At 58.9% G+C, this 115,343-nt stretch carries 88 protein-coding genes, 2 tRNA genes, 5 pseudogenes and 1 riboswitch (1 of these 96 cut by a window edge); of the genes and pseudogenes, 41 read left to right on the top strand and 54 right to left on the bottom strand.

Annotation, left to right across the window (positions count from 1 at the left end; translation table 11 throughout):
• From ACE2AA_RS11105 to ACE2AA_RS11070, 8 genes and pseudogenes are all read right to left on the bottom strand, one after another.
• Positions 1–1,292: the 5' portion of a relaxase/mobilization nuclease domain-containing protein gene (locus tag ACE2AA_RS11105; RefSeq protein ID WP_395369799.1), read on the bottom strand. It extends 505 nt beyond the left edge of the window; 1,292 of the gene's 1,797 nt are visible here — the first part of the coding sequence; it begins with the start codon at positions 1,290–1,292; its stop codon lies off the left edge, out of view.
• A 244-nt stretch (positions 1,293–1,536) separates the two neighbouring features.
• Positions 1,537–2,214, bottom strand: a complete 678-nt coding sequence (locus ACE2AA_RS11100) for a lytic transglycosylase domain-containing protein (RefSeq protein ID WP_395369798.1) — start codon at positions 2,212–2,214, stop codon at positions 1,537–1,539.
• Positions 2,201–2,539: pseudogene (locus tag ACE2AA_RS11095) on the bottom strand (DUF736 domain-containing protein). Before ACE2AA_RS11095 ends, ACE2AA_RS11100 begins: the two are co-directional and overlap by 14 nt.
• Positions 2,536–3,075 (bottom strand): S26 family signal peptidase, encoded by a 540-nt coding sequence (locus ACE2AA_RS11090; protein ID WP_395369797.1) that lies wholly within the window; start codon positions 3,073–3,075, stop codon positions 2,536–2,538. Before ACE2AA_RS11090 ends, ACE2AA_RS11095 begins: the two are co-directional and overlap by 4 nt.
• Positions 3,072–3,566: a DUF2840 domain-containing protein gene (locus ACE2AA_RS11085; protein ID WP_395369796.1), complete on the bottom strand. Its 495-nt coding sequence runs from the start codon at positions 3,564–3,566 to the stop codon at positions 3,072–3,074. The genes ACE2AA_RS11090 and ACE2AA_RS11085 overlap by 4 nt, the downstream gene beginning before the upstream one ends.
• Complete coding sequence (locus ACE2AA_RS11080) at positions 3,563–3,889, bottom strand: helix-turn-helix domain-containing protein (protein ID WP_395369794.1); 327 nt, start codon at positions 3,887–3,889, stop codon at positions 3,563–3,565. Before ACE2AA_RS11080 ends, ACE2AA_RS11085 begins: the two co-directional genes overlap by 4 nt.
• Positions 3,890–4,037: 148 nt before the next feature.
• Positions 4,038–4,753 (bottom strand): annotated as a pseudogene (locus ACE2AA_RS11075) (IS5 family transposase).
• Between the two features lie 162 nt (positions 4,754–4,915).
• Positions 4,916–5,272 (bottom strand): helix-turn-helix domain-containing protein, encoded by a 357-nt coding sequence (locus ACE2AA_RS11070; protein WP_035362646.1) that lies wholly within the window; start codon positions 5,270–5,272, stop codon positions 4,916–4,918.
• 138 nt (positions 5,273–5,410) lie between these two features.
• On the opposite strand from ACE2AA_RS11070, the gene mads1 reads away from it, so the two are divergent.
• The 8 genes from mads1 to ACE2AA_RS11030 all read left to right on the top strand — a co-directional run bounded on the left by mads1 (position 5,411) and on the right by ACE2AA_RS11030 (position 24,154).
• Positions 5,411–5,614, top strand: a complete 204-nt coding sequence (gene mads1 / locus ACE2AA_RS18115; RefSeq protein WP_408887410.1) for a methylation-associated defense system helix-turn-helix domain-containing protein MAD1 — start codon at positions 5,411–5,413, stop codon at positions 5,612–5,614.
• A 31-nt stretch (positions 5,615–5,645) separates the two neighbouring features.
• Positions 5,646–7,649 (top strand): methylation-associated defense system DNA methyltransferase MAD2, encoded by a 2,004-nt coding sequence (mads2, locus tag ACE2AA_RS11060; RefSeq protein ID WP_395369792.1) that lies wholly within the window; start codon positions 5,646–5,648, stop codon positions 7,647–7,649.
• Positions 7,646–9,661 (top strand): methylation-associated defense system DNA methyltransferase MAD2, encoded by a 2,016-nt coding sequence (gene mads2, locus ACE2AA_RS11055; RefSeq protein ID WP_395369791.1) that lies wholly within the window; start codon positions 7,646–7,648, stop codon positions 9,659–9,661. The genes mads2 (ACE2AA_RS11060) and mads2 (ACE2AA_RS11055) overlap by 4 nt, the downstream gene beginning before the upstream one ends.
• Complete coding sequence (gene mads5 / locus ACE2AA_RS11050) at positions 9,658–11,073, top strand: methylation-associated defense system restriction endonuclease subunit S MAD5 (protein WP_395369789.1); 1,416 nt, start codon at positions 9,658–9,660, stop codon at positions 11,071–11,073. Before mads2 (ACE2AA_RS11055) ends, mads5 begins: the two co-directional genes overlap by 4 nt.
• Positions 11,073–15,209, top strand: coding sequence for a methylation-associated defense system protein kinase MAD6 (gene mads6 / locus ACE2AA_RS11045; protein ID WP_395369787.1), 4,137 nt, complete (start codon positions 11,073–11,075; stop codon positions 15,207–15,209). The genes mads5 and mads6 overlap by 1 nt, the downstream gene beginning before the upstream one ends.
• A 5-nt stretch (positions 15,210–15,214) precedes the next feature.
• On the top strand, positions 15,215–16,858 hold the full coding sequence (gene mads7 / locus ACE2AA_RS11040; protein ID WP_395369785.1) for a methylation-associated defense system protein MAD7: 1,644 nt from the start codon (positions 15,215–15,217) through the stop codon (positions 16,856–16,858).
• Positions 16,855–22,320: a methylation-associated defense system ATP-binding protein MAD8 gene (mads8, locus tag ACE2AA_RS11035; protein ID WP_395369783.1), complete on the top strand. Its 5,466-nt coding sequence runs from the start codon at positions 16,855–16,857 to the stop codon at positions 22,318–22,320. Before mads7 ends, mads8 begins: the two co-directional genes overlap by 4 nt.
• A 463-nt stretch (positions 22,321–22,783) precedes the next feature.
• A complete protein-coding gene (locus ACE2AA_RS11030; protein ID WP_395369781.1) occupies positions 22,784–24,154 on the top strand; it encodes a hypothetical protein in 1,371 nt (456 codons plus the stop codon).
• Between the two features lie 122 nt (positions 24,155–24,276).
• Here the strand turns inward: ACE2AA_RS11030 and ACE2AA_RS11025 are convergent.
• A pseudogene (locus ACE2AA_RS11025) lies at positions 24,277–25,270 on the bottom strand (IS481 family transposase).
• A gap of 417 nt (positions 25,271–25,687) precedes the next feature.
• Here ACE2AA_RS11025 and ACE2AA_RS11020 point away from each other — a divergent pair.
• Positions 25,688–26,812 (top strand): DUF1176 domain-containing protein, encoded by a 1,125-nt coding sequence (locus ACE2AA_RS11020; protein WP_395369782.1) that lies wholly within the window; start codon positions 25,688–25,690, stop codon positions 26,810–26,812.
• A 367-nt stretch (positions 26,813–27,179) separates the two neighbouring features.
• Entirely contained in the window at positions 27,180–28,550 is a 1,371-nt protein-coding gene (locus tag ACE2AA_RS11015) for a hypothetical protein (RefSeq protein WP_395369781.1), read from the top strand.
• 122 nt (positions 28,551–28,672) lie between these two features.
• Here the strand turns inward: ACE2AA_RS11015 and ACE2AA_RS11010 are convergent.
• The 9 genes and pseudogenes from ACE2AA_RS11010 to ACE2AA_RS10970 all read right to left on the bottom strand — a co-directional run bounded on the left by ACE2AA_RS11010 (position 28,673) and on the right by ACE2AA_RS10970 (position 41,155).
• Positions 28,673–29,666 (bottom strand): annotated as a pseudogene (locus ACE2AA_RS11010) (IS481 family transposase).
• Between the two features lie 155 nt (positions 29,667–29,821).
• A complete protein-coding gene (locus ACE2AA_RS11005) occupies positions 29,822–31,240 on the bottom strand; it encodes an LLM class flavin-dependent oxidoreductase (protein ID WP_395369779.1) in 1,419 nt (472 codons plus the stop codon).
• 31 nt (positions 31,241–31,271) lie between these two features.
• Complete coding sequence (locus ACE2AA_RS11000) at positions 31,272–33,545, bottom strand: TonB-dependent receptor family protein (RefSeq protein ID WP_395369777.1); 2,274 nt, start codon at positions 33,543–33,545, stop codon at positions 31,272–31,274.
• Positions 33,546–33,786: 241 nt separating this feature from the next.
• Positions 33,787–34,332, bottom strand: coding sequence for a flavin reductase (locus ACE2AA_RS10995; RefSeq protein ID WP_141259496.1), 546 nt, complete (start codon positions 34,330–34,332; stop codon positions 33,787–33,789).
• 6 nt (positions 34,333–34,338) lie between these two features.
• Positions 34,339–35,829: an MFS transporter gene (locus ACE2AA_RS10990; RefSeq protein WP_395372198.1), complete on the bottom strand. Its 1,491-nt coding sequence runs from the start codon at positions 35,827–35,829 to the stop codon at positions 34,339–34,341.
• Positions 35,830–35,834: 5 nt separating this feature from the next.
• Positions 35,835–37,274 (bottom strand): FAD/NAD(P)-binding protein, encoded by a 1,440-nt coding sequence (locus ACE2AA_RS10985; RefSeq protein WP_395369775.1) that lies wholly within the window; start codon positions 37,272–37,274, stop codon positions 35,835–35,837.
• A 16-nt stretch (positions 37,275–37,290) separates the two neighbouring features.
• Entirely contained in the window at positions 37,291–38,454 is a 1,164-nt protein-coding gene (gene ssuD / locus ACE2AA_RS10980; protein WP_395369773.1) for an FMNH2-dependent alkanesulfonate monooxygenase, read from the bottom strand.
• Between the two features lie 2 nt (positions 38,455–38,456).
• Complete coding sequence (locus tag ACE2AA_RS10975) at positions 38,457–39,887, bottom strand: LLM class flavin-dependent oxidoreductase (protein WP_395369771.1); 1,431 nt, start codon at positions 39,885–39,887, stop codon at positions 38,457–38,459.
• The gene (locus ACE2AA_RS10970; protein WP_395369770.1) at positions 39,884–41,155 is read right to left on the bottom strand and encodes an acyl-CoA dehydrogenase family protein; all 1,272 of its coding nucleotides are present in this window, start codon (positions 41,153–41,155) and stop codon (positions 39,884–39,886) included. The genes ACE2AA_RS10975 and ACE2AA_RS10970 overlap by 4 nt, the downstream gene beginning before the upstream one ends.
• Positions 41,156–41,686: 531 nt before the next feature.
• Here ACE2AA_RS10970 and ACE2AA_RS10965 point away from each other — a divergent pair.
• The 4 genes from ACE2AA_RS10965 to ACE2AA_RS10950 all read left to right on the top strand — a co-directional run bounded on the left by ACE2AA_RS10965 (position 41,687) and on the right by ACE2AA_RS10950 (position 47,803).
• Entirely contained in the window at positions 41,687–42,646 is a 960-nt protein-coding gene (locus tag ACE2AA_RS10965; RefSeq protein ID WP_395369768.1) for an aliphatic sulfonate ABC transporter substrate-binding protein, read from the top strand.
• A 4-nt stretch (positions 42,647–42,650) separates the two neighbouring features.
• A complete protein-coding gene (locus ACE2AA_RS10960; RefSeq protein WP_141259502.1) occupies positions 42,651–43,802 on the top strand; it encodes an acyl-CoA dehydrogenase family protein in 1,152 nt (383 codons plus the stop codon).
• Between the two features lie 40 nt (positions 43,803–43,842).
• Positions 43,843–45,093, top strand: coding sequence for an SfnB family sulfur acquisition oxidoreductase (locus ACE2AA_RS10955; RefSeq protein WP_395369766.1), 1,251 nt, complete (start codon positions 43,843–43,845; stop codon positions 45,091–45,093).
• Between the two features lie 475 nt (positions 45,094–45,568).
• On the top strand, positions 45,569–47,803 hold the full coding sequence (locus ACE2AA_RS10950; protein WP_227002292.1) for a TonB-dependent receptor: 2,235 nt from the start codon (positions 45,569–45,571) through the stop codon (positions 47,801–47,803).
• A gap of 280 nt (positions 47,804–48,083) precedes the next feature.
• On the opposite strand, the gene ACE2AA_RS10945 is transcribed toward ACE2AA_RS10950, so the two are convergent.
• Positions 48,084–48,245 carry a hypothetical protein gene (locus ACE2AA_RS10945; protein ID WP_162851943.1) on the bottom strand — a complete coding sequence of 54 codons (162 nt, stop codon included), beginning with the start codon at positions 48,243–48,245 and terminating at the stop codon, positions 48,084–48,086.
• Between the two features lie 185 nt (positions 48,246–48,430).
• Between ACE2AA_RS10945 and ACE2AA_RS10940 the strand changes: the two genes are divergently transcribed.
• The 7 genes from ACE2AA_RS10940 (at position 48,431) to ACE2AA_RS10910 (ending at position 55,184) form a co-directional block, all read left to right on the top strand.
• Positions 48,431–49,182, top strand: a protein-coding gene (locus ACE2AA_RS10940) for an IS5 family transposase (protein ID WP_395372112.1) whose coding sequence is annotated in 2 segments (ribosomal slippage) — positions 48,431–48,761 and positions 48,761–49,182 — 753 coding nt in all. Because the reading frame shifts where the segments join, the coding sequence is not laid out codon by codon here.
• Between the two features lie 549 nt (positions 49,183–49,731).
• Positions 49,732–50,532 carry a hypothetical protein gene (locus ACE2AA_RS10935; RefSeq protein ID WP_395369763.1) on the top strand — a complete coding sequence of 267 codons (801 nt, stop codon included), beginning with the start codon at positions 49,732–49,734 and terminating at the stop codon, positions 50,530–50,532.
• A 49-nt stretch (positions 50,533–50,581) separates the two neighbouring features.
• Entirely contained in the window at positions 50,582–51,247 is a 666-nt protein-coding gene (locus tag ACE2AA_RS10930; RefSeq protein WP_395369761.1) for a hypothetical protein, read from the top strand.
• 254 nt (positions 51,248–51,501) lie between these two features.
• The gene (locus ACE2AA_RS10925; protein ID WP_227001042.1) at positions 51,502–52,743 is read left to right on the top strand and encodes an MFS transporter; all 1,242 of its coding nucleotides are present in this window, start codon (positions 51,502–51,504) and stop codon (positions 52,741–52,743) included.
• A 103-nt stretch (positions 52,744–52,846) separates the two neighbouring features.
• Positions 52,847–53,053: a hypothetical protein gene (locus ACE2AA_RS10920; RefSeq protein ID WP_395369759.1), complete on the top strand. Its 207-nt coding sequence runs from the start codon at positions 52,847–52,849 to the stop codon at positions 53,051–53,053.
• 396 nt (positions 53,054–53,449) lie between these two features.
• Positions 53,450–54,211: a sulfotransferase family 2 domain-containing protein gene (locus ACE2AA_RS10915; RefSeq protein ID WP_227002351.1), complete on the top strand. Its 762-nt coding sequence runs from the start codon at positions 53,450–53,452 to the stop codon at positions 54,209–54,211.
• 337 nt (positions 54,212–54,548) lie between these two features.
• Positions 54,549–55,184, top strand: coding sequence for a hypothetical protein (locus ACE2AA_RS10910; protein ID WP_141261409.1), 636 nt, complete (start codon positions 54,549–54,551; stop codon positions 55,182–55,184).
• 61 nt (positions 55,185–55,245) lie between these two features.
• Here the strand turns inward: ACE2AA_RS10910 and ACE2AA_RS10905 are convergent, their stop codons facing one another.
• The 8 genes from ACE2AA_RS10905 to ACE2AA_RS10870 all read right to left on the bottom strand — a co-directional run bounded on the left by ACE2AA_RS10905 (position 55,246) and on the right by ACE2AA_RS10870 (position 65,429).
• Positions 55,246–55,497: a hypothetical protein gene (locus ACE2AA_RS10905; protein WP_141301491.1), complete on the bottom strand. Its 252-nt coding sequence runs from the start codon at positions 55,495–55,497 to the stop codon at positions 55,246–55,248.
• Between the two features lie 118 nt (positions 55,498–55,615).
• The gene (gene cls / locus ACE2AA_RS10900) at positions 55,616–57,061 is read right to left on the bottom strand and encodes a cardiolipin synthase (RefSeq protein WP_141301489.1); all 1,446 of its coding nucleotides are present in this window, start codon (positions 57,059–57,061) and stop codon (positions 55,616–55,618) included.
• Between the two features lie 829 nt (positions 57,062–57,890).
• On the bottom strand, positions 57,891–59,183 hold the full coding sequence (locus ACE2AA_RS10895) for a glycoside hydrolase family 68 protein (protein ID WP_141301487.1): 1,293 nt from the start codon (positions 59,181–59,183) through the stop codon (positions 57,891–57,893).
• Between the two features lie 324 nt (positions 59,184–59,507).
• Positions 59,508–61,229, bottom strand: coding sequence for a SulP family inorganic anion transporter (locus tag ACE2AA_RS10890; RefSeq protein WP_395369755.1), 1,722 nt, complete (start codon positions 61,227–61,229; stop codon positions 59,508–59,510).
• Between the two features lie 280 nt (positions 61,230–61,509).
• Entirely contained in the window at positions 61,510–62,052 is a 543-nt protein-coding gene (locus ACE2AA_RS10885) for a hypothetical protein (protein ID WP_395372195.1), read from the bottom strand.
• A 481-nt stretch (positions 62,053–62,533) separates the two neighbouring features.
• Positions 62,534–63,532 carry an aldo/keto reductase gene (locus ACE2AA_RS10880; RefSeq protein ID WP_395369753.1) on the bottom strand — a complete coding sequence of 333 codons (999 nt, stop codon included), beginning with the start codon at positions 63,530–63,532 and terminating at the stop codon, positions 62,534–62,536.
• Between the two features lie 644 nt (positions 63,533–64,176).
• Positions 64,177–64,253 (bottom strand) — tRNA-Arg (locus ACE2AA_RS10875).
• Between the two features lie 57 nt (positions 64,254–64,310).
• Complete coding sequence (locus tag ACE2AA_RS10870) at positions 64,311–65,429, bottom strand: alpha/beta fold hydrolase (RefSeq protein ID WP_395369751.1); 1,119 nt, start codon at positions 65,427–65,429, stop codon at positions 64,311–64,313.
• 38 nt (positions 65,430–65,467) lie between these two features.
• On the opposite strand from ACE2AA_RS10870, the gene ACE2AA_RS10865 reads away from it, so the two are divergent.
• Genes ACE2AA_RS10865 through ACE2AA_RS10850 form a run of 4 tightly spaced genes read left to right on the top strand, consistent with a single transcriptional unit; the run spans position 65,468 to position 70,804 of the window.
• The gene (locus ACE2AA_RS10865; protein WP_141261383.1) at positions 65,468–65,683 is read left to right on the top strand and encodes a zinc-finger domain-containing protein; all 216 of its coding nucleotides are present in this window, start codon (positions 65,468–65,470) and stop codon (positions 65,681–65,683) included.
• A gap of 14 nt (positions 65,684–65,697) precedes the next feature.
• Positions 65,698–68,472, top strand: a complete 2,775-nt coding sequence (gene polA / locus ACE2AA_RS10860; protein ID WP_395369749.1) for a DNA polymerase I — start codon at positions 65,698–65,700, stop codon at positions 68,470–68,472.
• Entirely contained in the window at positions 68,472–69,101 is a 630-nt protein-coding gene (locus ACE2AA_RS10855; RefSeq protein ID WP_141261381.1) for an SCO family protein, read from the top strand. The genes polA and ACE2AA_RS10855 overlap by 1 nt, the downstream gene beginning before the upstream one ends.
• A 17-nt stretch (positions 69,102–69,118) precedes the next feature.
• Positions 69,119–70,804: an ABC transporter substrate-binding protein gene (locus ACE2AA_RS10850; protein ID WP_395369747.1), complete on the top strand. Its 1,686-nt coding sequence runs from the start codon at positions 69,119–69,121 to the stop codon at positions 70,802–70,804.
• Positions 70,805–71,004: 200 nt separating this feature from the next.
• Here the strand turns inward: ACE2AA_RS10850 and ACE2AA_RS10845 are convergent, their stop codons facing one another.
• Positions 71,005–71,454, bottom strand: coding sequence for a DUF2501 domain-containing protein (locus tag ACE2AA_RS10845; RefSeq protein ID WP_141261370.1), 450 nt, complete (start codon positions 71,452–71,454; stop codon positions 71,005–71,007).
• A gap of 383 nt (positions 71,455–71,837) precedes the next feature.
• Between ACE2AA_RS10845 and ACE2AA_RS10840 the strand changes: the two genes are divergently transcribed.
• Entirely contained in the window at positions 71,838–73,622 is a 1,785-nt protein-coding gene (locus ACE2AA_RS10840) for an ABC transporter ATP-binding protein/permease (protein WP_193558369.1), read from the top strand.
• Here the strand turns inward: ACE2AA_RS10840 and ACE2AA_RS10835 are convergent.
• The 3 genes from ACE2AA_RS10835 to ACE2AA_RS10825 form a co-directional block, all read right to left on the bottom strand.
• Positions 73,591–74,490, bottom strand: a complete 900-nt coding sequence (locus ACE2AA_RS10835; RefSeq protein WP_141261369.1) for a metal ABC transporter solute-binding protein, Zn/Mn family — start codon at positions 74,488–74,490, stop codon at positions 73,591–73,593. The genes ACE2AA_RS10840 and ACE2AA_RS10835 overlap by 32 nt on opposite strands.
• A gap of 95 nt (positions 74,491–74,585) precedes the next feature.
• Positions 74,586–75,452, bottom strand: coding sequence for a metal ABC transporter permease (locus ACE2AA_RS10830; RefSeq protein WP_141261368.1), 867 nt, complete (start codon positions 75,450–75,452; stop codon positions 74,586–74,588).
• Positions 75,449–76,267 (bottom strand): metal ABC transporter ATP-binding protein, encoded by an 819-nt coding sequence (locus ACE2AA_RS10825; protein WP_395369744.1) that lies wholly within the window; start codon positions 76,265–76,267, stop codon positions 75,449–75,451. The genes ACE2AA_RS10830 and ACE2AA_RS10825 overlap by 4 nt, the downstream gene beginning before the upstream one ends.
• A 227-nt stretch (positions 76,268–76,494) precedes the next feature.
• Here ACE2AA_RS10825 and ACE2AA_RS10820 point away from each other — a divergent pair, with 227 nt between their 5' ends.
• The 4 genes from ACE2AA_RS10820 (at position 76,495) to fumC (ending at position 81,540) form a co-directional block, all read left to right on the top strand.
• Positions 76,495–77,124 (top strand): LysE family translocator, encoded by a 630-nt coding sequence (locus ACE2AA_RS10820; RefSeq protein ID WP_395372194.1) that lies wholly within the window; start codon positions 76,495–76,497, stop codon positions 77,122–77,124.
• A 66-nt stretch (positions 77,125–77,190) separates the two neighbouring features.
• Positions 77,191–77,343 (top strand): hypothetical protein, encoded by a 153-nt coding sequence (locus ACE2AA_RS10815; protein ID WP_395369742.1) that lies wholly within the window; start codon positions 77,191–77,193, stop codon positions 77,341–77,343.
• 341 nt (positions 77,344–77,684) lie between these two features.
• Positions 77,685–79,991: a TonB-dependent receptor gene (locus ACE2AA_RS10810; protein WP_141261377.1), complete on the top strand. Its 2,307-nt coding sequence runs from the start codon at positions 77,685–77,687 to the stop codon at positions 79,989–79,991.
• A gap of 94 nt (positions 79,992–80,085) precedes the next feature.
• Positions 80,086–81,540: a class II fumarate hydratase gene (gene fumC, locus ACE2AA_RS10805; protein ID WP_141261365.1), complete on the top strand. Its 1,455-nt coding sequence runs from the start codon at positions 80,086–80,088 to the stop codon at positions 81,538–81,540.
• A gap of 33 nt (positions 81,541–81,573) precedes the next feature.
• Here fumC and ACE2AA_RS10800 read toward each other — a convergent pair whose 3' ends face one another.
• The 4 genes from ACE2AA_RS10800 to ACE2AA_RS10785 all read right to left on the bottom strand — a co-directional run bounded on the left by ACE2AA_RS10800 (position 81,574) and on the right by ACE2AA_RS10785 (position 84,514).
• Positions 81,574–82,785 (bottom strand): SMP-30/gluconolactonase/LRE family protein, encoded by a 1,212-nt coding sequence (locus ACE2AA_RS10800; RefSeq protein WP_141261364.1) that lies wholly within the window; start codon positions 82,783–82,785, stop codon positions 81,574–81,576.
• Positions 82,786–82,943: 158 nt separating this feature from the next.
• Positions 82,944–83,258: an antibiotic biosynthesis monooxygenase gene (locus ACE2AA_RS10795; RefSeq protein ID WP_141261363.1), complete on the bottom strand. Its 315-nt coding sequence runs from the start codon at positions 83,256–83,258 to the stop codon at positions 82,944–82,946.
• 35 nt (positions 83,259–83,293) lie between these two features.
• The gene (locus ACE2AA_RS10790; RefSeq protein WP_395369741.1) at positions 83,294–84,055 is read right to left on the bottom strand and encodes an SDR family NAD(P)-dependent oxidoreductase; all 762 of its coding nucleotides are present in this window, start codon (positions 84,053–84,055) and stop codon (positions 83,294–83,296) included.
• 102 nt (positions 84,056–84,157) lie between these two features.
• Complete coding sequence (locus ACE2AA_RS10785) at positions 84,158–84,514, bottom strand: YidB family protein (RefSeq protein WP_141261361.1); 357 nt, start codon at positions 84,512–84,514, stop codon at positions 84,158–84,160.
• Between the two features lie 243 nt (positions 84,515–84,757).
• On the opposite strand from ACE2AA_RS10785, the gene ACE2AA_RS10780 reads away from it, so the two are divergent.
• From ACE2AA_RS10780 to ACE2AA_RS10770, 3 genes are all read left to right on the top strand, one after another.
• Positions 84,758–85,078 carry a hypothetical protein gene (locus ACE2AA_RS10780; protein ID WP_395369739.1) on the top strand — a complete coding sequence of 107 codons (321 nt, stop codon included), beginning with the start codon at positions 84,758–84,760 and terminating at the stop codon, positions 85,076–85,078.
• A gap of 103 nt (positions 85,079–85,181) precedes the next feature.
• On the top strand, positions 85,182–86,582 hold the full coding sequence (locus tag ACE2AA_RS10775) for a cryptochrome/photolyase family protein (protein WP_395369737.1): 1,401 nt from the start codon (positions 85,182–85,184) through the stop codon (positions 86,580–86,582).
• 267 nt (positions 86,583–86,849) lie between these two features.
• Positions 86,850–87,485 carry a hypothetical protein gene (locus tag ACE2AA_RS10770; RefSeq protein ID WP_395369736.1) on the top strand — a complete coding sequence of 212 codons (636 nt, stop codon included), beginning with the start codon at positions 86,850–86,852 and terminating at the stop codon, positions 87,483–87,485.
• A gap of 278 nt (positions 87,486–87,763) precedes the next feature.
• Here ACE2AA_RS10770 and ACE2AA_RS10765 read toward each other — a convergent pair whose 3' ends face one another.
• The 3 genes from ACE2AA_RS10765 to ACE2AA_RS10755 all read right to left on the bottom strand — a co-directional run bounded on the left by ACE2AA_RS10765 (position 87,764) and on the right by ACE2AA_RS10755 (position 88,902).
• The gene (locus tag ACE2AA_RS10765; RefSeq protein WP_141261357.1) at positions 87,764–87,955 is read right to left on the bottom strand and encodes a hypothetical protein; all 192 of its coding nucleotides are present in this window, start codon (positions 87,953–87,955) and stop codon (positions 87,764–87,766) included.
• Between the two features lie 105 nt (positions 87,956–88,060).
• Positions 88,061–88,705 (bottom strand): glutaredoxin 2, encoded by a 645-nt coding sequence (grxB, locus tag ACE2AA_RS10760; protein ID WP_141261356.1) that lies wholly within the window; start codon positions 88,703–88,705, stop codon positions 88,061–88,063.
• 8 nt (positions 88,706–88,713) lie between these two features.
• Positions 88,714–88,902 carry a YqaE/Pmp3 family membrane protein gene (locus tag ACE2AA_RS10755; RefSeq protein ID WP_141261355.1) on the bottom strand — a complete coding sequence of 63 codons (189 nt, stop codon included), beginning with the start codon at positions 88,900–88,902 and terminating at the stop codon, positions 88,714–88,716.
• 283 nt (positions 88,903–89,185) lie between these two features.
• On the opposite strand from ACE2AA_RS10755, the gene petA reads away from it, so the two are divergent.
• Positions 89,186–89,821 carry a ubiquinol-cytochrome c reductase iron-sulfur subunit gene (petA, locus tag ACE2AA_RS10750; RefSeq protein WP_141261354.1) on the top strand — a complete coding sequence of 212 codons (636 nt, stop codon included), beginning with the start codon at positions 89,186–89,188 and terminating at the stop codon, positions 89,819–89,821.
• A gap of 9 nt (positions 89,822–89,830) precedes the next feature.
• Here petA and ACE2AA_RS10745 read toward each other — a convergent pair whose 3' ends face one another.
• Positions 89,831–90,952 carry an L-dopachrome tautomerase-related protein gene (locus ACE2AA_RS10745; RefSeq protein ID WP_395369733.1) on the bottom strand — a complete coding sequence of 374 codons (1,122 nt, stop codon included), beginning with the start codon at positions 90,950–90,952 and terminating at the stop codon, positions 89,831–89,833.
• Positions 90,953–91,044: 92 nt separating this feature from the next.
• Positions 91,045–91,581, bottom strand: coding sequence for a DUF1269 domain-containing protein (locus tag ACE2AA_RS10740; protein WP_141261352.1), 537 nt, complete (start codon positions 91,579–91,581; stop codon positions 91,045–91,047).
• A 272-nt stretch (positions 91,582–91,853) separates the two neighbouring features.
• Here ACE2AA_RS10740 and ACE2AA_RS10735 point away from each other — a divergent pair, with 272 nt between their 5' ends.
• Positions 91,854–92,192: a hypothetical protein gene (locus ACE2AA_RS10735; RefSeq protein WP_141261351.1), complete on the top strand. Its 339-nt coding sequence runs from the start codon at positions 91,854–91,856 to the stop codon at positions 92,190–92,192.
• Between the two features lie 106 nt (positions 92,193–92,298).
• On the opposite strand, the gene ACE2AA_RS10730 is transcribed toward ACE2AA_RS10735, so the two are convergent.
• Positions 92,299–92,508 (bottom strand): hypothetical protein, encoded by a 210-nt coding sequence (locus ACE2AA_RS10730; RefSeq protein WP_010510628.1) that lies wholly within the window; start codon positions 92,506–92,508, stop codon positions 92,299–92,301.
• Positions 92,509–92,665: 157 nt separating this feature from the next.
• Between ACE2AA_RS10730 and ACE2AA_RS10725 the strand changes: the two genes are divergently transcribed.
• Positions 92,666–93,508 (top strand): phosphatase PAP2 family protein, encoded by an 843-nt coding sequence (locus ACE2AA_RS10725; RefSeq protein ID WP_193557683.1) that lies wholly within the window; start codon positions 92,666–92,668, stop codon positions 93,506–93,508.
• Positions 93,509–93,568: 60 nt separating this feature from the next.
• Here ACE2AA_RS10725 and ACE2AA_RS10720 read toward each other — a convergent pair.
• From ACE2AA_RS10720 to ACE2AA_RS10705, 4 genes and pseudogenes are all read right to left on the bottom strand, one after another.
• Positions 93,569–94,203 (bottom strand): annotated as a pseudogene (locus ACE2AA_RS10720) (IS1595 family transposase).
• A 54-nt stretch (positions 94,204–94,257) separates the two neighbouring features.
• Positions 94,258–96,282 (bottom strand): AAA family ATPase, encoded by a 2,025-nt coding sequence (locus ACE2AA_RS10715; protein ID WP_395372193.1) that lies wholly within the window; start codon positions 96,280–96,282, stop codon positions 94,258–94,260.
• A 159-nt stretch (positions 96,283–96,441) separates the two neighbouring features.
• The gene (locus tag ACE2AA_RS10710) at positions 96,442–97,437 is read right to left on the bottom strand and encodes a hypothetical protein (RefSeq protein ID WP_141261350.1); all 996 of its coding nucleotides are present in this window, start codon (positions 97,435–97,437) and stop codon (positions 96,442–96,444) included.
• A gap of 289 nt (positions 97,438–97,726) precedes the next feature.
• Positions 97,727–98,653 carry a formyl transferase gene (locus tag ACE2AA_RS10705; RefSeq protein WP_141301462.1) on the bottom strand — a complete coding sequence of 309 codons (927 nt, stop codon included), beginning with the start codon at positions 98,651–98,653 and terminating at the stop codon, positions 97,727–97,729.
• Positions 98,654–98,758: 105 nt separating this feature from the next.
• Between ACE2AA_RS10705 and panB the strand changes: the two genes are divergently transcribed.
• Positions 98,759–99,589 carry a 3-methyl-2-oxobutanoate hydroxymethyltransferase gene (gene panB / locus ACE2AA_RS10700; RefSeq protein WP_141261373.1) on the top strand — a complete coding sequence of 277 codons (831 nt, stop codon included), beginning with the start codon at positions 98,759–98,761 and terminating at the stop codon, positions 99,587–99,589.
• Positions 99,553–100,953 carry an MFS transporter gene (locus ACE2AA_RS10695; RefSeq protein WP_395369729.1) on the top strand — a complete coding sequence of 467 codons (1,401 nt, stop codon included), beginning with the start codon at positions 99,553–99,555 and terminating at the stop codon, positions 100,951–100,953. The genes panB and ACE2AA_RS10695 overlap by 37 nt, the downstream gene beginning before the upstream one ends.
• On the opposite strand, the gene ACE2AA_RS10690 is transcribed toward ACE2AA_RS10695, so the two are convergent.
• Positions 100,902–103,241: a TonB-dependent receptor gene (locus ACE2AA_RS10690; RefSeq protein WP_395369728.1), complete on the bottom strand. Its 2,340-nt coding sequence runs from the start codon at positions 103,239–103,241 to the stop codon at positions 100,902–100,904. The two genes, ACE2AA_RS10695 and ACE2AA_RS10690, sit on opposite strands and share 52 nt — an antisense overlap.
• Before the next feature lie 171 nt (positions 103,242–103,412).
• Here ACE2AA_RS10690 and phoU point away from each other — a divergent pair, with 171 nt between their 5' ends.
• Together phoU and ACE2AA_RS10680 are read left to right on the top strand one after the other, a co-directional pair.
• Positions 103,413–104,117, top strand: a complete 705-nt coding sequence (gene phoU, locus ACE2AA_RS10685) for a phosphate signaling complex protein PhoU (RefSeq protein ID WP_141261372.1) — start codon at positions 103,413–103,415, stop codon at positions 104,115–104,117.
• 5 nt (positions 104,118–104,122) lie between these two features.
• A complete protein-coding gene (locus ACE2AA_RS10680; protein WP_141261347.1) occupies positions 104,123–104,851 on the top strand; it encodes a response regulator in 729 nt (242 codons plus the stop codon).
• A gap of 113 nt (positions 104,852–104,964) precedes the next feature.
• Here ACE2AA_RS10680 and ACE2AA_RS10675 read toward each other — a convergent pair whose 3' ends face one another.
• The 8 genes from ACE2AA_RS10675 to ACE2AA_RS10640 all read right to left on the bottom strand — a co-directional run bounded on the left by ACE2AA_RS10675 (position 104,965) and on the right by ACE2AA_RS10640 (position 114,324).
• Complete coding sequence (locus ACE2AA_RS10675; protein ID WP_395369726.1) at positions 104,965–105,468, bottom strand: peptide deformylase; 504 nt, start codon at positions 105,466–105,468, stop codon at positions 104,965–104,967.
• 23 nt (positions 105,469–105,491) lie between these two features.
• Positions 105,492–106,124: a hypothetical protein gene (locus tag ACE2AA_RS10670; protein WP_227002455.1), complete on the bottom strand. Its 633-nt coding sequence runs from the start codon at positions 106,122–106,124 to the stop codon at positions 105,492–105,494.
• Positions 106,125–106,387: 263 nt separating this feature from the next.
• Complete coding sequence (locus ACE2AA_RS10665; RefSeq protein ID WP_395369725.1) at positions 106,388–108,022, bottom strand: carbohydrate porin; 1,635 nt, start codon at positions 108,020–108,022, stop codon at positions 106,388–106,390.
• A gap of 143 nt (positions 108,023–108,165) precedes the next feature.
• Positions 108,166–108,392: riboswitch (cobalamin riboswitch) on the bottom strand.
• A gap of 20 nt (positions 108,393–108,412) precedes the next feature.
• Positions 108,413–109,360, bottom strand: coding sequence for a ribokinase (locus ACE2AA_RS10660; protein ID WP_395369724.1), 948 nt, complete (start codon positions 109,358–109,360; stop codon positions 108,413–108,415).
• A gap of 197 nt (positions 109,361–109,557) precedes the next feature.
• Complete coding sequence (locus ACE2AA_RS10655; RefSeq protein ID WP_395369722.1) at positions 109,558–110,409, bottom strand: 23S rRNA (adenine(2030)-N(6))-methyltransferase RlmJ; 852 nt, start codon at positions 110,407–110,409, stop codon at positions 109,558–109,560.
• 190 nt (positions 110,410–110,599) lie between these two features.
• Complete coding sequence (locus ACE2AA_RS10650; RefSeq protein ID WP_227002454.1) at positions 110,600–113,131, bottom strand: EAL domain-containing protein; 2,532 nt, start codon at positions 113,129–113,131, stop codon at positions 110,600–110,602.
• A 222-nt stretch (positions 113,132–113,353) separates the two neighbouring features.
• Complete coding sequence (locus tag ACE2AA_RS10645) at positions 113,354–113,803, bottom strand: cupin domain-containing protein (protein WP_141261340.1); 450 nt, start codon at positions 113,801–113,803, stop codon at positions 113,354–113,356.
• Positions 113,804–114,238: 435 nt separating this feature from the next.
• Positions 114,239–114,324 (bottom strand) — tRNA-Tyr (locus tag ACE2AA_RS10640).
• A 117-nt stretch (positions 114,325–114,441) separates the two neighbouring features.
• On the opposite strand from ACE2AA_RS10640, the gene rlmB reads away from it, so the two are divergent.
• Positions 114,442–115,266 (top strand): 23S rRNA (guanosine(2251)-2'-O)-methyltransferase RlmB, encoded by an 825-nt coding sequence (gene rlmB / locus ACE2AA_RS10635; RefSeq protein WP_141261339.1) that lies wholly within the window; start codon positions 114,442–114,444, stop codon positions 115,264–115,266.
• Positions 115,267–115,343: the final 77 nt, after the last annotated feature.

Genomic DNA, 115,343 nt, shown 5'->3' with positions numbered 1-115,343 from the left:
CGCGCGGACAGCACCAGATAGTCCTTGCCGCTGTTCTTGCCGGTGACGGTCCGCACCTCAACGATGCCGCCATCGGGCGGGGCGTCGCGGAAGGCTTCGACGCCGGGGAAGCGGACATGATGCACATGCCCGTCCGTGGCGTCGATTACGGCATAGGCTTCGCCTGTCAGTTCATTGTGCAACCCGCGCTCCAGCAACCGCCCCGTCAAGGCGATGGGCTGATCACGCCCGGAGATCACGTAATCGCCGGGGGACATCGCCCGATCCCGGCTTCGTTCCGTCATGGCGCGGTGCATGGTTTTGATAATGTCCCCTCGCGCGCCCATCTCGCGCAGCGTGTCTTCCATGCCGGGCGTGAGCGACCAGCGTCCCGGTCCTGCTGATGGGGCCAGTCCCATGCGTTCCAGTGTCTGCGCCCTGCCGGTGAGAAGGGCGCGATGCGTCGCATTTTGCCCGAGGTAATGAGTGGCCCCGGCGTCAGCCCGCAGGTCCACGATGCCCAGATCATCGGCATGATGCTGCAATTCGGCATCAAGGCGTGTCCAGCGTTCCGCCGTGACATCCTGGCGCAGCGCAGCCTCAATCTCGTGTTCGGCGCGTGGGCCAAGCTCCAGCGACACCAGATCCTCCGCCCGCGAGCGCAGCCCGTGGCTGATATAGTCGCGGGCGATCACCAGATCAGCCCCGGCCTGGTCCACACCGCGCACGATCAGATGGACATGCGGATTGTCGGTGTTCCAGTGCGACACGGCGGCCCAGTCCAGCCGCGTGCCGAGATCGGCTTCCATCTGTTGCACGAGGTCGCGGGTAAAACCGTCGAGGTCCGTCATCTCCGGCGCGTCCTCGGGCGAGATGATGAAGCGGAAATGATGCCGGTCGTCCCGGCAACGGGCAGCAAAACCCTGTGCATCCATCTCCTGACCATCCGGCCCGAACAGATGCGCTTTCTCGCCGTCGCGGGTGACACCATCCCGGCGCAGATAGGCGAGGTGATCGGCCAGCGATCCGGGACGCGCGCCGCGCCCGGTCTGTCGTACCACGCGGGCCTTCACCGTGACGCGGCGATGGGCGTCGAACAGGCGGCTTCTGCCAAACCGGGAATGGCCCCGCCCGAAGGTCGAGGGGCCGGAGCGCGGACCGCTGCCTTCTCCCTTTCCGGGGCTGCCGCTACTGCCTCCGCCCGCGCGGCGGGAAGCATGGAGCACCTGCGCCAGAAAGCTCCGGGACCGGGCACTGCTTCCCTTGCTTCGAATGCGGCCCGGACGGACCCGGAAATCCTCGTCACGGGCCATCAGAACCTTCCTGTGCAGGAAAACCCCGCAGGAGAGCAGGACATAATCCAAAACCCTGCACACGACCGACCCAACCTGCACACAGGAAGGCAAGGCGCGCCTGCGCTTTGTCGCCCGACGTGGCAGGCCGTTTTATCTTGCCCTCTTAATTCTTCATGTTTCCCGATCTGCCCAACACCCGGCACATTCCCGAAATGCTTCCGATGGGACGACAGTTTTCCCCTCTCATGCCGTAAATCCCCTGTCACGGCGGGCTCCTTTGCGAAACGGAGACGAACAGGCCATGAGGCGGGGCCACAAATCGCATCACGTGATCAGAAACGGGCATCACCTCGGGCGCGTTCTGGATGACGGTTTGGGATGCAAACGGACCGACAAAAAGCCGATTTCCAGATGGCATTTCGGCGTGCGATTGATTGACAAAACTCGCATCAGAAATCGCGCTGCCAATCGACTCTCCAAGCAGCAGGCGGATGACTCTGGAAACGTATTTTTTCGTCTCGTCGGGCAGCGTTTTCCCTGCTGTCAGAAACTGCTCATACCGCCCCGGCCCGGCATTATAGGCGGCCAGAAAACCCGCATCGCCGTAGCGGTCATGCAACCGGCGAAGATACGCCGCACCTGCGACGATATTGTCGTGCGGATCGTATGGATCGGCTCCAAGATTCAACGCCGCGCGCAGTTCCCGCCATGTGTCGGGCATGATCTGCATGAGGCCCATAGCGCCCCTGGGTGATACCGCAGAAGCATCACCCTGACTCTCGGCGCGCATCACCGCCGTGATCCAAGCGGGCGGGATGCTCGCCCGCGTGGCCGCCTCGTTGACATAGGCATCGAACGGCGCGGCGCTGGCAGTCTGCACGGGCATTGCCATCCCACCGCAGACCACCAGCAGACCGAGCGCTTTTTTAACGTGATGCATAACGCGGATCGGGACGGTTCCAGATCAGCCGGAAACTGTCGGAACCGTCGCGGTCGGGCATCAGCCGGGCACCCAACGGAGAGACGAACAGCGGGTCGTCGATCAGCACGGCAAGCCACAGACCGAAGCGCTCGTTCTGTCGCACCTAGGCGCAGCCAACCTGCGCGGCATCATCCTCCAGACCACGCAGGACGCGATAATCGGGAGCGTTTTCGGATGTGCGGTTTTCGTTCGGAACGATGGAGAGATCGTCGGCCATCAGGAAGGTGGTGATCTGCCCGAAAAATCCGTTGGTCGTATGCGTGAACGTGCCAAGATGGATCATGGCTGATCTCCTGTGGTGTGGGGAGCATGAGAAGCGGGAAGCCAGAGCGGGACCGCGCGACCGATCACCGACGCAGAAGGAAGCGGGCCGAAATACCGTCCGTCGAGGCTGCCCGGTTCTGCCGGGTTCATGACGAAAATCTTGCCTGGCGAGAGACGATGACAGCCCTGCCAGACAGGCAGCGGGCGTCTGCGATGGTCACTGGTTAGCGCGTCACCCACACGTTCGCCGTCGATTGTGATGCTGCCTTTTGCGCGGCATACCTCCTGTCCCGGCAATGCTGCCACGGGTTTCAGGAGCGGCACGCCAAACGGCAGATAGCCACGCTTTGCCAGCAGCAGCGCCAGCGGGTCGGGCAACCGGATCGCGGCCATATCCCCGACATGGAGCGCGCTGCCGGACTGCACCCGATACAGCCCGACCGGCACGCTGGCCGTCTCGTTCCAGAGCAGCCGGGGCGTGATATGCACGGCGGTGGACACGCCAACCGTCAGCACGACAAAGTATGTGCCGAAGAACCAGGCGCGCCGGGTCATGATAGAAGCCTCTTTCGCGCCAGCCATGCTTTGTGCATGGCGAGTGTATAGGGGCGGGAGGCGACATTTGCGGCGATGCGACCGTTCAGGATGCGCCAGTGATCGGGGCAAATTTCTGCGGGATGAATCCCCAGTGCCTCGATGGCGTCGATTTCTTCCAGCACGCGCCGGACCTTCGGCCAGCCCGAGACGTCCAGCAGCAGTTCACCGCCGGGGCTGACAAAAGGCACGGTCTGGAACGGCTCGTGCATGTCCACCGCGCGCACGGTGTCGATGCAGGAAACAACGGTGCCATAATCGTTTGCAGCCCAGCGGATGAAGCCGAATACGCTGCCCGGTGTGAATGCAAGCAGACGACGGCGCTTGTCCAGCACCTTGTCGGATACTGGCTGACCAAAGCGCAGCCAGTGTTCGACGCGTTTCTGGATGAAGGTCAGTTCGACCGTGGTCAGGCCGAACAGGGCGGCGTCGGAGGTGTCCATGTCGGTCATGACCTGTTCCTCCATGACGCCCGGTTACGGAGTGCGGCGACAAAGTTTTCATCGGAGGTGCTGTTGCAGCGGTGACGTTGCAGCCAGTCCTCGACATCCTGTCGGGAGTAGAGGACACGGGTGCCGATCTTCAGGAACGGTGGCCCGTCGCCAATGCAGCGGTATTTTTCCAGGGTGCGGATGGATACACCGATCAGATCGGCGGCTTCGCCACTGCGCAGATAGGGCCGCTGGATACGGGCCGGTGCGGTCAGGGTGCGCGGGGGCGTCTGTGTTGCCGGGGCCGGGGGCTGTTCCGGCTTTGATCCGGGTCTCGTGGTCATGGAAACCTCCCTTGTCGATGCGGTCCGCTTTGGGGGTGAAGCGGTGCCGGTAAGGGGAGGCTGACGGGAAAAATGCTGTCCGGGAGTGGAGGATATGATGTGCGCGAATTCCTCCACCCCCAAGCGGGGGCTAGCCTACGGCGTGTCGTCAGTTAAGCAGGATGATGATTGAGGCGAACTGCACGGCTGCGAGGAAGGTCGATTTCAGTTTATCGTAGCGGGTTGCGATAGCGCGAAACTGCTTGAGTTTATTGAAGAACCTCTCAACAAGGTTCCGTTCGCGGTAGAGAGAAAAATCGGTTTTCCGTCGTGTCGTTCTGTTGCGTTTTGGCGGGATGACCGGGGTAATCCCGCGCTGTATCAGCCGATCGATCAACCTGTCCGTGTCATACGCCCTGTCAGCAAGGAAAGCATCCGGGTCGATGTTTTCCAGAAGTGGTTCCGCCTGGGTGATATCGGCATCCTGTCCCGGTGTGATGCCGAGTTCCACCGGATTGCCCAGAGCGTCGCAGATGGCATGGATCTTTGTAGTCAGCCCGCCTCGTGATCGTCCGATGGCCTGATCCGTGCCCCTTTTCTGAGAGCTCCGGCACTATGCTGATGCGCCCGGACAATTGTGCTGTCGATCATCATGTATTCGTTGTCATGATCAGCGGCCAGATAACGAAATACCCGTTCGATGACGCCGCTTTCACACCAGCGGCGCAGACGCCGGTGCACGTTTTTCCAGTCCCCGAAACGGGCAGGAAGGTCGCGCCATGGAATACCCGCGTGATAGCGATACAGCACCGCCTCCAAGAACAGACGGTTGTCCGCCGCAGTGCCGCCGACATAGCCTTCTCAACCGGGAAGAAAATCCTTTATCCGCTCCTACTGGTCATCGCGTAAACCATAGCGCCGCATCTGTCTGTCTCCCCCAAAAAACGGGAAAACAGTCAGCACACGCAGACACAAAGTACAACCCTCACGTGCCACACTCAGGGCTTAACAGACGACACGCCGTAGCGAACACGCGAGAATTGACCCCTAATGGGAACCGCGCTTTTCGACCAAGGCACTCGCCGACTTCAAAAGCTGCCGGATTTCTGAAGCCGACGCATGATGCTCCCTTAGCAATCTCAATAACTTCATGATCTCCGGGTGCCCATGGAGAAATTCGGTCATCTCTGGGTCTGTGGAAGATGACAAGCGAAAGAGCACATCGGGATCGGCGGCCAAGACACTTGCCAATGCCTTGATCACCTCTGCACTTGGTGGCCTCTCCTTGCCACGTTCTATGCGGCTCAAATAGGCCGGCGAAATTCCGACTTTCACCGCCGTTTCCCGAAGTCCCAGGTCCTGGGCAATGCGCAGCTCTCGGAGTGTCTCGCCGAAGTTCCTCATGATCAAGAAATCTATCACATTGTTTAGTGTTATGCAACGCACAAAACATCTGGTGTAAAATGCCAAAGTTTGGTAAAAACGGGCATAATCTGTTCAATCATTCTTGCTGCGCGTTCGTGAGCAAAGGGGGGCGCTGCTGTGTCGAGCGAAGAGATCCTGAAGCTGCGCCAAGTCGCTACCCTCTTAAAGGTGGGGGAAAAGACGGTCTACTCCATGGTCCAAGCAGGAGAGCTTCCTGGCTTCAAGGTTCGAGGGCAGTGGAGGTTTTCTCGCGCAGATCTTGATGAGTGGATCGAACAGCAGAAACGTACGACTCACGAACAATGTGATGAGGATAAATGATGATGTTCGCCTGCATTACGGGGAGTCCAAAATGAAAGCGAGAAAAAGCATGCAGGCCGAGAACACCATTCCGGCGGGATATACGCTCGATTACGTTTCTGGCAGGCAGGTCAAGGAAACGAAGAAAGAACTGGTTCGGCAGCGGGTGGTTCGCGCTTTGATCCACGAATACGGGTTCTCACCGGAAGACATGGAGCTGGATTTCTCGATTGGCGGGCGAAAGAGGGTGGACGTGGCGATCTTCCATCATGGCAAGGAACACTCCATCGAGAATCTCGGCCGCGCGGTGCTGTGCCGCCAAGAGCCGAACACCGGCAAGAATGCAGTGCGCATCCGCGACTTCGAGCAGGCTGCTAAAGACCTTGATGAGATCGAGACCATCATGCGCGAGGTCGATGCGGTTCAGTACGGTCTGTGGACCAATGGCCTGGAGTTCTTCTTTGTCGAGAAGGAGCAAAAGCGCTTCGAGACCAAGTGCAATCCCATCGGCGACTGGCCGCTGGCCGAAGAGTCGGTCGGCACCAAGGAGGTCATCTCCGATGCCCACACCCGCGTCGCCGACAACGAGATGCTCAAGATTACTTTCCGCCGTTGCCACAACTTCATCCATGGCAACGAGGGTATGCCCAAGGACGCGGCCTTCTGGCAGTTCCTCTATCTGATCTTCTGCAAGATGTACGATGAAAACCTACGTGCCAAGCAGCGCCAAGCCTGGCAACGCCGCTTCTGGGCTGGCCCGAAGGAGCAGTTCGACGCACATGGCCGCAAGGCGATCCGCGCGCGTATCGAGGAACTCTTCATCGAGGTCAAAAAGCAATACAAGAACATTTTCCGGCGCAACGAGGAGATCACTCTCTCCGACCGGGCGCTGGCCTTTATCGTTTCTGAATTGGCCAAGTACGATTTCACACGGACGGATGTCGATGCCAAGGGCGTGGCCTACCAGGAATTGGTGGGTGTCAACCTGCGCGGCGACCGTGGCCAGTATTTCACCCCCCGGGGCGTCGTGAAGCTGGTGATTGAAATGCTCGACCCCAAAGAGACCGAGACTCTGCTGGATCCGGCCTGTGGCACGGGCGGCTTCTTGGTCGCGACCCTGGGGCACATGCTGAAGAAGTTCCGCGAAGAGCAAAACATCCAGGCCGGAAACGAGAACACCACCGAGTTCCTGAACATCCACGAACGGCTGAAAGAGTATGCCGCCGCCAATGTCTTCGGCACCGACTTCGACCCGTTCCTGATCCGCGCCGCTCAGATGAACATGGTGCTGGCGGGCGATGGCCGTGGACATATCTACAACATCAACTCATTGGAGTTTCCGCTGGGGCATCTAGCCGACCTGCCCAGCGTCAAGAAGGAGATCCCGCTGGCGTCGGTGGATATCATCGCCACCAACCCTCCCTTCGGCTCCGATATCCCGATTACGGACAAGCACATTCTGGAGCAGTACGAGCTGGCTCATGGCTGGGAGCCGGACGGCGAAGGTGGATTCCGCAACACCGGCGTTCTCAAGGGCAGCGTTGCCCCCGAAATTCTCTTTATCGAGCGCTGCATCAAGTGGCTCAAGCCGGGAACCGGCCGCATGGGCATCGTTCTTCCCGACGGAGTTCTCGGCAATCCGGCCGCGGAATACATCCGCTGGTGGATCATGCGCGAAACGCAGGTGCTTGCTTCCGTCGACCTGCCGGTAGAAGCCTTCATTGCCGAAGCCAACGTCAACATCCTCACCAGCTTGCTGTTCCTGCGCCGCAAGGACGACCAGGAGAAGCATCGCGAGGCCCTGGGTCGTGCCGAGGAATACCCAGTCTTCATGGCCGTTGCCGACAAGGTTGGCTTCGACCGCCGTGGTAACAAACTCTACAAGCGCACCCCGGACGGCGAAGAGATTGTCGAGCCCAAGCAGCATATCGAGCACATCCGTATCGGCGGGCGCTTCGTGGAACGGCCCCTGACCCGCAGTGAAAAGATCGAGGACAACGATCTGCCGGTCATTGCTGAGAAGTACCGCGAATTTCTCAAGGGGCAGAACGGGTGAGCGATCAAGACGACATCATCGAGACCCCGCAGGATGCTGCCGAAGAGAGTGGCCCGGATAACTTTTTCATCGACATCCTGACCGGCAACAAGGAAAGCGCCTCGGCCAAGAAGCTGCTGGTGCAGAAAGTTCTGCGCCAGCTCATCGAAAGCTACGGGTTTGATCGGAACGACCTGGAGGTGAACTACAACCCCCAGATCTCCGGCCAGGGGCGCAAGCGCATCGACATCGCGATCTTCCGCCCCGATGCCGAGCACAATAACGACAACCTGCAGCGGATCATCGTCTGCAAGAATCAGAAAAAGCGAGACAAGCTCCGCTCCATTGCCGAGGCCGACGCCGACCTGCGCGAGCTCAAGGAACTGCTGGAACTGATCCCGGGCGCGACGCTGGGCATGTGGACCAACGGTCAAGAAGAGTTCCTGTTCCAGGTCGAGCGCACCCGTTTTGAAGTCCGGCCCAAACCGCTGGGTGTCTGGCCGGTTCCGGGCGAACGCACCACCGATCTCGATCGCACCGGCGGTGTCATTCAGGTCAGCGCCGAAGCGGAAGATCTGGAAGACGCCCTGATGCGCTGCCGTCAATATCTGAACCGGAACCTTGGTCTCGATCACAAGGATTCCTTCAAGCAGTTGGCCGTGCTGATGCTGGCCAAGATCCATGACGAGACCCTGCCCACCGGTGAGCGCAAGTTCTGGATCAGGGGTGACGAGCCTTTCACCGAGGCGGGCCAACAGGCCATTGCCCAGCGCATCACCGAATCCATTGCCGCCGCCAAGGCCTGGCAACCGAACCTGCTGACCCGTGGCTGGGATCTGACGCTGGAACCCCACGAGACCGCCCGCGTGGTCATGGAGCTGGCCCGTTACTCTCTGAGCGAAACCCAGCCCCGTTACCGTACCGAGGCCTTCCGTGCGGTTGCCCGCAGCGTGATGGACGGCCGCGAGGGCCGCTACCCTACGCCGCTCAACGTGGCCGAAATGGCGGTGGAGATGCTCGACCCGCAACCCGGCGAACGCATCATGGACTGCTCCAGCGGCACCGGCACCTTCCTGGCCATGACTGCTGCGCACATCTTCAAGAAAAAACTGGCGGCCGTGGGCACGACGCCTGAAGAGGCAACCAACGAACAGATCCGCCAGGCGCAAAACGAAACCGCCGCCTGGGCGGCCAGCAATGCCCTCGGCTGCGACATTGATCCCTTCCTGGCCGTGGCCAGTCGCATGAACCTGCTGTTCACCACCGGCAATCCCGGTCGTGTGTTCCGCATCGATGCTCGCACCTTCCCGGACGGCGATCTGGATGGCATTGAAGCCGCTCGCCCGGCTATGCCGCTGGGCAGCATAGATATGGTTCTGCTCAACCCCTGGTTCTCGACTCAAGACACGGTCAGCGACGCCTCCATCCTGGAGCGTTACGACCTGGGTAACAACTGGGAGCGCGACGAGGAAGGTGAATTCCGCAACACCGGCAATCTAAACATCGGCGGTGTGCCGCCCGAGGTGCTGTTTATCGAACGCGCCCTGCAATGGGTGAAGCCCGGCACCGGCCGCGTGGGCATCCTGCTGCCCGACGGCTTGCTGGGCAATCCCGGCGATGAGTACGTGCGCTGGTGGATCCTGCGCCACTGCGAGGTCTTGGCCTCGGTTGACCTGCCGGTGGAGCCGTTCAAGGTCACGGTGAAGGAATATGGCCTGACGCCCTCCTTGCCGAGTCTTTTGGTTTTACGCCGCCGCAGCCAGGAGGAGCTGATCAATACCGAACACCCGGAATACAAGGTCTTTATGGCCGTTGTAGATCGGGCCGGAGAAGATACTCGTGGGAAACTGTTTCAGCGTGCCCCTGATGGTGAAGTGCTGATCTTTGAAGAGAACGTCATTGAGCGAGTGCGCAATGGGGGCCAAGTCGAGGTTCGGCGTTGCATAAAAAGAGCGCCGCGTATTCATGACGAACTGCCGCTGGTGGCAGAGAAATACAAGGAATTCCGTGCGACCGGCGAGGTGACGTTATGAGCAGAAAGTTCCAAGTGAAAGCTGTTCCGAGCACCTGGCTGGAAAGCAATGGGCGGCGGCTCGACTGCGGTCCTTATATGTCTGGTGCAGTAGAGATTCGCGAACTCCTAAAGAAACACAAAACTGATGTACTTCCCGACTTGACTGCAGGCCACGATGGGGGGATTTACAACGGCCCTCAATTCGAAAGGAATTATGTTGATGATGCGCAATACGGTGTTCCATTTTTAACAACCACTTTCATGATGCAGGCTGATTTGAGCCGGTTACCTCTTCTGAGCAAGAAGGATGCGCACTCCAGAAAACTCAACTACTTGCGGGTTCATGAGGGGATGACGTTAATTACTTGTTCCGGAACGGTGGGAAGGACCATCTATGCACGCTCAGACATGAATGGTGTTTGGTCCAACCAAGATATCCTGAAGATCGTTGCTGATCCTAATCGAGTGCTCTCAGGATACCTGAATGCATATCTTTGCACGAGATTCGGAGTGCCCTTTGTTGTTTCCGGGAAATACGGCTCGGTAATTACTCATCTTGAGCCAAAGCATTTTGCTGACCTCTTGGTTCCCCGCCTCGGAAAAATTGTCGAACAGGAGGCCCATCGCCTTGTTGAGCAGTCTGCTGCACTGCTCGCCAAATACCAGGCCAATTTAACTGAGGCAACGGATCTCTACTTCGATTCTGTTGGTCTGAAAGATATCACGGCGAGCGATTGGCATTCTCGGGGATCAGACCTTGGTTTTACAGCCAAGGCGGGTGTCCAATCTCTCCGAGCATTAAACTTTAACCCCCGGTTTAATTGGCTTTGTGAACGAATCAAACAGGGGCGGTGGAAGCCTTTGTCAGAATTATGTATCGACGGCACACTAAAGAGTGGACCTCGTTTCAAAAGAATCGATGCAGCTCCTGAGTATGCATATCAGTTGATAGGCCAAAAGCAGATATTCTGGTTGAGGCCTGAAGGACGCTGGATTGCAAAGAAATCTGTCGGAACTGAGGTGCTTGTACCGGACGGAACAGTCCTTGTTGCTGCCCAAGGAACTCTGGGTGAAAGTGAATTGTTTTGCCGCGCTGAATTTATTACAGGGGCCACCCTGGAGCGAGCGTATTCCCAGCACTTTCTGAGAGTTATTGGAGATCAAAACATTATCGAACGCGGAGCGCTATTTTCATTTATGCGTTCAGAAACGGCATTCCGTATGCTTCGCTCCGCATCAACAGGAAGCAAGCTCCAAGATTTTCACTATGCAGTTTTGCCGTCTTTACCGATCCCATACCCAGAACAGGCGGTGCGCAAGAAGTGCCATGACTTGGTCATGGAGGCTTATGAGGCCCGCGATGAGGCCATAAGGTTCGAAGATGAAGCCCGTTCCCTCGTCGAGCGCACCATTGAGGAGGGAGGTCGCTAATGGCGAAGGTCATACCCATCGGGCAACCCGCGAACGAATCTGAACGCCAGGCCATCGGTTTCCTTCGGGATCATTTGCCTGATGGCTGGCTGATCTTCCATAACTTCGAGATGCGCCAAGGGCAGGAGGTGTTCGAAATCGACATCGCTATCCTCGCGCCTCATGCGGTGTATCTGGTGGATGTCAAAGGGACGCGGGGCAACATCGATGTGTATGGCTCCAAGTGGTATCCGCAGGGGCGGCAACCGTTTCACTCGCCCCTCGCGAAGCTTCGTCACCACGCGAAGGTGATGGCCAGCTTCATCCGCGATAGCAATCCCGGACAGATCGAGCTGCGCAAGGCTCATGTCCATGCCGCCGTATTGCTCACTGCCGATGACGCCACCGTGTTCGATCAGGCGGGCATCGACAGCCCGGACGTGACCGACTTCAAGCACTGCCTTAAATACTTCCGCGACGCGAGCCGCATTCCTGACAACCGGCTGAGTAACATCACCCGCTTCCACTCCCAGATCGCCAAGGCGATTACCGGCAACGCCAAGCCCAAGAGCGCGGCGCTGGTGTTCCGCGACTGGCAAGTGGAAGAGAAGCTGGGCGGCACCGACCGCTATACCGAGTACCGCGCCAAGCACAACCTGTTGGGCAAGAGCGGCGGCATGGCCCGCCTACGGGTCTACCAGGCCGACCCGTACCAGGACGAGGCTGCCCGCAAGGAAGAGTTCAAGAAGATCAGCAACGCCTATCGCGCCGTGGCGCACATGCCGACCCACGCCAATGTGCTGGCGGTGAAGGATCTGTTCGTCTCCGACGATGAAGACAAGGTGGTGCTGGTCACTGAGGATCTGCCTGGCCAGGCCCTGCGCCTGCACATCAACAAGGTCTCGATGGCGCTGACCTTCGATCAGAAGCTCCAAGTGATGCGTGACGTGCTGTCGGCCCTGGACCATGCGCACCGGCATGAGGTGATCCACCGCAACCTGACCCCGGACGGCATTCTGCTGACCAAGGGCGGCCAGGCCCGGGTAACCGATTTCGATTTCGCCAGGGTGGGCAAGAACCGTACCTCTACCATCGCCGATCAGGTGGTGGATGATCTGGATGCTACCTACCAGGCTCCAGAGTGCTTCAAGGACCCGACCCAGGCCAGCATTGCCTCCGACCTCTATGCCGCCGGGCTGATCTTTTTTGAACTGCTGACCGGCGAGCTGCCCTTTGAAAGCGTCGACCAGATGATGGAGGCCGACGGCAAGTTCCCCATCAAGCCCTCGGAGCACAAGCCGGACCTGCCCAAGGGGATCGACGAGTGGTTGCAGAAGTTCTGCGAGTTTGACCCGGAGGAACGGCACACGAGCGCAGCCATCGCTCGCAAGGCCCTCGATGATCTGATTCTGCCCGAGGCCAAGAACGACTCAGGCCCGGATGTGAGCGGCCCGGCCGTGGTTGTGCCACAGCTCCCAGATAGCCTGATGAACTTGCCGCAGGATTCCATCCTGGCGGATCGCTTCCGCATTCAGAAGAAGTTGGGCAGCGGCGGCTTCGGCGTCGCCTACAAGGTGTTCGATTCCCTGGGCGATGTGGTCCGCGTCATCAAACTGGTGACCAAGGACCGCCGCAGCGTGTACGAACGGCTGCGCCGCGAGTACAAGACCCTGACCAATCTCCCCGAACATCCGCATGTGGTGAAGGTGATCTGGGCGGATCGTATGGCCGATGCTAAGCAGACGCCTTACATTGTCTTTGAGTATGTGGAAGGTTTGGATGTTTCCGATCTGATCGATGCCGAGGCGTTGTCGCTGGATGATGCCGTGCGCATCGTGCGAGAGGCCGCCGCGGGGCTGGCCCATCTCCACAAGCACGGCGTTTACCATCAGGACGTCAAGCCCTCCAATCTGCTTTGGACGGACAAAGGCGTCCGCATCATCGATTTCAACGTCGCGGTCTCCGAGAGCGATGAGGTTCAAGGTGGTGGCGGCACGCGCCGTTACCTGCCGCCGGATTACGACTACTCCTCCGAGCCGGATGCTTCGGATCGAATGGATCGTGACCTCTATGCCTTGGGCATCTCCTTCTATGAGTGCCTGACCGGCAAGTATCCATTCGACGATCCCACGCCGCCGATCAAGACTCAGCCCAGGGACCCCAAGCAGTGCAAAGGCTGCGCCGACCTCAGCTCGTCGCTGGTCAATGTGCTGGCAAAGATGATCGCGCCGGAGCGCAAGGATCGTTTTGCGTCGGCGGAGGAGTTCTTGATTGCCCTGGCCGAGGTCAAGCGCCTGCGCTCGGTGCTGACGACCGGCGAGATTGGTACCGGACCCAAGGTGGTGGCCAAGCTGGGTTTCGAGCCGACCAAGCCCAACACCAACCCCTTTGTAACCCACCTGCTGACGCTCTATAGCCAGAGCCAGGTGTCTAACGCAGGCACCCGTGGCCTCGACGAAGTTGGCAAGGCCACCTACGTGTCGACTTATCTGGACGAAAAGCTCAAGCCCGCGCTGCTCAAGGGCGAGTTCCGTTTGGTCATCATCAGCGGTAACGCCGGCGACGGCAAGACAGCCTTCATCCAGCAGTTCGAGACCTTTGCTGAGAGCAAGGGCGCACAGATACAGCGCGGCGCGAACGGGGCTGTGTTCCAGCTCAAGGGGCATACCTACCAAAGCAACTACGACGGCAGCCAGGATGAAGGCGACGAGCGCAACGATGCCGTGCTTCAGAAGTTCTTCGCTCCCTTCGCGGGCAAGGATGCCTCCGGCTGGCCCGAGAATCAGACCCGCCTAATCGCCATCAACGAGGGACGGCTCGTCGACTTCTTCCTTGAGCATGAAGAAGAGTTCCCGTTGCTTGCCAAGCAGATCCAGCAGGGTTTGGCCGGAGCTGCTCCGGAAGGCGGTATCTCGGTTATCAACCTCAACCTGCGCTCGGTGGTCGCCGAACCCGAGGACGGTCAGCCTTCGATTCTGGAGCGACTGATCGCCCGCATGACGCAGCAGGAGTACTGGCAGGCATGCGACAAGTGCGATCTCAAGGGCAAATGCTACGCCTATCACAACGCCCGGACCTTCCAAGACCCGGTTGCCGGTCCCAAGGTGATCGAGCGCCTGAAGATGCTCTACACCATTACGCACCTGCGCGGCCGACTGCACATCACCATGCGCGATCTTCGTTCGGCGCTGGCCTTCATGCTGGTAGGCACCCAGGATTGCGACGGCATTCACCACCTCTATCAGAACGGCGGAGAAGAAACCCAGAATCGCATCCTTGACGGTTTTTATTTCAACTCGTGGCTTGGCGGTGCGGAAGGATCCAATGACCGGCTGATTGCCTTGCTGCGCGAAATTGACGTTGCCGAAGTCAGCAATCCCGACCTGGACCGCGAGCTTGGCTTCCTCAATCCCAAGACCAAGGCCATGAGCCGCTTCTCGTTCGCGGAGCGGGCTGGGTATGACGATGAACTTGTGGCAATGCTGTTCCGCAATCTGCCTCGCGATTACTCGTCGAAGAACCGTGCTCGACTGATCGCCAAACACCGCAATTATCTATCGCATATGCGCCGTCGCCATTTCTTTGAGCGACGCGACATCGGGTGGAAGGAGATGCTGCCATATGGAAGCATCGATCCCTTCCTGGATGCCATTGAGCAGCCGGGAGCGAAAAGCGCAGATGAGGTTACCGCCATTCTTCGAGCCATCAACCGGGGCGAAGGTCTGAGCGATCCGGCGCGTTTGGGCAACCAGTTGGCGCTGCGTGTTCGCCAGGTGGATAAGGGCACCATCCGTAGTTACCGTCTCTTTGACGGCGACCATTTCACGCTCCGCACCGAGCAGGAAAATGCGGCTCATCCTTTCCTTGAATGCCTGTCTCAGGCGCTGGTGCTGTTTTACGACTCCGGCGACGGGCACAAGGCCAGCCTGCGCATCAATCTTGACATCTATGAAATGCTGATGCGGCTCAACAACGGCTACCGTCCCAGTATCGAGGAGCAGGAAGGTTTCCTGTTAAGTCTGGCGGTATTCAAAAATCTGTTATCTGCTGCACTCTATCAAGAAGTTCTGCTGACGGAAAATGGGCTCCGGTTCTACCAGATAAACAGAAAAGAGGATGGCGTATTGGCATTGGGCGTTTCTGATAACGGGGGCTGAATATCATGTCAATCAAGGGTAGAGACAAGGAATTCAGAACACCTAAGGTCAGTTATTTGCATTGGCAGCACACGGAAATGGATCGTGTGCTGACCATGCTATTTCCTCGCCTCAAATTCAATGGCCATGGCAGCCGCAAGCCGCCACGCGCAAATATTTTGCAGCCAGAAGAATTTGCAGATGAAATGATGCTGTCCGAAGAGGTTAAGCAGTATTTTGAGGGCTTTGACGAACATCCCTCCATTGTCCACAAGTGGGTAGAGACCGAACTTCTTGATGTGGTAAATCGGGGCAAGTCGAATCAAGCTGTCGCCTCTCCGCGCCCGCTTCATGGAGAGACCTACAAATTTCGAAATGCGAAGCACTGCCGTGACTATGGGGCAGCCGAGCAGATTTATTGGATGCTCTACTATGCCCGCAAAGGCAAGGGCCAGGCCGCCCGAGACACGCTAAAACGCTTCTTTTTCCCTGGGATTGACCATGTAACCGGTAGGCATGAATCCGGCACGGTCGTCGATGTAGAAACCCAAGCGCTACTTCGCTTCGATTCTCAAGTTACTCAGGACACACAGGACTCCAAGGAGCCCGAGCGCTTTCCACCACTTCTGATCGATCAGGCCGACACCATGGCCGACGACATTCTGCGGCTATTGGCCTATGAGCCCTATATTCCTCGCTCGGTGCTGGTGGATTACCTCAAAACCCTGATGGCATTCCATCTGGCGCTCTACCACCTCAAGCTGTTGCAGATACTGCCCAAGCTGGTGAAGCAGCGCTCGGACAATGCGCTGGCGAGTTCACCTGATCCCGTGGCGCTGGTCGTGGATATGGGGGACGTCAATAATCCGCATATGGTCGAGCTGGCTCGCAAGTCCACTGACCGGCTCTATCGCCAGATTCCTGCCTTTGTGCAGGCCAATTTCGTCGTCAAGAAGCTCGATGAGATGGCGGAATACCTGAGCAAGAAGACGGGCAAGCTGACCACTCCAGGGGGCGGCGTGTTTACCGTCGGCGATCTGGTTTCTCTACTGAAGCCCGAGTACGACGCCGACCGGCAAGCCTACTTCAAGTTCCGCCTGGCCAGTCTGATCGAGGAGTCGACCTCTGGAAACGAGGACATCGATCCGGAGATCCGGGAAGTCACCGCCATGGGCCTTGGCGAGTTCGAATCCTTCATAGAAATCCTGATGGCATATCGCGGCAAGTATCACCGCCAGTACATCACTGAGTGCCTGGACTCACTGCTGCTGAAAAACAAGGAGAACGGCCTGTTGGCACAATCCCGAACCAAGGGAAGTCCTCGGCGGTTTGTGCTGGGAAGCAAGCTTCTTGAGGTGCTCCTTCAGGTGGCTGTGCTCACTCAGGATGACGGGCGTTTCGTGACCCGCGAGATTCGCATCGAAGAGTTGCTGGCCTTTTTGAGAAGCCGCTACGGCCTTCACATCGACCGGCTGCCGGGAGGAGCACAGGCCAACAGCAGCATCCTCGACAGACGCGCCCTGCGCCTCAACCTCGCAGCCTTCAAGCGTCGCCTGCGTGAAATCGGGTTCTACGAGGACCTGTCGGATGCCTACGTGACCCAGAAGGTATCGCCCCGCTATGCGATTGAGAGAAATGACGGAGCAGATAAAAACGGGAGGCACGCATGAGTAATGCGTTCACCAAGCTTTCCCAGGATAAGTTGAATGCGGCGGTCGCTTGTTTGCTGTGCCCCCGTATCGAAGCGATCCTGGGTGACCGTGGCCCAGGCCACTGCATGCGGGTCACCGATCTCGATGACGAGGTAATGGAGTCGGTCTGCAAGGAACTACGTCGGACCCGGCCCGACGGAAATATCTTTATCCTCGGCAGCCATGATCATGAGAGCCAGCCCTTCCGAGTCACTTCCACCAAACTGGTGGAGTTGCGCAACCCGGACGCGAACGGTGAGCTGCGTCAGCCTTTGCTGGTCTTCATACCGACTTCGCTTCGCACCAGCGCCGAGGACTCTTTCGGTGTGGCGACCTTCGAGGAGCTGACCTTCGCCGGTATCTACGAGGACCTTATCGACTCGCTGCTTGATCGGCTCCCGAGAACGCTGGTTGGCCATGCTCGCGATCTTTTGGGCATCCTCACCGACGAGGAGTGGCTGTTTGCCGACCATGTTTCCCGCGTGCGGTACCTGCTCACTGCGCTCGAAAACGGGATTGATGGAGAAACCCTCGGGGCCAGCCTGTATGAATTGACGTTGATTCCAGACTTCAAGCTCTTTGCCGATCCCGGCATGGTCAATGGCAAGGTTCGCCGTAACCTCGGCAGCGTCCGCAGTCTGATGGCCTCGCACAAGTCGGTTCGTGGTCGTATCGCCGATCTGGGACTCAGCGACAAGGCATTGGAGTCGCGACTATTCACCTATTTTGCAAAATACGAAGTCCAGGAGCCCGAATCCTGGACGCCGCCCATCGCGACCGACAAGAGCTGGTGGAGCATTTCTTTCGATAAATGGACGTTCCAGGAAGAGCTTTCGCTGGACAAGGTCCTGCTGACAGTGCTGGAGACCGACTTGCCGGTCGTTCAGGAGGATGAGACCGACGACCAACTCTCCGGCCTCATCGGACAACAGGTTCTGGTGCCGAACGACCGCCGCAAAATGAACGTGGTGTTCGAGGTTAGCCCTCACCCCGGCAAGGTCAGCGGGCTTGATCATTTTACGGTTCAGATCATTTCGCAGAATGACGGCCCGGTAGGAAAATCTAAGAAAGTCAAGGCCTGGACGCCGAACCGCCTGCAATGCACGACCAACTTGGCCAAGCTCAATAAGATCGAATTCGAGGAAGGATGGCATTTCATCCGTGTAATGCCTTGGACGGCCGATGGCGATCCGATTCCGCTGGAAGCGGATTCCGCTTCCGAGGGCGCAAGACGTTCCTACGAGAGCGAACCTTTCTACGTCCTGCCCGGTGGCAACATCGAGGAAGAACCACCGCAACGCGCCATACCCATTGAGCAGAGCCTGGAGCATGCGCGTTTCCGGCTGCAACTGACTGCCCTGGGCGATGAACGCGATCCCGATGATATCGCCATCAGTGGTGTCGCCTGGGCCGAGGGCGGTCGTTCCAAGAAGACCTCTCGCCAGGAAACCCTACACGCAAAATTCGGTCGTGAGGGCGCGGTTCAGATCCCGCTTTCGCGTATGCTCAAAACCATCGAGCAGCGCGTCTTGGCGGAGCCCAAGCGCCCGTCAGGCTGGCGAATGCAGATCAATCTGGATACCGCCGAGCCGCCTTCCGAGGTTGGACTCACGCTGCCATCTTCCGCCGCGATGGCTTCCTTCCTGGCTGCCCGCGAAGAGTTTTTTGCAGCAGTGCGCAAAGGCACCGCCGAGCTGATCATGCAGGGGCTTTCGTTCCGCGACTCGGAAAGGGAATGCCTCGCGTATGCTGAAAGCTACCTTGACTTGGTCAGAAACCTCATCCGTCAGGCCGAGACGACTTCTGGTGCCGAGCGTCAGCAACACTTGCAAGCGCTCAGAAATGTGCTGGCCGTCGATTCCATTCATGTCATCTTGACCGACTTCGGTGGAAGGCACCGGGAGGCTGTTTTAGTCTCCCCAACCCATCCGCTCCGTGCCTTGTGGCTGAGCAGTTGGGTCGCCCTGGGTAAGGATTGGATTGAGAAGATCAAGTCAGGCGGAAAGGATCACATTCCTCACGTCCGTTCCGCGCTGTTGGATGGCCTTGTGCCCTCTGCCTATCCGGTCGGTATTCCCGTCGAGGATGGCCGCATCTTCACTCCGGTGGACAACCTGAATGCTTTCTGGGCGCTCTACGCCCCGACGATCGAGGAAAATTCCCGTGGTCTGATGGCGGAAATCTGTTCAGCGCTCGGCTTGGCCGAGCCCTCTGCGGCGGGATCAGATATTTCCGGACAAGTCATTGCGGACAAGATCGAGCGCTATCTCTCTCAGCATCCCTATGTTCGAGAGTTATCACTGAACATCTTCAACCCTGGGGCCGGATCGGTGATTGCGGAGGCTCTGCTATCGCTCCAGCAGAAGCGCGAGCATGCCGATTTGCGCTATGACGTGCGGCTCTTTACCACCGATCCCGACTCACCTGTTTTGGGCGAGGCTCTTGAGTCGATGGTCCGTCCTGGAGCCACGGTAAACGAGGCCGCCGACGCATTTGCGACCTCAACGGGCAGCCATCTGTTCTCCAAGCTGAACTTGGCCAAGCACCCACTGAATGAATTCCATGCAAATTCCAAGGAGTTCCCGGCGCACATCAGTGTTCTTCTGGATGTGTTTCCCGCCGAGGAGCTTTCCATTGCAGAGAAGCCGATGGGCGTGACCCCGCTGCATGGGCTGATACAGGACTTCGACACTGAATTCGTTGATGACGATTCGGGGACCTTCTGGAGCAAGCGGCCGATTGTCGGGCGCTCCTTCGGCGCGGACAACCATGCGGCGTGCTTCGATTTGCTGTCGTCCCTGAGCCGACACCTCTGCTTTGCTACCTCAGCGGTTGCTGCTTCTGGTGCCAGCTTTAAAGCTGTGCCTGTGGTGACCCTTGGCCTCGATGTGGCCCAACGAGAACTGATCTACGAGGTTCACCAGATCAGCGATTGGGTGTTCACCATCGACCGAAATATGGGGATTGAGTTCTTCGACCACGGCGGCCGGAAGAACAGACCGGACTATCTGATTGACTATGTGCCGGGAGCCAGCTCCCAGGCGACACACAACCTGATCATCTCGTCGCGCTCGAACGATGAACTGGAGGCGATGCTGAAGCCGGTGCTGCTTGAGCATGGCTTGTCCGCCGACGGCGAGCAGTCGGTTCAGATCCTGGCAAATCTGCGGTCGCTGTCCGGTCAACTAGCGCTCAAGCTGATTTCTGCTCGCACACAACAGGCGGAGGCACTTGGTCTGGCTTTGGCTCGGCTCTACCTCGAATATCAGGGCGCATTGAGCAATCAGGTCATTGTGCCGTTGGATGCGCACACGGACCTTTACCGCTCAAGCGGTGAGTCAGACGATATCAATGATGCAATCAGTCTGCAACGCACCGACTTGGGATTGTTCGACTTGGATTTGAACACCAGAACGATCACTTGCAACCTGGTCGAGGTGAAATGCTATTCGCAAGTGGGCGACTTTGCGGCCTTCAACCAACTGAAGGAACGGATTTCCGCCCAGATCAATCAGAGCGAGCGCATCCTCCAGCGCCACTTTGACCCGGCCTTGAAGAAGCCCGACCGGCCGGATAGGTTGCTCAAGAGCCGGGAGTTGGCTCAGATCCTTCGTTTCTATCTAGAGCGCTCACTGCGTTACGGGATCTTTGATGCGACTGCTGCGCAGGAAGCACGAGGGCTACTTGAATCCATCGAGCAGGGCTACTCGCTTCAGTTCAGACGCTGCGCCCTGATCTTCGACTTCGACAAGACCGGAACCGAGGCCCCCGACAACGAGGTTGGCATTGAATTCCACCGCATCGGTAAGGATCTCATTCGCGCCTTACTGGAGAACTGCCGCAAGCCTGTTTCCGTCGAGATTGAGGAGGAACCGACCGCGCTCCTCCTGAGCGAGCAGTTTATACCGAACGTGCCGAAGCTCGAGACAGCCGCTTTCATCGCGCCCAAGAGAGCTCGGTCAACGTCCTGGACAGTGGATGAGCTCTGGGACAAAGAGCCGGAGGCTCCAATCACCCAGCCAACATCTCCTGTCGCAGAGGAAACACCCGCACCTGCTCAGGAGGAAAAGGAAGAACAGGCGGAACTCGTCGAGCATGCACCTCGACCTACCACTATTGCGCCTAAAGAAGAAAAAGACGACGAACAGCCTGCCGCCGTTGCTGTTAAACCGGAAGCATTTGTTGAACCCGAACTTGAAGCACCGGAGCATCCGACACCCGAGCCCGCGCCTCAAGCCGAGGTCAGTTATGACATCATGCTGGGCGTTAATGGCGACTCACCCCAGTACGGTTTGCTCGGAGAGGTTTCCGGCAGAAAGATTGCCCTGGACCTTAACCACACCCACACGATCAGTCTCTTTGGGGTTCAAGGCGGCGGCAAGAGCTACACCCTTGGAACAGTCATTGAGATGGCCTCCATGCCGCTTCAGCACATCAATGTACTGCCAAGCCCGCTCGCCACAGTCATTTTCCATTACAGCCCGACGCAGGATTATGCGCCGGAGTTTACTTCGATGATCAATGCCAACTCGGTGGATGAAGAGATCCGCATCCTTCGTGAGCGTTATAAGGCCAACCCGGAGGCCCTAAACGATGTCGTGATTCTTACCCCAGCCAACAAGGTGGATGATCGCCGGGCCGAGTACCCGGATATCGAGGTTAAGCCGATTTCTTTTTCTGCCTCCGAACTCAAGGCGGCGCACTGGAAATTCCTGATGGGAGCGATTGGCAGCCAGAGCATGTATATGCGGCAAATCAATCTCATCATGAGGGGGTTGCGGGATAACCTGACCGTGGATGCCCTGCGAGCAGGCATCGATAACTCTGGTCTGTCCGATCACCTGAAAGATCTGGCTCAGACGCGTCTACTGTTCGCCAGCGAATATATCGATGATAATCAGCGCCTCCAGGATCTGATTCGCCCAGGCCGGTTGATCATTGTGGATCTGCGAGATGAATACATCGAAAAGGACGAGGCCCTCGGCCTTTTCGTGGTAATGCTGCAGATTTTCTCGGAAGCAACCTATCAGGGAAGCGCCTTCAATAAGCTGGTGGTTTTCGATGAAGCCCACAAGTACACTGAGAACGATGACCTGGTTTCCGGCCTGGTAGAGGTTGTCCGTGAGATGCGACACAAGGGAACCAGCATCATGGTCGCCTCTCAAGACCCGCCATCGGTCCCGGTCTCGCTGATCGAGCTGTCTTCACAGATCATCATGCACAAATTCAACTCGCCCGCCTGGCTGAAACACATCCAGAAGGCGAATGCCGCTCTCGGCGAGCTGACCTCGGACAAGATGAGCCATCTCGGTACCGGCGAAGCCTATGTGTGGTCGAGTAAGGCCTCGGACGACTCATTCACGCGGGGCGCAGTGAAGATCAAGTGCCGTCCTCGCATCACGCAGCATGGTGGCGGCACTAAAACGGCCATCGGACGCTAGTAATTTCACTGTATGTACGCTCAGGCCTGCTTCCACATCTCCGCGATGGTGGACCTGTCCTGTAGCGCGTCGAGTTCCTCGACCCAGCGCGCTGGAACTCGCGACTATTCTCGGCTACAGGTGCGCAAATGGTGACGACCCTTTGGCGGCAGATTGTGGGTTAGACCGCCACTTTGAGCGAATGTCGGTATCGGTGGTTGCGGGTCCCCGCAACCATGAATAAGCGTCTAAAAAGACAAGAGAAAAGCCACCCAAAAGGGTGGCTTTTTTTGTGCCCAAATCACACCACAGGAAACACATAGGAAACAGACGGAAAGGTAATCCGGCGCATTTTTGTCGAATGTCACAAATGCGTGAAAGTGGGGAGGGGCATCCCGTCGCCTGTTTCAGGGTATGATCCTGCCTTGTCGAGTCAGGACAGTCTCCTCTCTGCTGTCCATAACTGGAGTAGCAGGAAAGCCTCATGGCCGCAGACGAACTCACGGGACTGATCAGATATCTCGGTCAGGATGACTGGCAGGACTGTTTCGCGGAAGTGCTCGGCGATCACATCGGTCCGGCGCTGGAAGCGGGCGACATCACGTTCGAGGAACTGGCGGAGATGATCGGTCCCGACGTCGCCATGACGCTGTGGGGCTGTGCCTTCGAGGATTTTCTCGGGCAGGACCGGGACGATGGTCGGAACATCGTTGACGTCTATCTGAAACGCCGGGGCTGGAAGGAAGGGCCGCGCAACAGCGCCTATATGCGTGCGCTCAGGGCTTCTGTCATGAGCCTGTATGAAGTCTCGGACATCAGACCCGGCCAGAGCCTGATGGCGCGTGACCTGCTGCGGGGTGGCGAGCCTGTTCTCGTGCATGAAGGCACCGCCACCCGGACACTCAGACAGTGGGACCGGATTGCAGCGCGCCTTGTACCGTCCGATGGAAAGACCATTCTGGCAGGCGGACTGCTCGCCTGTTCACGGGGCGCCTGTGAGGATCTGGCCGCAAACCTTTACAGGGCGCTGCGGAAAAGACGCGGCAAGGCGGAATTCCCAAAAGTCGATACGGAGACCCTGCGGGAACTTGCGCCGATGTTCACGCTGACCTGGCTGTTCTGGACGCTGGAAGACATGGCCCGGCAGATGGAGGGGCCAGCGCTGTTCAATGGGGACGGAGAGGATCTGGTCTTCCACGAAATGTGTTTCCCGCTGGCGAAGGGCGTGACGCAGAAGAAGGTGGCGGATGTGCTTGGGGGCGTGGTGGCCCTGCGTCCGGAGAACCGGTCGTTCTGGAACTGGCTGAAGGAGCCGGAGAGTGATCCTGTGCCGTTGTCCGGACGGGATGAAAACGGACGGTTCCTGCGCACCGAGATGGACGATGGTGCAATCGTGCTCGGCACAGTGGAACTCAGGGGGCGGCAGTTGCGGTTGCAGGTGAATTCGGAAAACCGTGCCGAACGTGGGCGTGCCATGCTGCAGGCCGTTCTGGGCACGCTCGTGGGCGCGCCCCTGACGCAGATCATGACACCGGTGCAGGCGATGGAGGAGCGGGAGCACGATGGACGGACCGCATCGCCAGACCTGCAGATCCCGCCTGAAGAGGAAGCGCGGATCATCGGGCAGATGCTGGAGCGCCATTACCGGCAGGTGCTTGATGAGCCGGTGCCGGCCCTGGGGAATGTGACGCCGCGTGAGGCTGCCCGGACAGCTTCAGGACGTAAAAAGGTGGCGGCCTGGCTGAAGGATATCGAAAACACCACAGCCCGCGCCTGGAAAAATGACGGCGCAGGAGTTGCCTACGATTTCGGGTGGATGTGGCACGAACTCGGAATCACCATGCTCCGGAAATAGGCCGCTTTCGCCTTCATGTCGGACATCCGGATCTTCAATGATCTAACGGCATAGCAGACATGAGCAATTCGACTCACCACGAGAGGGCGAAGCCGGTTCATGGTAGGCTTTCAGTTGACGTTCTAGGTGTTTAGTCCCGGGATTTGATGGTGCGGATTTTGCATGAACCGTGATGGTTCTTTTTCCCACTGCTGGCAAATGAATTCATATGGAGTGAGGCCGCGCAGCGTCTTGAGTCTGCGGGCGAAATTGTAGGCAGCAACGAAGTCTGCGAGGTGCTGGCGCAACTGGTCGTGCGTTTCGTAATGGAAGCGCTTGACCGTTGCCTCCTTGATTGTGCGGTTCATCCTCTCGACCTGGCCATTTGCCCAGGGATGTCGCGGCTTTGTCAGTCGATGCTCGATATCGAGATCAGCACAGGCCAGTTCAAAAGGATGGCAACGGAACTGGACGCCATGCGGCCCGCATGACCTTGATTTCTTCCGGTGTCCATCCGTTTCTGGCCGGACCGGTAAAATGCGTGCCGTTATCGGTCAGCACGGTATGGATGCGATAGGGGACTGCAGTGGCCAAAGCACGCAGGAAGTTACTGGCGACGCGACGTGTTGCTTTCTCGTGCAATTGAACAAAAGCAAATTTCGAGGTCCGGTCGATCGCCACCAGGAGATAAAGGCGTCCCATTTCAGTGCGGACTTCAGCAATGTCGATATGGAAATAGCCGATCGGATAGGTCCTGAACTTCGACCGTTTCGGCCTGTCACCTTCGGTATCGGGCAGGCGACTGATTCCATGGCGCAGAAAACAACGATGCAAAGAAGAGCGCGTCAGATGCGGGATTGTCGCCTGGAGCGCGTAAAGGCAGTCGTCCAGGGGCAATAATGTATGGCGGCGGAACGCCACGATGACCGCTTCTTCCTTGATCGACAGGACGGTTGAGGACACAACCTTCGGGCCGGTGCGTCGATCCGCGGTATCGGCCCGCCCCTTCCATTTGGCGACCGTCTTCGGGTTGATCCCGTAGCGTTTCGCCAGAGCCCTCAGGCTCTCTTGACTGTGTTGTATCGCTGGACGGACTGCCGCTGTCGTTGTGGCGCTTCCGTGGTGAACCTGGCCCATAGCGCTTCCTTCCACTCGCGTGAAAATAATGCACCATCAAACCCCGGGACCAAACATTACAACGGTCCTACGTACTACGGGTATAATTATGACAGACGCATCAAGGCTAATTACGAAAAAATTATCATGAGCACGTTTATTTAAAACCCACCTACCAAAAATAACATAGACGCGGCTTTTCTAAGAACGGCATGGTCTCAGAGAACACAGCAGGAATTGAAGCAGCGGAAACCGTGAAATATCTGGCGTAAAAGACATGGCCGCTGCGGCGTGCGACGGCGATATTTTCTTATCGTTTCGACGTTCACCGAACTATCTCGCCAAACGATAGTTTCGAGGGGCTGAATGCACAAAGTTGCTGTTCGGGCCAACTCTCCTGTATGGCTAGCTTAATCAGACATGTAGAAAGAAGATAGGATGAAAAATGGATGCATGCCCTTAATCTTTCTATTCCTGATTGTGACCGGGGCAGCCCAGGCGGCAACGCCATCTTATGACGTTTATGGATCGTGGTTGGTTGCATGCGACAATATTTTGACCTGCGAAGCCAAGGGATTTGTACAGGGTGATGACGATGTCACTTCGACCATACCGGACAACAGGCCAATCAACGGATCGGTTGACCTACGCTTTATTCGTGATGCCGGACCGGATGGTGTGATTGAAGCGCGGCTGATCGCTGGGTTTCCCTTTGGACTAGCTGATCTGCGTGTGGACGGTAGGCCGTTGTTGCTGGACCGTTCGGCATGGGCACTCAACACACGGGACGGAATCACGATCCTGTCTGGCAAACGGCCTGAAGTCGTTGCGGCGTTTGTGGCGCAGTTGCGCGACGGGACAATGCTGCAGGTACGTGATGGGATTGTGCCGTTGAACGGGTTAAGTGCTGCAGTGTTGCACATGGATGACCGACAGGGAAGATTGGGCGGTGTAACGGCACTGATCCGCACGGAGACAAAATCAGCCAGCACCGTTCCCCCCGCGCCATTACTGCCGCCCGCTCCATCCGCTCATCGCTCCATCGTTCTTGCCCGCAGAGAGCGGGCCCACTTGATGGCATGGACAGAAAGAACGCAGGCTAAGCTTATAAAAAAGCAGAGTTGTGATAGCCCGGATAAAGGAACTGATAGCCTTCCGGAAACAGGGGTTTACGGGTTGGACAAGAACAATGCGCTTATCTTGTTCGGGTGTTCGATGGCGGCATATCAGGGGGCGTCCTTGGTTTTTGTCGTCCCGCGCACCGGCAATGGCCAGCCTGAGCCCGCCAGCCTGCCAAGTCCCGTCCTGATCAAGGGGGACACAGGCGATGAAGGAAGTATTGTGACAAGCCCTGATTTTGACGTGGCGACTGGAACTCTTACGGACTTTTACAAAGGCACGGGTCTGGCTTATTGCGGTGCTTCTCATGAATGGCGGTGGGATGGCCACCATTTCGTTCTGACGAGGATGACCTTTCAGCTTGGCTGTGGCGGCAGCTTGTCGGGTGACTGGCCTGTTCTGTATCGATCGAAGGTCCAGCAAAGGGAACAGAGGACGGAGTAGGCAGGTTCTGTTTGGACGATTCCGCTCGCCTGATATTGTTGCCATGTCATGCAGCAAGCCGAGGTATTCTGCAGCCAACCAATCGCAAGTATCGTTGGTTTCCTTTCCCCCGAAACTAAGAATAAGCCATTGATAGAAAAAGATAAACTTTCCCATCAGAGGCAGGTTTTTTTTGTTGTCTGAAATGCCCCGCAGGAAACACATAGGAAACAGATGGAAAGGCAATCCGGCGCATTTTTGTCGAATGTCACAAATGCGTGAAGGTGGGAAGGGGCATCCCGTCGCCTGTTTCAGGGTATGATCCTGCCTTGTCGAGTCAGGACAGTCTCCCCTCTGCTGTCCATAACTGGAGTAGCAGGAAAGCCTCATGGCCGCAGACGAACTCACGGGACTGATCAGATATCTCGGTCAGGATGACTGGCAGGACTGTTTCGCGGAAGTGCTCGGCGATCACATCGGTCCGGCGCTGGAAGCGGGCGACATCACGTTCGAGGAACTGGCGGAGATGATCGGTCCCGACGTCGCCATGACGCTGTGGGGCTGTGCCTTCGAGGATTTTCTCGGGCAGGACCGGGACGATGGTCGGAACATCGTTGACGTCTATCTGAAACGCCGGGGCTGGAAGGAAGGGCCGCGCAACAGCGCCTATATGCGTGCGCTCAGGGCTTCTGTCATGAGCCTGTATGAAGTCTCGGACATCAGACCCGGCCAGAGCCTGATGGCGCGTGACCTGCTGCGGGGTGGCGAGCCTGTTCTCGTGCATGAAGGCACCGCCACCCGGACACTCAGACAGTGGGACCGGATTGCAGCGCGCCTTGTACCGTCCGATGGAAAGACCATTCTGGCAGGCGGACTGCTCGCCTGTTCACGGGGCGCCTGTGAGGATCTGGCCGCAAACCTTTACAGGGCGCTGCGGAAAAGACGCGGCAAGGCGGAATTCCCAAAAGTCGATACGGAGACCCTGCGGGAACTTGCGCCGATGTTCACGCTGACCTGGCTGTTCTGGACGCTGGAAGACATGGCCCGGCAGATGGAGGGGCCAGCGCTGTTCAATGGGGACGGAGAGGATCTGGTCTTCCACGAAATGTGTTTCCCGCTGGCGAAGGGCGTGACGCAGAAGAAGGTGGCGGATGTGCTTGGGGGCGTGGTGGCCCTGCGTCCGGAGAACCGGTCGTTCTGGAACTGGCTGAAGGAGCCGGAGAGTGATCCTGTGCCGTTGTCCGGACGGGATGAAAACGGACGGTTCCTGCGCACCGAGATGGACGATGGTGCAATCGTGCTCGGCACAGTGGAACTCAGGGGGCGGCAGTTGCGGTTGCAGGTGAATTCGGAAAACCGTGCCGAACGTGGGCGTGCCATGCTGCAGGCCGTTCTGGGCACGCTCGTGGGCGCGCCCCTGACGCAGATCATGACACCGGTGCAGGCGATGGAGGAGCGGGAGCACGATGGACGGACCGCATCGCCAGACCTGCAGATCCCGCCTGAAGAGGAAGCGCGGATCATCGGGCAGATGCTGGAGCGCCATTACCGGCAGGTGCTTGATGAGCCGGTGCCGGCCCTGGGGAATGTGACGCCGCGTGAGGCTGCCCGGACAGCTTCAGGACGTAAAAAGGTGGCGGCCTGGCTGAAGGATATCGAAAACACCACAGCCCGCGCCTGGAAAAATGACGGCGCAGGAGTTGCCTACGATTTCGGGTGGATGTGGCACGAACTCGGAATCACCATGCTCCGGAAATAGGCCGCTTTCGCCTTCATGTCGGACATCCGGATCTTCAATGATCTAACGGCATAGCAGACATGAGCAATTCGACTCACCACGAGAGGGCGAAGCCGGTTCATGGTAGGCTTTCAGTTGACGTTCTAGGTGTTTAGTCCCGGGATTTGATGGTGCGGATTTTGCATGAACCGTGATGGTTCTTTTTCCCACTGCTGGCAAATGAATTCATATGGAGTGAGGCCGCGCAGCGTCTTGAGTCTGCGGGCGAAATTGTAGGCAGCAACGAAGTCTGCGAGGTGCTGGCGCAACTGGTCGTGCGTTTCGTAATGGAAGCGCTTGACCGTTGCCTCCTTGATTGTGCGGTTCATCCTCTCGACCTGGCCATTTGCCCAGGGATGTCGCGGCTTTGTCAGTCGATGCTCGATATCGAGATCAGCACAGGCCAGTTCAAAAGGATGGCAACGGAACTGGACGCCATGCGGCCCGCATGACCTTGATTTCTTCCGGTGTCCATCCGTTTCTGGCCGGACCGGTAAAATGCGTGCCGTTATCGGTCAGCACGGTATGGATGCGATAGGGGACTGCAGTGGCCAAAGCACGCAGGAAGTTACTGGCGACGCGACGTGTTGCTTTCTCGTGCAATTGAACAAAAGCAAATTTCGAGGTCCGGTCGATCGCCACCAGGAGATAAAGGCGTCCCATTTCAGTGCGGACTTCAGCAATGTCGATATGGAAATAGCCGATCGGATAGGTCCTGAACTTCGACCGTTTCGGCCTGTCACCTTCGGTATCGGGTAGGCGACTGATTCCATGGCGCAGAAAACAACGATGCAAAGAAGAGCGCGTCAGATGCGGGATTGTCGCCTGGAGCGCGTAAAGGCAGTCGTCCAGGGGCAATAATGTATGGCGGCGGAACGCCACGATGACCGCTTCTTCCTTGATCGACAGGACGGTTGAGGACACAACCTTCGGGCCGGTGCGTCGATCCGCGGTATCGGCCCGCCCCTTCCATTTGGCGACCGTCTTCGGGTTGATCCCGTAGCGTTTCGCCAGAGCCCTCAGGCTCTCTTGACTGTGTTGTATCGCTGGACGGACTGCCGCTGTCGTCGTGGCGCTTCCGTGGTGAACCTGGCCCATAGTGCTTCCTTCCACTCGCGTGAAAATAATGCACCATCAAACCCCGGGACCACACATCTAACAGGCCCTAAACTGCCCATGTGAGCCGTCGCAAGTAATGCTTACTTATGCCAGTCTCAAAGCTTTTTGGGTGCCGCCTTTTTTCAGAAATTTCTTTATAATTTATGGAATGTCCCAGAGACAGTCTGTACCTGCCCGATCTTTTCGAACACTTTATGAAAACGGCTTTCATGTGCGATATGCGTGTTGCCCAGCCTGTCGCCACGACCAAACAGTTTCTGCCGCAATGTTCCTGGCTGGTATGCAGTTTTGTACCGTCCACGTTTCTGCAGTTCGGGGATGATGAGATCCACGATATTCTCAAACGTTTCAGGGGTCACGGCATAGGCGAGGTTGAAGCCATCAATTCCGGTTTCTTCCATCCATGCTTCCATCTGGTCGGCAATTTCAGTGGGGCTGCCAACAATTGTGACCCCCATTCCCCCGATTGCAGCATGGCGGGCCAGTTCACCCACCGTCCAGACCTTGTCCGGGTTGAGGATGGTCAGAGAATCAATAGCAGAATTGATAGCGTCATTACGCACATGCCGCACCGGTTCATCGTACTGATATTGCGCAAAATCAACACCAGTCCACCCCGACAGCAGTGTCAGCGCCCCCTCCAGACTTATATACTGTTTATAATCTTCATACTTTGCCCATGCTTCTTCGTGTGTTGGCGCCGTCACGATCGTCAGTAGGGAGAAAATCAGCGGTTCATCACTACGGCGTCCCTGAATCTGGGCCTGCCCACGTATGCTGGCAACCGTTTTACGGACGATTTCCTTTGATGGCCCGGCAATAAAAACACATTCGGCATGCGTGCCTGCAAATTGCTGCCCCCGGCGGGATGCGCCGGCCTGAAACAGCACCGGCGTGCGCTGGGGTGAGGGTTCGGACAGGTGAATGGCATCTACCGTGAAGTATTTCCCGTCATGATGGATACGATGAACCTTCAATGGATCGGTAAACACTCCGCTGGCACGGTCGCGTCGTACGGCGTCGTCCTCCCAGCTGCCTTCCCACAGATCATAGACGACCTGCATGAATTCATCCGCTATTTCATAGCGCGCATCATGGGATGACTGCTGCGCCTTCCCTGTGCTTTTTGCCGCACTGTTCAGATAGCCCGTGACGATATTCCACCCGATGCGCCCCTGTGTCAGATGGTCCAGCGTGGATATGCGCCGCGCGAAGGGAAACGGGTGTTCGTAAGACAGGGTTGCCGTCAGGCCAAAGCCCAGATTGCGCGTGACCGACGCCATGGCTGTTACCAGCATGGCGGGATCATTGACCGGCACCTGTGCCGCATTGCGTAACGCCGCATCGGGGGATGCGCCATACACATCGTAAATCCCCAGCACATCTGCCAGGAACAGGGCGTCAAACAGGCCGCGTTCCAGCGTGCGGGCCAGATCCGTCCAGTATTGCAGGGTATGATACTGGTCCGACCGGTCACGCGGGTGCCGCCACAGGCCGCTGGCCTGATGGGACACGCAGTTCATGTCAAACGCGTTGAGGCGAATTTCTTTCATTTGGGCATATCCGTTCACAACTGCACTGTATTCAGTCAAACCCGATCGACGCGCCGACAAATACGCCAAAGCCATCACCCGGCTGCATGACCGACAGCTGTTTTCCCGCCGCCTGGTATCCCGGCACGACAATGGCTGCGTAATGCGTGTTGGCAAGGTTGTTGAAGCTTATGAAAACTTCACGATGTTTGTGCGGCCAGGAATAACCGATATTGGCATTATAGATGTGGTACGAAGGCGCGAAATACGTCATGTCATAGGATGCGCCCACCTTGGACGATACCTGTGCATTGAAGCTGGCGTAAAACCCGTTGCGCATGTCCAGATGGACTTCCCCCTGATAGAAATGTTCGGGGATCCCGGGCAGGTGATTATTGCCAAAAACGGCATCATGCTTGTAACGGAAATCCTGATACGTATAGGCTTGCCGCAGCGACAGTGTATTGCCCGCCCATTTCAGCAGTTCCGTTTCCAGTGAAACCTCGACACCCTGATGCATGGTGGGTGAGGCATTGCCGTAAATCGACGTACCTGCTGCAAGGGATGCCGGTGTCGTCACCGTCAGCAGTTCATTATGCACCGAGGAATGATAGTAACTCAGGCTCCATTTATTATGGAAATAATGGCCCGTGGTCCCGATTTCGAACGTGGTCGCGGTCTGGTTGCGCAGACGGCCGGATGTGGAGTTTTCGCCCGCCGCTGCCTGTAACGGATAACTGGCGGCATTATAGTAATTACCGGCATAGTTGTAGTTCCAGTCATTGGGCGGCTGCAGACTGCGGCTGACATTGCCGTATATTTCCACATGACTGTCCGGTTTATAACGAAAGCCACCACGCGGAATGAAATTGACCGAAGTGGTGTGCAGATCACTGCGGTTGGGATAGGTCACATCCGATGTACGCTTGATGAAAGCCACCGCTCCTGCCGCCGTCAGCCACAGGTTGTGCGCGACCTCGGTATTGTTGCGCAGATGAAAATAATTCTCCGTGCCGCCATATTTTACATTACGCAGCAGCGTACCGTCCGGCACGCCACCAAATACACTGCTGACACGAATGCGGTTGCGCTGCCAGGCTTCGATATCGGTATAGCTCAGGATACCGAACTGCGTGTCGCTTTTGTGGCCTGCCAGCACATCATGCCGGTCGTAATTCAGCACGCCCGCAATCGTCTTGTAGCCCCAGATCTGTGATGATGCGGTATTCTGGATATCAATCGGTGCATCCTGGTAATTGCCGCCCACTTCTATTTTTGATTTGTCATCAATCCTGATGGTGGTCATGGACCCGTAATACTTTGTGCCCGGCTGGATACGGTGCGCACCCCATGCATAATACGGCGACTGTGCCTGTTTGGGATTGGACAGGATCTGATCACGCGTCAGGTAGCCCGGATAGCCGTTAACCGTCTGCCGGTACCGGAAAAAGGCCCGTGTTGATACACGGTCATTGAAACGGTAGCCAAAATTGGTGTTCAGCCCGAAACTGGTCGCCTTGGTATTGTCCTGATATCCGCCACGATAGGAATTGGTCGCACTGATATAGTAATCGAATTTGCCAAATACCCCGCCGGAGCTGAGCTGTTCCTTGACGTAGCCAAAACTGCCCGCCTCCACACGGGCCTGATAACGCTGTGCATCATAGCCGGTCATGGACACGTAATTTAACGCGCCGCCCAACTGCATGCCGCCGTAATCGAACGCATTCGCCCCGCGCAGTACTTCAGTATAGCGCAGGCCCAGCGGTTCAAACAGTTCATAGGGCGTGCCTGCCGGTGTCGTGACCGGCAGGCCGTCAAACATCATAAGCAGGCCGGAGCGGAAGTAATTGGTGCCGGTGGCAATGCCCGACCCACGGATCGACAGGCGTATGCCATCACCGCCGCCCGAGGACTGCGCAAACACGCCCGGTTGGAATGACAGGGCATCCGCATTGGTGAAGTTGCGGCCCTTCAGCACTTTCTGCGCATCGATCACGCTGGTTGCACCGGGAATGGATGCCAGGCGTGTCTCCGCACGGGATGCGGGCGACAGACGATGGCGCGAGACGGAAATGACTTCCGGTCGTACGGGCGAAGGTACGGCATGATCTGAAGACGCCGGGGTCGCCTCTGGCCGTGCGGGCCTGACATGCTGTGTTTCGGGGGGATGTCGTACGGGGGGGGAAGGCGATATGTCCGCCGCGAACGCGCCGGGCGCAAGACCCAGCAGGTAGGAACCGATCACGACTGTCGTCCGGTGCGATAGCAGGCGGGATCGGGAAAAATATCTGTCAGATGGGGGGCGTACGGATATCCGCGTCATTGGGAATGATTCCATGTCTGCATGCCAGCGCATGATTATTTGTTGAATGTTTTTTCTTCATTTCATAAATTCTTATCGTGTACACATTTTACTGTTTCCTTCATGAAAACATCCCATATGCTGTTTTGGAATATTTTCCATGAAACGTTCCATAAATCAGAAGGAAGTTTTTGGTGAAGCTTTTTGCAAAAAAGCTTCAGGAAGTACTGCCTTTTTGAAGAAAGATATTATCCAGAAACTTCTATTCTTCTTTGGGAATGGCGCGGCTGTACTGCCTGTTGAACCAGACAAGGCCAGAGCGGATATCATCATTGCCCATGGTGACATCAACCACATGGGCAATGACGACCGTATGTGTCCCGACATCACGGATTTCACGGATACGGCAGTCAAAGCTGACCAGCGCATCATCCAGAACCGGCGCACCGGTCAGGCCCGTGTGCCATCTGCCCGCTGCAAAACGCTCCGCCATGGAACGCGACCGGCTGCTGAAAATATTCGACAGGCCGTGCTGTCCTTCATGCAGGACATTGATGGCCAGAACACCATGTTCCAGAATATACGGGTGGGCGCTTGTGGTGCGGTTTATGCATGCCAGCAGCGTCGGCGGCGTATCCGACACACTGCATACCGCCGATGCCGTGAAACCATGCGGGCCGTGTGGTCCATCCGTTGTCACGATCGTAACCGCACTGGACAGTGCCGCCATGCCGTTACGGAAGGTATCGACACTGACCGTTGCTTCATCGGGTGGGGTGTAGCCAAACGGGGCGATGACATTGGTCATGGTCAGTCAGTTCCTGGTATCAGTTGAAAACAGAAGTTCGGGCGCATGCAGCACCGCATCCCGCCGCACGGGCGGGGCCTGTTGGCGCAGTGCGGGGTCCATGTCGGGGTCGTAGCCAAACACATCCCAGCGCGAGAAAAAGGCAATCACCACACCCGCCAGTGGCGCCAGCAGCACCACCCAGAACAGCGCGGGGCCAAGGTGGGTATTCATCCATGGGAAGAACAGCAGTATAAGCGTGCCGCCAATGCCCGACACCAGCCGTGCGACACCTATGCCCAGTCCGCGTAGTTCAGTGGGGTAGCTCAGGGTGGGATAGACCATAAGCTGGCATCCCGGCCCGAACCCCTGGGCGAACAGGAAGGCGGCAAAACCGGCAAGGGCCGCGATGACGCCCGCTGTACCATGCGGCACGCCAACCAGCGCCAACGTTCCGACCCCTGCCACCTGCATGATGTACCCGGCAAGGATGATGGGACGGGAGCGCACGCTGCGGGCCAGGCGCACGCCCAGCAGGCCGCCGGGAAAGGCTACGGCAAGGTTGAGGATAATGGAAATCACCACCACCTGTACCGGGTTTGCATGCATGATGGAGACCAGCAGCGTGGGCAGGCCGAAGATGATGATATTGTAGGACATGCTGCTGATCAGCGTCATCGCCGCGACCATCAGGCCGCGCTGCAGCAATGGCCGTCGTACCAGCCGCCATGGATCGGCCTGCATGACCACCGGCGGCTGTTCCGGCGCGGGACGGACAACCGGGTCAATCCCATAGGACCGGCGCAGGATGTCAGCCGCGCGCTGCAGGTCACCCCGGCGCGCGATCCATACGGGGGATTCGCTCATGTACCGCCCGCGTACCAGAATGATGGCCAGCGCCGGGACCGCGCCAAACGCCAGCGATGCCCGCCACAGCCAGTCGGGGTGTCCCGTAGGCAGCACATATGACAGGGCAAAAACGATCACGAAGCACGCGGATGACGCGGCGTACCATGTCGGGCACCACGCTGCGGCATGGGCCGCCTTGCTGCCGCGTCCCTCCAGCCGTGAGAATTCCGACAGAAACGCCATCGCCACCGGCAGGTCCATGCCGACCCCGAACCCCATGGCGAAACGTGCCGCAATCAGGATGCCGGCCGTGGGCGCGAACCCTGCCACAAGGGCTGCAATGACGAAACAGACCATGTCGGCCATGAAAACGGCGTACCGCCCGATGCGGTCCGTCAGCCACCCGCCCGCAATACTGCCCACGATGGTCCCGGCATTCAGTGCGGCCGCAACCAGCCCGGTCTGGAACGCGGACAGGCCAAAATGCGCCTGCACATCCGAAATGCCCCATGACAGGGTGGTCAGGTCATAGGCGTCCAGGAACACACCTCCCAGTGCCAGTGCAACAACCATGCGCGCATGGCTGCCCGCCCGGGGACCGGCATTCACAAGGGCGGATATGTCATCCGCGTCGCGTACGACGGGACGGTCGTGGCTGGTCAGTGCCATCGCGGTCATGTCGTTGCCCGTTCTTTTTCAGGGTGGAGGACAAAGGGAAGTGAAGCCGCCAGCGCGCCGATGATGACAGCCAGCTTTTCGGCATGACGCGTGACTTCGGGCAGACCCATCAGTTCCCCGAAACGTCCACGTGCCAGTGGTCCCGCTACGAACAGGGTGTCTTCATGCCTGCTGCCAGTACAGGCACGGCCCAGTGCATCCACATGCAGGCCAAGCCCGGTCGCATCCATTTCCACCAGACCGGCGGCGGCCAGTTCGCGTATGTACGGCATGGTGTGGATGATGGCGCCATGGGCCGGTCCCGTCGTGGTGATGATGGCGTCATATGTCCCATCCCATACGGTGGCGGCACCATGGCGGATGGTCGTGACAAAGCGTCCCCGCACCACCCGCACGGCGGTCAGCCGCCCGGCCATGATATCCAGCGTGCCGGCACGTTCGCGGGCATGCAGCACGTCTTCCGCCTGTGGCGCGATACGGAAACGGTGCGTATCCCAGAACGGGCGCAGGTGCCGGATCAGCCGCCTGCGTTCGGGCACGGGCAGGGCGGCCCATATATCGGGTGCCTGTTCACGGATCCGATCAAACACGGCCTGCCATGGCAGGTCTGGATGGGCCGCCAGTGCATGGCGTATGCGGTGCAGCAGGTGCCCCACCGTGCGCGATGGTGGTGATGCGAATTGTCCCACCGGGTCGACTGCCTGTACCGCATGGCCGTGTGAACGCTGCCCGCGCCTGGAAATGGCGGTGATCTTTCCATCATGCCCGCGTGCCGTCAGCGCGATGACGACATCCGCCATGCTCAGCCCCGTGCCCACGATCAGGACACTGTCCGGCGTGGCAATATCCTCCAGCGCACCGGCCTGCCATGGATTGGTGACCAGAACGGGATGGTGGCCGGAATGCAGATGCAGGTCGCGCAACAGTTCCGGTGGCCGTGGCGCGGGATGGCTGGTGGCGATGACCACGATATCCGCCGGTATGATATCACCCGTGGAACTGGTAATGATCCAGTTACCATCAGGCGATTTGTGTACGCCCGTCACCTTGCGGCGCAGGTGTGTCACCGCGCCCGAATGCAGCACCGGGGCCAGTCGGTCAGCTACGTACCGGCCGAATACGGCGCGGGCGGGAAAAATACTGCCATCTTGCCTGAAAGCCGCCGGATCATCGGCCAGAGCATCCGTCTGCCGGATCCAGTGGGCGAAATCATCGGGCTGGCTGGTATCGATGCTCATGCGCGATGCAGGCACGTTCACCCGGTGCTGCGGGTCGGTTGTACCATAGGCCAGCCCCGCGCCAAGGAAGGGACGCGGTTCGAACACGGTAATGCGTTTGGGCGTACTGGTATCGCGTGCAAGGTGCCACGCCAGCGCCGCACCGCTGAACCCGCCGCCGATGATGGCGATATGGGGAATATGGGGGGAAACGGGCATGGCACGGCTCCTGTAATCAGGCGGCGCGGGTCGGGCGGTGGTCGCCTGCGATGGTTTCGCCAAACGGCCCCATGTTGTTCAGGTCCGACGCCCCGCGCACGGGATGCGCGGTGGGCAGGTTTGGCAGCACGAGTTCACCGAACTGGTACGCTTCCTCCAGATGCGGATAGCCGGAGAAAATGAACGTATCGATGCCCAGCCTGCGATATTCATCAATCCGCTCCGCCACCGTATCGGGATCACCCACCAGCGCGGTTCCCGCCCCGCCGCGTACCAGGCCGACACCCGCCCACAGGTTGGGACTGATTTCCAGCCTGTCACGGCGGCCACCGTGCAGGGCGCTCATGCGCGACTGCCCCACGGAATCCATGCGGGCAAAGACTTTCTGGGCCTTTTCAATGGTAGCGTCGTCCAGATGGCTGATCAGGCGGTCGGCCTCATGCCACGCCTCTTCCGCCGTTTCGCGCACGATAACATGCAGCCGGATGCCAAATGACACCTCGCGCCCCTGCGCATGGGCCAGCTTGCGCACATGGCTGATCTTTTCAGCCACCAGGGCCGGGGGTTCGCCCCATGTCAGGTATTTGTCGATCGACTTGGCGGCGACATGGGCTGCCGCTTCCGATGATCCCCCAAAATACAATGGCGGCCCGTCATTCTGGTACGGCGCGAACAGCAGGCGACCATCTTTTATGGTAAAGTGCCTGCCTTCAAAATTGACATCCTTACCGCGCAGCAGCGCACGGTAGATATCAAGGAATTCGTCCGTGATCTCGTAGCGGGTGGCATGGTCGGCAAACAGGCCATCGCCCGCGTTTTCAGCCGGGTCGCCGCCGGTCACGATATTGATCAGCAGCCGCCCGTTGGAAAAACGGTCCAGTGTCGCGGTCATGCGCGCGGCCAGCGTGGGCGACAGCAGGCCCGGGCGGACCGCGATCAGATAGCGCAGCCGTTCGGTCACGGGGGCAAGGGCGGAGGCCACGACCCAGCTATCCTCGCAACTGCGCCCCGTCGGGATCAGGACACCGTAATAACCCAGCGTATCGGCAGCCTTTGCCACCTGCTGCAGGTAGGGCAGGTCAACCGGCCTGCCGCCCTTCTGCGTGCCGAGATAGCGGCTGTCGCCATGGGTGGGCAGGAACCACAGCACATTGATCTTGTCAGGAACCGCGTAGGACATGGTTACGAAGCCTTGGAAAATGTTTCATGGGGAAAAAGGGGTTCGGCCGGTGCGCGGAGGGCTGCAGGATCGCGGTAACGGCTGCCGAAATGGCGGTTGGGCAGATGGGGCTGCCCCGGTGTGAACAGGCGTTCGCGCAGGGTCTCACGCGGGGTGTAGGCCGTACGGTACCGTCCGCGCCGCTGCAGTGCGGGCACGATCAGGTCAATGAAATCGCGGGCGGTCTCGAATGTGTGGTACTGGCGCAGGTTGATGCCATCGATCCCGTCAATATCCAGCCAGCGTTCGATTTCATCCGCGATCTTGTCAGGCGTCCCCACGACAAAGAAACGTCCTTCATCAAACGATGCGATCTGGCGCAGCGCGCTGCCCACCGTCTGTTCGGGGCGGAAACGTCGGCCCATATTGCCAAACGGCACGCCTTCGCGTTTCAGGATGTCGCCAATACGGGCATCGGCGGGATAACGGCGGAGGTCGATTTCCGCCTGCGCATGGATCAGCGCGCCTTCGACACTGTAATACTGACGGTATTTCTCCAGCTTCTTTTCAGCAAGCTGCTGCGTCGTATCAGTGATGATGCCAGCCATAACAATAAATCGGATGTCATCGCCATTGCGGCCATGGGCGCGCGCACGTTCGCGCGTGCGGGCAATGTTGTCACGCACGGCTTCCGTCGTCTGGCCGCCAATGAACACGACTTCCGCATGGCGGGCGGCGAATTCCAGCCCCGCAGGCGAGCCGGTTGCCTGAAACAGCACAGGCGTGCGCTGCCGACCGGGTGAGACAAGATGCGGTCCCGCCACGCGAAAGTGCCGCCCGTCATGGTTGATGGGCCTGACGGCATCGGGGTTGGCATAAATGCCCGACGCCACGTCATTGACGACGGCGTCATCATCCCAACTGCCTTCCCACAGTTTGTACAGGACATCGAGGTATTCATCCGCAATGGCGTAGCGCTGGTCATGGGGGATTTCGTCCTCCATGCCGAAATTGCGCGCCGCACTGCGCAGGTAGGATGTCACGATGTTCCATCCCACGCGGCCTTCGGTCAGCAGGTCAAGTGTGGCCATGCGCCGGGCAAAGGCGAAGGGCGGTTCGTAGGTCGTGGAAAACGTGACGCCAAAGCCGATGTTTTTCGTCACGGCCGCCATGGCGGGTACCAGCATCAGGGGATCAAGGTTCGGGATCTGCAGCCCTTCGCGCAGGGCGGCGGCCGTGCCATCGCCAAAACGGTCATAGGTGCCGATGACATCGGCCAGGAAGATCGCGTCAAACAGGCCCTCTTCGGCCAGTTTTGCGACTTCCAGCCAGTACGCCATTTCACCGAACCGGTGCCGGTTGTTACCCGGCGCACGCCACATGCCATGCACGATATGGCTGACGCAGGCCATTTCGAACAGGTTGACGTGCAACTGTTTGGGCTGCGTTGTCATGCTGCGTGTTCCTGCTGCGCGCCTGTGGAGACGGACGGGGTGGTGGTACCGGCCCGATCGCGCCAGCGCGAACCGAACGCCGTACCGTTGAGTACAAGATCGCCCAGTTCCCGCTGCCGCTGGACCAGCGGGTTATGGGACGCCAGTGTGCGGGCATTGCGCCAGTGACGGTCCAGTCGGCGCGATGTGCTTGTGGCGGAGGCCCCCCCCACTTCAAACAGCAGTGTTGCTGCTTCCAGCACCTGTCCGGCTACGATCTGCTGTGCCTGATAGGCACGCACCTGCGCCGTATCGAAGGCCGGGCCGCTATCGTGTCCCGTCGCCCATTGGGGAAAGGCTGCTTCCAGCGTCCATGCTACCTTTTCCACCAGTGTATCGGCGGAAAATGACAGGGCGGACAGCCGTCCCACCACGCCCTGCACCAGCGGATCATGGCGCTGGGCCACCTGCCCCGGAACGCCAAAGGTCCGCGTGCGCGGGCGCACGAAGGCCACGGCATCACGCACGATCGCCCGTCCGATTCCCGCCAGCGTGGCAAGATGGAAAAGCTGGTAATAAGTGGTGAAGTATTCGTTGGTGGGGAATTCAGTCAGCGGCGTGCGGTTGAGGATGCACTCATCAGGTACGGCTACATTTTTGAAATGCGTCGTACCACTGCCAGTCAGGCGCTGGCCAAAACCGTCCCAGTCATCAATACGGGTCACGCCGGGGGCATCGGCAGGTACGACAAGCTGGATACGATTGGTGCCATCGGTAGCCACTGCTACAATCCACGACGCATAAAGCGTGCCGGTGGAATAGTATTTCGTGCCATCCAGCAGCCATTGTCCCTGTGGATCGGGTGTCAGGGTTGTGGTTGTGCCGGTACTGTCCGTCAGTTCCGCCATGGCGGCCCCAAACAGGGCGCCCTTTGCGACCTGTTCCAGCCAGTATGCGGCGCGTGGACCGTCACCTTCATGCAGGCGTCCCTCAACAAAGGCGAAATGGGCGCGGAAGATCTGCGGCAGGTTTGAATCCGCTTCGGCCAGTTCCGCCAGCAGAGCAAAGGTTTCCGGCAGGCTGGCTCCGCTGCCGCCATAACGCACCGGCACGCGCAGCGCACCAAAACCGGCATCCAGCAGCCATCGCACCGCGTCATGGGCCAGGATGCGGTTTTCTTCGCGATCAATGGCGCCATCGGCAATGCGCGCGAAAACCGGGCGCAGCCTTTGCGCAAGCGCATCAATCCGTGGGGAGAGACCGTGGGGAAGATGGACCGGATCTGTCATGGCAACCTCGATTGCGTGCACATTTTAACTATTTTGTGTGCGTATTTATCTTTTGCACACACTAACAACGGTTATGTGCGAGTCAATAAAATAACAACGAATTCGTATGATTTTATATTCGGATATGGGACAGATTTTTGTGGAAATTTTCCGACAAATTACCAAAAACTGCCAGATAAATTTTGTTATATCGTTGTTTTAAAATGATATATTTTTAAATAATATAACTATTTATATCGTAATATATGAGCATGGAACGTTTTCGTTAAATTGTACAATTCAAATTGTTATATAGATTTCCTGTCTCATATTCCGTGAATCGGGACAGGGTCCGGGTCTGATGCCGGTACCGAAATCCATGCCCGGCGGAAATTATCCCGTTGACAACAGAATTAACATTTATAATGTCATAAATTAATATTAACCATGTTTTATGGTTAAATATGCCTTGGGCCGCCGGGCCGATCCATGGACTGGCATGGACCCGCCGGACGGAACCGCCTCCACACCCCTGTTACAGGTAAGCCTGCAATGAAACGGTATTCACGTCGCACGTTCCTGACCGGCCTTGGTGTGACGCTGTCGTCACAGATATGGGCGACGCGTGGCGCGTATGCGGCACAGGACGCCACGATCCGCATAGGTTACCAGCAATACGGCACGCTGGTGGTACTTAAACATAGCGGATTGCTTGAACGCGCCCTTGCCCCCGGTGGGATGCGGGTGCAGTGGTCGGAATTCATTGCAGGCCCCCAACTGCTGCAGGCCCTGGCGGCGGATGCCATCGACATTGGTGAAACCGGCAATGCCCCCCCGGTCATGGCACAGGCCGCATGGCCCGATGGACTGACCTATATCGGCTGTTCTGCGCCTGCCCCACATGGCGAAGGCATGCTGGTGCCCGCCAATAGCCCCATACAGACCCCCGCGGACCTGAAGGGACGCAGGATTGCCCTGAACCGTGGGTCCAACGTGCACTACCTGCTGCTGGCGCTGTTACAGCGCACGGGCGTGGCATGGACTGATATCCACCCTGTCTACCTGCCCCCAGCCGCCAGTCGGGCCGCATTCGAAACCGGGCGCGTGGATGCGTGGGCGATATGGGATCCATACCTGAGTGCGGCACTGGTAGATACGCAAAGCCGCCTGCTGGTGGATGCGCAGGGCATTACGACCAACCGGCAGTTCCTGATTGCCAGCAGGCCGTTTGCGGACCGTAATCCCGGCAATTTCCTCACCCTGCTGGCGCAGGCGCGACAGGACTGTGTGCAATGGGCGGCGGACCATGTCGATACACTGACTACTTCCATTGCTGCCAGTACCGGCCTGTCCCGTCCCGTCATTACCCGCGCACTGGCGCAACTGGCGCTGCAACCCGCACCGCTGGATCAGGCCGTTGTGACCGAACAGCAGGATATTGCCGCGACATTATTCCACGCGCACCTGATCCAGACCGTCCCGGATGTCCGGGCCATTGTAAGAGGGGCGTGAAGCCGTGTCCGCAGACCTTCATACCGCACAGGACGCCATCCATGCGGCCGCACACCTGCAGGCGCGCTTTGCCACCCGCGCGGCGCACCATGACCGCACCGGGATTTTCGCACAGGATAATATTGATGACCTGCGCCGGGCGGGACTGCTGTCCCTGCGCATTTCCACGCCTGAACGACCCACACCGTTTACCCTTGGCGTCGTGCAGGACATCGTGGGCCAGATTGCGCAGGGCGATGCCTCCACCGCGCTGGTCATGGTCAATCATTACATGGTGCGGGCCGCGACCGCACACCATGAATTCGGCTCCGGTGATTTCGTGCGCTGGATGGAAGAGGACCAGTATGACCGGCTGACCAATATCCTGCTGGCGGAACCTGATCTTGGTTCCGCATCGCGTGGCGGCCTGCCCGGTACGGTTGCGACCCGTACGCCGACAGGGTGGGTGCTGAATGGACGCAAGGCCTATGTCACCGGCATTCCTGCCCTGTCGTGGCTGCTGGTGCGCGCCCGCACGGATGAAGATCCGGTGCGGGTGGGTACGTTCATGGTCCCGGCCACAGCAGATGGTATCCATATCGTTGAAAACTGGGACCATATCGGTATGCGCTCCAGTAACAGTCATGAAGTCACCTTCACGCAGGTTGCACTTCCTGCCGGTGCCGCGTTGGCTCTGCATGCGCCTGATGCGCCACTGGCAGGACGCAATACCCTCATGCTCTGGAACACCGGGCTGCTGGGGGCCTTGTACAATGGCATCGCCACGTCCGCGCTGGCATGGTTTGGTGAATTCCTGAAAAACCGCGTGCCGTCCAATCTGGGGGTGCCGCTTTCGACCCTGCCAGCCATGTGCGACGCCGTGGGGGGCTTTGCCATTACGCTGCACATGAACGCCATGCTGCTGCGGCTTTACGCCACGGATGTCACGGCCGCATGTCCGCTGTCCGAACTGAATGCGCATGCAGCGGTCATAAAATCACGCGTGGTCGATGCGGCGGCCGATTTTACCACGGCCCTGCTGGGGCTTGCGGGCAATGCCGGGCTGTCCGCCCATAACCCGCTGGAACGCGCGCATCGTGACGCGCTGTGTGGCCGCATCCATGCGCCCCATGGCGAATTGCTGCGCCGGGTTGCGGGGCAGCAGGCGCTGTCATGAATCCTGATCATTCCTGATCCCAATTCAGACTGGACATATCATGACCCTTACGGAATTTGTCGGCACGGGGGAGACTGATGTCGCCCCGTTTCCCCTGCCTCCCGCAGGTGTGCCCATCATTACGAGTGATGCGGAGGCATTGCGCGTTGCAGCCGATGTTGCCCGGCAGATTGCGCCGGATGCCGCGCAACGCGATCGTGAAAACCGTTTTCCCATGCGTGAACTGGATATCTTTTCCAATTCAGGGCTGTGGGGCATTACCGTGCCACGTGCCTATGGCGGGGCCAATGTGTCCTACCGCACGTTGGGACAGGTGATCCGGCTGATTGCCAAGGCGGATTCAGCGGTGGCGCAACTCAGTCAGAATCATTTTGCCACCATTGCCTGCCTTGCCTCATGCGCCAGTCCGGAACAGGCGCGCGACCTGTTTGCGCTGGTTCTGAAAGGGTACAGGTTTGGCAACGCGTTTTCAGAACGCGGTATCAAGAATGTCGGGGCGTTGAAAACACGTCTCCAGATAACAGGCGACACCGTTACCCTGAACGGCGTCAAGCACTACTGCACGGGCGCGCTGTCGGCGCATCTGGTGCAGATCGTGGCGCTTGATGAAGACGGGCACAGCCATCTTGCCATTGCCCGGCGTAATGCACCGGGTCTGAATGTCATTAATGACTGGTCGGCATTTGGCCAGAAAGGGACGGCAAGCGGCACTGTCCAGCTAGCGGACGTACAGGTGCCGCGCAGCCATGTCATCCCGGTATGGAAAGCCTACGTGCCTGACGCGCCCTTTGCCGACAGCGCGATATCGCAGTTCATACAGGCGGCTATTGACGCTGGCCTGGCCGACGCCGCTGTCGATACGACAATCGAGCTGATCCATACGCGTGCGCGCGCGTGGATCGACAGCGGACAGGACAAGGCATCGGACGACCCTTATACAATCCAGACGATCGGAGCATTGAAAATACGCCTGAACGCGGGTCTTGCCCTTCTGGACAGGGCAGGCGAGGCCATTGACCACGCCGTATCGGCCCCAGCTGCGCAAAGTGTCGCCACCGCCCAGATCGAGACGGCGCAGGCCAAGGTCCTGACCACCGAAAGCGCCATCGAGGCGACAAACAGACTGTTCGAACTGGTTGGCACATCCGCCACGGACCGGACGCTGAACCTTGATTACCTGTGGCGTAATGCGCGCACTCATACGCTGCATGATCCGGTACGCTGGAAATATGCGATTGTGGGGAATTACTACCTTAATCATGCTTTCCCCCCGTTACATGCGTGGAGTTGAGGCATGATCGGTTGCTTCATAAATAACGATTAAAAAAGTATAATTATCCCGGACAGCCAAGGGATATGCTCTGCTGGATATGCAGCCTTTTGCGGTTATGGAAAGCATATTCCTGGTTTCGATATGGTTGCCGCGACAGTCGATTATGAAATCATCCTGATTGTCATATCGAATTATATAATTGATAAAAAACAATATTATTTCTTATTTTCAGGGCGGGCTGGCTGGAGTGCCGCATGAGTCGGCTCATAATTAACGATGATATATGTGTATATGTTGTTTTAGTGCAACTGTTTCGTATTTTTAGGGTTTCATGCCTCTGCGGCTGTATGAAAAGTCCATTTTGCCCGCTAACAAATTAATGCATTCTTCGCGGACATAATGGAAAACTACAATGTTAAGAAGTGAATTATCTCTGTCCCCAACCGCCCCGCCACGTATCCATCCCCTGCTGTACAGGGGCCGCCTCCCTGTCGTGGAGGCACCAAACAAATTCACCTTTGTCCTTGCCGGTGGCCTGTTTGGTGTTCTGGTTGCCTCCCATCACGCCATTGCTGCCGCATCCATCACGCCGGATGACACCACCACGCATCGTATTCCCCACGGTGTACCGGTCCGACACGCCGCAGGTGGGCATGACGCGGCTGCCCATAATGACGGGCATGCGGCCAGTAATGGCCTGAATGCGAGCACGATCGAACATATCGCCGTGCACCATCACAGTGCGGCGACACACCAGGCGGAGGTGTACCTGAAGACCATTCCCGGCGGCACCAGCGTCATCGACGCGGCCACCGTGCTGAAGGGACGCAACGCCACCAATGCAGATGCATTCAAGTATCAGGCGGGCGTCTTTGCACAGGCTCCCTGCGGATCGGACGATCTGCGCATTTCCATTCGTGGTTCGGGCATCCAGACAGGGCTGAACGCCACGCGTGCGGGCATCATGTTTCTGTTCGATGATATTCCGCTGACCACGCCCATCGGCACGGTCAATGAACTGCAGGAACCACTGGGTATCCGTTATACCGAGATCATGCGCGGTGGGAATGGTATCGACTTCGGCTCCACCCAGTTGGGCGGTGCGATCAACTACGTCACGCAGACAGGCTATAATTCACAGCGTTATCAGGCCCGAGTGGAAGCGGGCAGCTTTGGGTATGTGAAGGAACAGCTGAGTTCGGGCACCGTCATCGGTAAGTCAGACTATTACCTCAGTGTAACCAATTCCTATCGTGGTGGTTATCAGGACAATACCAAGACCACAAACTTTGGTGTTAATTTCAATTACGGTTACAAATTCAGCGACAATGTCGATAATCGCTTTTTCTTCCGCTATCGCCAGACATGGGAAGGCAACCCCTATTACCTGACGCGCGACCAGATCCGTGACAACCCGCGCCAGATGCAGCCTGAATATGCGACGTGGGGCACCAAGACCATTGAACCGGGCACCAAATATGCCGCCGACCGGGTCAGGATCCGTATTGATGACCAGTCCCGGCTGACCATTGGCTTTGCCTACCTGAATGCGCCGATGGACCATGAACTGGGGAATACTTCGTCGCTGTACGACATCGACTACGCCACGGGCATGGTAAATTATACGCGTCAGGACAGGTTGCTGGGGCATGCCAGTGATACGGATATCGGCATCTATACATCGCATGACCTTGACGCCACCATTGATAACCGGGTGCGGCGTCGGGCGGCCTATCCCGGTTATGCGCTGGGCACTCTTGTCACCCGTTCGCACCTGGGTGGCAGTGATACGGTTTTCCATGTGCGTAACAACACCGAAATCTTCCACAACTTCTGGCTGACCGCAGCAGGTGCATTAAGCTATACCCCGCGTTCGGGATCACAGACGTACCCACAGACCAGTTCCTTCAGTCAGAATGCGCTGTATTTCGCCCCGCGCGCAGGGTTCCGTTACGTCATTACCCCTAATGTCGAAGTATACGGCAATGTCAGCCGTAGCGTGCAAAGCCCGCAGGACTGGCAGTACCTTTCGGGCGCCAATTATACATCGGGCATTGCCACGGGTCTGACAAAGGACTGGGCCAACCTGCGCCCCCAGACGGCCACGACGTTTGAAGTGGGTACAAGTGGCCATTTTGCCGGTACGGAATGGAGTGTCACCTATTATCACTCCGCCGTTCATAATGAACTGCTGGCGGTCGCGACCCCGAATTCCATCCTGTACAACAACTCCACTTACGGCAACGCATCGCCCACAACACATCAGGGGGTTGAAACATCGTTCCATTCAACGTTGTACAGGTGGCAGGGTAACATCATTTCCCTTCGTCAGGCCTATACGTTCCAGAGCTTCCGCTTCAACCATGACGCAACATGGGGGCATAATTACATTCCCGGTATTCCGCGCCATTTCTATCAGGGGGAACTGCATCTTGATATGAAGAACGGATTCTATACTTCGGTCGATGTGGAGGTCTCGTCCTCGGTGCTGGCATCATATGACAACCAGTACAAGGCAGCGCCCTACCATATCTACAATTTCGATGTTGGGTACCTGTGGCCCAACAAGCACCGGCAGGTTTTCCTTAGCCTGCACAACCTTGCCAACAAGCATTACGCAACGGGTGTGGTGCCGGTCTATTCCACCACCAACGGACAGCAGCCTGCCGCCATGCTGTCGGGCGACGGATTCGGTATTTTTGCGGGTGTGTCCATCGGGTTCAATTAATGGCCAGGAACAGGGCGGGGGAGGGTAAAGTCCGACAGCCCCCTCTTGCCATGCCTGCATCCCATCAGGTCACAAGTCGGGCCGCAGATGGCCTGCGTGACATATGCCAGGTGCATCCGTAACAGGGGCGACAGCCGGTTTACGGAACGTACTGAAAAAAATGGAAAAATTTTTGGTAAAGCTTTTCCAGGAAGCCTCAGGGAATGCTGCATTTACAAAAAAGCAGCACCCTGGGAAATTCACCGCTTTATTTACCAGCGGGTTGTTTCAGAACAGTTTCTTACCGGAACAGAAAGAACGCCAGCGCCCACAATGGCACGCTGAACATCAGGCCGAACAGGATACCCCGGATTGGCGTGTGGCGGTATTCCGCCGGTTCGCTGGCGGGACGGCCATCATGGTGCTGGCCTGTCTGCGACAGGGCAATGCTCTCAAGTGACATGATCCAGAAAACCTTTTGCTGAAATATGGTGTAACACAATTCAGATTGTGGCGGAAAAACGATAACATTGCCTTAAAAAGAACATACTTCCCTGTCAATCAATAAAATGGACTTTCTTATCTTTTCTTCTGGGGGCTGTTGGGAATTGAGTTTTCTAAAGGGCCATGATGTGTTTCAAAGACCATATGGATCGCTTCATACTGACGGATGCCCAATGGGCGAAAATGGAACCGCTGTGCCTTGGCAAGAAGACGGATCAGGGACGCAGCGGGAAGGATAACCGCCTCTTCATCGAGGCGGTCCTGTGGATCGCCCGGACCGGTAGTCCGTGGCGGGACCTGCCGACGTATTTCGGACATTGGAACTCGGTTTATTCGCGCTACAGCGACTGGACGAAAGCCGGTGTTTTCCAGAAGATTTTCGAGGCTGTCTCCGATGATCCCGACATGGAATACGCGATGATTGACGGCACGGTGGTCCGGGTTCACCGCCACGGCCAGGGCGCAAAAGGGGGACCCGAAGCCAGGCGATAGGGCGGAGTGTAACGGGGTGGTCAACGAAGATCATCGCCATGACCGACGCCTTGGGTAATCTGGTCCGCTTCACGCTTATCCCCGGCCAGCATTACGATACGGTCGGCGTTGCGCCTCTTCTCGAACCAGCTGATTTTAAAGGAATTCTTGCTGACAAGGCTTTCGATGTCCACTGGATCGTGGACGCCATACGCGCGCAAGGGGCCTGCGTGGCCATCCCCCAGCGCAAAAACCGCCTCGACAGACGCCCGTTCGATGGGGCCCTGTTCAAAGCACGCCATCTCATTGAGAACTTCTTCTGCAAGCTCAAGGAGTTCAAGCGCATCGCCATGCGCAGCGAAAAAACAGACAGATCATTCGAAGCCATGATCTATCTCGTTGGCGCAATCATTAATTCAAGATAATTCCCAACAGGCCCTGGAAAAGTAGGGCGGGCATGACATGGGGAACAACGTTCCCGCTTCTGGCTTCCTGTTTTTGCCTTGCTTTCCCTACCACAGTAAGAAACGTGTGCGCCTTGCCCTTACAATTATTTACACAGGGCCGTAGGTGTTTCCGATGGCTTGTTGTGGCTCCCTTCCTGTCCGCATTGATCGGGACAGTATTGTTTCTTTTGCTACCTGCATGCCTTACACGTATGTTTACCCTATTATAGAATAATAAAAATGGTTTTCATGAAACAACATGATGACATTATTTTATTTATTAATGTAATTTTTCGTCATGCTCCATATTCTTCACTATATAATCATCTATTTATAAAGAAATAATAAAATTTTGAGTGATGTATTTTTTCAAAGGGTAGCGTTCTTCGAAGCCTGTTGAAAAAATCTTCTTTTGAATTCATGGGTGTTTTCAGGTCCTCCTTACACCGCGTCCATAAAAATACATGACTTATCAACCCGTTACCGGACGGTATTCCATGCCCGTCCGGTCAGACATGGATGCATGCAATGATGCTGCGTAAACTTGGCTGTCATCCCGCCCGGATGCATGCGCGCCAGCCCCTGCTGTCAGGCATGCGTGCCTTCATGGCCCGCACGGCTCCGCCACGACTGGGGCGCGAGCGGATTGATCCTGCGCCACACATGCTGGGCAATGACGTACTGGGCGACTGCACGGCAGCGGGAATCGGCAACCATGTCCGCGCCACGGCAGCACTGGCGGGTTACCAGATTGCAGTGGGTACAGACGATGCAGTGCGTTTCTATGCCCGGTCAACAGGATATGTATCGGGTAATCCGCTGACGGATCAGGGTGGGGTGGAAGTGGACGTTCTGGCCACCGCCATGCGGGTGGGATACGGCCTGACTGACCAGACACTGTTCCCGTTATGGGGTAGTGCGGACATCAATGACCTGAACGGTATCCGCAACATCACGGCGGGCCTGTCCGCAGCCTATCTGGGGGTACGACTGGCCATGGCTGATGTGTGGGAAGATGCCACAGGCAGCCTTTCCCCGGTATGGGATACCGTTACCCCCGCCAGCCATGGCGACCCGACACCGGGCAGCGCCGGCGGCCACTGTCTGCTGTTATGGGATTATGATGGCACGGAGGATACCGACCTCATCACGCTGCTGACATGGGGCAGCCTGCAGAAGGCGACATGGCGGTGGCTGCGCAGCCGTCTGATGGAAGCCCACGGACTGGCATGGCGGCAGTTGCTGCCCAACGGGATACTGGCGCCCACGGGGCAGGACTGGGATGCCCTTGTCACAGCGAACGAAGCTTACCTGACGGGCATGTCCTGACCCACCGTGCCCTGACGATCTTCCCTAATGCCCCGATTACAGGACAATCATGAAAATCCTTATGTCCATGCTGGCTGTAGCTGCATGCCTGTCCGGCTGTACGCATGGCCGTGCCGTACAGACCACAATCCCGGCTGCGATGGCGGGCATACAGTCCTCGCTGGCGCAGGCCGGTGCAGTATCCGTCTCACATGCTGGCGACTGGACCGTGCAGCAAAGTGCAGAGTTCGCCCGGACAGTTCGGGCCGCGCAATGCGCGCAGCATGCGGCCGACCCTGTCATAGGCACCATAACGGGTGATGTGACACTTCAACTTGCAGGCAGCTTTACCAATGGCGGCACGTTCAGTGTAGGGGCCCTGACGACCGCCCCGACCATTGGCCTTGTCGCGGATGCCAGTCGTACGAACAGCCAGCAGGTCAGCCTGCCCCTGTCCTATGCGCCGCTGTCGTCGCTGCCTGATGTCGAAATGGGTCGGCAGATGGGATATGAGACGGCCCTGTTTGGACAGAACGACAGCGTGCGACAGGGCGAAGCACAGCGTCTGATGACGGACCGCGACACGTTGCGTCAGACCATTCGTGACCTGATCCAGTCGTGGGACGCCACACGCTGTGCGTCGTCCCCGCCGGTGACGCCATTTGTCAGCCTGCGGCGGGGAAGTAGACCTGATCTCGGCACATACGGATATGGAAGCATGGACAGGAAACATTAGATAAGAGATATGTATTAAGTTTACGTTCCTGCATGTATATCAGGTCCCTGCATAAAATATATTTCCAGATTACCGGCATTTCCCTGCGGTCAGGAACGCAGAAATCTGGTACAGCCGCCCTTTCCCACCCGGGCAGACAGACCGCCATCGCCTGCGGTTGCGGATGGGAAAAGGCGCATCCGTTTCCTGATGCGTCCAATCCTTTTTCCGGTGTGGCGGCATGGGCCGCTACCGTAAACTCAAGGACGCGTATTTTGCCTGTTGCGTTGCTGGCCCTTGCTATCGGGGCGTTTGGCCTTGGCACGACGGAAACCATTGTCATGGGGCTACTGCCCCAGCTTTCGGTCGGGCTGCATGTCTCCATCGCGCAGGCGGGGCTGCTGGTATCGGGCTATGCCATCGGGGTGACCATTGCCTCTCCCCTGGTTGCGATCCTGACCAATAGCCTGTCACGCCGTGCGACGCTGCTGCTGACCATGGCGATTTTCATCGCGGGCAATGCGTGCAGCGCCCTGGCGCCGAATTATGGCAGCCTTATGCTGGCGCGCGTGCTGACATCGTTTTCCCACGGGACATTCTATGGCGCGGCTTCCATCATGGCGGCACAGGTCGTGTCCCCGGCCAAGCGGGCTGAAGCCCTGTCTCTGGTCTATATCGGGCTGACGCTGGCCATGATCCTTGGCGTGCCGATGGGTACTGTCGTGGCGCAGATGACATCATGGCGCATGGCGTTCTGGCTGATCTGCGCGGTTGGCGTGCTGGCATGGACCACCATGTGGCTGTGGATTCCACAGGATCGGGCCAGTGGCCCCGTCATCCCGCTATCGGCGCAGTTCAGGGCCATGCTGCATCCGCTGGTCGTGACCATGATGCTGGTTTCCATGTGCACGTCGTCGAGTATGTTTACCCTGTTTACCTATATTACCCCCTTCCTGCAGACCCGGTCAGGTTTCAGCACGCATGCGATTGATGTCATCCTGCTCATGATCGGGGGTGGGCTATGTCTGGGCAACCTGCTGGGTGGAAAGCTGGCGGACTGGAAGATGCTGCCGTCCTGTGCGGGGCTTATGGCCGCCGTAGCCATCGTACAGGTGCTGCTGGTGCCCGGCAGCCTGCATCCATGGATCTGTCTTGCGCTGCTGTTCCTGTGGGGTGTGTTCATCTATGCGCCCATGGCCCCGCTACAGACCTATGTTGTCGCCTGTGCCGGGGCCGCGCCCAATATTGCCGCCGTCATGAACCAGAGTTCCTTCAATTTCGGTAACGCGGTTGGTGCGTGGGCGGGCAGCCATATCGTAGACACCCACTGGTCCTATGGTGGTCTGCCAGTCCTGTCCGCGTGCTTCGCCTTTATCGGGTTCGGGCTGGTGGGGCTGGCGGAATACTATGTCCGGCGTCAGACGAAAAAGCCCCGTGAAGTCGTGCCACACCCGCTGACCAGCGCCACTCACGCCGTGGTGGCGCGGCCGGAACAGAATCTGCGCCCGCACGCATGACAGGAAGGATCATGGTGAAAACCGCGTTGCATGCCGATGCCCGGTTTTCCCGTATCCCGACAGGTCGGCCGTGCAGGGCCGGGACGAAGAACAGGCCTGGCGAGTGTACACCCTGCGCGGCATGTACCAGCATCCCTTTGATATCCGCTATTGCGGACGGACCACTGTGCAACACGGCATAATACACCGACCGCCATTCCGGGCGCTGATAGGCACGATACAGCAGGATGCGAAACATGAATTGATTTTTAAAATTGATTCCTTCGTGCTGGCAGCAAATGGAAAGGCGCTTGACGCCTCCATGATATAAAGAATTTCAAAAAAGATACGGATACATATTATTTAATTTATATTTTGATAAGTACTTATGGTGAATGTATTTATATTTTATCTTTACTTTTCCGGCAGAAACCGTGTGCGCAACTTGGTACGAACGGGCAGCAGGAACAGGGATTGTTGATAATAAAATTTAAAATAAAACAATGAATATTAGTTTAAACAATATAAATTTAATATTTAATTAAAAACGTGAGAATATTTATTTTTCTCCAGTATGGAATGCATGTTTTTTTATGACCGGATCGCAGAATCCGTGGATAACGCATTGCCGTTTCATTTTGTTTCTTTTGTTCATACATTGTAATGGTACAGGCATGATAATGTAGGATAGACCTTGTTGGATCGCATCAACCCTCGTGGAATGGACATGTCCATGCAAACGCTGCTGCAACCTATCCTGCGGGTCAGAATGTCCAGTGATGTGCATGAACGTCTGGCGTCACTGCGTATTCCCTATCCCCCCGGTCCCAAGCGTCTGAAACGTGCGGATCGGGTGCGCGCGTGTGGGGTGTTGTTTATCCATGTGCCCAAGAATGCGGGGACATCCGTGGCGCGTGCCCTGTACGGGATGGATCTGGGACACGAAACCATCCGGTATTTCCAGCGTCGCATGCCTGACCTGACGGGTTTTCCGTCCTTTGCCATCCTGCGCGATCCGGTACGGCGTTTCATGTCCGCCTATCGCTATGCCTGTGCGGGCGGCAGTGATACACGGCATGTAGCCCAAGGATTTCGCCCGACCTATATGGCCTTCAACGGAATTGATGATGCGCTGGACCATATCGCCCATGTCCGTTCACTGTACGACATGGACCATATTTTCCGCCCCCAGACATGGTACCTGACCGATGCGTACGGGCAGGTGGCGGTAGATCGCCTGTTCATGCTTGATGATATGTCCCGTATACAGGATTTCGTCCGTAATTATACCTCTGCCCCCATCGGCCATGTCAACGCGGGTGGTGGTGACCGAAGTGAAATGCCCAATGCGGACCAGATTGCGCGCATACGTCAGATCTATCGTCAGGATTATGACCTGATTGCCAGTGTCATGCATAATCATGTGCTGCGTTCAGCAGATACGGCCGTACCATCCTTGACAGGTCGGTCTGTTTTTGACCTCGTATAAAAGATTTTTGAAAAACAAATCATTGATAAATAAAATAGGCGATTCTTTTTCAAAAAAAGAGGCGTCTTGCGAAGTGTTCTGAAAAAAAATCTTCAGCATTCTACCCAAGAGTCGGTATTGCATACCGAATTTATCGGCAGGACATGGAAAACTGTTCCCGAACGGTGTACACGCAACCCACGCATCAAATGCCGGGACGACAGACGCTGGGGGTGTATCTGGATGATACGGAGGGCAGGAAAACGGGATTTCCTTCATGAATTTTTGTTTCGTATGTGCGAAAAATGATTGATGAATACCGCACTATCCACCCCCGTCGCCGGAGTAACAGCCACGCATGACAGTTGAGACCCATTGCAGCAACCGCCTTTTCCATGCCTTCCTGTCGCGTGTCGGTGGCGTGTGTATCGCCCTGTTGCCTGTCGGTGGCCTTGCAGGGTGTGGTTATACGGATTCACGTACCGCGCACCGTGCCCAGCTTGCCATGATCGGCATGAACAGCACGGATGTGCAGTCATGCGTGGGGATTCCTGACAAGATCAAGAAAATAGATGATCACGTGCAGATCTTTGAATATTCGCGCACGCTGAACATCCCGTCCACGAACGATTCAACGTTCGTGCCACTCCAGACCCTGGTCAACCTGACGGAAACAACCGTGGGCGGCGCAGGCAAGACCTGTATTGCGGATATCCGTATCGAGGATGACAAGGTTGTGGACCTGCATTACAGCGGCGATGATGACGAAATCATAGGGTCCGATGGGGTCTGCTCAATTGTGACACGTGGATGCGTGCGTAAACCCGTCGCATCAATGCAGCATGTAAGGCGTGGCCCGCTAGGGCCAATTTCTGCGTTCCATCCCCCCAGAACGCCGCCAGTGCCTGCAGAAGAAACCACGCCGACACCTACTGTCATTACGACAGCTACGCCGGTGCCGACTGCCGTTACGACAGCCAAGATTGATAAATGACCTGTTTCCCGTTCCTGACCCGCTACATGGATATGTGGCGGGACAGGTGGGACAGGGCGGATTATTCTGCGGATTTACGACCGAATGCATAACTGACCACGGACGCTGCCGCCAGGATCAGGAACCCGAACACCTTGCAGTACGTCGGGATCTTTTTTTCATGCAGGCGGACTTCACCCTTCAGGCCGGCCAGATGATCCGTGATCTGCCTGTGCAGTTCGGATTTGTGCTGGTGCAGGGACTTTTCAAAATGCTTCGTGATTTCCTGAATATCTTCAGGGCTGAGCTTGCGAAGGTTTTCAGCGGCACTCATGATCCGGTTTCTCCTGTTACCATTCGATGCAGGTTGCCCGTGCGACTGGCCGGGCGCTTGTCTTGGATGTCGGTTCCGGCGTGGCTGTTTTCAAGGGCGGATATTATATCGTGCCTATTCACAGAACGGGGCCAACCATCGCCAGCACATTGTTCCACAGGACGCGGTATTTTGGCCAGTTCATGACCATATCCAGCGTGATGGGGGTGGCGGCATTGGTATAGGTCTGCTGGCGGGCGTGGATGTCTGCCGTGAACGCAGGGTCCACGAACAGGATATTGTTCTCGAAATTGAGGTCAAAGCTGCGGCGGTCCAGGTTGGCTGACCCGATCATGGTCATTTTCCCGTCTACTGTCAGCGCTTTGGTATGCAGCAGGCCGTGCGGGTATTCGTACAGCCTGACCCCCGCTTCCAGCAGTTCACGGTAATAGCTGCGGCTGGCGCCGGCGACGATCCATGAATCATTACGGGTGGGGACCGTAAGCGTCGTGTTCACGCCGCGCCGGGCAGCCGCGCACAGGGCAGCCTGTATGGGTTCGTCAGGAACATAATAGGGGGTTGTAACCGTAAGATCCCGTGCCGCCGCATTCATGAGTGAGACAAATACTTCCGGCATCGCAGCATAGCGCACGGCAGCACTGGTCCCGATGACCTGGGCCACGAAGCCATCACCTGCCGGTATGTGCGCCGTGGCCAGCAGTTTCGTCAGGTCTTCACCGGTATGGCCGAACCAGTCGGTTGCAAACAGGTGCTGGTTCTGCAGCACGACCGGGCCTTCAAAACGTGTGACCAGATCAACCCATGGGGCGAAGCGCGGCTTGACCCGGAATGCCGCGTCGGCACAGTTCTGGCTGCCGCAATAGGTTACACGGTTGTCAATGACGACAACCTTACGGTGGTTGCGCATGTCGAACCGCCCGCGAAAGGGGCGTTGCAGCAGGTTGCCAATGGGCAGGGCGCGCACAAGCCGCACGCCCGCTGCCTGCATGTCCCGCCAGTGGTGGCTGTGGATCAGTCGCCGCGATCCCAGGTCATCCGCCATGACGCGGCACGTCACACCACGTCCTGCCGCGCGCTTCAGGGCATCGACCACTTTCATGCCGTTATTGTCGGACAGCCAGATATAGAAGCTGATATGTACATGCTCGTACGCGCCATCGATATCACGCACCATGGCAGCGATGGCGGCATCGGAATCTGGCATGAGGGCCGCGGCATTGCCACCCATCGGGGGATAGCCACTGATGGACTGTCCGACGCGGAACAGCGGGGCAAGGCGTGGATGCAGCCCGAAATCACGTTCGGCGTCGATCAGCGCGTTACTGGTCTTGCCCGGAACGGGTAACTGCCTGATGGCCTCACGGATACGTTCAAGGATACGCCCGTTCAGATGGGTTTCGCCCAGCAGCAGGTAGGCAATCATGCCAAGGACGGGCAGGGAGCCGATAATGGCCACCCATGCCACGCGTGATGCGGGCTGGCGGTGTGGCCTGAGCAGGACGCGGATGATGAACAGGATCTGGAGACTGATGGTGGTTGCCGCACTGACCCAACCCCATTGCATGACCTGTTCCCATCCTGTCTGGAAATGATGTGTGACAGCGGGTATCGTATCGCCTTGGTACGGTATGGACAACTGATGGTGGCCATGACCGTCGTTGGTATCTGTTGCGGATGGACCGTGGAAACTGTTTAAAGACGACTCAGTGAATCAATAAAAAAGTTTCTGCGTGTCGACTCTTTAAAAAGGCGGCCAACACAACGCTCATCCTTCATGTTCGATACCCTCTGGTCATGCACACGCGATTATAGACATGACTGGTAACGCCATACTGACCTGCCAAAACTGTGGTCTCGCTGACAGGCTCTGGACTGGCGCAAAATCATTACAGGTCCATATGCCGGATGCATATAATAATTAATCCTGATCAATATATATTTTTTTGTATTTTCAAATAATTATGTAATAAAAATTGGACAGGCCAGCCGATTGTCATTTCTGTCTGGGTTGTGGGGCGACCGGTACGGATGGTGGTTTGGGCGGGCGTGGCGTCACCTGGTGACTCCCATCTGGAACAGGGGATGTGTTCTGTTCAGGCGGATCTGTCGTCGTACGGCCAGAAAGCGGGTTTGTGCCCCGTGTCTGTGCCAGCGCAGTCACAATCGTCCATGCTACGGCCCATTTCGATCCGGGCGCAGGCCCACGACAGAAACGGGCCAGTAACGCGCAGGTCGAAATAATGAAGGAGAGAATTACAACTGCATCTCCCGCATACTGCGTAGGTAATAGTGAAAGGATGCTCTGAAGTGAGATCGGGTAATCCATGACACAGATTTCCGTCAGGGAAGGCCGCCACAAATGGCGACCTTCTCCAAAGTTTGGAACATAGCGTTCAGGTGGCGGGACGGATATCCGGCTGGCGGCTGTCAGCCCATTCATCAAAGGCAAAGATCTGCCCGTAATCATGTACTTCCGTCAGGAAGGTCCGGTCGTCCACCAGCGCAATGCGCACTGTGGGGGCAAGCGTACCGCCAATACGGTAAGTCGCCGGGTTCTGCGGGTCTGTGCCCGGTGCAGGCAGCGTATCGATAAAGGACTGCACATACCCCATCGGGTCTACAAAGTGGCTGTACGTTTCATATGGCGCGGATGACGGGTTGCCCAGTACCAGCCCCGAACTGTTCAGGGGCGTATAGGGACCGAAAAGACCATGGCGCGAAACAAAGCCATATACTCCATCCGGGCCTTCCAGCCCACCGGTGTAGGTGGAATGATGGCTGATGGTGAAGATGTAGGTCAGGCCGTTATGGAACACCACATGTGGCCGCTCGGTCTGGTCATTCACCCCAAGGGCGGTAACCAGCGCAGGCAGCATTTCCCACCGTGAGAAATCACCCTTCCCGTAAGACGAAACCAGGCGGGCAATGCCGATGGCGGCAGCCCCGTACTGGGCGCCTTCACCAACATTGTAGCCCGGTGGCAGCCTGCCTGCCTCGCGGTCGGTAATGACAAACTCGCCGCGCATGCCTGGTACGTTGCCTTCAAACAGGCAGTAGACCTGCCCATCCGCCGGGTTGATGAACGGGTGGGGATCACGGAAGTCGAAATACGGGTCCTGCGAAGCATTGGCGTAATGCAGACCATCGGCCGAGAACATTTCGGTCGTGGTTTCAAACCCGTCAAACCAGACACCGGTATCATCGGCATAGATGCGACCGGAGGAAACCGAAGGCACGCTCTGGTTCGTATCGGTGTTGACGGACGTATAGAACATGTCGAGCACGTTCTCGCTACCCTTGCGCATGATCAGGCTGCCCGACCATTCATCGGGCCGCAGGTCAGCGCTTTTGTTGAGCAGACGGCCGCCGAATGTCCAGTCGATGCCATTGCGGCTGTAGTAATAGCCGATAAAGGCAAAGGCGTTGCGGTTGTGCCAGCCGGCGGCATCATCGCCAGTCTGGGCGCGCTCGGCTACGAGCGACCACATCACGTACCAGCCCTTGAAGGTGACCGTCTCGCCCGTGATGCGGCGCAGGGCGCCGGTATCCCACTGCCACAGCGCATCATCAATGACCGGAAAATCCTGGGCAATGACGGGCATGGTGGTGGTTGGATCATCGGCATGCACCTTCAGTGCATCCGCGATGGTCCAGACGGAAGGAATGCGTGCATTGGAAGAAACCATGGTTTTCATCCTGTCGGCAGGGCACAATAATCCAGTGCCGATGCTCATTGCATTTTAAGTATTGTTTCATATAGCGCATAATTTTTTGCGTTATATTATGTTCCGTCAGGCGGATATTGTCTTTCTCGCTTCTGACAATATGAAATATATCCCGATTGCATGCAGGCATCAAACGAAAGGACCATGCGCCCTATCGCTGTCCGCTGCTCACGGCAATGAATACATGATGATCGACAGCATGACGTCCCGGGCGTATCGCAATATGCCTTCCTCGCTGCCGTTCAACTTGTCATGGCTGCCATCGGAATTAATTGACGATACGCCTTAATGTATCGTGGCATGGGGCGTGCCGCTGCCAGCCATCACCTGTCGCGCCGCCGCAATGGCGGTATGGAGCTGTGCATGGATATTGGCGGTTCCTATGACCGGGGTGATGCGATGGCGGTCCATGTCGGCCCGCAGGTAGGGGGTGACACGGCCAAATATCACGGTGACATGCCGGCCCCGCAGGGCCGTGAACAGGTCACGCAGGTCGCTGGCGGCAGAAAAATCGATATCCGTGATGGCGCTGGCGTCGATCACAAGGCACCGGACGGGGCTGGGCGCACTGTCAACCAGCACCTGCACATCATGCGCGAACCGCGTGGCGTTGGCGTAGAACAGGTCGGCACAGAAACGATAGACAATCAGCCCTGGCGCGGTCTGCTGCCCGGCCCTGACGTCATAGGGTTCCAGCAGTCCGGACTGCCCGTCGCGGCGCAGGATCATCGTATGGGGTTCGTAGCTGTGGCGTACATGGCGGAACAGCGACAGCGCGATGGCAAGGAATATGCCCTGTTCCACCCCGATGCCGATAACGGCGGCGGCAGTAACCAGCGCCAGCCCGAATTCGCCGGGGCTTTCGCGCCGGATGGCCATCATCGCCCGTACGTCAATCATGCCCAGCGCCACCGTAAAGACAATGGACGCCAGCACGCAGCGCGGCAGGTATTGCAGCGGCGCAGTCAGGAAAACCAGCACCAGCATCGTGACGATGGCGAATGTCAGTTGCGCAAGCTGGCTGCGTGCCCCTGCCCGCACGGCCATCGCGGTCTGGGTCGGGCTGCCGTTGACGGTGAACGTCCCGCTCAGCCCCGCTACCGCATTGGCGGCGCACAGGCCCAGTATGTCTGCATTGTCATCCACCGGATCATGGAATTGCAGTGCAAAGGCGCGTGATGTCGCGGCACTCTGCGCAATGATGACAAAAACGCATGATGTCGTGGCGGGCAGCAGCGCCAGCATGTCATTCCATGATACATCGGGTATGGACAGGCGCGGCAGGCCCCCCGCAATCGGGCCGATGGTCTCGATCCCGAACCGGGGCAGGCCGAAGGTCATGCTGATCATGATTGTACCCACCACGGTCATCAGCGCCAGTGGCGCACGTGGCGCCAGCCGGTCCCCCGCCATGATTATGGCCACGATGCAGGTGGACAGCAGAAGGGTCGGGACATTCACATGCGAAAGCTGCGCCAGTGTCTCGAACAGTTGCAGTACCGGGTTATGCGCCGTGGTGGTAATGCCCAGCATGTCGCGCGTCATGGTCAGTGCGACCTGCACCCCTACCCCGGCCAGAAAACCCACCAGCACGGTGCGTGAGAGGAAATCTGCCAGGAAGCCCAGGCGGAACAGGCGCGCCACCAGCAGGAAACCTGCGCTGAGCAGGGCAACCATGCTGACCAGCGCCATGTAATGCGCACTGCCCGGTATCGCCATACGGCCCACCGCGCTGGAAAAAATGGCGGCGGTGGCGGAGTCTGCTGCAACAACCAGATGTTTTGATGCCCCAAAACACGCGAACGCTACCAGTGGCAGCAGCACCGTATACAGCCCTGTCACCGCTGGCATGGCCGCAATGCGCGTGTAGCCCAGAACCTGCGGAATATTCATGGAGGCAAGCGACAGGCCGGCAAGGATATCATGCAGCCGTGCATGCAGTCCTTTGCGGGGGGGTGTCCCGTCTGCCGTTGCGTCAGAATCCGATCTGCCTGTTCCGGTCTGCATGACCAACACCGTCCATTATCCACATGACCGGACCGGCAACGCGCCAGCCTTTACAACGGTATGTGTTCAGTAGTGCCGGTCATATCCGGAAAGATCGCGCGCCTGACAATAGCAGCACCCTGACACCTGCCATGCCAGGCACCATGGTATTGGTTCAGGGAAAGAGTCTAAAATAAATAATTAATAAAAAACAATAAAAGTTTGCAATTTTCATCTTTTTTAAAATAAGTTTTTCCATAATATTTTTGCAAAAAGCTTCATAAAAAAACTTTTCAGTCTTTTATTGTAGATGTTCGCTTTCGCTATCCATATCGTGAACCAGTGCCTGCGCCAGTGCCTGATGGGACTGGATCAGTCTGACATTATCCTTATCAAGCTTCGGCGTGTCCTTGGTCTTTTTCGGTGGTGCCTGGACCATGGTGTTTGTCATTTCGAATGTAGTCAGGCTCATGACAAAATCCTCTGCCGACATGCCGTGCTGCTGCAGGATTGCCTGAAGCTGTGGCATGGCCTGCGTGCGCCGGATGGTGGTGGCCAGTGTCATGTTGGTGGTCTGGGTGGGGGGAATGATATTGGCACGCCTGATCTGCCGGATCAGGGGCAGCATGCGGGCAAAGAAATCCTTGGGCAGCTTGTACTGCGCCACCTTGCGTATGTCCTGCTGAATGGCTTCATGCACCGCGCGCTGGATTTCCGCGCGCTGTTCCGCTGTTGGGCCATGGTGTTCTTCCACCTGCTGCGCATGGGCCGGGCGCAGCAGGTGGAAGAAACCAAGCGCGCAGGCGCTGGCCACAAGCATGCCCCGCAGGGGAAAGGATATCATCGGTCGCTCCATTTACCCCGTCCAGATCGGGAATCGCTGCGATCAGCATGGCTGACATTGTGTTCATGCTGATTTTGCGGGACAGGTCCATTCAGTCAATATGAATGAAAAAGCAATAAGGGAGCGGTCAGGCAGGATCAGGCGTTTTCAACGGTGTCGCAGTCGTTCCATATGCAAGCCTGTTCCATGCCCCATCTGATGGCGGTCGTTGGCTGTATCGTGCTGTCCGGCACGAACTGGAAGGTGACGCGAACGGGATGGTCAACCGCCTATTCCCAATTCGTAATGTGTCCGCAGAGCCATGATTTCCCGCATCCTGCTCCACGCACCGCTTTATGTTGCCATCTGGTAATACGGTCAGAAGCCCATCCTGAGCATTTTCATGAGCTATGAAATGGAACCGGAGCAGCCTGCCTCTGGTCATCAGGATGTCTTTCAGGAGAATCTGGCAGACAGGCGCATGCCAGGTTGCAAAACGCTGTCAGCGACCCGGGGGCGCCATGAATTCTGGCCCGACCGGATCCTTGATGCATAACTTGAGGATTGCATCGATTTCCTGCAGGTCATCAGCGCTCAGGTGCCAGCCGATTGCATCGGCGACCGCTGCAATCTGGTCCGGGCGGCGTGCGCCCCACAGGGCAATGGTTGGCCCCTGATCCAGTACCCAGCGAATGGCCAGTGCCAGAAGTGACTTGCCATGTTTCTCGCGTGCGAAATCCTGCAACTGCCGCACGGCTTCCAGATATTGGGTAAAGCGGGGTGGCTGGAACTTCGGGTCCGCACTGCGCAGGTCATCAGGGCCGAATCTGGTCTGCGCCGTCATCTTGCCTGACAGCAGGCCACGGCACAGCGGACCGTAGGCAAGGATGGTCAGGTCATGCTGGCGTGCATAAGGCAGGATATCGTGCTCCATCCCACGCTCAAACAGATTATAAGGCGGCTGTACCGTTGCCAGAGGCGCGACCGCGCGAAAGGCATCCATTTCGGCGATGGTGAAGTTGCTGACACCAAGCGCCAGTACCTTGCCTTCCCTGACCAGATCTTCCAGCGTGCGGGCGGTTTCATCCATTGGCACGGCGGAATCAGGCCAGTGGACCTGATAAAGGTCGATGTAATCGGTACGCAGGCGGCGTAGAGAATCCTCGATCTCCTTGCGGATACGGGCGGGCGATGTATTGCGGAACGGCTTGTGATCATCCTTCCAGTCCAGTCCGACCTTGGTTGCGATCGCCACCTTGTCCCGCCGTCCGGTAAGAGCCTGTCCCACAATTTCTTCCGAATGGCCAAAACCATAGACGGGTGCCGTATCGACCAGTGTTATGCCCAGATCAACGGCTTCCTGAATGGTGGCAATGGCGTTGCGGTCGTCCGGACCACCCCACATCCATCCGCCAATGGCCCATGTGCCAAGCGCAATGCGCGAGACAGGATGCCTAAGCCCACGGATTGTGGTGGTTTCCGTAACAGACGCCTGCGTCATGAATACTCTCCGTGTTCGTGAACCGGGTATGACGGTCATAACCGTCACGTATGTAACCGTACCACAGGGGAAGATGACGTGTTATCCGTCACCACAGGGCACAGCTATGCCCCATCATTCTCAATCTTCCCTTACATGCAAGTGCGGCATGTCTTATAAAGATTTTTTGAATATAACTAACTGATAAAAAACAATAAAATTTTTTGGCGCCATCTTTTTGCAACAAGGTAAGGGCTTCTTTGAAGCTTTTTGAAAAAAGATTCACCAAAAACTTTCTTATGATTGCCTGGCATCGTTTGACCAGACCGCATTGAAGCCTTCAATTAAGTCCTTCACGTAGAACGGCGACGTTTCTTCGTGTTCATTGAGGAATGTATTTCCCCCAGGCAATAATGGAATGTAAATAAACGGCGCGACCTTCGGGAAGGCGGAGAGTAATATATTTGACAAACTGTAAAATAATGGGCGTTAAAACGCCATTTTCTGAAATAATGATTTTATATATTATTTTTTTTGTATTGATATATTAATTAAAAATTCATCGGTAAATAGATCAGATCTCTATCGCCGGATCTGATCTGTCAATAATTTTGATAGAAACATTCAAGGGGCAAGTCAAATGGCTTCCCCTCTGAAAAATGATGTGGCGGACTCGAAAGGATTCGAACCTTCGACCTTCGCCTTCGGAGGGCGACGCTCTATCCAGCTGAGCTACGAGTCCACTTCCGCCTGCATACATCGGGATCAGGCCGAATGCCACCCCTGAAATCAGGAAAAATCATTGCGGAGCGACCCAGTCCATCCATCCTGGCAGAATGGGCAGTGGGGCTGCGCGTCCTTTCTGATCTGCCATCCATGCCGCTGCCGCCATGTCCCCGCCCGATGGCAGGAAGTTGTCGGGATTGACGATCCAGCTTGTCACGTCCGCCGTAATCCGGCTGGCGTCACGGCTGCGCAGCAGCAGGTGGTAGCCGCCGGGAATATAGTCACGTCGCGTGGCCTGTGGCATGCGCCGCCATGCCCGTGCCATGGCCGGTGCGGGAATGATCTGGTCATGCCCGCCATAGATGATCAGCACACGCCCTTGCATGTGCGTATCCACCAGTGCCGCGCGGTGCATGAGGTCTGTCAGCCCGGACAGCGCCAGCGTGCTGGTGTCACGCAGGGTCAGCGGGTCGTAATACAGACGGGCAAGGGCCAGCATGTCATCGGCCGCCGTGACATGGACGGGCAGTTCACGCCCGCTCAGCCGCCACCGGGGGGCGAGTGCCGCAATCAGGCGGGTGGTCGTGCGCGTGCCGGTATCAAGATCCCATACCGCAGGGGCAAGCAGGATATAGCCTGCCACTGGCGGCGTGTCGGTCCGTGACGCCAGCACGATGGCCAGCGCGCCCCCCATGCTTTCACCCATGACATATACGGGAACACCGGGGTGTTCGCGTTCAATGGTGGCCAGAAGGGTAGATGCGACATTCAGCAGCGCGTCTGTTCCGACCCATCCGCCACGCTGTGCCGTCTGGCCAAAACCGGGCAGGTCGGGGGCAATGACGGTCATGCCGGCCGCATTCAGCGCGGGTGCCGGATGTTCCCATGCATCACGGCTGTCATTGAAGCCATGCAGTGCCAGAATGATGGCCCGTTCCGCTCCGCGCGCGGGCCAGATCCGCAGCGGTACGGCACCGACACCCGCAATCGTGACCGTTCGGTCCGCAGGGACCAGGCGGGCCAGGTCGGGGTGATGCGCAGGGGGCGGCGGGGGCGGGGCTTCATGTGTGGTGCAGGCCGCCAGCATCACAAAAAGCGCTGGATAAAGCAGGCGTGACAGGCGAATGTTTGAAAGCACGGCAATCCTGCGTATCATTATGGACAAGCGCATGGGCCGCCTGTGGGCGGACATGCAAACCAAAGCCGGACAACAACCCGAGGCCCGTCAAAATGCAAGCCCTGTCCCACGATCCCGTCCCGCACCCCCGTCTGGGTACGATTGAAACCATCGTTGTCGATTCGCGTACCCTGTCCTGTGACGGGGGGCTTGGCGCGCTGGGGCATCCGCGGGTTTTCCTGCGCATTGGCCATCATCAGACGTTCTGCCCGTACTGCTCGCGGCTGTTCGTGCTCAGCCCCGATGCCCCGGCTGGCACCGGTCACTGATCGCATCCTGATACATGTCCAGCGACAAGCAGGTTCACCTGATCCTGGTGGATGGTTCGGGGTTCATTTTCCGCGCCTTTCACGCACTGCCTCCCATGACCAGCCCCGACGGCACGCCCGTCAATGCGGTGTATGGTTTTTCGAACATGCTGTCGCGCCTGCTGCGCGAACATGCGGGTACCCATCTGGCGGTCATATTCGATGCGGGACGCCATACCTTCCGCAATGACCTGTATGGTGAATACAAGGCCCACCGCCCCGAACCGCCAGAGGAACTGCGCCCGCAATTCAGCCTTGTGCGCGATGCGACGGCCGCCTTCGGCGTGCCGGCGCTGGAGGAAGCGGGATGGGAAGCCGATGACCTGATCGCGGCCTATGCCCGCAAGGTGACGGATGCGGGCGGGCAGTGCACCATCTATTCATCCGACAAGGACCTCATGCAGCTCATCCGCCCCGGCGTGATGATGATGGACCCGATCAAGAACCGCCCGATCGGACCGAAGGAGGTCGAGGCCAAATTCGGTGTCATCCCGGGCCAGGTGGCTCAGGTGCAGGCCCTGATTGGCGACCCGGTGGACAACGTGCCCGGCGTGCCAGGCATCGGCCCCAAGACGGCGGCGACGCTTATGGCGGAATATGGCTCACTGGACGCCATACTGGCCGGTGCCGAGGGCATGAAGGCGTCCAAGCGGCGCGACAACCTGCTGGCCCATGCCGACATGGCGCGCCTGTCGCTGCAACTGGTGACATTGCGTGAGGACGCGCCGTGTCCCGAACCCCTGTCCGACCTTGCCTGCTGCGATGTGGACATGGAACGTCTGGGTGCATGGCTGTCGGATATGGGGTTTTCGTCACTGCTGCAGCGCATGGGGCTGAAGGCAAAGCCGCGTCCGCGCATATCCGCCCATGTCACACCGGCGGGGCTCAGCCAGCCTGCGGGGGAACTGCCCCCCATCCCGTCGGAACCCTATGGCGGTTACGAAACGGTGACCGGGCCCGAAGTGCTGCGGGAATGGGTGGAACAGGCCCGCACCAGCGGGGTCTGCGCGGTAGATACGGAAACCGACGGCCTGGACCCGCTTACGGCCCCGCTGGTCGGCATATCGCTCGCCCCGCAATCTGGCCGCGCATGCTATATCCCGCTTGGTCATCAGGTTGATCTGATGGACAGCCTTGGCACCCCGCAGATGCCGGTAAAGACCGCGCTGGAAATCCTTGAACCGCTGTTTGCCGACCCATCGGTGCTCAAGGTATTTCAGAATGCCAAATTCGACCTGCTGGTGCTGACACAGGCAGGCAGCGTCCAGCCCGCGCCGATCGATGACACCATGCTGGTATCCTACGCCCAGTCGGCGGGAAAGCATGGGCAGGGAATGGATGAACTCTCGCGCCTCACACTTGACCATACGCCCATCCCCTACGACGAGGTAACGGGCACAGGTCGTAACCGCATGGTGTTTTCCAAGGTTGATATCGCCCGCGCCACACCGTATGCGGCGGAGGATGCGGATGTGACCCTGCGGCTGTGGCAGGTGCTGAAACCCCGGCTTCGCACCAACCATGCGCTGGCGCTGTATGAGGAAATCGAACGTCCGCTGGTGTCGATCCTGGCGGATATGGAACGCGCGGGCATCGCGGTTGATGCGAATGACCTGCGCGCCATGTCCACCGAATTCGCGCAGCGCATGGGCGTAATCGAGGCCGAGATTCACAAGCTGGCCGGTCGCGGTTTCAATGTCGGCTCCCCCAAGCAGCTGGGTGAGATCCTGTTTGATGAAATGGGCCTGCCCGGCGGCAAGCGTACGAAGGCAGGGGCATGGGGCACGGATTCATCTGTGCTGCAGGACCTGGCGGATCAGGGGCACGACTTGCCCGCGCGCATACTGGCATGGCGGCAGCTGGCCAAGCTGAAAAGTACCTATGCCGATGCGCTGCTTAACCAGATCAACCCCGCAACAGGGCGAGTGCATACATCGTTCCAGATGGCGGTGACGACAACGGGCCGCCTGTCATCGAACGACCCCAACCTGCAGAACATTCCCATCCGCACGGAGGAAGGCGGGCGTATCCGCCGGGCCTTTGTCGCAGCTCCCGGGCATGTCCTGGTCTCGGCGGACTATTCCCAGATTGAACTGCGGCTACTGGCGGATGTGGCGGATATCCCCGCATTGCGTGAGGCATTCGAACTGGGTCAGGATATTCATGCCCGCACGGCGTCCGAAGTGTTTGGCATCCCGATCGAAGGCATGGACCCGCTGACGCGCAGGCGCGCCAAGGCCATCAATTTCGGCATCATTTATGGCATCAGCGCCTTCGGGCTGGGGCGCCAGCTTGGCATTCCGCCCGGGGAGGCGCGTGGCTATATCGACGCCTATTTCGCCCGGTATCCCGGCATTCGCGATTACATGGAACGGGTGAAGGTCGAGGCACGGGCGAAGGGGTATGTCACCACGCCGTTTGGCCGCCGCTGCTGGGTGCCCGGCATTGCCGACAAAAGTGCCGTGCGCCGCAACTATGCCGAACGTCAGGCCATCAACGCCCCGTTGCAGGGGGGGGCTGCCGACATCATCAAACGGGCCATGGTGCGAATTCCTGCCGCCCTTTCGGACGCAGGGCTTGACGGACGCATGCTCCTTCAGGTCCATGACGAACTTGTGTTCGAGGTGCGCAAGGATGATGCCGATCGTCTGGCAGCCCTCGTCAGGCAGGTCATGGAATCCGCAGCCACCCTTTCGGTGCCGCTGGTCGTGGAAACCGGGACCGGAACGAATTGGGCGGATGCACACTGATGATGCGAAATGAACGGGACCGGTTCTTTGTTATTGTGGGGCTGGTCATACTGACGGTTTCTTCGGTCGCCGGATATTTCGGCTACCGTTATTCCAGCAATGCCCCCGTGCCGCTGACCACGTATGGCAATCCGGTTGGTGGTTCATTCCGTCTGATCAATGGGGCGGACGGGTCGGTGATGGATACCGATTTCCGCGGGCGGTGGATGATGATCTATTTTGGCGACACCCACTGTCCTGATACGGTCTGTGGCGCGACCGTGAAGGCGATGGCCGACGGGGCGGAGGCGCTGGGCCGTGACCGTGCGCATCTGGTGGTGCCCATTTTCATTTCCCTTGATCCCATGCGCGATACGACGGAGGTGCTGCGTACCTATGCCCTGCGTTTCGGCACGCATGTCACGGTCATGACGGGATCGCCCAAGATGTTGCAGGCGGTGGCAAAGGAATACCATGCGCCTTATGTCCGCCATGACGGAGAAAATGGCGAATACAGCATGGAACCTGCCAGCCAGATCGTGATCATGTCGCCCACCGGGCGGTATGCGGGCAGCCTGCCGTCCACCGCCACGGCGGCGGATGTTACCGCGCGCATGACGGAACTCATGAACGCGCCGGGCAAGAACTGAAAACAGCAGGACCGCGCATGAAGGCACCATGGCAGGCATCCGGCGCGTTCCTTCTCGTGCTGGGGGGAATATTGCACGGCCTGCCTGCCCGTGGTGCTGATGGCACGCAGGGCAGTCCCCACCGTGGGGGCACATTGCGGCTGACGGCGGTCAGTGCCGCAGGGACGCTGGACCCGCAGATCAATTACAGCAGTCAGTACATGCAGCTTATGGGTGTCATGTATGATGGCCTGCTGACCTATCCCAAACTGGAAGGTCCGGCCGGGGCGCAGGTCGTGCCCGATCTGGCGCAGTCCATGCCCGAACGGCTTGATGACGGGCGCACATGGGTGTTTACCCTGCGTGATGGCATCCGTTTTTCCGATGGGACATCCCTGACCGTGGCCGATGTGGCGGCGTCCCTGCAAAGGCTGTTTCGTGTCGGCTCCCCTACGGCGGGGTCATTTTACGGGGGGATCGTCGGGGCGGATGAATGCCTGCGCGATCCCGCCCACTGCACGCTGGCCGGTGGGGTGGAAACGGATATTGCCACGCGTCACATCACCATTCACCTGACTGCGCCGGATTCCGAATTTCCGCAAAAAATCGCTTTCGGGCATGCGGTGATCCTGCCTGCCAGCACGCCTGCCCATGACCTTGGCAATGTCGCGGCACCCGCGACGGGACCATACCACATCGTATCCTCCATCCCTGACCGGGGGATGCGGCTGGAACGCAATCCCTACTTTCATGAATGGAGCGAGGCCGCGCAGCCTGACGGCTATGTCGATATCATACAGTACGATTATGGCCTGTCGGAAGAAGATGCCGTCACCGCAGTTGAACGGGGACAGTATGACTGGATGGCGGGCCTGAAGCCGCTGGATCGGCTGGGGGAAATTGGCGGGCGATATACATCGCAGGTTCATGTCTATCCGCTGTACGGCCTTATGTACATGCCCATGAACGTCAATATTCCGCCCTTTAACGATATCCGCGCGAGGCAGGCGGTCAATTACGCGCTGGATCGTCGCGCCATGACCATCCTGTATGGCGGGTCGGGCATTGCGGCCCCGCTATGCCGCATGGTGCCCCCCGGCCTTCTGCCCGGTGACGGGCAATGCGCCTGGACCGAAGGCGCGGATCCCGATCATCCGGCCCCGCGCTGGACCCGGCCCGATATGGTGCGCGCGCGCCAGCTTGTGCGCGAAAGCGGAACCATGGGGCAGGACGTGACCCTGATCGTCCCGGCCACCGCCATGGATACCAGCATGGGCACCTACCTGCGCGACATGTTGCAGGATATTGGCTATCACGCGCGGCTGCACCCGCTTTCGGCAGCCATGGAACTGGCCTATGCCCAGAACAGTGCCAACCATGTCCAGATCAGCCTGATGGGATGGTATGCGGATTACGTATCGCCATCCAATTTCGTGGATACGCTGTTTGACTGCGACAATTTTCATCCCGGTTCCGACAGTTCGATCAACATGTCGGGGTTGTGTGATGCCGGGGTTCAGACGCTGGTGGCGCGTATCCGGCACGAACATGACCCGCAGATGATGCAGGACCTGTGGCAGCAGGTGGATGACCGCATCACCCGGCTGGCCCCTGCTGCCCCCATGATCAGCATAAGTTATGTGGATCTGGTCTCGCCCCGGTTGGGGAACTATTTTTCCACGCGGCTGTATCACATGACGTTTTCACGCGTGTGGGTAAAGTAAAGGACTGTTTGAAAAAAGATTGTTGATGGGAAATAAAAGTTTTTGGGTGTCGCCTTTTTTGAAAAGGGCTTCACCAAAAACATTCTTATGATTACCGGATGTTTGCCAGGCAGTCTTTTCAAACAGCCTCCAGGAACGGAAGCAGGCATTAAAAAACCCCGCCGGAAGACCGGCGGGGCGGATGCGGGACGTATCCCGGATCAGAGCATGGACTTCGCGCGGGCTTCAACTTTCGCGCAGGCCTGCTTGCGAATGTCGGTTGATGCGTCTTCCAGCGAGATCGGTGCCTTGCCACCCACCTTCAGCAGGCCGGTGGACCCATCGGCATAGGACATGTTGCCCTTCTGGTTGGACGGCACGTCGTTGGTCTTCTTGTTGAACGCCGCCAGCACGGGCCATGCCTCGGACGCGGTCAGGTAATTGGACTGGATGCAGTAATTCATGATGCCGCCCAGATCGGCGGGCTTTGCCGTGGCCACGGCCGAGTACACCGTATCGGCTGACAGGGAACCGGGCTTGATCGCCTCGACCTGATTGGCGACGCCAGCACCGGTCGGGGGAGAAATTTCAGCGGCATGGGCCGCAAGTGGCGCGACTGCCATGATTGTGGCGAATGCACCGGCAGACAGAACGCGACTGAACGACACCATATTGATTTCCTTACGTTGTTTATCAGGCGGGGGTGAAAGCCCGGCGCCATTTGTAAATCTGTGTGTCAAACATAACACGATGTGGCAGGCCGGTACCCGTGCGGCTGATATGTCTGGCATTCGGCTTTTCGATATATAGTACCCTTGTCCATTCAGCCCTGCGCCCCATAAACCTCTGTTGTCCGGGGGGAATTCCCCCTTTCGCACGGCATGGGCGCGGTGTGGGCACGGGTGCCATCATTCGTCAAGAAGTCGTGAGGAAGCTTAATGCAGCACTTCCAGGGCATGGAAACCGTCATACGGACGCAATGGACATTGAGTCCGCCCTGACTTCGTGGGAATGCTTGGCCATACTTGGCCCTAACCCTGTGCACGGGATCAACATGCAGCATTTGCGCCTTCTTCTGAAAGATGTCTGGTATCTTACCCGTCCCTATTTCACGTCCGAGGACAGGAAATGGGCATGGGGCCTGCTGGCGGCGGTACTGGTCCTGACCTTTTCCATAGTGGGGCTGGACCTGCTGCAATCCTTCTCGCGCAATGCCTATTACACGGCCCTGCAGCAGCGTGATGCGAAGACCTTCCTGCGCGGCCTGTTCTGGTATGTACATAATGACCAGGGCTTCGTGCCGGGGTTCTTCATCGTCACCATTCCCATGGTGCTGTGCAGTATCTATGCCACGTACCTGCAGCAGATGCTGGGCCTGCGCTGGCGGCGGTGGCTGACACAGCGCATGACGCGACAGTGGATGGAAAACCAGACCTATTTTCGCATTGCCGTCACCACGTCCGGGCTGGAAGCAGGCGCCGACAACCCCGACCAGCGCATACAGGAAGACCTGAACAGCTTTGTGACCGATACGCTGACGCAGGTCATCAACCTGCTGTCCAATATCGTGACGCTGTTCAGTTATGTCGGTCTGCTGTGGGTGCTGTCCGGTCCGCTGGAATTACTGGGCATTTCCATACCTGGCTATTTCTTCTGGGCTGCGCTGATCTATTCCGTGCTGGCGACGTGGCTGACACATCTTGCGGGGCACAAGCTGGCGGGGCTGCAGTTTTTCCAGCAGCGTGCCGAGGCCGATTTCCGTTACAGCCTTGTCCATGTCCGCAACAATGCCGAAGGGATCGCCCTGTACCGTGGCGAGGCGGAAGAGCAGGCCGGGCTTAACCGTTCCTTTTCGCGGGTGTATGGCAATTTCCTTGTCATCATGCGCCGGACCAAGTGGCTGGGACTGCTGACGACGGGGCTGGAGGTCGTATCAGGCAACTTCGCGATGCTGATCGGCTCGATCCGGTATTTCGCGGGCAAGATGACGTTCGGCACGCTCATGCAACTGGTCATGGCGTTTTCGCGCGTGCAGGGGGCGCTGGGCTGGCTGTCCACGTCCTATGCCTCGCTTACGACATGGCATGCGGAGGTCGCGCGTCTGGCGACCTTCCAGCGGGTGATGGATCGTGCGCAGGCCATGCGTGACGAGGTTACGGTCGTGCCCGCCGCCGCGAATGCGAACCTGCAGGTCAGCGGGCTGGACGTGTTCCGCCCCGACGGCGCGGCCCTGCTGTGCAATGTCAGTTTTACGCTGGAACATGGACAGATGACGGTGGTGACTGGCCCGTCGGGTACCGGCAAGTCCACGCTGTTCCGCGTGCTGGCGGGGATCTGGCCGTTTGCCACCGGCACCATCACACAGCCGGACGTGGCGATGATGTTTGTCCCGCAGCGGCCCTATGTCCCCACCGGCACGCTGCACCGGGCCGTGACCTATCCCGCCGGTGTGGACGCCTATCCGGAGGTGGACGTGATCGCGGCCCTGCAGCAGGTCGGGCTGGGCGCGCTTGCGCCGCGTATCGAAAGCGAGGAGGCATGGGGGCAGATCCTTTCCCCCGGTGAACTCCAGCGTCTGGCCTTCGCGCGTATCCTGCTGGCGCGGCCGGGCTGGGTGTTTCTTGACGAATCAACATCGAACCTTGACGCAACATCGGAGGCGGCGCTGTACGCGCTGCTGCGTCAGGTATCCCCGGGCATGACGGTTGTCTCCATCACGCATCGGGAATCGGTGGTGGCGATGCATGTCAACCGTGTGGACCTGTCTCCCTTTGCCGTAGCCGCGCCCGAGGGCGACGGGGGAAGCGTCAGTGCGTCCCCTGCATCGCCGCGACCATAAGGTCGGTGTTGTGGCGCATCATGGTGATGTAATCCGGCGCTGGACCACCGGCCGGGGACAGGGCTTCGGCATACAGTTCTCCACCGGGTCTGGTACCGGTCGCCCGCGCCACCTGCTGGACCATGCGCGGATCGGTTGCGTTTTCCATGAAATAGGTGGTGACGCCCGTCTGGCGGATCTGCCGGATCAGGGCGGCGATATCCCCGGCCGAGGCTTCCGTCTCGGTCGAAAGGCCCTGCGGCGCCATGAATGTCAGGCCATAGGTCCGGCCGAAATAGCCAAAGGCGTCATGGCTGGTCAGGATGCGTCGGCGATCGGCCGGTATGGTGGCGATGCGCGCACGTATGTCGCGGTCAAGTGCCTGCAACTGCGTGACGTAAGCTGCGGCTGATGCGCGGAAGCTGTCGGCATCCGCCGGGTCGATGGCGATCAGGGCGTCACGGATGTTGTTGGTCCAGATGATGACATTGGGTACGCTGTTCCAGACATGCGGGTCCGTTTCCGCCTGCTGCAGGCCCGGCGGGGTGTAGATGCTGATCCCGTTGGACACGATGACGGGCGTGCCATGATACCCCGCCGCGTGGGCAAGGCGGCCAAACCAGCTTTCCAGTCCCTCGCCACTCATGAATACGATATCGGCCTGGCGTAGCTGGCGGGCATCATCGGGGGAGGGTTCGAATTCATGCGGGTCGCCATCGGGGGGCACCAGCGACGTGACATGTACATGCGTGCCGCCCACATGCGCCACCACATCGGCCAGAACGGTAAAGCTTGCGACAGCCTGAACCGTATGGGGTACGGGCGCGGCATAGGCAGGCATGACGGACAGGACCCCGCAAAGGCCAAGCAGGCAGGACAGACGGCGCATCGGCGCGAACTCCATTAAAAAAAGACTGCTGATAACAAACAGAAGTTTTTGGGTGCCGCCTTTTTTCAAAAAGCTTCACCTAAAAATTTTGGTTTTCAGGATGTTTCGTGAACGTGTCGTCCTGCGCGCAATCCTGCGGGCGATACGACAAGGGAAAGGATATAAAGCACGCTACATGTCAGGATGATTGATGGCCCCGCCGCCAGCCCGTAATGATAGGATACCAGCAGCCCGATCAGCCCCGCCGCCATGCCCGTTGCGGCGGACAGCACCATCATGGGCAGCAGGCGGCGTGTCCATAGCCGCGCGGTCGCGGCGGGCACCATCATCATGCCCACCGACATGAGCGTGCCAAGGGCTTCAAACCCCGCAACGAGGTTGATGACCACCAGGAACAGGAACACCATGTGGTAGATGCCGCCGCGCCCGCCGGTCATGCGCATGAAACCGGGATCGACGCATTCCATGACCAGTGGCCGCCAGATGATGGACAGCAGGGCGATGCTGAGTGTGGTAATGCCCCCCATCAGGCACAGCGCCGATGCGTCAATGCCCAGAATGGTGCCGAACAGTACATGCAGCAGGTCGATATTCGACCCGCGCGCGGAGACGATCAGTACGCCCAGCGCCAGTGAAGTCAGGTAGAAACTGGCGAAGCTGGCATCTTCGGCAAGCTGCGTCCGCCTGCTGACCAGTCCGGCCAGCAGCGCCACACCCAGCCCTGCCACGATCCCCCCAAGTCCCATGGCCGTCAGCGACAGACCACCCGCCAGAAGGAACCCGACGGCGGCACCCGGCAGGATGGCATGGCTCATCGCATCGCCAATCAGGCTCATGCGGCGCAGTTGCAGCATTACCCCAACAGGCCCCGCCCCCATGCCAAGCGTCATGGACGCCACCAGTGCGCGACGCATGAAGCCGAAGGATGCAAACGGATCCCATAATACGGACAGGATGCTCATGACGGCATGTCCGCCCACCTGTCCCGTGTCCCGCCATAGGCACGCTGCAGGATAACAGGCGTCAGGATGTCGGGAGTCCGGCCCCAGGTCGCCTGTCCGCCATGCAGCAGCACGACATCGGGGAAACAGGTGCGGATCTGGTGGATGTCATGCAGCACGGCAATGATGGTGCGCCCCTGCGCATGCCACTCGCATACCAGTTCCAGCAGGTCCTGTGTCGTGGGCGCATCCAGCGCGGTAAAGGGTTCGTCCAGTACGATGACCCGTGCATCGGTCATCAGCAGCCGGGCAAACAGCAGGCGCTGGAACTGGCCAGCCGACAGGGCCGCGATCATGCGCTGTGCCTGTCCGTCAAGGTTGACGCGATGCAATGCATTGGCCGCACGCAGGCGCACTGTCCGGTCCGCACGGCCAAACAGGCCCGTCTGCTGCCATGCACCGCCCAGCACCATGTCGGTGACACTTATGGGGAAACCCCGGTCGATGATGCGTGCCTGCGGCAGGTAGCCGAAATCACGTGGACCAAGTCCCCCGCGCGTGACCGTGCCATGCGCCAGCGGCACTTCACCCAGTATGGTGCGCAGCAGGGTGGACTTGCCCGTACCGTTGGCCCCTGCAATCGCGGTCATGCTGCCGGGGCGGAAACTGCCGGTTACGTGCCGCCACACCGTCTGACCACCCATGATCGCCCCCGCATCTTCCAGCCGGATCGTGCCGGCAGTCGTGTCAGGGATCATGGTATGGAGACGGCCCATGCGATCAGTCCCCATAATATGGCGCACGGCACTGTCATGCAGGCCAGCCGCTGCCACCATGCGCGTGCCATCCATGTCATGGGTAGCGGGGCAGGGGTCATATCGGGGGTAGGGTGCTGCATGGCTGTCCGTTTGTCTTGGTCCGTGGACGAGGGGGAGACAGGAAAGGAAAGCGGCATGGGAACCCAAAGTGTTATAATATAACATATTCCTATATCATCGACTTGCCCACCGTCAAGGGAAGGCGGCATGGTGTCACCCACATCATGAACAGGGGGTCAGGGCAGGTGACGTTTCATACATGGCTGCTGTTCGCCGCCACTGCTTTCGTATTATCCGCCATGCCGGGGCCGAACATGATGCACGTCATGTCAATCAGCACCCGGTACGGATTTCTGCGCAGTGTGAGCGTCATGGCAGGGTGCATACTGGCGATTGTGCTGGTGGTCATTGCATCGCTTGCGGGCATGGCAGGGGTGCTGGCGGCATCACCACGCCTGTTTGCGGTGCTGCGGATGATCGGGGCGGCGTATATGGTGTTTCTGGGTATCCGGGCATGGCGCGCGCATGACATGGTGGGCGGTAACGGGACAGATCTGTCTTCCATGCCTGCCGTGGCCATGCGGGATCTGTTTCGTGACGGGTTCCTGACCGGGATCAGCAATCCCAAGCTGCTACTGTTCGCCGCGGCCTTTCTGCCTCAGTTTGTCAATCCGGTCGCGGCACGCATGCCGCAATATGTCATGCTGGTGATGACATTCGCGGTGGTGGAGGTGTCCTGCTACCTGGTTTATGCCGGTGGTGGGCGTGTCCTGTCCGTATGGCTGCGTACGCCGGGGGTGCATCGGGTTTTCTGCTTTGTGAGTGGACTCGTGTTCATCGGCTTCGGGGCCATGCTGCTGCTGACGCGTATATAGGGATCACAGTTCACCATGCATGTCCGGGTGCGGGCTGTCATGCTGTCTGTAATGAGCGGTTATATCATGCCTGCACCCTGGCTGACGGGATGGTGTCTGGCAGGTCTGGTGATGGAATGGGTGTATGTAACGGTTTTCATTGTATCATCTGCTTATGGCAGCCTGATGATCCCTGATCTGGAAACGGGCTGGCATCCGGTTTACCTTCATTTCATGTAAATAATTTATAAATATAATAAGAAAAACGTAATCAATGGTAATTTATTTTGTTAATAATAAAAAATATACTTAATGTATTTCAGTTTTATTTTTTTCATTATGTGAATTAATTATAAAATATAATGTATATAATGAAAAAACGATACATTCAGGGCCGGTAATGGAGTGGTCTATCTGTATACAACCATATATAGACAACTGTATCCATAAAGACACAGTCTCTTCTTATGTGGTAACTGAACAGTGAATATATTTATGCCTATATGGACGCTGTGGCAGGGGGATTATATACGCCTAAATATGTTTAAAATGGCTAACGAAATGGAATACTCATGGCCAGAATGACCGCAGGTATGGCGTGGATGCTTTCGGCCAGTCTGGGTGCACTGCTCATCCCTTCCGCCTATGCGCAGGACACGGATCCGGACAAGGGCAAGAAGGCCCAGTCATCCGTCAGGGGCACAGGTGCCACGGATAATGCCGTAACGTCCGTCAACGCGGAAGAAATGACGGTTATCGGCCATCACCGGATGGTGGCGGGGGCAGCGGCCAACTATAACAAGAAGACTGCGAACCTTGGCCCGCTGGGCACGCGCCGCACGCTTGATACGCCCATGTCGATCATGACCGTGCCGCATGACGTGATCGTCAACCAGCAGGCGCGTAACATCAACGACCTGATGCAGTACATACCGTCGGTCCAGCTGGAAACTCGTGCTGATCCCGGCACCAGCCGCCCGCAGTCACGCGGGTTTGAGGCGGACGTGATTTCCAACAGCCGCATCGACGGCCTGAACGCGTTTACCGTAACACCCTATGCGGCCGAGCAGTTCGATAACGTGCAGGTGCTCAACGGCCTTGCCGGTGCGCTGTATGGTCCCCAGAACCCGGCGGGCACATTTGAATATGGCCTGAAGCGCCCGACTGATGAGCGCATAAACCGTCTGGTGGTTGGCGTGGATTCCATCGGCACGCTCATGGAAAATGTCGACTCGTCAGGCCGCCTTGGCAAGAATGGCTGGTTTGGTTACCGCATCAACCTGCTGCACGGTGACGGCACGACGTATGTGCAGGACAGCTGGGTGCGGCGTAATATGGTCAGTGCGGATTTCGATATCCATTTCGACCGCGACACCGTGCTTGAACTCGATGCCAGTCATTACACGTATGATGAACGTGGCATGCCTGCGGGCGTCAACCTGAACAACATGCAGCTGCCCGAAGCCCCTGATCTGAGCAAGCCGCATATGGGGCAGGATTATGCGGGCTACAACTCTGAAAACAACGTATTCCTCGCCAAGCTCAAACATCGGATCAACGATAACTGGAGCTTCGTGATCGGCGGGCTGTATCAGGATTCAGGCCGTCAGGTGTTTGAATCCGCCGATACGCTGATCAACAACCAGGGCGGTTACAAACAGACCATTTCCGCCGCCACCACGGTCAATGACTTCAAGGTCGGCAGCAACATGGCCTATATCAATGGCCATGTGCATACCGGGTTCATCAAGCATGACCTTGTCATTGGTACCAACGGCTACATGGAAGGGGGCTATAACCCCCTGAGCGGACAGAGCTACACCGCCGTTGCCTCGGCGTCGCTATATGATCCGGCGGTCGCGTCCAATGGTCCGCAGCCCTATTACAAGGGTAAGTACGAATCCCAGTACGTGCGCTATCAGTCCATGATCCTGGGGGACACGGTACATTTCAACCGTCACTGGTCCGCCATGGGTACGCTGGCATGGAGCTGGCTGGATCAGGACAGTACCGGGACCGTGACGGAAGAAGCTCCGACAAAGCAGACGGTGAATGGCTACGTTGTCTCGACCACCCACCTGGGCAAGGGAAAGACCACGAATTCGCGGGCCGATGCCGCCTTCAGCCCGATGGCCAGCCTTATCTACAAACCGGCTGACAACCAGACCGCCTACTTCACCTATGGTCGTTCATTGCAGGCCGGCACATCGGTTTCGGCTGGTGCGGTGAACAACAACCAGTTCACTTCGCCCGTGCGGAGTGAGGAGTTTGAAGTCGGCTACAAGTACATGTTCCGTAATATCCAGTTTAACGTGGCTGGTTTCCGGGCAACACGCAGCTATGCCTATATCGACCCGACATCGCATGTTTATGGTAATTTCGGCACGCAGCGGAATTATGGTGTCGAGTTCCAGGCTATGGGTCATATCACGCCACGCCTGTCCGTTATCGGCGGCATGACATGGATTGATGCGGAAGTGCTGAATACGGGCAACGCCCGGACATCCAACAAGGAAGCCGTCGGTGTCGCACCGCTTCAGGCCAACGTGCTGCTGGATTATCGTATCCCGTTCTCGCAGGGGTTTGCGCTTAACGGTCTGGCTGTCAACGCCAACGTCCATTACACGGGCCGGCGTGCGGCGGATGTGTATAACTCGACCTATGCCGGGTCTTACGTCACGCTGGATATGGGGGCGCGTTTCCCGTTCCGTGCGGCCAGGCATCCGTGGATGGCCCGTTTTGGCGTGACCAATGTTGCGAATGAACGGTACTGGTCGTCCGTTTATAACGGCACTGCTGCGGGCACGGCTGTAACGGCGGCGGGCACCAGTGCTGCCTATGCCGGTCTGCCACGCGCCTATCACTTCACGCTTGAAGCTGACTTCTAAAACCCCGCGCACCCGCTTGTGATACCGGGCGGGGGCGCGAAAGCCCGGTGGCGTTCCCATATTCCCTGCAACCATAAAGGGAAGGAACGCCACCATGACCGAACCCACCACCCCTGTAATCAAGGATTGCCCCATCGGGCTGGATGCCACAGGCACACGGCGCGAAAAGGATTCGATGGGGGAAATCGACGTCCCCGCCAACCATTACTGGGGTGCGCAGACGCAGCGCAGCCTTGTGCATTTCTCGATCGGGCGGGACCATATGCCCATCGAGGTATGCCACGCCTACGGAATCGTGAAAAAGGCGGCGGCACAGGTCAATGCGGCCGATGGGCGCATGCCGCAATGGAAGGCCGACGCCATAAGCCGTGTGGCCGATGAAGTGATTGCGGGCAGGCTGGATTCCGAATTCCCGCTGTTTGTCTGGCAGACCGGGTCCGGCACCCAGACGAACATGAACGTGAACGAGGTCATCGCCAACCGCGCCATCCAGCTTCTGGGCGGGACCATTGGTTCCAAGAAACCCGTGCATCCCAATGACGATGTCAACATGGGGCAGTCGAGCAACGATTCCTTTCCCACCGCCATGCATGTCGCAACCCTGCTGGAAATCGACAGCCGCCTGCTGCCGCGCGTGCGCGAACTGATTGAAAGCCTGCGCACGAAGGCGGAAGAATGGATGCAGGTGGTCAAGATTGGCCGTACCCACCTGCAGGACGCCGTACCCCTGACGGTGGGACAGGAATGGTCCGGCTGGGCGCAGCAGCTTGAAGATGCGCTGGAAGCGGTCGAGGCCGCACGCCCTGGCCTGCTGCAGCTTGCGGCGGGTGGAACGGCTGTGGGTACCGGCCTGAACGCCCCGCCGGGTTTCAGCCGCGCCATTGCAAAGCGCATTGCCGCACTGACCGATAAGCCGTTTGTCACCGCACCCAACAAATTTGCGGCCCTTGGCGGGCTGGACGCCATGGTACGGGCGTCAGCCGGCCTGCGCGGGGTGGCGGTCAGCCTGCTCAAGATCGCCAATGATATGCGCCTGCTAGGGTCCGGCCCGCGCTGTGGTCTTGGTGAGTTACACCTGCCGGAAAACGAACCCGGTTCCTCCATCATGCCCGGCAAGGTCAACCCGACCCAGTGCGAGGCCATGGTCATGATCTGCACGCAGGTGCTGGGCAATGACGCGACGGTGGCGTTCGCGGGCAGTCAGGGGCAGCTTGACCTGAACGTGATGCGGCCGGTCATTGTCGCCAATGTACTGCATGCCATCCGCATCCTTGCTGACGGCTGTCATAATTTCCGGGTCTTTTCGGTTGAGGGCACGACGCTCAACCGAAAGCGGATTGATTCTTACGTGGCGGGTTCCGTTATGCTGGTCACGGCGCTTAGTCCGGAGATCGGGTACGACCGGGCTTCCGCCATTGCGCATCAGGCCATGGAACATGATATCAGCCTGCGTGAGGCGGCCCTTGCTTCCGGCTTTGTCGATGGTACGACTTTCGACCGGCTTGTCCGCCCGCTGGACATGGTGGGCAAGGGCGTGGGCGGGGCCTGATCTCCAAAAGCGTTTATTTTTCAAAACAGTTTATCAGGATGGGGCGGCCCCCTGCGTGTTGACCTGTAGCGTGAACAGCGCATCGCCTGCGCACATGAACAGCATATCACGCTTGGGGCCGCCGAATGTCAGGTTCGACACCCCGCGCGGCAGGCGCAGCCGTCCGATCATGTGGCCGTGGGGGTTGTACACCACCACGCCACACAGTCCCAGCGGTCCGTTGGCCCCGCACCACAGATTGCCAAAAATATCGGTGCGCATGCCATCGGGAATCATCTGGTGGCCATTCAGCATCATGTCGGCAAAGGGGCGCAGGTTGCGCACTTCATCCCCCACCACGTCGCCCACGTGGATATGCTGGTCGCCGCCATGCCCGTCCTGTCCCGGTCCGGGCCCATCGGAAATGACATAGACGATCTTCCCGTCCGGTGAGAACGCAAGCCCGTTCGGGTCCGGCAGTTGCTGCTGTGTCAGCACGGCGCGGATATTACCGGTGGCGGGATCAACGCGGAAGACATGGTCTTCCTGCCGCCTGTGGCCGCCAAACTGGGTCACGACTTCTCCATCCAGCGTCCAGCGTTCGACGCCGCCCCGGTTGGCGGGGGCGCCGGGCGCATCAGGATGGCCTTCCACGATCGTATCGCCATAACCGGGATCGGTGAACCAGATGCTGCCATCAGGGTGGACCGCCACATCGTTGGGGGAGTTCAGCGGCGCGCCGTCGTAGCTGTCGGCCAGTACGTGGCATGACCCGTCATGGTCCCACCGGACCACGCGACGCATGCCGTGTTCGCAACTGACCAGACGACCTTCGTTATCAAAGGCGTTGCCGTTGCTGTTGTAGGAATAGTCACGAAAGACCGAAACCGCACCGTTTTCCCACAGGTAGCGGTACTGCTGGGCGCGGATCGTATCGCTCAGCAGCAGGAAGCGTCCTTCACTGTTCCATGCCGGACCTTCCAGCCATCCCCCGCCGCGCCATGCCAGTTTCAGCCCGGCATTGGCATAGGCCAGATTGCCGAAGCTCGAATCCAGCACCAGTATGTCCGGGTCAGGCAGGGGGGACACTGGCGCATCCGCCCCCCATTGCCGGGGTGGGGTCGAGATAACGCTGGCTGGTTGTGGCAGGTTCTCTACAGTTGCCGCGCGGACGCGTAGCCCACTGGCCCACAGGCCACCCGTGGCCAGCCCACCGGCAAGTATGGCACGCCGGCCGGGATGGAGTACAGGGGGGGCTGGCGGCATGAAAATGTCTTTCTGCTGTGTGGTCATGAATAAGGAACTGTTTTGAAAATCACTTACTGATGAATGAAAATTTTTGGGCGCCGCCTTTTTGAAGATTTTTGAAAAAAGCTTTGCCAAAAAACTTCTTGTTTGTTTGCAGTATTTTCAAGCAGTTCTTATCAGTTTTCGATGTTCTGCAGGACTTCAAAGCCCTCGAACACCGGGGGACCGGCCATAAGCGGCTTGCGGTTGCCCGCATGGGCGTGGGCGGCGCGGAACTGTTCCGACTGCGTCCAGCCGACAAAGGCTTCATAGGATTCCCATACGGTGTGCGAGGCATAGAGGATATGATCCTCATGCGTCGGGCCCTTGAGGAACTGGAAACTGACAAAACCGGGCACGGTGCGCAGGTGGATTTCGCGCCCCAGCCAGCGTTCACGGAATTCCTGTTCGTTTTCAGGCGGGATACGGAAACGGTTCATGGCAATGTACATGCTGTGTTTCTCCTGTTTCGGCAGCCGGACTGGCCCTAGCGGCCGCCGGACACCGTCATCACACTTCCTGTCATATACGATGATGCTGGGGACAGGAGGAAGGCCACCGCCTGCGCGATTTCATCCACATGACCCACGCGCCCCATGGGAACTACGGTTTCCGCCAGCTTCGCGGTTTCCGGTGGCACCATGTCGGTTGCGGTCAGGCCGGGGGCGACCGCGTTGACGCGTATGCCTTCGCGCGCGACTTCGTTGGCCAGGCCACGGGTAAAGGTTTCGACCGCCGCCTTGGTCGCGGCATAGGGCACCAGACCCGGCAGCCCCCCCAGGCGCGCTGCGACCGATGACAGGTTCACGATTACCCCGCCCTTGCCGCCATGGCGGGTGGACATGCGGCGCACGGCTTCGCCCGATGCCAGCATGGTGGCGCGGATATTGATGTTGAACAGGGCATCCAGTGTTTCGGCGGTCTGTTCATCAACCCGTACTTTCGTGCCGGTAATGCCCGCATTGTTAACCAGTCCTGCAAGCGGCCCGAGCGCGCCGGCGCGTTCAAACAGGGCATGGATTTCTTCAGGTTTCGATATATCGGCCCGGATCGCCAGTGCGCGATCACCGTGTGCCGTGATGGTACGCGCCAGTTCTTCGGCCGGGGCGGCGTTGGCGGAATAATTGATGACGACGGCATGGCCTTCACGTGCAAGCAGGCTGCTTATGGCATGGCCGATGCCCTGGCTGCCTCCCGTCACGATCACGACGCCGGGTGATTGCGCGGGGGTGGAATTGACGCTGTTCATGAACCCGTCCTGCCTGCTTGCTGAATGTCAGATGGGCAATCATAGACCCGAGGGCGACCATGCAAACAGGAAACATGGCCGCCCGCAGGTCATGGGCGTATATCAGCCATCCAGTCGCGACAGGTGGGGCAGCAGGTCGGACAGGCCCTTGATGGTGGCGCTGTGGGATAATCCCGTCTCGTCGGAGAAACGCTTGATGACCGGTGCGGGGATCAGCCGGGTCACCACATTTTCATCGACCGGGGTGTTGGTCGGGTGGTTTTCCCATTGCGTGACCTGGGCTTCCAGTCCCTCCTTGCGCGCCCGCTCGTGCAGTTCGCGTCGTCCGGGGCTGCTGGCGTCGCCCATATAGGCGATGACCGCACTCATGAGACCCGACGTATCGCCGCGCGCGCCCGTCAGCACATCCGCAACCTTGCCTGCTGCATGTCCGATCTGGTCCGTTGCTGGATTGGTCATGGTGGTGTGCTCCTTTAATCAGTGGTCGGGGATACCGGGGCCAACGTGGGGCAAGCCGGTTTTGTCCCATCACGGATTTATGAAGATGGGAATGAAGCCCCCGCGGGAACTTTTTCAGGCCCGTCCATTCATCATCTTCTGATGGCAGTCCTGCATGGATGTGTCTTGACTCCGGCGGCAAACTGCAATGCGCTGGATGATATAACAAAAATTGTCATGTCATTCCTGAAGGGAGACAGCCCGATGCAATGCATTCCCGCCGTGCGCCGTTACGGGGCGCATGGCCTGATCTGGATAGCCCATTTTGCCATGGCCGTCGTACTGGCCAGTGTCAGTGCCCACGCCGCAGGGCGCGAGGACCAGGCCAGCGCCTGCAAGAATGATGTGTTCCGGCTGTGCTTTCTTGACATTCCGAATGAAAAACTGATGACGGAATGCCTGGAAAGCAAGCTCAGCCAGCTTTCTCCAAAATGCCGCGCCATGTTCGAGGATGATGAGGCACAGGACGCGGAACACAAGCAGGAAGACGCTGCCGTGGCCCGGGAAGTCGCACCCACGCATTGAACGCGTGATCGCAAAAGTCGCGCGTATTTGACGTGTCGGGGGATTGTGTCCCACACAGGGCCGCAACGACTGTCCATCCACCCGACCGGAATACAGCCCAACCATGTCTGACTGCGCCCCGACCATCATGTGGTTTCGCGACGACCTGCGCCTTGCGGACAATTCCGCCCTGTGTGACGCCACGTCACGGGGGCCGGTCGTGTGCCTGTATGTCCATGATCCGGCATTCCCACTGGGTGGGGCCGAAAAATGGTGGCTGCATGGCGCGCTGTCGGCACTGGACCACGATCTGCGCGCGCAGGGTGGCCAGTTATGCATCATGGCGGGGGATACACACGAAAGCGTATCATGGCTGGTTGGGCAGGTCAGTGCGCGGGCAGTGGTGTGGAACCGGCGTTATGGTCCCCATGGCCGGCAGGTGGACGCGGAGATCAAGGCGACGCTGAAGGCACGCGGCATTGATGCGTGCAGCCACCCCGGCAACATGCTGCATGAACCGTGGCAGGTCCGGACCAGACAGGGTACGCCCTTTCGCGTATTCACGCCATGGTGGCGCGCGATGCAGGCCAAGGGGCCGCCCCTGCCGCCCCTGCCCGCCCCCGACCGGCCTGCTTTTGCCGTGGTCCCATCTGTCGTCAGGGACCGTCTGGTAACGCCTGGGGATCTGGGTCTGCTGCCGGTGCGGCCGGACTGGGCGCAGGGATTGCGTGCGCAATGGCAACCGGGTGAAGGGGCAGCCCATGCCCGGCTGGATGCCTTTATTGCGGAACAGGTCCATGGCTATTCCACCCAGCGCGAACTGCCCGCGCAACCTGCCACGTCGGGACTGTCGCCCTCCCTGCGCTTTGGTCATGTCTCTTCCCGGCAGATCTGGCATGCGGTGGATGCTACGGGGCAGGGAGATCAGGATATCGCCTGTTTCCTCAGTGAGGTGGGATGGCGTGATTTCGCGCATGCGACCCTGTTTGACTTTCCCGATTTGGGCACCCGTAACCTGCGCCCTGAATACGACGCCATGCCGTGGCGGCACGATCCGGCAGCCCTGCGGGCGTGGCAGATGGGGAAAACCGGCTATCCCATCATTGATGCGGGTATGCGTGAGTTATGGCACACGGGCTGGATGCATAATCGCGTGCGGATGGTCGTGGCGTCGTTCCTGACCAAGCACCTGCTGCTTGACTGGCGTGTGGGTGCGGCGTGGTTTGCCGATACGCTGGTGGATGCAGATGCCGCCAGCAACCCGTTCAACTGGCAATGGGTTGCAGGCTGCGGGCTGGATGCCGCCCCCTATTTCCGGATATTCAATCCTGTCTCGCAGGGGGAGAAATTCGATCCTGCAGGCGAATATGTGCGTCAGTGGCTGCCGGAAATCGCCCATCTGTCTGATAAACACATCCATGCCCCATGGAAGGCCGGATCATCCGTCCCCCGTGGGTATCCCGCGCCCATCGTCGATCTTGCCGGCGCGCGCGCGCGCGCGCTTGCCGCATGGAAAACCCTATAATATCTGGTGGATGCCATGCACGTTCGGGTTATTCAGGAATTTCAGTATCAAATGTGCAAGTTTACGAACTGTTATAACATAGTAAAAATCATATAAATTAAATACAATATGAAACATATCGAACATTTTTAAAGGACATTTTATGTTATATTCTTGAGATCGATATAAAATTTTTAATTCTGAGTTTTTTATAAAACATATTTGGAAAATCTTATTCAGCATCTTTCCTGCAGGGGGGCATGCGGATGTAACAGGGGATGGCACGACATGGGCAGGCAATATGGTTCTGCAACGGCTGTTTCATACAGCCAGGGGCAGATAACCTTTGGCGCGGGTCATTTTGACATGGCCATGATCCGGCTGGCCCTGGCCCGGTCCCGTCGGGAAAGCAGCCAGCCGTGCCCTGCCCACCTGCAATCCATCCTTGCCTGTCGCGGTGCGTGGCTGAGTCTGAATTTGTCTGAACTGCATGAATGGAACCAGGGGCTTTTTGGTCTTGATGGCGGGACGATCGTCATCAACCATTCCATTTCGGATACCGTCACCATCCTGCCGGTTGAAATACGGCCTGGCGGCGGCAGCCTGATATTCAGTGATGCGGAAAAAACGGGGGGAACCCTGCTGATCCACCTGACGCGTGCGCACAAATCCCATGCCTGTGTGCAACTGGTATTTCAGAACTGTACCCGGCAGTTTGCCTGCTATGATCCCATGACAGACATGACCCTTGTCGGGCTGGTGCCGGATGGTGAAAAACCCGATGGCTGGATAGCTGTGCGCCTGAATGGCAACCCGTGGCAGATTGCCCATTCGGACGCATATGAAGACACGCGCGCGCCCGGCCTGAAACGTGAATGGCAGGCGGGTGAACACGATACGGTCATCCTGCGCCTGCCTGCCTGACCGCGGGGCGGGAACGAATCACGAAAAAGCGAAGACTCTGCATTTTCATGCCCTGAGTCCCAAAAAATCAACAGACTTATCCACAGGCCTTCGATGCAAATTCAGGCTTGCGAATCTGGATTCGTGTTGCGGTAAAGAGACAATAAATGGCTATTTTCCGCCATGAGAACGATTCCCCCGCTTTCTTTTCCGGCCACTTTATGCAAGTGGCTGCGGGAATCGGAACAGTTCAGGTCAAAAAAATCCACACCTGACCAGTCTGTTTATGCGCCCCGCCATCAGGCGTCCCTGTCATGTTCCATATGGGGGTAGGCTGCACAGTACAGATCAAACTGGCCCTGAATTTCGGTAGGAAAACTTTCACTGCATACCATGTCGAAACGGGCATGCAGCGATCGCCGGATCCAGACCTCGAACGGTGTGGAACGGCGGCGTTCATACGGCTGTCCGGTTTCATATCGTTCTGACATGGAGTGCCTCCCTGTCCGCCCATGGTGTCATGCGGGGGAAACGGTCTGGGTGGCACGACAGTTGCCATGCATTTCCGTCCCCCCGCATGACTCATGTGTAACCGTTCAGGCCGCCATGTGATCCAGTAATGGGATGCCGGTCGTCCGTGACATGTGCTGGCAATACGCCCGGACTGGCGCAGGCCAGTCGAGTCCGGCGACGATTGTCAGGCTGCGCAGGTGGGCAAACAGGTGGATATCATCGGTGGATAACGTGGCGTTGACCGCATCGGGGCGCTGGATCAGGCCAGCCAGACGGACAAGGCTGGCATTCATGCTGGCCCGCAGGTCGGCACTTTCAGCCAGACATGTGCCGAAGGGACCGAGCATGGCTTCCTTGTTTTCGATAAAATACAGCCGTGCGCCGGTCGTTGCGAATTCTGCAAAGGGAGCAGCCGCAAACCGGGGCAGCGCCAGACGGATGAAGGCCTGCTGCCCGTCACGTATCCACTGGCCTATTTCCGGGCGTGTTGGCCCGGTCAGCAGGGGATGGCCATCCATGGCGTCGACATGGGCGACGATATCCATGCTTTCGCCCATGAAATGCCCGTCCGTTTCCAGTATGGGCACCATCTTGCGCCCGATCATCCGGGTTGGCGTGGCCACGTCGTCATTAAGCAGCACCACGTCCGTGACCGGCAGATGCTTGAGTCCGAAAATGATCCGGGCTTTCACGCAGAACGGGCAATGATCGTAGATATAAAGTTTCATGTGAATTTTCAGGAACGGTGCAGTGATGCAATCTTGCGATCGGTCTTGTACTGGCTCAGCGCATAAACTGACCAGATTGCGGCTGGAATCCACCCGATCACGGTTATCTGCAGGACAAGGCAGATGATGCCGGCAAAGGGGCGGCCAATCGTAAAGAACTGCAGCCACGGTAGCAGGAGGGCAAGGATAAGCCGCATGATTGATCTCCACAGACATGCCCGGCTGGGCGGAACAGATCATAACCTAGCGTGAATCGTCGTCCGGCACAGCCCGGATACCGGTTTGTGCAGCACTATGAAATACGTGCCTTGGGGCCGGTCCGCGCAGCTTCGCCGCATGGATCCTGCACGCCCGGGCCGTCACAGCCATAAAACGGCGCTTTCCCGCCCCGGGTTGCGTCTTTTTCCACCAGTGGGCACGGGCGTATCGCGATGCGGTATGCCCTTTCTTTTGGAACCGGTTCGCGATAAAAACACTTCGATGGAAAACGCGTCGGATACACAATCGGCACCCGGTGGGCGTCGGAATTTCCTTGGGCTTGTCACTGCCGCCACGGCTGCCGCCGGTGCGGGCGCATGCCTGTGGCCCTTCCTGCAAAGCCTTGCCCCGCGCGACAGTGCGGCGGCACACCTGCCGGTTGACGTGGATATATCGGCCCTGCCGCCGGGACAGCAGATTGTCGTGACATGGCAGGGCAAGCCGGTCTTCATTACCCACCGCACGCCCGAATCCCTTGCGGCCCTGCAGGACGCCGCCCTGACCGGACGGCTGCGTGACGGGCAGTCCAATGACCAGCAGCAGCCGCCATATGCAAAGAACTGGCACCGTTCGCTGGATCCGCGCTTTGGCGTGGTGGTGGGTATCTGCACCCATCTGGGCTGCGTGCCTGCTTACAGACCCCTGCCCGAAGGGCAGGGGGGCGGCAACTGGCCGGGTGGATATGCGTGTCCCTGTCATGGATCGAAATTCGATCTGGCCGGCCGTGTGTTCCGTGGCGCGCCCGCCCCATATAATCTGCCGGTCCCGCCATACAGCATGCCGTCGCCCACCGTTATCCGGCTGGGTGAAAATCCGGCGGGACAGGATTTCGATTTCGCCGGTATCCAGCAGCTCTGAACCGGTGATCTAGCGTACGGGTTTCAGGTGCAGGTCCATGGTATAGATCGCAACCGGCAGCCGCAGGCGCGAGACGCCATCGGGCTGGAATGTCGCGGTCCGGTCCAGCTGCACGGCGGGTATCCACAACACACCATGGCTGTCTATCCACATGGCGTCAGCCCAGATCAGCCGCCTGTCATGGATCAGTGTGCCGGTCTTTCCCTGTGGTGTAATGCGCAGGATACTTAACCTGTTCACATCCGACACATACAGGTTGCCATCCCCGTCAATGGCGGTGCCCCCCGTTGTTGGCGTGTCATGGAACAGCGTCACGGCATGGGACAGATCGGCAGTCGACAGGTCCGGGTTTTCCAGTGCCGCCGTGGGCACCACCCACATCGGACCGGAACTGGGCTGGTAATAGAGTTTCCGCCCGTCAGGGGAGACTTCCAGCTGGTCGGCATGGATTCGCACCTGCTGACCATGGGCTACCAGCATGTGGCCTTCGGCATACATCGGGCGCTCATCCGTGGTTGAACGGTCATGCGCCAGCACACGTCGCTGCGCCCCGGTGGACAGGTTGACCACCACCAGCGCCGGATCTCCCGCGTCGGTCACAAAAACCGTATCCCCGTGGAAGCGGATGTCATCCATATAGCTGTGCGGCGTGCTGGTCGCCCGGAGTGAGATGGCATGCATCACGCGGCCGGTCGTTATGTCAAACGCCAGCAGGCGTGCCGGTGCGCCATTGTGGGGGCTTGGCGGCCCACCCACGTTTGCGTCCCCTGAATCCACAATCCATAACAGTCCGTCCGGGCCAATGCGCAGGGCGTTGACGCGTACGAAGGGCCGCAGGTCGCCCGTTGTCCCGTCGGGATGGTTCCAGCGTAAGTCGGGGAAGGCATGGGGCTGGCCGTTCGCATCGATTTCAGCAACGGTAGGGCCGCTGCCACCCCCGCCCCAATAGGGGAAGGAGACGAAGGTGCGCCCGTTATCGGCAACCGCCACGGCGTTCAGGACACGGTTGGATGTCCATTGCACATGCAGTTTTTCATGTGCCCATGCCGGATCGTGCCATGTAATGGACGCCGCGATGGCCAGAAAAAGTGACAGGAACACGCCCCGCAGGCGCTTACCGGTGGTCTGCATGCTCCCAGCATATCATTACGTGGGGTAATCAGTCATCACGGCTATGTGTCGACAGGATCCCACATGCCATGGGCGGCATGTGGGACAGGCATTCAGGCTGCCGGGGCGGGGGCTGCCATCTGGCCCAGTGCGGCGCGCAGCTTGTTCTCGTTTTCCGGGGAAAGCGATGTCTGCAGCACGCGGGCATGGCCCTTGAACTCACGCAGGTCGGCCAGAACCTTGTCGGGCTGGGACTTGCGCACCAGAACGAACAGCGCCGACGTGTTGGCCGGGATGGTAGCGCCCAGCGACTTGATGAAATTGTCGTCAATGCCGTAGTCGGACATCTTGCCCGCAATCGCGCCCGCACCGGCACCCACGATGCTGCCTGCGACAAAACCCGCCAGCGGATTCAGGCACAGCAGGCCAACCAGCGCGCCCCAGAACCCGCCCGAGAACAGGCCGTATGATGCACCGACCTTTTCCAGGTTGACGCTCTGCTGCAGGTGCAGCTTGCCATCAGCGGTGCGGACGACAACAACCGCATCCTCCAGATCCAGCAGGTATTCCTTTTCCAGTTTCTTGCATTCGGTCAGGGCAGCCGTGGCTTCGTCCTGGCTGTCAAAACCGATAACGATCAGATCGGACATGGGGTACTCCGTTTCATATATCCGCCACCGGCCCGTAGTGGCGGATGGTTGTTGTGATATTACATGGATATACCCTTCATGCCGTGGCGGTTTTTGGGCATGGATGCCCCCGATGGGGTGCAGGTCTGACACGGTTGCGGCAGCCGGGTGCCCACCCCATCTGTCATGATGCGTGCCATCACGGACAGGATGGCGAACCGTAACCCTGTTCCATGTGTTGTCTGTAAGCCAGGGTGTCACGTACCCATGTATTGCAAAGGAAAGGGAAACCGATGTCCCGTTTCATGAATGATGATGACCGTCCCGATCATGCCGGCGAAGGCAAGCACGGTACCGCGCGCAGGCTGGCGGAAGCCGGACTGAAGGCCGAGCGTGCGGGCGATCAGGCTCGTGCCGATGAACTGTTTGACGAAGCCGAGCGGACTGACCCGGAAGCACTGGAAAATGTGCTGATGGAAAATCCCGCCCCCCGTCGTCGCGTATCAGGGCGCGGATTTGGTGATGACGCTGCTGTCGCACGCATGAGCCGCACTGTGGAACCCGATACGGACGCCCCGTCGCGTGCCGGGATTACGGATGAGGGAAGTGGTGCTGATTCCGAACGGCGGTAAGGAATTATTTAAATCCAATAAAAATTTCTGGATGTCGCCTTTGTTTAAAAAGGCGGCGTTCTTCTATGCTTTTTTTACAAAGCTTCAGCAAAAAACTTTGGGGATTTTACAGCGACGGTCCCCACATGCCGACGACGAATATGATCGCGCCCAGTGCCAGCATGGCAATATGGAACATGACCTGTCCCGGCATGGAATCGGGGCTTATGTGCAGGCCATGGAAGAACTGGACCACCACCAGCGTCAGGCCGACGACACACAGGCCGATGCGTACGGGACTGACCGTGGTGGGCCATATCTGGTTTCTGCGGTTCATTGTTGCGTGCCTCCGGGCTTTGACGCCACCATGCCATAAAACCCGGCGGCGCAGAAGCTGCACCTGTCCTGCAACAGGATTTGCCAGCCCCCGTACCCATGCTATGCGCATGGTAGGGTCGTGGGTTGCGGCCGACAGGTGAACTGACAGGAAACAGATGCGTCTTGACCGTTGTGCCATGGCCGGTGGCGTTGCCGCCTGTGCCATGATGACCCTGCTGGCGACGGTATCCGTGGGTGCCCATGCGCATCCTCATCATCATGGAACAGGTGCCGTGCACCATGCGGCGCAGGCGGCTGTCCCTGCGGGTCCACCCCTGCCTGATGGACAGATTTTCCTGCCCCCGCCACCTGGCCCGGACACGGCGCAGCGCGCGGCAGATGCCAGCATTTTTGCCGCGACCCGCGTGCTGGAGGGCACGCCCCGGTGGAAACTGGCGCAGGCGGATAACCGTGACACGCCCGCCCATATGGTTTCGGCCTTTTCCTGTGCCGCCGGTTTTACCCTGCCGCCCGATCGCCTGCCTGAACTGGTGGGGCTGGTTACACGGATCGAACAGCGCCTGACGCCTGCGGTCCACGCCCAGAAAATGCTGTGGAACCGACCCCGCCCCTTTACCGAAGCAGAACTGCCGACCTGCATTCCGCTACGGGCCAGCCTGAGACAGGACCCGTCCTATCCTTCGCTCCATGCCACGCTGGGTTGGGTGACGGGGCTGATTCTGGCTGACATCCTGCCTGACCGGACGGCATGGATCATGCAACGTGCCCGGGTATTCGGGGAAAGTCGGGTGGTGTGTGGCGTGCAGTGGCAAAGCGATGTGACGGCCGCGTGGCTGAATGGCGGCGTGCTGTATTCCGTCATGGAACAGGATGAAGGCTTCCGTCAGGAAATGGATGCGGCCCGCGCGGAAGTGGTTGCCCTGCATCCGACCATGGCCGCGCCACCTGCGGATGAATGTGCGGTCGAAGCGGACGCTGCTGCCCATCCACCGCAGTAATGGACTGATGAAGAATAATAAAAGTTTGGGGCTGGCATAGGTAAGCATTGTTGCGACGGTTCACGTGGGCAGTTTAGCCCATTGAGTGAGGATTTTCAGGAGTTTTGCAGGTGAGCGGATGTTGAAGCGCCACTCACACTCGGCCAGGAAGAGATGGAAGTCCTTGCGTGGTTTTCCATTGTATCGACGCAGATGCCGCTTCGCCTGGCTCCAGAAATTCTCGATGCCGTTGATATGGTTTCTGCCCATGGCAGGATGCCTGCTGTGATCAAGACGTTCGTGATGGAATTCCGAGACATCCAGCCTGTCGTAAGCGTGCCAGGAATCGCTGTAAACGATTGAATCCGGATGCACTTTCTTTCGAATGATCGACATCAGCGTCTGATGTCCGACATTGGGGATCATGACGGCATGGACACGGCCACTTTTCCGGCAGCGCCCCGGCCTCGTTTTCCTTTGCGATGTCCACCGAAATAACTCTCATCGACTTCGATTTCACCCGAAATCGGCGCCTCATGAGCAATCTGTTCCGCGATGACCTCTCGCAATTTCCGGTAATACAGGGTCGCTGTATTACGATTGATGCCTGCAGGTTCGGCAGCGCTCCGGGCGGGCGTGCCCGCAACGAAGTGCTCCAGAAGGCGTTTTTGGGTGCTGGCAGGCAGCCGGCTGCGACGACGTGCTTTCACAGACATATCAAGCCTTTATTGGCTTACCTATGCCAGCCCCAAGCTTTTATATCCGATGGATCAGGACAGGAACCCGATACGGCGGTTCCCGTCCCGTCCCGCCGTTTCCGCCTTCAGGCGTTCCAGCAGTTCATCGGGCGTCGGGTCTTCATCCAGCAGGCGTGCACGACGCAGTACCAGCGCAAAATCGGATGGAACCAGCGTATGGAGATGGCGCAGCCCCGCAGGCACGTCTTTTCCGAAGAAGCGGCTGAAGGCATGGGCTGCCTGCTGCGCCGTAAGATAGCCAAAACGGGCGCGGAACAGGAACCGCCGCATGCTGGCCGGGTCCAGCTTTTCCACAAGGTTGGTGGTGCAGGCAAACGGCAGGGGATGGTGCTCCATCCATGTCAGCATTTCATTGACCTGACTGATTTCCCATGACCGTTCTGCCGAACGGCGGTCACCCAGCAGGCTGTCGGCCTCGTCAATAATCAGGAAGGCCCCGCTGTCGCAGGCTTCGGCAAAGGCGGCGGCGATCTGCTGCTCGCTCTGGCCAACATATTTGTCCAGCAGGTCGGAGGCGCGTTTCTGCAGCACCGGCATCTCCATCTGCTCCGCCAGGTGGCGGGCATACGCACTTTTGCCCGAACCCGGCGGACCGGACAGCAGAAGCGAGACCGCGCGCGGCGCGCCAGGACGCGCCAGCCGCGTGGTCAGGGCCTGCAGGTCGCAATCCGCGTTGATCAGGGTCGAATCGTAATCCGTGACATCCGGCTGTGACGGCATGGGCATCTGGCCGCCTGCCGCGGCCCGGGCAATGCCGGTCGCGATCATACTGGCCATGGCTGAATCGCCCCCCGCCAGATGGGTGGAACGCAGCGCATTGCGGAAAATGGCTGGTGCCGCAGGAATGGCGCGGGCAAGGTCGGCGGCGTCCGTGGGGGCAAGGGCGACCTTTTCTTCGCGCGCCATGTCCTGCCACAGCCGCGTACGCACGCCGATACCGGGCTGGCGTACCTCGATGCACAGCGCCATGCGCCGTGCGATCGCGGGACCAAGGGTATCAAGGTCGTTGGCCGTCCATATGACCGGCGTGCCGCCCTGTTCCAGCAGCCGGTGAAAGAAGACGCGGCTGTAGGATTGTGGCGGGTCGAACAGGCTGGCGGTGAACAGGTCCTCCGCCTCGTCAAACAGCAGGATGGATTCCGTGTTGCGCAGCAGCCGCGTGCTGCACCGCAGGTCGGCCAGACGTTCATGGCGGGATGGTTCATCCCCTGCGCTATCGGCCTCGCCCACGGGATACAGGGTCGCACCGATATGCCGTGCAAGGGTTGCGGCAAATTCGGTCTTGCCTGTGCCCGGCGGGCCATACAGCAGGATATTGATGCCGGTCGCATGCTGTTCGACCGCAGCCTTCAGCAGCCTGGCCGCGATTTCCGCCTGCTGGCCCAGATGGGCGAAGGCATCCCACGGCAGGGTCGCGTCCCGGGGCTGGCCCAGCAGCAGGGAGCGGATGTCGCCCACCACGCTGGCACGACGGTTCATCAGCGCCATGAGACGGGGCAGCAGGGTAATGTCGCCGTCCTCGTCCACGGTCATGAGACCGCTCATGCGCAACTGTCCATCGGGGGCGAGTGCGGTGGCGATCGCGTCCTCCTCCTGCCCCAGCAGCAGGTGGAGCAGGGGAATGTCCTCGCACAGGAATGGCCCGCGTGAACGGTTTTCACACAGGTCGTCCCATAACTGTTCGAAATGGCCGTTCAGGCGGTAGCACATGGCCAGGCCAAGGACCTCGCTGGCGACCCGGCCCAGTCCGGTGGCCTGGCTCAGTTCCTCCAGCCAGGCATCCACGTAACCCCGATCGCCCGCATGCTGCGCGCGTGCTTCCTCCAGCGCGTGGCCAAGACGCTTCCACTCCGTGGCGGTGGGCGGATTTTCCCCGTCATGGCGGGGGGCGGCGGGCAGTTCCTTGTCATGCAGGCCAAGATCGGGCTGGGCCTGCACCACGCAGCGCACCAGTGCACCCGCGTCGCGCGATCCACGATGGATCGAACCATGCAGTACGCACAGCATTTCCAGCAGACGGCGTGTCTCGCCCCGCACGCGTGGCGAGCGGGCCTGTACCGTCCTGCGGCGTGTTGCCGGTCGTCTGCTTTTGGCTAGCGCCATATATCGGGTCTCCTGCTACTCCTGTCTGAATATAGGTATTGCAGGGGCAGATGTCGTGGGGGGAGGAAGATGTTTTCTCTCCCCCCTGTCACATCAGTGACCGCCCGACAGGGCAAACCCGGTTTCAACCTGATCCAGCATGGCTTCAAGTTCAGCATGGCGCAGCGGATCGGTACCGGTGGCGATATGACCACGGGCACGTTTTTTCAGGCTGCCGGCGATTCGGGGGCTGACGGCCCGGTCGGTCCCGTGGCGCAGCATGTCGGCAATGCTGACCCCACGTGCATGCGCTGTCTGCACGACCGAAAATGCCATGTGGTTGACGATGTTCTCGAACTCGAACCGGCCAAAGCGTGAATGGCAGCGACTCAGCTGGTCCAGCGCCGTGGCGTAGCGTTCCACCGGGTCGGCCTGTGTCGCGGTGCGGAAATGCTGGGTGTGGTAGCGCGAGGCCTGTATGTGTTCCTCCCGTGCCAGATCCCATTCCCCGATGGCGGTGCATTCCGTTTCGATCAGACAATGCAGGGCACGGGCATTCAGGCAGGACGCGACAAAATCCGCATGGGTAATGTCGTTCCATTCCAGCTTCTGTCCCGCGCGCTGCATGGCGAAGCGGAAGCCACGGTGTCCATCAATGCCATACACGATGGTGGTGTTGCCCCGGCACAGCGGATCGGTCCCGGTCACCATGATATGACCGCTATCGGCACGGTGCATGTAATGTTGCCACGTCATGACATCAAGCAGCGTGTCATCATCCACGAACCTGTCGGTATGGCGGCGCACATGCTTCATGAAGCTGGTGGCCTGCAGGCCGGTCACGGCATGGGGGGAAAAATCGACCTGCCACCAGACGCATGCCCGCATCAGGTGGAACGCAAGCGCATCACGCAGTTCCGCCAGTGCGACATGTTCGGTGGCCAGGCTGTCCACCTGCGCATCACACAGGGCCTTGATGGTCCTGAAGCGGTTGGCAAGCATGTCCAGCTGTCGTGCCACCGGCTGCCATGGGTCAAAATAGCTGACCAGGCTTTCGGGGCGCGAATGCTGCAGATGCCAGGCAGCCGGGGCGGTACGTGGTTCACGCATCGGACGGTCCTTGAAGTATCTGGGGCTGGAAGGATCGGTGTTGGTTAACGGGTCTGCCGTGCCGGGGTTGCCGGCACGATGTGGATCCATGCGCCACGATGGGATGGGGGCGGGTCGCACGGGCTACGGCATTTTCCCGGTTATCGGGACAGGGTGTTATCAAATGGTTCGTTACATGCCATATTGATGTATATAATAAGCATGTTATGTGATAATGCTAATTAATATCACATTAAATCCATGACAGGTTTCCCCACACTGGTCATGAATATGTTTTTTGCCCGTTTTATCAGTAACGCGGCGTGCGGCGGATAAGTTCACGCGTCATGCGGTGGATATCCACGCCCGCCCGTCTGATGACCGAGCGGCTGGTCTGCTTGGCGTCCACCAGCGTCAGGGGGCCGGCGGCGGACAGCGTATGCAGCCCGTCGATCGCGGGCCGCCATGCAGCCGGTGCACCAAGGGGGGGCAGCGGGTGCGCGGCAAAGTCGCGCGTGGTCAGGGTGGTAATGACCAGCGGGGTGATCGCGCCGCCATAGGTATGGGCACAGTCCTGCGTGGGCAGGATGATCGTGCCGTCATCCATCGCCACGGGGGTTCCGCCGGGGCGTGCGCTGCGTATGTCGCGTCGTACCGGGTTGCCCGGATGCGGGTGCCATGGCCCGGTCAGGCTGTCGGCCCATGCAACATGCAGGGTATCGACGCGTGGGCGTTCAAGTTCATGCCACGGGGTATGGAACAGCCACCATCTCCCGTCATGGAACAGGGGGGAGGCATCGATCATCGGGCCGGGAAAGGCACAGCCTTCCACCTCTTTCCAGCGATAGGGGAAATCGGTCGCGCGGTACAGGCGCTGCGTGCCGCTTTTGCCTGATTCCGGCATCATGAGGAAAGACCCGTCCCGATCGCGCAGGATGACGGGATAGGACAGGTGCCACGGTTCCACCAGCACGGGGGCGTGGGCTGTGATGTTCAGGGCGCGATCAAGGATGAAGACATCAATGCGCCCGACCTTCACGCGGTAGTCGTAGGCTTCGGCAAACAGGTAAAGCCTGTCCCCGTGCCAGATGCCAAAGGGGTCGGCGATGAAACGGAAGGGGCCGGGATCGGGCAGCCACGTGACCGGAACATCCGCCAGCGTGCCTGCGCGCAGTATGTCGGGCATGGACCGGTGGAGAAGTCCCGTCTGCCATATATCGGTCCGGCCCAGTCCCATTTACGCTGTCTCCATTGCTGTCTGGCGGCTGATTTGCAAACACGGATATGCTGCAATATGCCTGATGCCATCGTAACAGACGGCCAGGTCAGGGGAATAGCAAGCATGGGCAATGGGGAACAGCCCCGGCGTCGGACCATCCGGGATGTGCGCAAGGGGGATGTGCCGGGTGTGTGGCTTACGGCCTATACCGCACCCATGGCCCGCAGGCTTGATCCGCATGTGGATGTGATGCTGGTGGGGGATTCGCTGGGCATGGTGGTTTATGGCATGCCGGATACCCTTGGTGTCAGCATGGACATGATGATCGCCCATGGCGCGGCCGTTGTCCGTGCGTCCCGGCAGGCGCTGGTGGTGGTGGACATGCCGTTCGGGTCGTATCAGCAGTCGCCCGCGCAGGCTTTCGGCAATGCCGCGCGCATCATGGTGGAAACCGGCTGTGGCGCAGTCAAGCTGGAAGGCGGAACGGAAATGGCTGACACCGTGCGCTTCCTGTCCCGGCGCGGCATTCCGGTATGCGGGCATGTGGGGCTGATGCCGCAGGCGGTCAACATGGCAGGCGGTTTCCGCACGCAGGGACGTGATGCGCAGCAGGCGCGCAAGGTGTACGAGGATGCCCGTGCCATTGCGGATGCCGGTGCATTCGCCATCGTGCTGGAAGGCACGGTGGAACCCGTCGCACGCGAAATCACGACGGCTGTGCCCGTCCCCGTCATCGGTATTGGCGCATCGCCCGCCTGTGATGGGCAGGTGCTGGTGGTTGATGACATGCTGGGGGCGTCCGGTGCATTCACGCCACGCTTTGTCCGCCGGTATGCCGATGTGGGCAGCGTGATTGATGACGCCGCCGCACGGTATGCGCATGATGTACGGACGCATGGATTTCCGGGGCCGGAAGAATGCTTTGGCGTGCGCGGCACGATCCTGCCGGGATGATGCCCGCCCGCCCGCCCATGCCACCCGCATCCCGTATCGGACTGGGGGAGGTCGTGGCATTCGGTGCGGGCGACATGGGGTTCAACATCATCTGGGGGCTGATGCTCAGCTACCTTGCGTATTTCTATACCGAAATCTGCCTGCTGCCGGTGCAGATGGTGGGATTCATGCTTATGGCCGCGCGCGCGGCCAGTCTGGTGACCGACCCGGTGGTGGGGATATGGATCGATCGCAGGCCCGCAGGGCGTCAGGCCCTGCCGCTGCTGCGTGGCGGGATCGTGCCGTTCATTGTAATGGTGGCGCTGGCCTTCATGCCCCTGCCGCACGGATGGCCGGTGGTCGCGCGGGGGCTGTGCGCCACGATCGGGTACATGGCGCTGTGCGTGGCGTATGGTGTGGTCAATACCGCCTATGGCGCCATGACCAGCCTGATTTCGCCCGACCATGACATGCGCCTGCGCCTTGCCACCAGCCGGATGGTGGGGGCGACGCTGGGCAGCCTGCTGGTCAGCATCACGACACTGCCCATGGTGGACTGGCTGGGCCATGGTGACCGGCAGGCGGGATTTGCCCTGTTCATGGTGGTGGTGGCGTGTGTGGTGGGCGGATTGCTGTGGCTGCCGTCGCGGTTCTGCCGTGAACGGGTCGCGACCGACAGTGGTGATGTGACAGTGCGCACGCGTATCGCCGGGCTGCTGGCCAACCGGGGGTGGCGGCGGCTGACGGGGGCAATGCTGCTGACCATGCTGGGCAGTACCTTCCTGTTTGGCGCACTGGTTTATGACGTGCGCTACGTCCTGCATGACAGCGACCATCTGGCTGGCTGGCTGCTGGGTATCATAAGCCTGATGGTGCTGGTGGGCTGTGGCGTGTCGCTGCCACTGGCGGCGCGGTGGGGCACGGCCCCGGTCATGCGCGCAGGTACGCTGGCGGCGGGATGCGTGCTGCTGGTGGCGTACGCGCTGCCCGTGCGGGTGGAGGTGACTGGTGCGTCATTGGCGCTGTTCGGGCTGTGTGTCGGGATCTGCAATCCGGTCTGCTTTACCCTGCTGGCGCACTGCATGGATGGCGGCGACGGATTTTCAGGCACGCATACGGTGGGGCTGGCATGGGCGCTGAACTCCACTGCATCGAAAATGGCGTTTGATGTGGGCGGCAGCCTGCTGGCGGGCGTGCTGGCGGCATCGGGCCTGGTCAGTGGCATGGGCGTGCAGTCAGCGCATGCACAGGTGGGTATCCATGCCGGTTTCCTGCTGGTGCCGGCCCTGCTGTACCTGCTGGCGGGTGGGGTCGTGCTGCGGTATTTCGCCCGTCAGAACCCGGTGGAGGCGGTAAACAGCACCGCAAGCCCGCCGCCAACATAATATTGTGGCCCATCGGCTTTGGTCAGGGTGGGGGTGGCGACACCGGACAGGTAATGCTGGTTGGTGATATTATTGAAATTCATCCGGAATTCAGGGTGCGAGAAGAAAGCATGGTCGTCCATGCGATACCCGATGGCCAGGTTGCCGATGGTATGGTCGGGCATGCGTTCATCATTCATGAAGGTTGAATACTGCCGTCCCGTGTAATGGACGGAAGCCATGCCGAATATGTGCCCGTCATCATAACTCAGCCCGGCCGATGCCTGTAATGTCGGGCTTTCCACCGCCGTTTTCCCCCGCGTTGCCAGCATGCCGCTGCTGGAGGGGATATCACTGTCGATGGTGGCGTGCAGGTATTCCCCCGACAGGTAGGGCGCGAAATGGTGCCAGGGCTTCATGCCGATTTCAACGTCCACCCCGCGTGATGTCTGGCCACCGCCATTGATGGTGGATTCCACCTGCCCGATCTGGGTCTGGATTTCGCGATTGGTGAAATCATAGTTGAACAGCGTCAGGCTGCCGATGATCAGGTCACCGCTGTAACGGTAGCCCAGCTCCTCCGACACGGAATATTCGTTTTTCAGTTGCGTGGCGATGCCGCTGGCGGTCACCCCGCCAAATAGCGCAGTTTCATCGGGCGTGCGGAAATTGGTCGTGGTGTTGAAAAAGACCATGTGCCGGGGACTGATGCGATAGCGGATTGCAATACGCGGCAGCGGGGTTGCGGAGTTACTGCCCGCCGCCGTCTGCACGTTATCCGATGTGGTGGTGCCGTGGCGGTCCAGCATGACTTCCTTGAACCCTACATCCACCATCAGGCGGTGGTTCAGGAAATGCATCCGGTCACCAATATACAGCGCATTGGTCTGGGAAATCATGTGGTAGCTGCCCGCGTCCACCTGCTGGCCATCGGGCTGCAGCAGGGTGCGGCTGATCCGGTCAACCCATATGTCGGCGGCCGTGCCCTGCGCATTGACCGCAGTGAAGGGCTGGTGCTCGCTGTCATCGGAATAGTCATACCAGTACCCGAACACCAGGTCATGGTTGCCAAGCTGCCAGTCCAGTGTCGCGTTGAAGCCGGAACGGTAGCTGGTCTGGGTCCAGTTCGCGCGCACCACGGCGTTTTCGTCGCAGCTTCCCGTGCTGCTGCACAGGCCGCTATCGCCCATGGTCGTGCCGCTGGGGTCGTTGCCGTAGCTCCACTGCGCATAGGGCGTGACCTTCAGGTGCACGCTGTCCACCAGCGTGAAGCGTGTGGGTGCGGCCATGTAGGCGATGCGTTCGGGCTGGCGGTACAGCTGCCAGTAATCCGTGCCACCCGCCGCATCATGGGGGTTGTAGGTGGCGGCAAGGTTGTTGGCCGCCCCGTGTGGTCCCTGCGCCTGCCAGTCCGCCTTGTCCACCGGCGGGTAGTAGCTGGCGACCATCGTGTTCCATGTCCCGATCAGGGACACCCGGTTGCCCGTCCCCCATTCGCGCAGGAATTTGAAGTCGATGTGCTGGCGTTCATCATGCCCCGGCCCGCGCCAGTTATCGGTATAACCGTGGGAATAGGACACGAAGCCGCGTATGCCGGTATGTCCGATCTGCCCTGTTTCCAGCCGCAGGAACTGCCGGTTGGTATTGTATGACCCGTACGAGACATCCGCATATCCCCCCGCTTTCATGGAGGGGTCACGGAAGGACATCTCCATCAGGCCCCCTGCGGCATTCAGCACGGGGGAATCAAGATCGGCCGATCCCTGCTGCAGCGAGACGCTCTGGTAATTTTCCGTATCCGCGAACTGTCCGGGATAGCCGTTGTAATAGGCGATATCGTTAAGCGGCATCCCCTCCAGAATGTAACCAAGCGAATCCCCGCTCAGCCCCCGTACGGTTATGTTGTTCTGTGGTGAAAATCCCAGCGCGTCAGAAGAAGCGACATTGGCCCCGGGCAGCAGGCTGACCATGTCGAACGCCGTGGCACTGGGCGCCTGCTTGCGCATGAAATCGGTGCCGATGGTGCTGACGGATTTCGGCGCGTCCTCCACCCGGATCAGGCCGCCGCCGGGCTGGGTGCCCACTACGTGCTGGCTGGTCACGGTCATGGTTTCCACCCGGGCGGAGGGCGCGTGGACAGGCGTGGTGGCCGGCGTACTGGTGGCTGGCGTGGCAGGGGACGTATTGTCATTTCCTGCCGCCATGCCCGGCCCCATGCCCAGCATCGTACCCAGCGCGATTGTCAGCATGTGCCGGTAGGAAACGGGGACTGGATCGGATAGGATGGGCGGACGGGGGACACGGGGCATGGGGCATTCCTGAAGAAATCTTTTTATTTCATTATTTTGGGCCATCCCCATGGGGTATGACATCGTCTTGAACAAATCCGGGACGGATATATTATATCCGTGTGGCGTATCGTAAGCCCTGTTATCGGGCATATCCCGTATAATTGTGCGGGCAGGCAGGAAGGTTCGCGGGTGGGACAGGAATCGGCACATATCGTCAGCAGTTACGAGCAGGAACTGGAACAGTTGCGTTCCATGATGGCGCGGATGGGCGGACTGGTTGAACAGCAGACATCGCAGGCTGTCGCCGCCATTGCCGACCGTGATGAAAACGCCGCCGGGGTCGCAGCCGATCTCGACCCGCAGGTCGATAAGCTGGAACGCGATGTGGAGGCGATGGTCATCCGCATCCTCGCCCTGCGCTCCCCCGTGGCGGGCGACCTGCGTGAAGTGGTCTCGGCGCTCAAGATCACGGGAGACATGGAACGCATTGGTGACTGTGCTGCTTCCATCGCGCGGCGGTCGCTACGCACGGAACTGGTGACGTCGCGCATATCGCTCAGCGGCCTGCGCGGCATGGGGCGGCTGGTGCAGGACAACCTGCGTCGCGCGATCGACGCCCTGAGCCAGCGCAACGCCGACCTTGCCCGTGAAGTCTGGCAGTCCGATACAGCGGTGGACGAACTTTACAACGCCATGTTCCGCGAACTGGTCACCTACATGATGGAAGACCCGCGTAACATCGGTCCGTGCACGCACCTGTTGTTCATCGCCAAGAACCTTGAACGGATTGGTGACCACGCCACCAATATCGCCGAACGCGTCTATTATACCGCGACGGGTGAGATACTACCGGTTGTCCGCCCCCGTGGCGGGTTTTCAGGACAGGGGGGGTAGCGTCCTTGCTCGAAGATCGCCCGCTGCGCATCCTTGTCGCAGAAGATGACGCCGCGCTTTCCGTCATGCTGTCCTACAACCTTGAAGCAGCAGGCCACCTTGTCATGCCGGTGGATAATGGTCTGGACGCCCTGCGTGAAGTAACCGAATGGAAGCCCGACCTTGTCCTGCTGGACTGGATGATGCCGGGCCTGTCCGGGGTTGACCTGTGCCGCAGGCTGCGCATGGCAACAGTCACACGCTATCTGCCGATCATCATGCTGACCGCACGCGGCGAGGAACAGGATTCCGTCCATGCGCTGGATACCGGGGCTGATGATTATCTGGTCAAACCATGCGGGATGGACGTGCTGCATGCGCGTGTGCGCGCCGTCATGCGGCGCAGCGCGGGGCGGGCGGCGACCCCTGCGGTGGCACAGGCCGAAGACGTACTGACTTTTGCCGACATAACGCTGGACCATGCCGGCCGCCGGGTCAGCCGTGCGGGGACACCGCTTGCCCTTGGTCCTACGGAATACCGTATCCTGCTGCATCTGCTGCGCAATCCGCGCCGGGTATTTTCGCGCGCCGAAATACTGGCCGCCGCGTGGGATGACCGTATCCATGTGGAAGAACGCACGGTGGATGTCCATATTCGCCGGCTGCGTCTTGCACTGAACGCCACAGGTGGGGCGGACCTGATCCGCACCGTGCGTTCCAGTGGTTACATGCTGGATGATGGCAAGGTGGCCTGATCGGCATTTCCGGATAGTATTGAGTAATAAAAGCTTTCTGGGCGCAGCCTTTTCTTAAAAGGCAGTGTTCTTCGAAGCCTTTTGAAAAACGCTTCACCAGAGACTTTCTTTTTTTATATGCCGCTGCGTTCCAGCTTGGCATAACGTTTCAGCGCCCGTTCGCGCCGCAGGCGTGACAGGCGTTTCAGCCAGAAAATGCCGTTGATCTGGTCGATTTCATGTTGCAGGCAGGTGGCCAGCAGGCCATCGGCGTATTCTTCCCCATCCCCACCGTCGGGGCGCGTATAGCGCACCTTTACCCGTGCGGGACGGGTGACGGGCGCCTGGATGCCGGGCATGGACACGCTGCCCTCTTCCTGTGTGGATGTTTCCGCCGACTGCCAGATGATTTCAGGATTTGCATAGACATGTGGGCCACCCCCATCCGGCAGGTCAATCACCACCAGCCGTTGCGCAATGCCAACATGACACGCGGTGATGCCGATTCCCGGAGCGGCATGCATGGTCTCCAGCAGGTCGCGTGCCAGTTGTGCATTTTCGGGTGCAGTTGCATCGACAGGTTTCGCCACCTGTTCCAGACAGGGATGGGGAAAGCGGATAATTGGCAGGATGGCCATGCAGGCTGGGTTCCGGTTCGCAATCAGTACAGGAAGGGACCGTTATCGTCCGCGTTCAGGTTGGTGTAATACGGAATGTAGAAGTTCATGCCGAACGGGCTGTAGGTATGGTCCACACCCGATACGGGACGCAGCGGCTTGACGTCGTGTTCCGCCAGGCAGTCATAAAGGGTCTCGCGCAGGTGTTCCGTTTCCCTGTCCGACTTCTGCGTGCCGTAGAACAGGTCGTGCGCATAGGGTTTGCAGGCCTGCGGCGTGTGTTCGTAATATTCAGCGTACCGGTTCTGCCTGTTTTTTTCTATGTCCGCATCCGATATCCACTGGTGGCTGGCGGCGCTGGTGCTCCAGATTTCCTTCCATCCCGTGCGCATGTGCGGCAGGCGGGCAACGGCAATGCCATCCTGCCGCGTGCCATCCTTGTGCACCATGCTGCCGTGGCAGGCCATGACCTGTATGTGGTCATTATAGATGGCGCTCTTGATCGTCCCGCCTTCGAAAGCGACGGCCGGGGATGCATTGGGCGCGCCCTGATTGGCAATGGCCACCACTGCGGATTCAACAGCAGGCTGCCGGCAGTAGTTGACCATGGGGTGGGGGGCGTGCTGCGCGCAGGCGGCCATACCAAGCGGAAGACATAAAGCAACAAGACGGCGCAACGGTTTTTTCCTTTTGCAATGCGGCACGGGACCCAGCCATGTGCCTATGAAGTCAGGCGTATAGAAGGGGCCCGTCCCTCACAACAATGTAAATTTTCAATTCCGCCCTGTGCTTTTGTCTCCTCTTGTCTTTCCTGTGGTGGGGATGCGTGGATTACGGGCCGCGAATGCGAATAACAGCAGTACCATCACCAGCAGGACGGGCGTGATATCCGGTCCGTGGCATGGGGTGGTATCCGCACGGGCCGGAATATACGTACCCATCAGAATGTAAGGCTGCTGTGCAGGCCAAAAATGGCTTCGTTTCCCACCCGTCGGTTGCCGCTCCAGTCGGCCACGCCACCGGATGGGTTCCATACGTACTGGAAATCGGGCTGCATCACCATCCACGGCGTGACCTGCGCCTGATAGGTCAGTTCAAGATGGTTCTCGTTCCCCTGGACAAGGGAATTGCTGTCGCGGTCGAACTGGCGCTGTCCCGAACTGGCGCGGCCAATGCCCCAGCCCAGGCCGATCGTGTCGTTGTCCCGCCCCCTGAACGGGGCCTTCAGGTTCAGGCCTGCGTCGGTGGCGAAGCTGATCATGTTGCGGTCGCCGCCATTGCCCGTGGCGCGCACGAATACCCCGACTGACCGCGCGGATCTGAGCGAAGGCCGCCAGATCATCTGGTCAATGATGCCATAAACCATCCAGTTGCCCCGGTCCCAGCGCGGGGTCAGTTCGGACTGCGTGCTGCTGGCATTCAGCGTGGCCGCACCGAGTGAGCCACCACGCTGGTTGTAACGGTAATCGGCAAACTTCGCCGTATCGTAATACCCGCCCAGCTTGTACACGCCCGGCAGGCCGGGATTTTTTGTCACATTGGACATGTCGGCAGGCTGTGGGTTGAGCGCATACTGCAGTTCGGTGATCAGCAGCGCGCCGGTGCCCATGTTGAAGTTCGTGCCATTGGCGCCATTGGTGGTCTGGCTGGTGGGGTCGGAATTGTACCCGCTGATGGAACCGGTCGCCTGCTGGATGGGCAGGGAGTTGTAGCGGTTGCCCGGCGGGTTGTCGTCGGCCGCCGCGAACATGAAGGTGAACTTCTCGCTGGGGCGGTAGCGGATGCGGATGGCGGGGGATGACAGCGGCCATGACGGCCCGCCCCCATACAGGTTGACCGAGGGCGCCATGGGCCAGCCGAAATTGGCGTTGAGGTAAAGCGAGGCGTAATCGCTGATCAGGAATTCGGTATCAAGGTCCTGCTGGCCGATCTTCACGTCCAGTTTGCCCTTCAGGAAGGACTGCTGGTACCACAGCTCGAACAGACGGGTGGAGCGGTCGGCCTCGAAGCCGCTGACCGGGTTGAAGTTGGCCAGATGATCCTGCGAGATCGAGCGCCCGCGCGTCTGCAGCGCGCTGACATTGAACAGGCCACCCTTCAGGCCGAACAGCTTTTCGGTATCAATGGTAAGGGTTGGCATGGTGACGCCGTCATAGGCGGGGCCGGTGCCCGAACCGGCCGCGCCATCATTGCCCGAGGCTGACCCGCCGGTGCCATTGCCCCAGACCTCATCGACTTCCTGAATGTCGAAGCTGATGCCATGCTTGTACAGCCACGGCCGCGCGCCCCACATGTTGCCCAGCAGGTTGCCGCTGGTGTCGAGTTTGTCGTCACCCCCAGCCGCAACCGCGGCCTTTTCTTCCGCATCGGCCTGCGCGCGTTCTGAATCGCGCACGGTGGCCGGGTCGATCTGCTGGATCAGGGGGGTGGAATTGCCAAGGCGAGCGCGGTCCTGCGCGATCTGTGTCTGGGCCTGCGCATGGGTGCTGGCCCCTGTGATGCCGATCAGGCCGCAGGAGAGGAGAAGGGTATGCCTGCAGCCATGTCGTGCCGCGAGGGGGAAAAGGAATTTCATGAAAAACATCCCGTCAGGATGGGGCCGACCATGAATGGCCGGAAAAAAACGGCCCATTGTAACGGGCCACGGCTGATACGGGGGACGGGATGTCAGATGGTCTTGTACATGTTTCGTGTCCATCTCCGGTCAGCCCGCCCGGCGATATTGTGAAGGACAACGGCAGGTCTCCTGGCTTACGGGTCACTGCATTTCATCTCCCTTCCCGGCCGGGGCCAGTGGGTGCCGTATGGCGGCATCAGATGAAATACTCTCCGTTTACAGTTGCGGGTACAGCTGTCGACTAGACCCCCGGATATGATATCCCGCCGGGGTTTACGACATTCCCTTTCTCACCCGTTTGCACGGGACCGCTGACTTATTGATCCGGACTATAGCGTTTACAGTCCATTAGGCAAGGTCGGCCGGGGGTTGCTGGTCCAGCAGTGCTGCAACTTCTTCCATGTCTGGCGCGGCCTGTGCGGCACCGGGGCGGGTGGTGGCCAGCGCGCCGCAGGCGGCGGCAAAGCGCACGGCTTCCCCAATCACCGCCCCGCGCGCCAGTGCGCAGGCCAGCCCTGCATTGAAGCTGTCCCCCGCCGCCACCGTATCAACCGCCCGGACATGGAAGGGCGGGATGAACCCCTGCCCACCCGGTGCGGAATACGCCACGCCGCGGTGCCCCAGCTTGATGATGGCCGTGCGTGTGCCGCGTGCGTGCAGAATGCGTGCCGCCTGCAGGGCTGTTGCTTCATCGATGGGCTCGATACCCGTCAGGTCGCGGGTTTCGCGTTCGTTGGGGGTCAGGATATCCGCCAGCGCGTACAGGTCTTCCGGCAGGCCATCCACGGGGACCGGTGCAGGGTCCAGCATGACGGGAATGGAGCGTGCGTGGGCCTGCCGGGCTATTGCCAGCACCAGTGCAGGAGACATTTCCATCTGCATCATTACCAGCGTGGCGTGATCCAGAACAGGGCAGAGCAGGGGGCACGCTTCCGCCGCGTGCGTCATGTTCGCCCCGCCATCAACAAGGATCTGGTTTTCCCCCGCGTGGTCGATGGTGATGAAGGCCCGGCCGGTGCCTGCCGCCGGGTCTTTCATAAGCCAGCGTGTGTTGACCCCGGCCTGTTCCAGCGTGGTACGCGCCATGTCTGCCAGCATGTCCGCACCTGTCCAGCCCGCCAGCGCCACGTCCTGCCCCAGCTTCGCCACCGCGATTGCCTGATTGGCCCCCTTGCCCCCTAACCCGGTAGTGGAGGAATGGACATGCAGCGTTTCACCCGGCCGAGCAAAGCGTGTGACATGTACGACAAAATCGATATTGGTGCTGCCAATGACGGCAATATGGGACGTAGGCATGGCGGGAACCCTGGGTAGTGTAAATGAGCATGCAAGGCTTATTTACCATTCTACCCCGCAATCATACAGGCCCCGGCCCTGAAGGCTGCTGCCCATCGTAAAGAAGTTTTGGTGAAGCTTTTTTTTAAAAGGCTTCAGGGAATGTCACCTTTTTCAAAAAGGTGACACTCAAAAACTTTTGTTATTTTATCAAGTGGTTATTCAGGTGCAATCCATTTCACGTTCGCCTGTGTTTCACCATCGCCAAGATGCTGGCACAGCGTGGTCAGGATGGCGCGGGCGGTCTGTTCGAACCGGAATGGCGGGTTGGCGATCAGCAGGCCGCTGCCATTCAGCCGTGCGGGATCAAGCGGTGGCCGCAGGGTCAGTTCGAGGGCCAGCAGGTTGCGCTGTCCCGCGTCCTTCAGCGCGTTGTGGAAGGCATGCGTGGGCGCGCGGTGTTTGATGGGATACCACGCGGCGATGATGCCCGTGGCAAAACGCTGGCGGGCGGTGATGATCGCTTTTGCAAGGGCATGGAATTCATCCTTCTGTTCAAAAGGTGGATCCATGAGCACCAGCCCGCGCTTCGCCTGCTTTGGCGGCAGCAGGCCGGTGATGGCTTCATACCCGTTGCGACCGTGCACGGAGACGGCGGGGTTATGCCGGAACAGGCGGCGCAGGCTGCGCTGGTCCTCGGGGTGCAGTTCGCAGCAGGCCAGCGTATCGTCCGGCCGCAGCAGGCTTGCGACAATGGCGGGGGAGCCGGGATAGAACAGCCGCCCTTCATGCGATGCAATCGTGGCGCGCACGATATCCAGCCATTCGTCCATGCAGGCGGGTGCGGCGGGATCAGGTGGCACGTCCAGCAGGCGGCCGATCCCATCGCGCCATTCCCCCGTTGACTGGGCTTCGCGGCCCGACAGGTCATACAGGCCGATCCCGGCATGGGTATCAAGGACGGAGAAGGGGGCGGGCTTGCGGCGCAACGCATCAATCAGCGCCACCAGCATGATATGTTTCATGACATCGGCAAAATTGCCGGCGTGATAGCTGTGTCTGTAATTCAAGGTCTGGCCGCCCTACGGATTGCATGCCCCATGTATGGGGTCCGCAGGACTGTTAATGGATCAAGCCGTTTTTTTCCATGCCGGTGCGCATGTTGTCATTCGGTGCACAGAACGGCGTGGTACGGGTGACTGAGCCCGGGTGGCAAATCCTGCCCTGTCGGGCCCGTGCTGCCCATGCGGTTGCGCGGTGTCAGATGACCGGGACGGGTTCGGCCCTGCGTTCCCTGATCCATGCGTCAAGGGATGCGGTATTCATGGGCCGACCAAAGTAATAACCCTGTATGACATCACAATCGATATCGCGCAGCTGGGCGCATTGCGCGGCTTCTTCCACGCCTTCGGCAATGACGGTCATGCCCAGCGTGTGCCCGATGCGGATGATGGCGGTCACCACCTGACGCACATTGCCGGTGCTGCCGAAGCCGTTCATGAAGCTGCGGTCGATCTTGACCTCGCTTATGGGCAGGCTGGCCAGGTTGGACAGGCTGGAATAGCCGGTGCCGAAATCATCCATTGACAGCCCGATGCCAAGGTTGCGGATGGCGGTCGCGGTGGTTACCGTCTGGTCGAAATTCTCGATCATGGCGGTTTCGGTCAGTTCAACAATCAGTCGTTCCGGGGGTACGCCGGTCTGGTGCAGGATGGTCGCCAGTTGCGACACCAGATCGGGGTCCTGAAACTGGATGGCGGACAGGTTGACCGATACGGTCGGCACAGGAATATCGCTGGCGATCCACCTGGCCATCTGTTCGCACGCAACCCGTAGCGACCATACGCCCAGGGCGCGGATCTGTCCGGTTTCCTCGGCCACGGGAATGAACCGCCCCGGTGACACCATGCCCAGAACCGGGTCATCCCAGCGCGACAGGGCTTCCACGCCATGTAGTTCGCCTGTGCGCAGGTTGACCTGTGGCTGGTACACCAGTGTCAGGCGGTTGTCGGCTATGGCTTCACGCAGGGCAGAGGCAAGGATGACATGGTCATCCGCCTGCCGGTTCATGGATGGGTGAAAGAAACGGTAGCAGCACCGTCCCGCCTTCTTGGCCTGCGCCAGCGCGGTATAGGCCTGGCGCAGGGATTCTTCCACATCCTGCCCCTCACCATGGTAGGTACTTATGCCAATGCTGCCGGAAATGCTGACGGGAATGCCATCAACGGTAAACGGCTCTTCAAGGTTATGGATGATCCGTTCAGCCAGAAGGGTGACGTCCGGCGCGTTTTCTTCCGTCAGGACAACGAATTCATCACCTTCCGTGCGTACCAGGACGTCACGTCCCACCATGCCGTGGCGCAGGCGGGTGGCCAGTTCCAGCAGAAGCTGGTCGGCACGCCCCTGTCCCAGCGCCTGCACGATCTTGCGGAAGCGGTCGAGGTCGATGACCATGATGCTGAGTGGTGCGGCCGGTGGCCGGGTCGCCAGTTCCTGCATGCGGCGGTTAAGCCACATGCGGTTGGGCAGGCTGGTCAGCCGGTCAGTATAGGACAGGCGGATGATTGAATCCCGGCTGCGCTGCTGTTCAATGGCCAGCATGGCCAGATGCACGCAGGCGCCGACAATGCGCCGGTGCCATGCCCCCGGCTGCCCGGGGGCGCGGAAATACAGCGAGAAACTGCCCGCCACATCGCCATTGCGCAGGATGATGGGTACCGCCCATTCCGCCGCGATCCCGTGCTGGCCTGCCACGTCACGCAGGGTGGGCCAGCGGGTTTCGGTCGTGAAGTCGGGTACGACCACGTCCTGTGCCGTGACGATTGCAGTGCCGCAGGCCCCGCCGGCAGTACTGGCTTCCAGCCCGTCAAAAGCCTGCAATACGGGCATGGGCAGCGCGCCGTGTCCGCCCATGCGCAGGGTGCCGCCCGTGCCCAGCATGACCACCGCCATGCAGTCCGGTGCGATCAGTTCGATACGGCGGCACATGAAATCCAGCATCTCGCGCAGGGAAAGCTGGTCGGTCAATGCTTCGACCACATCACGCTGCAGTTCGCGCAACTGCCGGTCATGGGTAATGTCGTGCAGGATGACGATGATATCGGCAAGCTGCCCATCGGCCCCGTAATGCGGGGTCACTGCGCAGCGCAGCCACAGGTCCTTGCCCTGTCGCCCACGTGTGTGGATATCCAGTTCAAACCCCGTGCGTCGTGCCAGATGCGTCCGGAACTGCCGCAGGGTCGCGATATCGCTTTCCCCACCCGAAAGCAGCGTGCCGAACGGGGCATCATGCAGGGCGGCGGGTTCCGCCCCCAGCAGGTCGGTCATGGCACGGTTGGCGTGGGTGATGCGGTATTGCGGGTCAAGGACCAGAATACCCCGATCCGTCGCCTGCACGATCAGCGCGCTGATTTCAGCGTCCTCGCGTGTCTGTTCTTCTTCCGTGCGGTCAAGTAGTGCTACCAGTTCGTACAGATCGCCATCCCAGCTTATGCTTTCCCGGTACAGGCGTACGGGCATGCCCAGCCCATCCTTGCGGCGCAGGGTGGCGCACCCGTCCTGTGCCGTGGCCCGATCCTGCGTTGTGGACGTATCCAGCGTGGCCGTGACATCGGCCGCCCTGTCGGGAAAGAGGCGACCCAGACGCGTTTGTGCCAGATCCGTGGCAGTGTAACCGGTCATGGTGCAGGCGCGCGGGTTACCATACACGATGCGGCCCGATACATCCGCCATCATCACGGCCATGGGCAGCTTTTCCAGCAGGGGGGAGGAAATCTGTGTGATGTCCGGCATGATGGCGTCTTTCACAATATAATAACGGGTAATCATGTCCCGGACAGGAAAGGGCTATCGGGGACAGGCAGTACCGTTGGGCAGGGGGAAACGAAAGCGTTATTTTATGTTGATTATATTGCGGCAGTTTTATGGTCTGCCACCCCAACCTCATTACATGAAAAAGTGACGTATTGACTGTCGTGATCGAGCCTGCGGGGCGGTGTGGTCTCAACTGGACTGTCAGTATTCCGGTTTTTCTCCCTTGGCCGGGATGGAGGGCTGTGTCCCCGGCGTCAGGGCATAGGTCAGCAGCACGACGGTCTGTGTATCGCCGCTTTCCCCGCGATGGGTGTCGTTCACGGATTCAGCGAACGCTTCGCCCTGATGGAAAGTTTCCGTCTTTCCGCTGTCCCGGTCATGGATCGTCAGTTGCCCCTGCAGCACATACCCCGCATTGGGTACGGGGTGGGTATGCCACGGCAGGGCGGTATGGGCGGGAATGGTCAGCCGGATCATCATCAGTTCCGGCTGGGTGGCGGGATATTTTTCATACGCCACGCCATTCCATGACTTCGTGGCCTGCAGCAGGATGTCGCGGTGTCCGGATGCAACTGTCTGTGCATGGGCGGGCGGGGTGAGAACGGGTGCAAGTGCCATGCAGGCGGCCAGGACAGGTAGTGATCTGTGCATCTTTCCTCTTTCCGGTCTGTCATCGTTATTACATGACATAGCGTCTGATGGCCCGATGCGGTTCCGTGGCGGTGATCATGGGGGCGTGCCCTTCACATGATCTTGAGACGGAAAGGATATTGTTCTTTCATAGTAATGAATGAGGCGGCTTCATTCTCGCCTGGCGTAGTGTGTTTCTGCCCACCGGGTGGGCGGTACTGTGGGCATGCAGACACGAATAATCCGCCGTGCCTGCCGGTTGGCAGGTCGGGTCCCATGGATTTGGGTGTCGGTCAGCATGCCGATTCCCTCCCTTACCCGCTCCCTACGGATTTCATACCCGCTGTTTGCTGATGCTGCCTGATACAAATAGGGAACAATAGGGACAGAAGAAACACAAAAAGCGCCGGAAAACCAGCGCTTTGATACAGCATGTTGTCTATTGATAAAGGGAGATGGTGGAGGGAGTTGGATTCGAACCAACGTAGGCGTACACCAGCGGATTTACAGTCCGCCCCCTTTAGCCACTCGGGCATCCCTCCGGGTTGGCGCGGTAATTACGGGGATTGGCGGGGGGTGTCAATAGGGAGTGTGAAAAACTTCACCCATTCCCGGTTTGGGGACATGACGCAGGCTGCGGTTGGGCTTAAAGAACGGTCATGAACATGCGCACTCCCCGTCGTCGCGGCGCGTCAGCCGCCTCTTCCGCTCCGTCCGCCCGTCCTGCATCCGACCGGGGTGGTCGGGGCGGGCGGGGTGCGGCTTCGGCTCCGCGTGGTACATGCTGGCTGTATGGGCAGCATGCGGTGCAGGCCGCGCTGGAAAACCCTGCCCGCAAGCTGCGGCAGCTTCTGGTCACGGCCGAAGCACAGGAAGCTCTTGCCGCGCGGCTGGAAGGTGGTTTCCCCATCCAGGCCGTACGCACCGAACGTGCCCGCCTTGATACGCTGTGCGGGCCTGATGCGGTGCATCAGGGCATGGCGTTGCTGGTGGATGTGCTGACCCCGCCCGACCTTGATACCGTGCTGGAACGACCTGGTCCCGTTCTGGTGCTGGATCAGGTGACGGATCCACGCAATGTGGGGGCTATCCTGCGTTCGGCCGCGGCATTTGGTGCGGTTGCGGTTGTCATGCAGGACCGCAATGCCCCGGACGAGACGGGAACGCTGGCGCGGGCGGCATCCGGCGCGCTGGAAATCGTGCCGCTGATCCGCGTGGTCAACCTGTCGCGCGTGCTGGACGCGCTCAAGACCCGTGGCCTGTGGGTGGTGGGACTGGACGCGGGCGGCGGCATACTGGATGGCGCGTCCTTCGGCCAGCGTCGCGTGGCCCTGGTGCTGGGGGCGGAAGGGGCGGGCCTGCGTCGCCTGACGCGGGAACATTGTGACGAGATCGCGGGCCTTGCCATGAGCAGCGACATGGAAAGCCTGAACGTATCCAACGCGGCAGCCGTGGCCTTGTATGAAATGTACCGCCATCGCTGAGGATCACGTACAAAATCATGAAAGTTTTTGGGTGCCGCCTTTTTTAAAAAAGCTTCACCAAAACATCCTTGGATTTT

Source organism: Komagataeibacter diospyri, from assembly GCF_043995075.1.
GTDB lineage: Bacteria > Pseudomonadota > Alphaproteobacteria > Acetobacterales > Acetobacteraceae > Komagataeibacter > Komagataeibacter diospyri.
This window is presented reverse-complemented; position numbering and strand designations above follow the sequence as displayed.

Coding starts and splice junctions, on each gene's coding strand:
- ACE2AA_RS11100 (WP_395369798.1), bottom strand. CDS start 2,214: ATGCATCACGTTAAAAAAGCGCTCGGTCTGCTGGTGGTCTGCGGTGGG.
- ACE2AA_RS11090 (WP_395369797.1), bottom strand. CDS start 3,075: ATGACCCGGCGCGCCTGGTTCTTCGGCACATACTTTGTCGTGCTGACG.
- ACE2AA_RS11085 (WP_395369796.1), bottom strand. CDS start 3,566: ATGACCGACATGGACACCTCCGACGCCGCCCTGTTCGGCCTGACCACG.
- ACE2AA_RS11080 (WP_395369794.1), bottom strand. CDS start 3,889: ATGACCACGAGACCCGGATCAAAGCCGGAACAGCCCCCGGCCCCGGCA.
- ACE2AA_RS11070 (WP_035362646.1), bottom strand. CDS start 5,272: ATGAGGAACTTCGGCGAGACACTCCGAGAGCTGCGCATTGCCCAGGAC.
- mads2 (WP_395369792.1), top strand. CDS start 5,646: ATGAAAGCGAGAAAAAGCATGCAGGCCGAGAACACCATTCCGGCGGGA.
- mads5 (WP_395369789.1), top strand. CDS start 9,658: ATGAGCAGAAAGTTCCAAGTGAAAGCTGTTCCGAGCACCTGGCTGGAA.
- mads6 (WP_395369787.1), top strand. CDS start 11,073: ATGGCGAAGGTCATACCCATCGGGCAACCCGCGAACGAATCTGAACGC.
- mads7 (WP_395369785.1), top strand. CDS start 15,215: ATGTCAATCAAGGGTAGAGACAAGGAATTCAGAACACCTAAGGTCAGT.
- mads8 (WP_395369783.1), top strand. CDS start 16,855: ATGAGTAATGCGTTCACCAAGCTTTCCCAGGATAAGTTGAATGCGGCG.
- ACE2AA_RS11030 (WP_395369781.1), top strand. CDS start 22,784: ATGGCCGCAGACGAACTCACGGGACTGATCAGATATCTCGGTCAGGAT.
- ACE2AA_RS11020 (WP_395369782.1), top strand. CDS start 25,688: ATGAAAAATGGATGCATGCCCTTAATCTTTCTATTCCTGATTGTGACC.
- ACE2AA_RS11015 (WP_395369781.1), top strand. CDS start 27,180: ATGGCCGCAGACGAACTCACGGGACTGATCAGATATCTCGGTCAGGAT.
- ACE2AA_RS11005 (WP_395369779.1), bottom strand. CDS start 31,240: ATGAAAGAAATTCGCCTCAACGCGTTTGACATGAACTGCGTGTCCCAT.
- ACE2AA_RS11000 (WP_395369777.1), bottom strand. CDS start 33,545: ATGACGCGGATATCCGTACGCCCCCCATCTGACAGATATTTTTCCCGA.
- ACE2AA_RS10995 (WP_141259496.1), bottom strand. CDS start 34,332: ATGACCAATGTCATCGCCCCGTTTGGCTACACCCCACCCGATGAAGCA.
- ACE2AA_RS10990 (WP_395372198.1), bottom strand. CDS start 35,829: ATGGCACTGACCAGCCACGACCGTCCCGTCGTACGCGACGCGGATGAC.
- ACE2AA_RS10985 (WP_395369775.1), bottom strand. CDS start 37,274: ATGCCCGTTTCCCCCCATATTCCCCATATCGCCATCATCGGCGGCGGG.
- ssuD (WP_395369773.1), bottom strand. CDS start 38,454: ATGTCCTACGCGGTTCCTGACAAGATCAATGTGCTGTGGTTCCTGCCC.
- ACE2AA_RS10975 (WP_395369771.1), bottom strand. CDS start 39,887: ATGACAACGCAGCCCAAACAGTTGCACGTCAACCTGTTCGAAATGGCC.
- ACE2AA_RS10970 (WP_395369770.1), bottom strand. CDS start 41,155: ATGACAGATCCGGTCCATCTTCCCCACGGTCTCTCCCCACGGATTGAT.
- ACE2AA_RS10965 (WP_395369768.1), top strand. CDS start 41,687: ATGAAACGGTATTCACGTCGCACGTTCCTGACCGGCCTTGGTGTGACG.
- ACE2AA_RS10955 (WP_395369766.1), top strand. CDS start 43,843: ATGACCCTTACGGAATTTGTCGGCACGGGGGAGACTGATGTCGCCCCG.
- ACE2AA_RS10945 (WP_162851943.1), bottom strand. CDS start 48,245: ATGTCACTTGAGAGCATTGCCCTGTCGCAGACAGGCCAGCACCATGAT.
- ACE2AA_RS10935 (WP_395369763.1), top strand. CDS start 49,732: ATGATGCTGCGTAAACTTGGCTGTCATCCCGCCCGGATGCATGCGCGC.
- ACE2AA_RS10930 (WP_395369761.1), top strand. CDS start 50,582: ATGAAAATCCTTATGTCCATGCTGGCTGTAGCTGCATGCCTGTCCGGC.
- ACE2AA_RS10915 (WP_227002351.1), top strand. CDS start 53,450: ATGTCCATGCAAACGCTGCTGCAACCTATCCTGCGGGTCAGAATGTCC.
- ACE2AA_RS10910 (WP_141261409.1), top strand. CDS start 54,549: ATGACAGTTGAGACCCATTGCAGCAACCGCCTTTTCCATGCCTTCCTG.
- ACE2AA_RS10905 (WP_141301491.1), bottom strand. CDS start 55,497: ATGAGTGCCGCTGAAAACCTTCGCAAGCTCAGCCCTGAAGATATTCAG.
- cls (WP_141301489.1), bottom strand. CDS start 57,061: ATGCAATGGGGTTGGGTCAGTGCGGCAACCACCATCAGTCTCCAGATC.
- ACE2AA_RS10895 (WP_141301487.1), bottom strand. CDS start 59,183: ATGGTTTCTTCCAATGCACGCATTCCTTCCGTCTGGACCATCGCGGAT.
- ACE2AA_RS10890 (WP_395369755.1), bottom strand. CDS start 61,229: ATGCAGACCGGAACAGGCAGATCGGATTCTGACGCAACGGCAGACGGG.
- ACE2AA_RS10885 (WP_395372195.1), bottom strand. CDS start 62,052: ATGATATCCTTTCCCCTGCGGGGCATGCTTGTGGCCAGCGCCTGCGCG.
- ACE2AA_RS10880 (WP_395369753.1), bottom strand. CDS start 63,532: ATGACGCAGGCGTCTGTTACGGAAACCACCACAATCCGTGGGCTTAGG.
- ACE2AA_RS10870 (WP_395369751.1), bottom strand. CDS start 65,429: ATGTCCGCCCACAGGCGGCCCATGCGCTTGTCCATAATGATACGCAGG.
- ACE2AA_RS10865 (WP_141261383.1), top strand. CDS start 65,468: ATGCAAGCCCTGTCCCACGATCCCGTCCCGCACCCCCGTCTGGGTACG.
- polA (WP_395369749.1), top strand. CDS start 65,698: ATGTCCAGCGACAAGCAGGTTCACCTGATCCTGGTGGATGGTTCGGGG.
- ACE2AA_RS10855 (WP_141261381.1), top strand. CDS start 68,472: ATGATGCGAAATGAACGGGACCGGTTCTTTGTTATTGTGGGGCTGGTC.
- ACE2AA_RS10850 (WP_395369747.1), top strand. CDS start 69,119: ATGAAGGCACCATGGCAGGCATCCGGCGCGTTCCTTCTCGTGCTGGGG.
- ACE2AA_RS10845 (WP_141261370.1), bottom strand. CDS start 71,454: ATGGTGTCGTTCAGTCGCGTTCTGTCTGCCGGTGCATTCGCCACAATC.
- ACE2AA_RS10840 (WP_193558369.1), top strand. CDS start 71,838: ATGCAGCATTTGCGCCTTCTTCTGAAAGATGTCTGGTATCTTACCCGT.
- ACE2AA_RS10835 (WP_141261369.1), bottom strand. CDS start 74,490: ATGCGCCGTCTGTCCTGCCTGCTTGGCCTTTGCGGGGTCCTGTCCGTC.
- ACE2AA_RS10830 (WP_141261368.1), bottom strand. CDS start 75,452: ATGAGCATCCTGTCCGTATTATGGGATCCGTTTGCATCCTTCGGCTTC.
- ACE2AA_RS10825 (WP_395369744.1), bottom strand. CDS start 76,267: ATGGTGGCAGCGGCTGGCCTGCATGACAGTGCCGTGCGCCATATTATG.
- ACE2AA_RS10815 (WP_395369742.1), top strand. CDS start 77,191: ATGCCTGCACCCTGGCTGACGGGATGGTGTCTGGCAGGTCTGGTGATG.
- ACE2AA_RS10810 (WP_141261377.1), top strand. CDS start 77,685: ATGACCGCAGGTATGGCGTGGATGCTTTCGGCCAGTCTGGGTGCACTG.
- fumC (WP_141261365.1), top strand. CDS start 80,086: ATGACCGAACCCACCACCCCTGTAATCAAGGATTGCCCCATCGGGCTG.
- ACE2AA_RS10800 (WP_141261364.1), bottom strand. CDS start 82,785: ATGCCGCCAGCCCCCCCTGTACTCCATCCCGGCCGGCGTGCCATACTT.
- ACE2AA_RS10795 (WP_141261363.1), bottom strand. CDS start 83,258: ATGTACATTGCCATGAACCGTTTCCGTATCCCGCCTGAAAACGAACAG.
- ACE2AA_RS10790 (WP_395369741.1), bottom strand. CDS start 84,055: ATGAACAGCGTCAATTCCACCCCCGCGCAATCACCCGGCGTCGTGATC.
- ACE2AA_RS10785 (WP_141261361.1), bottom strand. CDS start 84,514: ATGACCAATCCAGCAACGGACCAGATCGGACATGCAGCAGGCAAGGTT.
- ACE2AA_RS10780 (WP_395369739.1), top strand. CDS start 84,758: ATGCAATGCATTCCCGCCGTGCGCCGTTACGGGGCGCATGGCCTGATC.
- ACE2AA_RS10775 (WP_395369737.1), top strand. CDS start 85,182: ATGTCTGACTGCGCCCCGACCATCATGTGGTTTCGCGACGACCTGCGC.
- ACE2AA_RS10770 (WP_395369736.1), top strand. CDS start 86,850: ATGGGCAGGCAATATGGTTCTGCAACGGCTGTTTCATACAGCCAGGGG.
- ACE2AA_RS10765 (WP_141261357.1), bottom strand. CDS start 87,955: ATGTCAGAACGATATGAAACCGGACAGCCGTATGAACGCCGCCGTTCC.
- grxB (WP_141261356.1), bottom strand. CDS start 88,705: ATGAAACTTTATATCTACGATCATTGCCCGTTCTGCGTGAAAGCCCGG.
- ACE2AA_RS10755 (WP_141261355.1), bottom strand. CDS start 88,902: ATGCGGCTTATCCTTGCCCTCCTGCTACCGTGGCTGCAGTTCTTTACG.
- petA (WP_141261354.1), top strand. CDS start 89,186: ATGGAAAACGCGTCGGATACACAATCGGCACCCGGTGGGCGTCGGAAT.
- ACE2AA_RS10745 (WP_395369733.1), bottom strand. CDS start 90,952: ATGCAGACCACCGGTAAGCGCCTGCGGGGCGTGTTCCTGTCACTTTTT.
- ACE2AA_RS10740 (WP_141261352.1), bottom strand. CDS start 91,581: ATGTCCGATCTGATCGTTATCGGTTTTGACAGCCAGGACGAAGCCACG.
- ACE2AA_RS10735 (WP_141261351.1), top strand. CDS start 91,854: ATGTCCCGTTTCATGAATGATGATGACCGTCCCGATCATGCCGGCGAA.
- ACE2AA_RS10730 (WP_010510628.1), bottom strand. CDS start 92,508: ATGAACCGCAGAAACCAGATATGGCCCACCACGGTCAGTCCCGTACGC.
- ACE2AA_RS10725 (WP_193557683.1), top strand. CDS start 92,666: ATGCGTCTTGACCGTTGTGCCATGGCCGGTGGCGTTGCCGCCTGTGCC.
- ACE2AA_RS10710 (WP_141261350.1), bottom strand. CDS start 97,437: ATGCGTGAACCACGTACCGCCCCGGCTGCCTGGCATCTGCAGCATTCG.
- ACE2AA_RS10705 (WP_141301462.1), bottom strand. CDS start 98,653: ATGGGACTGGGCCGGACCGATATATGGCAGACGGGACTTCTCCACCGG.
- panB (WP_141261373.1), top strand. CDS start 98,759: ATGGGCAATGGGGAACAGCCCCGGCGTCGGACCATCCGGGATGTGCGC.
- ACE2AA_RS10695 (WP_395369729.1), top strand. CDS start 99,553: ATGCTTTGGCGTGCGCGGCACGATCCTGCCGGGATGATGCCCGCCCGC.
- ACE2AA_RS10690 (WP_395369728.1), bottom strand. CDS start 103,241: ATGCCCCGTGTCCCCCGTCCGCCCATCCTATCCGATCCAGTCCCCGTT.
- ACE2AA_RS10675 (WP_395369726.1), bottom strand. CDS start 105,468: ATGGCCATCCTGCCAATTATCCGCTTTCCCCATCCCTGTCTGGAACAG.
- ACE2AA_RS10665 (WP_395369725.1), bottom strand. CDS start 108,022: ATGAAATTCCTTTTCCCCCTCGCGGCACGACATGGCTGCAGGCATACC.
- ACE2AA_RS10660 (WP_395369724.1), bottom strand. CDS start 109,360: ATGCCTACGTCCCATATTGCCGTCATTGGCAGCACCAATATCGATTTT.
- ACE2AA_RS10650 (WP_227002454.1), bottom strand. CDS start 113,131: ATGCCGGACATCACACAGATTTCCTCCCCCCTGCTGGAAAAGCTGCCC.
- ACE2AA_RS10645 (WP_141261340.1), bottom strand. CDS start 113,803: ATGCACAGATCACTACCTGTCCTGGCCGCCTGCATGGCACTTGCACCC.
- rlmB (WP_141261339.1), top strand. CDS start 114,442: ATGAACATGCGCACTCCCCGTCGTCGCGGCGCGTCAGCCGCCTCTTCC.